General features: G+C 57.9%; 99 protein-coding genes, 2 tRNA genes and 3 pseudogenes (1 of these 104 running past the window's edge). 60 read left to right on the top strand and 44 right to left on the bottom strand.

Annotated elements, in window-relative coordinates; genetic code table 11:
• Positions 1–254 precede the first annotated feature (254 nt).
• The 4 genes from aldA to AC1RS8_RS24410 are packed head-to-tail and all read right to left on the bottom strand — an operon-like array spanning position 255 to position 5,020.
• A complete protein-coding gene (gene aldA, locus AC1RS8_RS24425; protein WP_489340142.1) occupies positions 255–1,688 on the bottom strand; it encodes an aldehyde dehydrogenase in 1,434 nt (477 codons plus the stop codon).
• A gap of 19 nt (positions 1,689–1,707) precedes the next feature.
• Complete coding sequence (locus tag AC1RS8_RS24420; RefSeq protein WP_429521211.1) at positions 1,708–2,508, bottom strand: aldolase/citrate lyase family protein; 801 nt, start codon at positions 2,506–2,508, stop codon at positions 1,708–1,710.
• Between the two features lie 14 nt (positions 2,509–2,522).
• The gene (gene rhmD / locus AC1RS8_RS24415; protein ID WP_340314161.1) at positions 2,523–3,707 is read right to left on the bottom strand and encodes an L-rhamnonate dehydratase; all 1,185 of its coding nucleotides are present in this window, start codon (positions 3,705–3,707) and stop codon (positions 2,523–2,525) included.
• Between the two features lie 17 nt (positions 3,708–3,724).
• The gene (locus AC1RS8_RS24410; RefSeq protein WP_493163843.1) at positions 3,725–5,020 is read right to left on the bottom strand and encodes an MFS transporter; all 1,296 of its coding nucleotides are present in this window, start codon (positions 5,018–5,020) and stop codon (positions 3,725–3,727) included.
• 125 nt (positions 5,021–5,145) lie between these two features.
• Here AC1RS8_RS24410 and AC1RS8_RS24405 point away from each other — a divergent pair, with 125 nt between their 5' ends.
• The 5 genes from AC1RS8_RS24405 (at position 5,146) to AC1RS8_RS24385 (ending at position 11,841) form a co-directional block, all read left to right on the top strand.
• Positions 5,146–6,087 carry a LysR family transcriptional regulator gene (locus AC1RS8_RS24405; protein ID WP_057715562.1) on the top strand — a complete coding sequence of 314 codons (942 nt, stop codon included), beginning with the start codon at positions 5,146–5,148 and terminating at the stop codon, positions 6,085–6,087.
• Between the two features lie 176 nt (positions 6,088–6,263).
• Positions 6,264–9,095: a xanthine dehydrogenase family protein molybdopterin-binding subunit gene (locus AC1RS8_RS24400; RefSeq protein WP_489340144.1), complete on the top strand. Its 2,832-nt coding sequence runs from the start codon at positions 6,264–6,266 to the stop codon at positions 9,093–9,095.
• Positions 9,088–9,627: a (2Fe-2S)-binding protein gene (locus AC1RS8_RS24395; protein ID WP_015095868.1), complete on the top strand. Its 540-nt coding sequence runs from the start codon at positions 9,088–9,090 to the stop codon at positions 9,625–9,627. The genes AC1RS8_RS24400 and AC1RS8_RS24395 overlap by 8 nt, the downstream gene beginning before the upstream one ends.
• A gap of 2 nt (positions 9,628–9,629) precedes the next feature.
• A complete protein-coding gene (locus AC1RS8_RS24390; protein WP_218496545.1) occupies positions 9,630–10,868 on the top strand; it encodes a cytochrome c in 1,239 nt (412 codons plus the stop codon).
• A 1-nt stretch (position 10,869) separates the two neighbouring features.
• Entirely contained in the window at positions 10,870–11,841 is a 972-nt protein-coding gene (locus AC1RS8_RS24385; RefSeq protein ID WP_489340145.1) for an XdhC family protein, read from the top strand.
• 117 nt (positions 11,842–11,958) lie between these two features.
• Here AC1RS8_RS24385 and AC1RS8_RS24380 read toward each other — a convergent pair whose 3' ends face one another.
• Positions 11,959–13,242 (bottom strand): NAD(P)/FAD-dependent oxidoreductase, encoded by a 1,284-nt coding sequence (locus AC1RS8_RS24380; RefSeq protein ID WP_489340146.1) that lies wholly within the window; start codon positions 13,240–13,242, stop codon positions 11,959–11,961.
• A gap of 183 nt (positions 13,243–13,425) precedes the next feature.
• Here AC1RS8_RS24380 and AC1RS8_RS24375 point away from each other — a divergent pair.
• A tRNA-Val gene (locus AC1RS8_RS24375) sits at positions 13,426–13,502 on the top strand.
• A gap of 785 nt (positions 13,503–14,287) precedes the next feature.
• On the opposite strand, the gene AC1RS8_RS24370 is transcribed toward AC1RS8_RS24375, so the two are convergent.
• Positions 14,288–14,470: a hypothetical protein gene (locus AC1RS8_RS24370; RefSeq protein WP_057715557.1), complete on the bottom strand. Its 183-nt coding sequence runs from the start codon at positions 14,468–14,470 to the stop codon at positions 14,288–14,290.
• Positions 14,471–15,422: 952 nt separating this feature from the next.
• Between AC1RS8_RS24370 and AC1RS8_RS24365 the strand changes: the two genes are divergently transcribed.
• Positions 15,423–16,079, top strand: a complete 657-nt coding sequence (locus AC1RS8_RS24365) for a trypsin-like peptidase domain-containing protein (protein WP_057715556.1) — start codon at positions 15,423–15,425, stop codon at positions 16,077–16,079.
• A gap of 249 nt (positions 16,080–16,328) precedes the next feature.
• Here the strand turns inward: AC1RS8_RS24365 and AC1RS8_RS24360 are convergent, their stop codons facing one another.
• Positions 16,329–16,535 carry a hypothetical protein gene (locus AC1RS8_RS24360; RefSeq protein ID WP_349736833.1) on the bottom strand — a complete coding sequence of 69 codons (207 nt, stop codon included), beginning with the start codon at positions 16,533–16,535 and terminating at the stop codon, positions 16,329–16,331.
• A 251-nt stretch (positions 16,536–16,786) separates the two neighbouring features.
• Between AC1RS8_RS24360 and AC1RS8_RS24355 the strand changes: the two genes are divergently transcribed.
• Positions 16,787–16,981 (top strand): hypothetical protein, encoded by a 195-nt coding sequence (locus tag AC1RS8_RS24355; RefSeq protein ID WP_057715554.1) that lies wholly within the window; start codon positions 16,787–16,789, stop codon positions 16,979–16,981.
• 75 nt (positions 16,982–17,056) lie between these two features.
• Here the strand turns inward: AC1RS8_RS24355 and AC1RS8_RS24350 are convergent, their stop codons facing one another.
• Positions 17,057–17,809, bottom strand: a complete 753-nt coding sequence (locus AC1RS8_RS24350) for a carbonic anhydrase (RefSeq protein ID WP_090454249.1) — start codon at positions 17,807–17,809, stop codon at positions 17,057–17,059.
• Between the two features lie 203 nt (positions 17,810–18,012).
• Here AC1RS8_RS24350 and AC1RS8_RS24345 point away from each other — a divergent pair, with 203 nt between their 5' ends.
• Entirely contained in the window at positions 18,013–18,468 is a 456-nt protein-coding gene (locus AC1RS8_RS24345; protein WP_057715552.1) for a DUF2214 family protein, read from the top strand.
• A 185-nt stretch (positions 18,469–18,653) separates the two neighbouring features.
• Here AC1RS8_RS24345 and csrA read toward each other — a convergent pair whose 3' ends face one another.
• The gene (gene csrA, locus AC1RS8_RS24340) at positions 18,654–18,845 is read right to left on the bottom strand and encodes a carbon storage regulator CsrA (RefSeq protein WP_007975691.1); all 192 of its coding nucleotides are present in this window, start codon (positions 18,843–18,845) and stop codon (positions 18,654–18,656) included.
• A gap of 250 nt (positions 18,846–19,095) precedes the next feature.
• Here csrA and AC1RS8_RS24335 point away from each other — a divergent pair, with 250 nt between their 5' ends.
• The gene (locus AC1RS8_RS24335) at positions 19,096–19,461 is read left to right on the top strand and encodes a hypothetical protein (protein ID WP_057715551.1); all 366 of its coding nucleotides are present in this window, start codon (positions 19,096–19,098) and stop codon (positions 19,459–19,461) included.
• Positions 19,462–19,544: 83 nt separating this feature from the next.
• On the opposite strand, the gene AC1RS8_RS24330 is transcribed toward AC1RS8_RS24335, so the two are convergent.
• From AC1RS8_RS24330 to AC1RS8_RS24320, 3 genes are all read right to left on the bottom strand, one after another.
• Complete coding sequence (locus tag AC1RS8_RS24330) at positions 19,545–20,234, bottom strand: endonuclease (RefSeq protein WP_057715550.1); 690 nt, start codon at positions 20,232–20,234, stop codon at positions 19,545–19,547.
• A 4-nt stretch (positions 20,235–20,238) separates the two neighbouring features.
• A complete protein-coding gene (locus tag AC1RS8_RS24325) occupies positions 20,239–20,508 on the bottom strand; it encodes a DUF1654 domain-containing protein (protein WP_046041595.1) in 270 nt (89 codons plus the stop codon).
• 182 nt (positions 20,509–20,690) lie between these two features.
• A complete protein-coding gene (locus AC1RS8_RS24320; RefSeq protein ID WP_057715549.1) occupies positions 20,691–21,779 on the bottom strand; it encodes an asparaginase in 1,089 nt (362 codons plus the stop codon).
• Positions 21,780–22,129: 350 nt separating this feature from the next.
• Here AC1RS8_RS24320 and AC1RS8_RS24315 point away from each other — a divergent pair, with 350 nt between their 5' ends.
• The 8 genes from AC1RS8_RS24315 to AC1RS8_RS24280 all read left to right on the top strand — a co-directional run bounded on the left by AC1RS8_RS24315 (position 22,130) and on the right by AC1RS8_RS24280 (position 29,811).
• On the top strand, positions 22,130–22,591 hold the full coding sequence (locus AC1RS8_RS24315) for a hypothetical protein (protein WP_489340149.1): 462 nt from the start codon (positions 22,130–22,132) through the stop codon (positions 22,589–22,591).
• A gap of 192 nt (positions 22,592–22,783) precedes the next feature.
• Entirely contained in the window at positions 22,784–23,740 is a 957-nt protein-coding gene (locus AC1RS8_RS24310) for a sugar ABC transporter substrate-binding protein (protein WP_057715547.1), read from the top strand.
• 55 nt (positions 23,741–23,795) lie between these two features.
• The gene (locus AC1RS8_RS24305; RefSeq protein ID WP_493163833.1) at positions 23,796–25,349 is read left to right on the top strand and encodes a sugar ABC transporter ATP-binding protein; all 1,554 of its coding nucleotides are present in this window, start codon (positions 23,796–23,798) and stop codon (positions 25,347–25,349) included.
• Positions 25,346–26,323, top strand: a complete 978-nt coding sequence (locus tag AC1RS8_RS24300) for an ABC transporter permease (protein WP_489340151.1) — start codon at positions 25,346–25,348, stop codon at positions 26,321–26,323. The genes AC1RS8_RS24305 and AC1RS8_RS24300 overlap by 4 nt, the downstream gene beginning before the upstream one ends.
• A 3-nt stretch (positions 26,324–26,326) precedes the next feature.
• A complete protein-coding gene (locus AC1RS8_RS24295; RefSeq protein ID WP_218496533.1) occupies positions 26,327–27,346 on the top strand; it encodes a LacI family DNA-binding transcriptional regulator in 1,020 nt (339 codons plus the stop codon).
• 74 nt (positions 27,347–27,420) lie between these two features.
• Positions 27,421–28,338, top strand: a complete 918-nt coding sequence (gene rbsK, locus AC1RS8_RS24290) for a ribokinase (protein ID WP_489340152.1) — start codon at positions 27,421–27,423, stop codon at positions 28,336–28,338.
• Positions 28,335–28,739 carry a D-ribose pyranase gene (rbsD, locus tag AC1RS8_RS24285; RefSeq protein WP_489340153.1) on the top strand — a complete coding sequence of 135 codons (405 nt, stop codon included), beginning with the start codon at positions 28,335–28,337 and terminating at the stop codon, positions 28,737–28,739. Before rbsK ends, rbsD begins: the two co-directional genes overlap by 4 nt.
• 64 nt (positions 28,740–28,803) lie before the next feature.
• Positions 28,804–29,811 (top strand): nucleoside hydrolase, encoded by a 1,008-nt coding sequence (locus AC1RS8_RS24280; protein ID WP_489340612.1) that lies wholly within the window; start codon positions 28,804–28,806, stop codon positions 29,809–29,811.
• A gap of 33 nt (positions 29,812–29,844) precedes the next feature.
• Here the strand turns inward: AC1RS8_RS24280 and AC1RS8_RS24275 are convergent, their stop codons facing one another.
• Positions 29,845–30,057 (bottom strand): hypothetical protein, encoded by a 213-nt coding sequence (locus AC1RS8_RS24275; RefSeq protein WP_489340154.1) that lies wholly within the window; start codon positions 30,055–30,057, stop codon positions 29,845–29,847.
• Positions 30,058–30,189: 132 nt separating this feature from the next.
• On the opposite strand from AC1RS8_RS24275, the gene AC1RS8_RS24270 reads away from it, so the two are divergent.
• Both AC1RS8_RS24270 and AC1RS8_RS24265 read left to right on the top strand, forming a co-directional pair.
• Positions 30,190–30,495 (top strand): hypothetical protein, encoded by a 306-nt coding sequence (locus AC1RS8_RS24270; protein WP_007975706.1) that lies wholly within the window; start codon positions 30,190–30,192, stop codon positions 30,493–30,495.
• Positions 30,496–30,660: 165 nt separating this feature from the next.
• The gene (locus AC1RS8_RS24265; RefSeq protein ID WP_008047240.1) at positions 30,661–30,981 is read left to right on the top strand and encodes an I78 family peptidase inhibitor; all 321 of its coding nucleotides are present in this window, start codon (positions 30,661–30,663) and stop codon (positions 30,979–30,981) included.
• A 70-nt stretch (positions 30,982–31,051) separates the two neighbouring features.
• On the opposite strand, the gene AC1RS8_RS24260 is transcribed toward AC1RS8_RS24265, so the two are convergent.
• Positions 31,052–31,264 carry a cold-shock protein gene (locus AC1RS8_RS24260; RefSeq protein WP_003179963.1) on the bottom strand — a complete coding sequence of 71 codons (213 nt, stop codon included), beginning with the start codon at positions 31,262–31,264 and terminating at the stop codon, positions 31,052–31,054.
• Positions 31,265–31,556: 292 nt separating this feature from the next.
• Positions 31,557–31,859: a hypothetical protein gene (locus AC1RS8_RS24255; RefSeq protein WP_090454261.1), complete on the bottom strand. Its 303-nt coding sequence runs from the start codon at positions 31,857–31,859 to the stop codon at positions 31,557–31,559.
• A 375-nt stretch (positions 31,860–32,234) separates the two neighbouring features.
• Between AC1RS8_RS24255 and thrS the strand changes: the two genes are divergently transcribed.
• The 13 genes and pseudogenes from thrS (at position 32,235) to AC1RS8_RS24190 (ending at position 43,352) form a co-directional block, all read left to right on the top strand.
• The gene (gene thrS, locus AC1RS8_RS24250; protein WP_090454263.1) at positions 32,235–34,157 is read left to right on the top strand and encodes a threonine--tRNA ligase; all 1,923 of its coding nucleotides are present in this window, start codon (positions 32,235–32,237) and stop codon (positions 34,155–34,157) included.
• Complete coding sequence (gene infC, locus AC1RS8_RS24245; protein ID WP_172435703.1) at positions 34,157–34,708, top strand: translation initiation factor IF-3; 552 nt, start codon at positions 34,157–34,159, stop codon at positions 34,706–34,708. Before thrS ends, infC begins: the two co-directional genes overlap by 1 nt.
• Before the next feature lie 60 nt (positions 34,709–34,768).
• Positions 34,769–34,963 carry a 50S ribosomal protein L35 gene (rpmI, locus tag AC1RS8_RS24240; protein WP_002553160.1) on the top strand — a complete coding sequence of 65 codons (195 nt, stop codon included), beginning with the start codon at positions 34,769–34,771 and terminating at the stop codon, positions 34,961–34,963.
• A 28-nt stretch (positions 34,964–34,991) separates the two neighbouring features.
• Positions 34,992–35,348: a 50S ribosomal protein L20 gene (rplT, locus tag AC1RS8_RS24235; protein ID WP_007905879.1), complete on the top strand. Its 357-nt coding sequence runs from the start codon at positions 34,992–34,994 to the stop codon at positions 35,346–35,348.
• A gap of 109 nt (positions 35,349–35,457) precedes the next feature.
• Positions 35,458–36,474, top strand: coding sequence for a phenylalanine--tRNA ligase subunit alpha (gene pheS, locus AC1RS8_RS24230; protein ID WP_007975711.1), 1,017 nt, complete (start codon positions 35,458–35,460; stop codon positions 36,472–36,474).
• A 26-nt stretch (positions 36,475–36,500) separates the two neighbouring features.
• Complete coding sequence (pheT, locus tag AC1RS8_RS24225; protein ID WP_489340155.1) at positions 36,501–38,879, top strand: phenylalanine--tRNA ligase subunit beta; 2,379 nt, start codon at positions 36,501–36,503, stop codon at positions 38,877–38,879.
• Between the two features lie 3 nt (positions 38,880–38,882).
• Positions 38,883–39,185 carry an integration host factor subunit alpha gene (gene ihfA, locus AC1RS8_RS24220; RefSeq protein WP_002553164.1) on the top strand — a complete coding sequence of 101 codons (303 nt, stop codon included), beginning with the start codon at positions 38,883–38,885 and terminating at the stop codon, positions 39,183–39,185.
• Positions 39,166–39,522 carry a MerR family transcriptional regulator gene (locus tag AC1RS8_RS24215; protein ID WP_003179985.1) on the top strand — a complete coding sequence of 119 codons (357 nt, stop codon included), beginning with the start codon at positions 39,166–39,168 and terminating at the stop codon, positions 39,520–39,522. The genes ihfA and AC1RS8_RS24215 overlap by 20 nt, the downstream gene beginning before the upstream one ends.
• An 89-nt stretch (positions 39,523–39,611) precedes the next feature.
• A tRNA-Pro gene (locus tag AC1RS8_RS24210) sits at positions 39,612–39,688 on the top strand.
• 134 nt (positions 39,689–39,822) lie between these two features.
• Positions 39,823–39,998 (top strand): annotated as a pseudogene (locus tag AC1RS8_RS24205) (AraC family transcriptional regulator); the annotation flags it as partial.
• A gap of 711 nt (positions 39,999–40,709) precedes the next feature.
• Positions 40,710–41,825: an alcohol dehydrogenase catalytic domain-containing protein gene (locus tag AC1RS8_RS24200; RefSeq protein WP_458372994.1), complete on the top strand. Its 1,116-nt coding sequence runs from the start codon at positions 40,710–40,712 to the stop codon at positions 41,823–41,825.
• Positions 41,826–41,872: 47 nt separating this feature from the next.
• The gene (locus AC1RS8_RS24195) at positions 41,873–42,412 is read left to right on the top strand and encodes a cupin domain-containing protein (protein WP_458372993.1); all 540 of its coding nucleotides are present in this window, start codon (positions 41,873–41,875) and stop codon (positions 42,410–42,412) included.
• A gap of 22 nt (positions 42,413–42,434) precedes the next feature.
• Positions 42,435–43,352 (top strand): SphA family protein, encoded by a 918-nt coding sequence (locus AC1RS8_RS24190; protein WP_458372992.1) that lies wholly within the window; start codon positions 42,435–42,437, stop codon positions 43,350–43,352.
• Here AC1RS8_RS24190 and AC1RS8_RS24185 read toward each other — a convergent pair.
• Positions 43,347–44,012 carry a GntR family transcriptional regulator gene (locus AC1RS8_RS24185; RefSeq protein ID WP_458372991.1) on the bottom strand — a complete coding sequence of 222 codons (666 nt, stop codon included), beginning with the start codon at positions 44,010–44,012 and terminating at the stop codon, positions 43,347–43,349. The two genes, AC1RS8_RS24190 and AC1RS8_RS24185, sit on opposite strands and share 6 nt — an antisense overlap.
• A 340-nt stretch (positions 44,013–44,352) precedes the next feature.
• On the opposite strand from AC1RS8_RS24185, the gene mhpB reads away from it, so the two are divergent.
• The 9 genes from mhpB (at position 44,353) to AC1RS8_RS24140 (ending at position 55,750) form a co-directional block, all read left to right on the top strand.
• Entirely contained in the window at positions 44,353–45,297 is a 945-nt protein-coding gene (mhpB, locus tag AC1RS8_RS24180; protein WP_458372990.1) for a 3-carboxyethylcatechol 2,3-dioxygenase, read from the top strand.
• Between the two features lie 22 nt (positions 45,298–45,319).
• Positions 45,320–46,177: an alpha/beta fold hydrolase gene (locus AC1RS8_RS24175; RefSeq protein WP_458372989.1), complete on the top strand. Its 858-nt coding sequence runs from the start codon at positions 45,320–45,322 to the stop codon at positions 46,175–46,177.
• A 12-nt stretch (positions 46,178–46,189) separates the two neighbouring features.
• Complete coding sequence (gene mhpD / locus AC1RS8_RS24170) at positions 46,190–46,984, top strand: 2-keto-4-pentenoate hydratase (RefSeq protein ID WP_458372988.1); 795 nt, start codon at positions 46,190–46,192, stop codon at positions 46,982–46,984.
• 13 nt (positions 46,985–46,997) lie between these two features.
• A complete protein-coding gene (locus AC1RS8_RS24165; protein ID WP_458372987.1) occupies positions 46,998–47,936 on the top strand; it encodes an acetaldehyde dehydrogenase (acetylating) in 939 nt (312 codons plus the stop codon).
• An 11-nt stretch (positions 47,937–47,947) separates the two neighbouring features.
• Complete coding sequence (mhpE, locus tag AC1RS8_RS24160; protein WP_458372986.1) at positions 47,948–48,958, top strand: 4-hydroxy-2-oxovalerate aldolase; 1,011 nt, start codon at positions 47,948–47,950, stop codon at positions 48,956–48,958.
• 265 nt (positions 48,959–49,223) lie between these two features.
• A complete protein-coding gene (gene mhpT, locus AC1RS8_RS24155; protein WP_458372985.1) occupies positions 49,224–50,441 on the top strand; it encodes a 3-(3-hydroxy-phenyl)propionate transporter MhpT in 1,218 nt (405 codons plus the stop codon).
• 41 nt (positions 50,442–50,482) lie between these two features.
• A complete protein-coding gene (locus tag AC1RS8_RS24150; RefSeq protein WP_458372984.1) occupies positions 50,483–51,751 on the top strand; it encodes an OprD family porin in 1,269 nt (422 codons plus the stop codon).
• A 409-nt stretch (positions 51,752–52,160) separates the two neighbouring features.
• Entirely contained in the window at positions 52,161–53,909 is a 1,749-nt protein-coding gene (locus AC1RS8_RS24145) for an FAD-dependent oxidoreductase (RefSeq protein WP_458372983.1), read from the top strand.
• 197 nt (positions 53,910–54,106) lie between these two features.
• Positions 54,107–55,750, top strand: coding sequence for an acetolactate synthase large subunit (locus tag AC1RS8_RS24140; protein WP_458372982.1), 1,644 nt, complete (start codon positions 54,107–54,109; stop codon positions 55,748–55,750).
• 54 nt (positions 55,751–55,804) lie between these two features.
• Here AC1RS8_RS24140 and AC1RS8_RS24135 read toward each other — a convergent pair whose 3' ends face one another.
• The 3 genes from AC1RS8_RS24135 to AC1RS8_RS24125 form a co-directional block, all read right to left on the bottom strand.
• A complete protein-coding gene (locus AC1RS8_RS24135; RefSeq protein WP_458372981.1) occupies positions 55,805–56,905 on the bottom strand; it encodes an AraC family transcriptional regulator in 1,101 nt (366 codons plus the stop codon).
• Positions 56,906–56,914: 9 nt separating this feature from the next.
• The gene (locus tag AC1RS8_RS24130) at positions 56,915–58,024 is read right to left on the bottom strand and encodes an alcohol dehydrogenase catalytic domain-containing protein (protein WP_458372980.1); all 1,110 of its coding nucleotides are present in this window, start codon (positions 58,022–58,024) and stop codon (positions 56,915–56,917) included.
• A gap of 438 nt (positions 58,025–58,462) precedes the next feature.
• Entirely contained in the window at positions 58,463–59,242 is a 780-nt protein-coding gene (locus AC1RS8_RS24125; protein ID WP_458372979.1) for an IclR family transcriptional regulator, read from the bottom strand.
• 287 nt (positions 59,243–59,529) lie between these two features.
• On the opposite strand from AC1RS8_RS24125, the gene srpA reads away from it, so the two are divergent.
• From srpA to AC1RS8_RS24095, 6 genes and pseudogenes are all read left to right on the top strand, one after another.
• The gene (gene srpA / locus AC1RS8_RS24120; RefSeq protein WP_458374828.1) at positions 59,530–60,624 is read left to right on the top strand and encodes a solvent efflux RND transporter periplasmic adaptor subunit SrpA; all 1,095 of its coding nucleotides are present in this window, start codon (positions 59,530–59,532) and stop codon (positions 60,622–60,624) included.
• A gap of 11 nt (positions 60,625–60,635) precedes the next feature.
• Positions 60,636–63,785: a solvent efflux RND transporter permease subunit SrpB gene (gene srpB / locus AC1RS8_RS24115; protein WP_458372978.1), complete on the top strand. Its 3,150-nt coding sequence runs from the start codon at positions 60,636–60,638 to the stop codon at positions 63,783–63,785.
• Positions 63,775–65,187 (top strand): solvent efflux RND transporter outer membrane subunit SrpC, encoded by a 1,413-nt coding sequence (gene srpC / locus AC1RS8_RS24110; protein ID WP_458372977.1) that lies wholly within the window; start codon positions 63,775–63,777, stop codon positions 65,185–65,187. The genes srpB and srpC overlap by 11 nt, the downstream gene beginning before the upstream one ends.
• Positions 65,188–65,361: 174 nt before the next feature.
• Entirely contained in the window at positions 65,362–65,679 is a 318-nt protein-coding gene (locus tag AC1RS8_RS24105) for an antibiotic biosynthesis monooxygenase (RefSeq protein ID WP_458372976.1), read from the top strand.
• Complete coding sequence (locus AC1RS8_RS24100) at positions 65,669–65,956, top strand: LysR family transcriptional regulator (protein ID WP_458372975.1); 288 nt, start codon at positions 65,669–65,671, stop codon at positions 65,954–65,956. The genes AC1RS8_RS24105 and AC1RS8_RS24100 overlap by 11 nt, the downstream gene beginning before the upstream one ends.
• A gap of 64 nt (positions 65,957–66,020) precedes the next feature.
• Positions 66,021–66,134: pseudogene (locus tag AC1RS8_RS24095) on the top strand (hypothetical protein); the annotation flags it as partial.
• A gap of 150 nt (positions 66,135–66,284) precedes the next feature.
• Here the strand turns inward: AC1RS8_RS24095 and AC1RS8_RS24090 are convergent.
• The 4 genes from AC1RS8_RS24090 to AC1RS8_RS24075 form a co-directional block, all read right to left on the bottom strand.
• A complete protein-coding gene (locus AC1RS8_RS24090; protein WP_458372974.1) occupies positions 66,285–66,857 on the bottom strand; it encodes an NADPH-dependent FMN reductase in 573 nt (190 codons plus the stop codon).
• A 38-nt stretch (positions 66,858–66,895) separates the two neighbouring features.
• Positions 66,896–67,447, bottom strand: coding sequence for a cupin domain-containing protein (locus AC1RS8_RS24085; RefSeq protein ID WP_458372973.1), 552 nt, complete (start codon positions 67,445–67,447; stop codon positions 66,896–66,898).
• 69 nt (positions 67,448–67,516) lie between these two features.
• Positions 67,517–68,632, bottom strand: a complete 1,116-nt coding sequence (locus AC1RS8_RS24080) for an alcohol dehydrogenase catalytic domain-containing protein (RefSeq protein ID WP_493163818.1) — start codon at positions 68,630–68,632, stop codon at positions 67,517–67,519.
• A gap of 59 nt (positions 68,633–68,691) precedes the next feature.
• A complete protein-coding gene (locus tag AC1RS8_RS24075) occupies positions 68,692–69,273 on the bottom strand; it encodes an amino acid synthesis family protein (RefSeq protein WP_458372971.1) in 582 nt (193 codons plus the stop codon).
• Between the two features lie 127 nt (positions 69,274–69,400).
• On the opposite strand from AC1RS8_RS24075, the gene AC1RS8_RS24070 reads away from it, so the two are divergent.
• The 3 genes from AC1RS8_RS24070 to AC1RS8_RS24060 all read left to right on the top strand — a co-directional run bounded on the left by AC1RS8_RS24070 (position 69,401) and on the right by AC1RS8_RS24060 (position 72,593).
• Complete coding sequence (locus AC1RS8_RS24070; RefSeq protein WP_458372970.1) at positions 69,401–70,252, top strand: fumarylacetoacetate hydrolase family protein; 852 nt, start codon at positions 69,401–69,403, stop codon at positions 70,250–70,252.
• A gap of 41 nt (positions 70,253–70,293) precedes the next feature.
• Positions 70,294–70,854: a VOC family protein gene (locus tag AC1RS8_RS24065; RefSeq protein ID WP_458372969.1), complete on the top strand. Its 561-nt coding sequence runs from the start codon at positions 70,294–70,296 to the stop codon at positions 70,852–70,854.
• A 92-nt stretch (positions 70,855–70,946) separates the two neighbouring features.
• On the top strand, positions 70,947–72,593 hold the full coding sequence (locus AC1RS8_RS24060) for a bifunctional 3-(3-hydroxy-phenyl)propionate/3-hydroxycinnamic acid hydroxylase (RefSeq protein WP_458372968.1): 1,647 nt from the start codon (positions 70,947–70,949) through the stop codon (positions 72,591–72,593).
• A gap of 71 nt (positions 72,594–72,664) precedes the next feature.
• Here the strand turns inward: AC1RS8_RS24060 and AC1RS8_RS24055 are convergent, their stop codons facing one another.
• Positions 72,665–73,351 carry a GntR family transcriptional regulator gene (locus tag AC1RS8_RS24055; RefSeq protein ID WP_458372967.1) on the bottom strand — a complete coding sequence of 229 codons (687 nt, stop codon included), beginning with the start codon at positions 73,349–73,351 and terminating at the stop codon, positions 72,665–72,667.
• Between the two features lie 454 nt (positions 73,352–73,805).
• Here AC1RS8_RS24055 and AC1RS8_RS24050 point away from each other — a divergent pair, with 454 nt between their 5' ends.
• Genes AC1RS8_RS24050 through AC1RS8_RS24035 form a run of 4 tightly spaced genes read left to right on the top strand, consistent with a single transcriptional unit; the run spans position 73,806 to position 80,462 of the window.
• A complete protein-coding gene (locus AC1RS8_RS24050) occupies positions 73,806–75,458 on the top strand; it encodes a DUF1302 domain-containing protein (RefSeq protein WP_458372966.1) in 1,653 nt (550 codons plus the stop codon).
• 24 nt (positions 75,459–75,482) lie between these two features.
• Positions 75,483–76,835 carry a DUF1329 domain-containing protein gene (locus AC1RS8_RS24045; protein WP_458372965.1) on the top strand — a complete coding sequence of 451 codons (1,353 nt, stop codon included), beginning with the start codon at positions 75,483–75,485 and terminating at the stop codon, positions 76,833–76,835.
• Positions 76,836–76,860: 25 nt separating this feature from the next.
• Positions 76,861–78,048, top strand: a complete 1,188-nt coding sequence (locus AC1RS8_RS24040; RefSeq protein ID WP_458372964.1) for a WD40/YVTN/BNR-like repeat-containing protein — start codon at positions 76,861–76,863, stop codon at positions 78,046–78,048.
• The gene (locus tag AC1RS8_RS24035) at positions 78,045–80,462 is read left to right on the top strand and encodes an efflux RND transporter permease subunit (protein WP_458372963.1); all 2,418 of its coding nucleotides are present in this window, start codon (positions 78,045–78,047) and stop codon (positions 80,460–80,462) included. Before AC1RS8_RS24040 ends, AC1RS8_RS24035 begins: the two co-directional genes overlap by 4 nt.
• Before the next feature lie 268 nt (positions 80,463–80,730).
• On the opposite strand, the gene AC1RS8_RS24030 is transcribed toward AC1RS8_RS24035, so the two are convergent.
• Complete coding sequence (locus tag AC1RS8_RS24030; RefSeq protein WP_033039294.1) at positions 80,731–80,961, bottom strand: hypothetical protein; 231 nt, start codon at positions 80,959–80,961, stop codon at positions 80,731–80,733.
• A gap of 175 nt (positions 80,962–81,136) precedes the next feature.
• Between AC1RS8_RS24030 and AC1RS8_RS24025 the strand changes: the two genes are divergently transcribed.
• Positions 81,137–82,798, top strand: a complete 1,662-nt coding sequence (locus tag AC1RS8_RS24025) for a SulP family inorganic anion transporter (RefSeq protein ID WP_458372962.1) — start codon at positions 81,137–81,139, stop codon at positions 82,796–82,798.
• 19 nt (positions 82,799–82,817) lie between these two features.
• Here the strand turns inward: AC1RS8_RS24025 and AC1RS8_RS24020 are convergent, their stop codons facing one another.
• On the bottom strand, positions 82,818–83,006 hold the full coding sequence (locus AC1RS8_RS24020) for a ribbon-helix-helix protein, CopG family (protein WP_458372961.1): 189 nt from the start codon (positions 83,004–83,006) through the stop codon (positions 82,818–82,820).
• A gap of 378 nt (positions 83,007–83,384) precedes the next feature.
• Here AC1RS8_RS24020 and AC1RS8_RS24015 point away from each other — a divergent pair.
• Positions 83,385–83,744: pseudogene (locus tag AC1RS8_RS24015) on the top strand (transposase); the annotation flags it as partial.
• Positions 83,745–83,784: 40 nt separating this feature from the next.
• On the opposite strand, the gene mobH reads toward AC1RS8_RS24015, so the two are convergent.
• Positions 83,785–85,503, bottom strand: coding sequence for a MobH family relaxase (gene mobH, locus AC1RS8_RS24010; protein ID WP_493163810.1), 1,719 nt, complete (start codon positions 85,501–85,503; stop codon positions 83,785–83,787).
• A 223-nt stretch (positions 85,504–85,726) separates the two neighbouring features.
• On the opposite strand from mobH, the gene AC1RS8_RS24005 reads away from it, so the two are divergent.
• Both AC1RS8_RS24005 and AC1RS8_RS24000 read left to right on the top strand, forming a co-directional pair.
• Entirely contained in the window at positions 85,727–85,921 is a 195-nt protein-coding gene (locus tag AC1RS8_RS24005; RefSeq protein ID WP_493163808.1) for a DUF7740 domain-containing protein, read from the top strand.
• Positions 85,922–86,100: 179 nt separating this feature from the next.
• Positions 86,101–86,406, top strand: coding sequence for a histone-like nucleoid-structuring protein, MvaT/MvaU family (locus AC1RS8_RS24000; RefSeq protein WP_493163847.1), 306 nt, complete (start codon positions 86,101–86,103; stop codon positions 86,404–86,406).
• Between the two features lie 86 nt (positions 86,407–86,492).
• Here AC1RS8_RS24000 and AC1RS8_RS23995 read toward each other — a convergent pair whose 3' ends face one another.
• Positions 86,493–87,431: an ArdC family protein gene (locus AC1RS8_RS23995; protein ID WP_493163806.1), complete on the bottom strand. Its 939-nt coding sequence runs from the start codon at positions 87,429–87,431 to the stop codon at positions 86,493–86,495.
• A 699-nt stretch (positions 87,432–88,130) separates the two neighbouring features.
• Entirely contained in the window at positions 88,131–88,496 is a 366-nt protein-coding gene (locus AC1RS8_RS23990) for a DUF3085 domain-containing protein (RefSeq protein ID WP_493163804.1), read from the bottom strand.
• A gap of 464 nt (positions 88,497–88,960) precedes the next feature.
• On the opposite strand from AC1RS8_RS23990, the gene AC1RS8_RS23985 reads away from it, so the two are divergent.
• Complete coding sequence (locus tag AC1RS8_RS23985) at positions 88,961–89,323, top strand: hypothetical protein (protein ID WP_458372959.1); 363 nt, start codon at positions 88,961–88,963, stop codon at positions 89,321–89,323.
• A 4-nt stretch (positions 89,324–89,327) separates the two neighbouring features.
• Here AC1RS8_RS23985 and AC1RS8_RS23980 read toward each other — a convergent pair whose 3' ends face one another.
• From AC1RS8_RS23980 to traD, 15 genes are all read right to left on the bottom strand, one after another.
• The gene (locus AC1RS8_RS23980; RefSeq protein WP_493163802.1) at positions 89,328–90,866 is read right to left on the bottom strand and encodes a conjugal transfer protein TraG N-terminal domain-containing protein; all 1,539 of its coding nucleotides are present in this window, start codon (positions 90,864–90,866) and stop codon (positions 89,328–89,330) included.
• Between the two features lie 9 nt (positions 90,867–90,875).
• Positions 90,876–91,181: a hypothetical protein gene (locus AC1RS8_RS23975; RefSeq protein WP_493163800.1), complete on the bottom strand. Its 306-nt coding sequence runs from the start codon at positions 91,179–91,181 to the stop codon at positions 90,876–90,878.
• Positions 91,178–92,533, bottom strand: a complete 1,356-nt coding sequence (locus AC1RS8_RS23970) for an integrating conjugative element protein (protein WP_493163798.1) — start codon at positions 92,531–92,533, stop codon at positions 91,178–91,180. Before AC1RS8_RS23970 ends, AC1RS8_RS23975 begins: the two co-directional genes overlap by 4 nt.
• Complete coding sequence (locus AC1RS8_RS23965) at positions 92,533–93,510, bottom strand: TIGR03756 family integrating conjugative element protein (protein WP_493163796.1); 978 nt, start codon at positions 93,508–93,510, stop codon at positions 92,533–92,535. Before AC1RS8_RS23965 ends, AC1RS8_RS23970 begins: the two co-directional genes overlap by 1 nt.
• Positions 93,511–93,735: 225 nt before the next feature.
• A complete protein-coding gene (locus tag AC1RS8_RS23960) occupies positions 93,736–96,477 on the bottom strand; it encodes a conjugative transfer ATPase (protein WP_493163794.1) in 2,742 nt (913 codons plus the stop codon).
• A complete protein-coding gene (locus tag AC1RS8_RS23955; RefSeq protein WP_103395148.1) occupies positions 96,477–96,896 on the bottom strand; it encodes a TIGR03751 family conjugal transfer lipoprotein in 420 nt (139 codons plus the stop codon). Before AC1RS8_RS23955 ends, AC1RS8_RS23960 begins: the two co-directional genes overlap by 1 nt.
• Positions 96,859–98,367 carry a TIGR03752 family integrating conjugative element protein gene (locus AC1RS8_RS23950; RefSeq protein WP_493163791.1) on the bottom strand — a complete coding sequence of 503 codons (1,509 nt, stop codon included), beginning with the start codon at positions 98,365–98,367 and terminating at the stop codon, positions 96,859–96,861. Before AC1RS8_RS23950 ends, AC1RS8_RS23955 begins: the two co-directional genes overlap by 38 nt.
• Entirely contained in the window at positions 98,357–99,163 is an 807-nt protein-coding gene (locus AC1RS8_RS23945) for a TIGR03749 family integrating conjugative element protein (protein WP_493163789.1), read from the bottom strand. The genes AC1RS8_RS23950 and AC1RS8_RS23945 overlap by 11 nt, the downstream gene beginning before the upstream one ends.
• Positions 99,160–99,801, bottom strand: a complete 642-nt coding sequence (locus tag AC1RS8_RS23940; RefSeq protein WP_493163788.1) for a PFL_4703 family integrating conjugative element protein — start codon at positions 99,799–99,801, stop codon at positions 99,160–99,162. The genes AC1RS8_RS23945 and AC1RS8_RS23940 overlap by 4 nt, the downstream gene beginning before the upstream one ends.
• Positions 99,798–100,199 carry a TIGR03750 family conjugal transfer protein gene (locus AC1RS8_RS23935; RefSeq protein WP_493163783.1) on the bottom strand — a complete coding sequence of 134 codons (402 nt, stop codon included), beginning with the start codon at positions 100,197–100,199 and terminating at the stop codon, positions 99,798–99,800. The genes AC1RS8_RS23940 and AC1RS8_RS23935 overlap by 4 nt, the downstream gene beginning before the upstream one ends.
• A gap of 7 nt (positions 100,200–100,206) precedes the next feature.
• Entirely contained in the window at positions 100,207–100,584 is a 378-nt protein-coding gene (locus tag AC1RS8_RS23930; protein WP_150752602.1) for a TIGR03745 family integrating conjugative element membrane protein, read from the bottom strand.
• Positions 100,585–100,600: 16 nt separating this feature from the next.
• Positions 100,601–100,840, bottom strand: a complete 240-nt coding sequence (locus AC1RS8_RS23925; protein ID WP_493163780.1) for a TIGR03758 family integrating conjugative element protein — start codon at positions 100,838–100,840, stop codon at positions 100,601–100,603.
• Entirely contained in the window at positions 100,827–101,162 is a 336-nt protein-coding gene (locus AC1RS8_RS23920) for an integrative conjugative element protein, RAQPRD family (RefSeq protein ID WP_493163778.1), read from the bottom strand. Before AC1RS8_RS23920 ends, AC1RS8_RS23925 begins: the two co-directional genes overlap by 14 nt.
• 254 nt (positions 101,163–101,416) lie before the next feature.
• Positions 101,417–102,145 carry a TIGR03747 family integrating conjugative element membrane protein gene (locus tag AC1RS8_RS23915; protein ID WP_493163776.1) on the bottom strand — a complete coding sequence of 243 codons (729 nt, stop codon included), beginning with the start codon at positions 102,143–102,145 and terminating at the stop codon, positions 101,417–101,419.
• Between the two features lie 35 nt (positions 102,146–102,180).
• On the bottom strand, positions 102,181–103,163 hold the 3' end of the coding sequence (traD, locus tag AC1RS8_RS23910; protein WP_493163774.1) for a type IV conjugative transfer system coupling protein TraD. Its footprint extends 1,144 nt past the window's final position; 983 of the gene's 2,127 nt are visible here — the last part of the coding sequence; its start codon lies beyond the right edge, outside the window — the gene reads right to left on this strand; it ends in the stop codon at positions 102,181–102,183.

Raw genomic sequence — 103,163 nt, 5'->3', positions numbered from 1 at the left:
GCGGTAGTTCAGTCGGTTAGAATACCGGCCTGTCACGCCGGGGGTCGCGGGTTCGAGTCCCGTCCGCTGCGCCATATCTGCCCCGAGGCCCACTGAACGCCTTGGAGCTACGAAGAAACCACTGGTTACTTCGAGTCGATAGCAAAGACCCTGGTCGAAAGACCGGGGTTTTTTGTTTCTGCGATTTAAGTTTTTGCGACCCATTCTGCAGGAGCGAGCAAGCACGCTCCTGCTCGGTTGTTGGTATTCGGCAATCAGCCTTGCAAATACACCGCATGAGTATGGGTGTACTCATACAACCCATGCTTGCCATCCGCGCCACCAATACCCGATTTACGCACGCCGGCGTGGAAGCCCTGCATCGCTTCGAAGTTCTCGCGATTGACGTAAGTTTCGCCAAAATCCAGTTCACGCATGGCCTGCATGGTTTTGCTCAGGTCGCGGGTGTAGATCGATGAAGTCAGGCCATAGTCGCAGTCATTGGCCAGGGCGATGGCTTCGTCCAGGTCGTCGATTATCTGGATCGGCAGCACCGGCCCGAAAATCTCTTCGCGCATGATCTCCATGTCCGCGCGGCAACCCGCCAGCACCGTTGGCTGGAAATGGAAGCCATTGGGCAGGTCGGCCATCTGCCCGCCGCTGATCAGGCTTGCGCCCTGGCTCAGCGCGGTGCGGACTTTGCGGTTGACGCTGTCCAGCCCCTGGCGGTTGATCAGCGGACCCATCTCCACGTCGGGCTGGGCAATCGGGTCGCCATAGCGGGTCGCGCTCATTGCTGCCGCGATGCGTTCGATAAATTGATCCGCCACCTTGCGTTCGACATACACCCGCTCGGCACAGTTGCACACCTGCCCGCTGTTGATAATGCGCGAATCGCGGATCGCCCTCACGGCCAGGTCGAGGTCTGCATCCGCCAACACAATAGCCGGAGCCTTGCCGCCCAGCTCCAGATTGAGCTTGGTGATGTTCGGCGCGGCGGCGGCCATTATCCGCGAGCCGGTGTCGACGCTGCCGGTGAAGCTGATCATGTCCACGCCCTTGTGCGAACTCAGGGCGGCGCCGACCTTCCCGTCGCCACAGACCACGTTGAACACACCGGGCGGCAGGTCGGTTTCGGCCACCAGTCGGGCGAATTCGAAGCAGTTGTTCGGGGTTTCTTCACTGGGCTTGATGACGATGGTGTTGCCGGTCAGCAGGGCCGGGGCCATCTTGCGGGCAATCAGGAAGAACGGGAAATTCCACGGCAGGATCCCGGCCACCACGCCCAGTGGTTTGCGGAACAGGAAGATGTTTTCGTTCTGGCGGTCGCTGGTGATGATTTCACCTTCGATGCGCCGGGCCCATTCGGCCATGTAGTCGAGGTAGTCGGCGGTGAAATTGACTTCGACTTCCGCCAGCCCGCTGATCTTGCCTTGTTCCAGAGTGATGGTGCGCGCCAGGTGCGCGACGTTTTCCCGCAGTTTGGCAGCGATCCGGCGCAAGTAACCGGCGCGATCATTGGCCGGTTTGCGCGCCCAGCCTTTCTGGGCGGCACGGGCGGCGGCGAGGGCGCGCTCGACGTCCTCGGCGGTCGAGGCCGGGACTTTCGACAGCACGGCGCCGGTGGCCGGGTTGATCACATCGAGGTGGGCAGCGCTGGCCACGAACTGGCCGTCGATGAAGTTTTCGTAAACAGGCACGGATGACATGGTGCGACTCCTTGGCAGATCAGTAAGTGCGTGACGGCGCTTGAGTGGCAGCGGGTTCGCGGTAGCGGGCGAGGGTGGCCATGGCGCCTTGGCGCAGCAGGCTGATGTCGATGGCCACTGCAATGAACTGGCAGCCCCAGCGCTGGTAGCGGCGGGCGTCTTCTTCGTTGGGGGCGAGGATGCCGCAGGCCTTGCCGGCTGCCAGTGTGGCGTTCACGGCGTATTGAATCCGCTCCTGGACTTCCGGATGGCCGGGGTTGCCGGCGTGGCCCAGGCCGATCGACAAATCCGCCGGGCCGATAAACACCGCATCCACACCCTCGACGGCGGCAATCGCTGCGACGTTTTCCACACCGGTGCGCGATTCCACCTGCACGATCAGGCACAGTTGTTCGTGGGCGGTATTCAGGTAGTCCGGCACGCCGTCCCAGCGGGTGGCGCGGGTCAGGCCGCCGCCGACACCGCGAATGCCGTGGGGCGGGTAGCGCATGGCGCGCACCAGTGCCTGTGCCTGCTCGGCGGTTTCGACCATCGGGATCATCAGCGTCTGTGCGCCGATGTCCAGCAGTTGCTTGATCAGGTTGGCATCGCCATTCACTGCGCGCACCACTGGCGCGGTCGAGTAAGGCGCCACGGCCTGCAATTGAGCGAGTACCCCGGGCACGGTGTTGGGCGCGTGCTCGCCATCGATCAGCATCCAGTCGTAACCGGTGGTGGCGACGATCTCGGCGGCGTAGCCGGTGGCGAACCCGGCCCAGATGCCATATTGGGTCGCTGTGCTGTTCAGCGCGGCCTTGAACGCGTTGTGCGGCATGTTCATGTCGAACTCCTTTCTCAGCGGTTATACGGCCGATGCAGTTGGCATTCGGGGTTGAGGGTCACGCCGAAACCTGGCTGGTCGAGCGCGGACAGGCGCATGCGGCCATTGACCGGCACCGGTTCGCCGAGCAATTGCGGGTGGAACATCGGCACCACTTCGTCGGCCTTCGGTGCCATCATCAGGAACTCGGCGAAGGGGCTGTTATGCCTGGTGGCGACAAAGTGGTAGCTGTACACCGAAGAGCCGTGAGGGATGACCAGCGCGTTGTGGGCATCGGCCAGGGCCGAGATCTTCACCAGTTCAGTGAGGCCGCCGCACCAGCCGACATCCGGCTGGATGATGTCGCAGCAGCCCATCTCCAACAGCATGCGGAAACCCCAGCGCGTGGCTTCGTGTTCGCCGGTGGTCACCAGCATGCCTTTGGGCACGTTGTTGCGCAGGGCCGCGTAGCCCCAGTAGTCGTCCGGCGGCAGGGCTTCTTCGATCCATTTCAAGCCGTATTCGTGGGCGCCAACCGCCAGTTTGGTGGCGTAGTTGAGGTCCAGGCTCATCCAGCAATCGAGCATCAGCCAGAAGTCCGGGCCGACACGCTCGCGCATGGTCGCCAGTTCTTCGAGGTTCTTGCGCAGGCCTTCCTCACCTTCGGCGGGGCCGTGGTGCAGCGGCATCTTGCCGCCGATGAAGCCCATTTTCTGCGCCAGGTCCGGACGGGCGCCGGTGGCGTAGAACTGCAACTCGTCGCGCACCGCACCGCCGAGCAACTGATGCACGGGCTCCTGGCGGATCTTGCCGAGCAAGTCCCACAGCGCCAGGTCGACGCCGGAGATAGTGTTGATGACGATGCCTTTACGCCCGTAATACAGGGTCGACTGGTACATCTGGTCCCAGATTTTTTCGATGTCGGTGACCCGGGCGCCTTCAAGGAAGCGTGCCAGGTGCTTTTCGACAATGTAGGCGGCAGGCTCGCCGCCAGTGGTCACGGCAAAACCGACGGTGCCGTCGCTGGCTTCGATTTCCACCACCAGGGTGCCGAGTACGTTGATGCCGAAGGTGCGGCGGCTCTGACGGTACTCGGGGTATTTGCTCATCGGCGTGGCAATGTGATCGTCGATCCAGTGGCCGTCGGCCTGGTCGTGATAATCCGCGCCGCCGCCTCGCAGAGTGAAAGCGCGGACGTGTTTGATGGTTGGAATGCCCATGGTGTGACTCCTCAGGTTTAAACGGTGGCCGGTTTGTTCGAGGCTTTATGGCCGGGCGCGCGTATGCCCAGCACCAGCAACGCGGCGATGACGGTGGTAGTGGCCAGCACGTACAAGCCTGCTGCCGGTGAGTGGAAGGCGCCTTCGGCCCAGTTCTTCAGCACCGGGGCGATGAAGCCACCGAGAGCGCCGAACGAGTTGATCAGGGCGATCCCGGCCGCGGCGGCGCTGCCGGCGAGGTAGCTGGAGGGGAAGGTCCAGAACACCGGTTGCACGGCGATGAAGCCGGAGGCGGCAAAGCACAGGGCGATGATCCCCAGCAGCGGGTTGCTGAAGGTCACCGAGCAGGTGATCCCGGCGGCGGCCATGAGCAAGGTCAGGCACGCGGTGCGGCGGCGTTCGCCGGTGCGGTCGCTGTAGCCGGGAATCAGGTAGGCGGCGATCAATGCGCAGATCCAGGGGATCGCTGTCACCAGGCCGACCATCAGCCCGACCTTGGTCCCCAGCAGCCCTCCGACCTGGCTCGGCAGATAAAACACCACGCCATAGACGCTGGCCTGGATCAGCAGGTAAATCAGGCACAGGTACAGCACCGAGGGTTGGCAGATCACGTTGAGCAGGCTGCGGCCGTGATTCTGTTTATGGCTGTCTTCCTGATCGAGCAGGCTTTGCACTTGCTGGCGTTCTTCGACAGTCAGCCACTTGGCATCGGCCGGGCGATTGTCCAGATACCAGTAGGCCCAGATGCCCACAGCCGTCGCCATCAGGCCTTCAACGGCAAACAGCCACTGCCAGCCATGGAAGCCGGCGAAGCCGTCCAGTTCCAGCAGCAGGCCGGACAGCGGGCTGCCAAAGATAAACGCCAGCGGTGCACCGAAATAGAAGAAACCCATGGCCTTGCCGCGCACGGCGCTGGGGAACCAGTAGGTGAGGTAGAGGATCACGCCGGGGAAGAAGCCGGCTTCGGCCACGCCCAGCAGAAAGCGCAGGATGTAGAAGCTGGTTTCTGTGTGGGCGAAGACCATGGCGGCGGAGACCAGCCCCCAGGTGACCATGATCCGGCACATCCACAGGCGGGCGCCGACGCGGTGCAGGATCAGGTTGCTCGGCACTTCAAGCAACGCGTAACCCACGAAAAACACCCCGGCGCCGAAGGCGAAGGCGGCATCGCTGATATTGGTGTCGGCTTGAAAGGCTTGTTTGGCGAACCCGACGTTGGCGCGGTCGAGGAAGGCCATGATGTACATCAGCAGGAGAAACGGGAGTAGCCGCCAGGAAATTTTGGCGAGCAGAGGCGCGGGTAGAGTCTTCATCGCAGTTTTCCTTTGGTAGGGCATTTGTTCTTATGGGGAAGACTGTACGGCCGCTGATCGATGCGTTACAAATCGAATCTAGCTCACAACTGATACCTTCAGGGTATTGATAAAAAAGGCCCGTCATGACCACGCCGATCATCTCCCGCAGCCTGCTCAATCGCCTGCGTTACAAGCATCTGCACATGTTGGTGACGCTCAGCAGCAGCCAGAACCTGCACCGCGCTTCGCAAAGCCTGAACATGTCGCAACCGGCGGCAACCCGCATGCTCCATGAGATTGAAGACATGTTCGGCTGCGATCTGTTCGAACGCCTGCCGCGGGGGATGCGCCCGACAGCGTTGGGCCAGGAGCTGATTCGCTTTGCCGAGTCGGCCCTCAGTGGCCTCGACCGTTGTGCCGAGGATCTGATGGCGCGGCAGCTGGGCGGCTACGGCTATCTGTCGATCGGTACCATCATGGGCGCGGCGCCGGGCCTGGTGATGGATTCGATTGCTGAAATCAAGTCGCTCAATCCGCAGCTGCGGATCCGCATCATGGGCGACACCAGCGACCAGGTGATCCAGTTGCTGGAGCAGGGGCGCATCGACCTGGCCATCGCCCGGCGCAATGCCGCCACCGACAGTGAGCATTACGTCTTCGAGCAACTGGGTAACGAACGCTTGCTGGTGGTGGTGCACGCCGGCCACCCGCTGGCGCGACGCAAAAAACTGGAGATGGCGGAGCTGGTCAGCGGTTGGCCGTGGATCCTGCAACCGGAAACCAGTCCGGCGCGCATCGGTCTGGATCAGGCGTTGCAGCGCCTGGCGTTGCCGTTGCCGGCAGACATCATCGAATGCAGTTCGGTGTACTCCATGCAGCAACTGATTCAGCTGACCGACGCGATCATGGTCCTGTCGGAAACCGCATTGCGCGACTATCTTAAAATGGGCCTGGTGGTGGCGCTGCCGGTGGAACTGGATGTGCAGATGGCGCCCTTCGGGTTGTTGTTGCGCAAGGGCGAGCACATCAGCCGGGAGTTGGGGTTGTTCATCGATCTGCTGCGTCGAAAAGCCGCGGTTTTTTGATTTCTTGGTCAGTTTTTAGTTTTCCGCGAAGGCATAAGCCTATAAACTTAACCTTTCGGTCAGCTTTGCACTGTCAACAACAGCCCTTTGCATCGTCGAAAAGGGCTTCTGCAAGACTCGAGATTTCCAGAACATAACCAGAAGGGCGGACCCCATAACCGCCCAGAGGATGATCCATGTCCAACCGTGATATATCCCGGCGCTCGTTCCTTCAGGGCGGGCTGGTAGCGGGTGTGAGCGTGACGCTCACGCCATTGAGCAGCCAGGCGCTGGCCGCCTTGATGGAAAACAGCGTGACCGTGCCGTCCGAGCAGTGGCTCGGCAACAATGGCAAGGCGCGCGCCCGTAACGATGCCTTGTCCAAGGTCTGCGGCAGCAAGGTCTTTGCCCGCGACATCCGCGCCAAGGACATGCCGGGCTGGCCGCAGCAGCAAGGCCACGCCATGCTGCTCAAAACCATCAAGGCCGACCACATCTTTGCAGGCATCGACCTGTCGTGGCTCGGTGCCGAGTTGCAACCGGACCGCATCGTCACCGCCGAAGACCTGGTCAAGGACGGTATCGTGTTCCCCGAGGAGCACGCCCCGGATCCGCTGTTGCCGGCCGGCAAGGTGCCGATGTTCATCGGCCACCCGGTGGCGATCCTGATCTGGAACGACTTCGAGCGCTTCCGTCAGGCCAAGAACCAACTCAAATTCAATGACAAGGCGATTCGTTACGGTGCCCAGGTGCCGTTCTACGAAGGCGATCCGTACGGCAGCTTCCGCTACGTGCGCGTCGGCGGCGCGACCTCGGCGGACGAAGACGAATTCGCCAGCCTCAAGGATTCGATTCTGTTCCCGATGCTGAAAAACCGTCGTCCGGTGTGGAACTCCCAGCCGAACCTGCACGGCAACTTGACCGAGCGCGGGTTGTTCTACGCCGAGCGCATGAAGCAGCAGATCGATGCGCCGCCGGACAACTGGCTGGTGTTCGACGAGCGCTACAAGACCCCGTCGATCGAACCGGCCGCCCTCGAGCCGGACAACGGCAACGGTTGGTACGACCCGGCCACCAAGACCCTGCATTTCGTCGTCGCCACCCAGTGTCCGCTGGAAGCCGCGACCGAAACCGCGAAGATGATCGCGCCGTCGCGTTTCGGCCTGGCCAACCTGAACATGCACCCGGGTTACACCGTCGGTTACGGCTCCAAGGACCACAACATTTTCGTCTACTACGCAGCCCTCGCGGCGTTGTACGGCGCGGGTGTACCGGTACGCCTGGCCAACGATCGCTATGAGCAGTTCCAGAGCGGCATCAAGCGTCACCCGTTCGACATTCGCTACCAATTGGCGGTGGACAAGAACGACCACAGCTTCAAGATTTTCCGCTCCGAGATGAGCGTCGACGGTGGCGGACGAATCAACTACAGCCCATCGGTGGCTGCGGTGGGCGCTACGGCGGCACAGTCGATCTACTACATGCCGCAGAACGATCTGCAGGTCACGGCTTATCACTCCCGCGCCGTTGAAGCCGGGTCGATGCGTGGCTACGGCACCCTGCAAAGCATGGCGGCGACCGAGATGATGGTCGATGAAATCGCCGGTCGCCTCGGTGTCGATGCGATTGAGCTGCGTCGCAAGAACGCACTGCGCTCGGGCATGAAAAACACCCAGGGCGCGATCCCGGCCGGTGCCTTGCGCCTGCACGAGATTCTCGACAAGGCCGCGGTTCACGAAGTCTGGAAAAACCGCGAGGCGATCAAGAAACAACGCGAAGCCGCCGATCCGGACAACTGGTACGGGGTGGGTTTCGCCATCTGCCAGAAAGACTTCGGTACCGGTTCCGAAGCGCCGATGGCCAGCATTGAATTCACCGCCGAAGGTCGCATCAGCCTGCGCCACATCGGTATCGAAATCGGCACTGGCATGTCCACCTCTCAGGCCATGGTCGTGGCCGATTTCCTCGGTGTTCCGGCGCACGAAGTGAAGACCGGCGAAACCGAATGGAAAGAGTTGCAGCTGGTCAGTGGCGGCAACCCGTACATCATGAGCCAGGCCGAGCAGGACAACTTCCTGCGCAATCCGCGCTGGGTCGGCAAGGTCGCTTCGGCTTCGTCGGCCACCAACTCGGCGTACTACTTCAGCCACGCGACCCGTGAAGCGGCGCGCGTGCTGTTCAACCACGGCCTGTGGCCGGCGGCGCTGGAAATCTGGCGACAAGGCCCTTACGGCGGTCAGGCCAACCCTTACGTGGTGCGTCGCGAAGACGCCCATTGGGTCGACGGCAAACTCACGGCGAACGGTATGGAGCCACTGCCATTCGCCATGCTGGCCAAGCGCGTTCACGAGCGTGGCCTGGTGAGTGGCGCCACCGTGCACGGTTTCAACCGCTGGAGCTGGGCCGAGGCCGAGTTCAGCATCGACGGCGTGCGTGAGCGCTTGCCGCTCGACGGTCTGGCCGTGAAGTACGGCGACGGTGCACCGAAGGCGAAGAAAGCGCAGATGAACAGCGCCGGTTTCCATCTGCTGGATCGGCAGGAAATCGCCTACCCGGCGACCCAGCTGAACAACGCGGCGGTGACTTACTACAGCCCGGTCGCGACGCTGGTGGAAGTGAAGGTCAACAAGGGTTCGAACGAAGTGTCGGTACTCAACCATCACTCGTGGGTCGAGTGCGGTCGGGTGCTGGTGGAAGAACTGGTCAGGGGTCAGCTCGAAGGCGGGATCGCCATGGGCATCGGCCATGCGCTGATGGAAGAGATGCCGTTGTACGAAGGCGGGCCGGGGGAGGGTGACTGGAACTTCAACCGTTACCGCTTGCCGATGGCGCGTCACGTCGCGGTGTGGAAACAGACTGCGGAAATCCTGCCGCCATTGTCGCCGAGCGACCCGTCCAAGGGCATCGCCGAGGTGGTGATGATCCCGGTGGTCGGTGCCATCGGTAACGCCGTGGCCCATGCCATCGGTAAACGTGTCCGCGACCTGCCTATCACTTCTGCACGCATCAAGGAGGCCCTCAATGGCTAACCGTCCGCTTCAACTGACCCTCAACGGTCAATCCGTCGGCCCGGTGGACATCCCTGATGACCTGCCGATGATCGACTACCTGCACGAATACAAGAACCTCACCGGTTCGCGCCTGGGCTGCGGCCAGGGCATCTGCCACGCCTGCGTGGTGATTGTCGACAACCCGGACGGCACCAGTGAAGAAGTGCGCACTTGCATCACCGGCGCGCACTATTTCGAAGGCAAGAAGGTTCGGACCATCGAAGGCCATGCGACCTGCGACGAGCAGGGCAAGGTCACCGAGCTGAACCCGATCCAGCAGCGCTTCGTCGACGAGTTCGCCTTCCAGTGCAGCTACTGCGCGCCGGGCTTCGTGAATGCCGCGACCGTGCTGGTGGAAAAGCTGCAGCGTCAGCCCATCGTCAAAAGCCAGCTGGAAAAAGTCATCGAGGACAGCCTCGGTCATCACATCTGCCGTTGCACCGGGTACGTGCGCTACTACAGCGCCACCCGCAACGTGCTGACCGATCTCGGCCTGGTCAAGGAGGGTTAAGCATGAAGCTTCTACTTAGCCGCCTGGCGTTGGCGGTTGGTCTGGCTGCGCCTGTGGTGGCAGCTCACGCCGATGATGCGCAGGTCAAGCAAGGCGAGTACCTCGCCCGCGCCGCCGACTGCATGGCGTGCCACACCGCACCGGGTGGCGCGCCGTACGCGGGCGGCCTGCCGATCGTGTCGCCGTTCGGCACGATCTACGGCACCAACATCACCCCGAGCAAAGAGCACGGTATCGGTCTGTACAACGATGACGAGTTCTTCGCCGCGCTGACCGAAGGCAAGCGCCGTGATGGCGCGAACCTGTATCCGGCGATGCCCTACACCTCGTATCACCTGATCCCGCGTGCAGATTCCGACGCGATTCATGCCTACCTGAAAACCGTCGAGCCGATCGAACGCGCGGCACCGGTCACCAGCCTGAGCTTCCCGTTCAACGTGCGCCTGGGCCTGATGGGCTGGAACATGATGTACGGCAAGGACGTGAAGCTGGAACCGGCTGAAGGCAAAAGCGAAGCCTGGAAGCGCGGTCAGTACATGGTCGACGTGCTGGGGCACTGTGGCGAGTGCCACACCCCGCGCGGCCTGCCCGGTGCTATGCAGATGGACAAACGCATGACCGGCGGCATTCTCAATGGTTATCTGGCACCGAGCCTGCTGGCCACTGACCTGGCGGCCCGTGGCTGGAATCATCAGGACCTGAGCTCGTTCCTCAAACACGGCATGAGCGCCCAGGGCACGATGTTCAACGAGATGTTCCCGGTGTTCCACAACAGCACCCAGGGCCTCAGCGATCCGGATCTGGCGGCGATGGCGACTTTCCTGCTCGGCGATCAGCCGCCTGCGGCGAAAGTGCTCGTCGAAGTGCCGTTGGACAAACTGAGCCCGAGTGCCCAGCGTGGCCGTCAGGAATATTTGAATGTCTGCGCCGGTTGCCATGCGCCGGGCGGTGAGGGCAAACCGCACATCGCCGTCGCCATGCGCGGCAACACCACGCTGCGCCTGGAAGATCCGCGCAACCTGGTGCGGGTGATCGACGACGGTATCGGTGAGCAGAAGTTCTCCGGATTCGAACACATGCAACCGATGCCAGGGTTTGTCGATAAGCTGAATGACGAACAACTCACGGACCTGCTGAACTACCTGCGTCAGGGCTGGGGTGGTCAGCCGAATGATCTGGCAGTGAACGACGTGCAGAAGTTGCGGGCCGATGCGCCGCCGCTCGAGCACAAGGCCCACTGATATGCAGCATCTGGATCTGCAAGTGGTGCGTCGGGCGCTGGAGTGGTCGGCGGCTGGTCAGCGCATCTGGCTGTGTACGGTGCTGGCCACTTACGGCTCGGCACCGCGCGCACCGGGTTCGCTGCTGGCGGTGAACACGCAGGGGCACTGGATTGGCTCGCTGTCCGGTGGCTGTGTCGAGGAAGACTTTCTCGAGCGGGTCGCCGAGGGCGCGTTTCTGGAGCCAGTTTGCGTTGTTCGTTACGGCGAAGGCGACGATCCACGCTCACGCGTCAGCCTGCCCTGTGGCGGGGTGCTGGATGTACTGGTCGAGAAGCTTGATGCCGATTGCGAGGTACAAGCGCATCTGCGGGAGCTGGAGTCGGCGCTGTTGGGCCGACGTCGGTTGATCCGCGAAGTGGATCTGCAAAGCGGTGCGCGCAGCCTGTTCGATGATCGTGAGCAGGGTGTGCGTATCGAGCGTGAAATCGATCGGGTGCGTGTACGTGTCGGCGCGGCTCAGCGCTTGCTGCTGGCGGGGTATTCCAGTGTCGCCCAGGCCTGTGCGGAGTTTGCCGTGGGGCTTGGGTTCGAGGTGATTCTGTGTGACCCGCGGGACGAAGTGCTTGAAGGCGTCGTGCTGGAAAACGTGGAGATTCGCCGTCAACTGCCGTCGGTGTTCATCGCTGACGGCGGTTGCCACAGCGACACGGCGGTGGTGGCGTTGACCCATGATCCACGTATCGATGACCTGGCAATGATGGAGGCTGTTCGCACCGAGGCGTTCTACATCGGTGTGATGGGCTCCATGCAGACCTCGCAAAAGCGCTTCGAGCGGTTGCGGCGTATTGGTGGCTTGGGCGATGCCGAACTGGCGCGGATTCATGCGCCGATCGGCTTGAACCTGGGCAGCAAGACGCCAGCCGAGATTGCCCTGGCGGTACTGGCGGACATCCTGCGGATTCGCAGCGGTATCCCACGAGATCGTCTCTAACCCCCAAAACCTGTGGGAGCGAGCTTGCTCGCGATGAGGTCGTAACATCCAACACATTCGTTGGTTGCCAGACCGATATCGCGAGCAGGCTCGCTCCCACAATGTATTGCGTGTCGCTTAGTACCCGAACTTGTCCCGCAATCCGTAATACCACGCACCCAATGCCGCAAACGGTGTGCGCAGCAACTGGCCGCCGGGGAACGGGTAGTGGGGCAGGTCGGCAAAGGCGTCAAAACGCTCGGCCTGGCCGCGCAGCGCTTCGGCCAGCACCTTGCCCGCCAGGTGCGTGTAGGTCACGCCATGGCCGCTGCAGCCCTGGGAATAGTAGATGTTGTCGCCCAGGCGTCCGACCTGGGGCAGGCGCGACAGGGTCAGCAGGAAGTTGCCCGTCCACGCGTAATCGATCTTCACGTCCTTGAGCTGCGGGAAGGCCTTGAGCATCTTCGGCCGGATGATCGCTTCGATGTTCGCCGGATCCCGTGCGCCGTACACCACGCCACCACCGAAAATCAGACGCTTGTCGCCGCTGAGGCGGTAGTAGTCGAGCAGGTAATTGCAGTCTTCGACGCAGTAATCCTGAGGCAGCAATGTCTTGGCCAGTTCTTCACTCAGTGGCTCGGTGGTAATCACCTGTGTGCCGCAAGGCATCGACTTGGCGGCCAGTTCCGGCACCAGATTGCCCAGATAAGCGTTGCCGGCGACGATGATGAATTTGGCTCGGACCTTACCCTGCGGCGTATGCACCATCGGGCTGGCGCCGCGCTCGATGCGTATGGCCGGCGACTGCTCATAGATCGTCCCGCCCAGGGACTCGACCGCCGCCGCTTCACCCAGCGCCAGGTTAAGCGGATGGATGTGGCCGCCACTCATGTCGAGCATCCCGCCGACGTATTGATCGCAGGCCACCACTTCGCGGATGCGGCGTTGATCCATCAACTCAAGCTGGGTGTGCCCGAAACGCTCCCACAGGCGCTTCTGGGATTCGAGATGACCCATCTGCTTGGCAGTCATCGCGGCGAACACGCCACCGTCCTTCAAGTCGCAATGAATGTTGTACCTGGCGACCCGCTCACGAATGATTCGCCCACCCTCGAACGCCATCTGCCCCAACAATTGAGCCTGCTTGGGACCGACCGTGCGCTCGATGACATCGATATCGCGGCTATAGCTGTTCACGATCTGGCCGCCATTACGCCCGGACGCCCCGAAACCCACCCTGGCCGCCTCGAGCACCGTGACCTTGAAGCCGTTCTCCAGCAGAAACAGGGCAGCGGACAGCCCCGTATAACCGGCGCCAATCACACAGACATCGGTCTCCACGTCATCCTGCAACGCCGGGCGCGGTGGAACCGCATTGGCCGATGCGGCGTAATAGGATTCTGGGTAGGGAGTGTTAGCCATCCGGCAGCCTCTGTTTAATATATTTTACGAGTGCGTTGATCCTACCCGAGTTGAAAATCGCCCGCCAGCACCCGGAAAATCTTCTTTGTACCGGCAAAATTAAATATTTTGCATATTCATAGGGTTAGCGCGAAAAAAGGTGTTGACACCCCTCCGGAATTCCGTAGAATGCCGCCTCACAGCAGGCACGTAGCTCAGTTGGTTAGAGCACCACCTTGACATGGTGGGGGTCGTTGGTTCGAGTCCAATCGCGCCTACCAAACAAAATCCGCTCTGCTGGGCGGTCTAGAAGGGCTCACCGAAAGGTGGGCCCTTTTTTGTTGTCTGCGATTTGCAAACTCCCCGCTCAAAACGCCAACTTGGCGCCCACCTCCATGTACTCGATTTACTTTTCGTCGTGCCCCTCCTGATAGTGCTTCGTCATCTTCTCGTCTGCATGCCCCATCAGCGCTTGGAAGGACTCCTGTGGGAATTTCTACCGCTCGTACAGCCATGTCCACAAGGCTCGGATCTCATGAAAAGTGGGGCGCTCGCCGGCCGGTACGTGGTCGTAGGTGTGCGCGGCGCCTGCAGACATTCACTGACAACCTCACGTAGCGCGGCCCGCATAGCGTTTCATCGCCCTCCGTTCACCGGCAGGTTCAATGTTATTTTTTTTCAGGGTTGTGTTCGGGACACTTGGCGTTGCGCTGGGTAAAGTCATTACCGCTTGCCCGGCCTGGTGTGTTTCAGATGGATTACTGAATGGCCAGCAACTGGTCAGGGTGGGCACCAATTCGAGACAAGGTGCAGGCGACAAAAACCAAGTAGTTCAGCGTGGCGGATCTGCCACTGCTTTCGCACCTTGCAGGTGTTCAGCGCACGCCCCTTGTCGGGGCCGCCTCTGCCGGAGAAGTCAAAGCCCTGGCAAGGCGATAAGAACGGCAAGGCCTCTTTACTTGGGCCAAAGCCTCAAGCAGATGATCCTTCGCCTCGTCGAAGGTGCATTCGCGCCTCCCCCCCCCAAAAAAAACAGAACATGACTTTGAGCTGCCGCTTGCTGAAGTCACGTAGCCACAATGGCCGCTTCCGGTTTAGCGATCCGCAGGTGCTCACGCCAGAGCCGTTCGAAGGGGATAATCATGCCCCGCGCGCACTGGGTAGTGCAGTAGCGCAGATCGGCCAGCACCCTGTCGACGCTGTTGTCCGGCATGCTCTTCATCACCTTGACGCATGTGTTAAACGCCATTCAAGTGATGATTGATGCACATGATCAAGCAGTCACCACGGCTTCTTACTGTACGGAGGAAGTTGTTGCCTTTAGTGGGCTTCTTGGATTTCACTTGCAGTCTACTGTGGCACATGGGCAATCCTTTGTAATTATAAGGGTCCTTATTTAACTTCATAAGGATTTCCTCGTTGCCAATAACACGCTCCTCACTGCTTGTTAGTAAGTCAAGCACTACACATTTCATGCGGGTTAATTTGATAATCGTCAGGTTGTTAGACGACAGGCGTTGGGGTTTGTTAAACACTCAAGTTTGTAACGTCGACCTATTGATGCGATCAGATACACACTTAGAGCCGCGCTGGTCGATCCAGGCAGCAACTTCATCGAGGGCAATAAAGTCTTCGTCGGAAGGATTGAGCGGGGCGGCGGTAAGACATTCTGATATCGCGCTTCCTCCATGCAAAAAAATCGTAGCCAAGAGGTGCGCACACTGTAGGTAGCAGGCGAAAAAAAACCGCATGGGCGGGCTTAACGGGTGAGAAAAAAAGGTGGGTGCTGATCCGTCAGCATATATTGAGTTTCGTTAGTGAGTTACGGCGCCGCTGTAGTGCGGGACAACTGGATTGCCTTCAGGCTTCTTGTTGCTTTTGTGGGTGAAGGGCGTGGCGAATGATTCAGGTAGGTGCTACTTCCCATGACCGTTGGCGTAATTAACGAGGGAGTCCATAGAAACTCTTGGTTTTTATTCTCGTCTTTAACGTTTTTCAGGCGCCAAATATTTGAACTTTTTAAGTTGATCGAAAAGCGATTGGTCTTAGCGCGATTTATTCATACGCCCCATTACAATCTCAGCCATAAGTAAGAAAGCGTCAAACTGGAACAAGCGGCGAGGAGTACTGCAACCCAATAAAAGACAAAATATTGACAACAAAAAACAGTCACATTCTCCCTATTAAGTCGGTGATATATCATGATCAAGATCATGGCCTGCTTTTTAATAGGAGCTGTAACTGCAGGATGCAACGGCATCGTAAAACCCGACTTTTCGGGATCTGCGAATGATTCATATTTTTTAGTCTACTCGGGCTTTCCCGCACCGTATCTATACATGGCCTCGGCCGTGCAATGGAACGAGGACTACGCCGTAACCACTCGCCACACTCCGTTCATCCCCAACGTGAAGTACAGCTGCAGCACAGGTTGTGATCTCGTCTTCATCCTGCACAAGGCCAACGGCCGCTACCCGTCATGGCGCGCACCGCGTGTGGGCGAGAGCATAACTGCCGTTGGGGCGAGTCCTTACTTCATGACCACTACCGGGAAGGGCAAGGTGTATGAAACGCCTTTCGTCAATGCCGCTGAACACAGCGGTGATCTCTATGCCATCCACGATGCCCCGCTGATCAAGGGCATGTCGGGCGGGCCGGTCCTTGCAAGTGACGGCCATATTGTCGGCATCAATATTGGTTTCTATTCAACCACCCTGAACGATGTGAGCAATCACTCCGGCGTAAAGGGGGCTGAGAGGCTCAGCATCTTTATTCCATACTCGATCATTCAGCGCGAGTGGGGGATATTGCAGGCAAAACTTGACGACCCGCACGGTGCGAAGTATGTCGCGAAATAACTTTTAGCTTTCAACCCATTGGCCATCGCGCGTACCCGGCAAAGTCCGCTCTGGCGGGCGGCCTGGAAGGGCTCACCGAAAGGTGGGCCCTTTTTGTTGTCCCGGATTTCTTCAGGTGTTCACAACGTATCGGGCTCGTTCACGCTGGGCAATGTGAACGTTGATGCGGGCGCGACGATTGCTGAGCGGATACCGGGCCACCAGTGATTGCCAGGTAATCGTTCAGATCGTCGCCAGCCTCAATAGGCGTCAGAGGGCAAAGGTCGCTGCAAGGCCGTGGTGGCCTTCCTGTGTTCCCGCGATCAGGTGCATTGGGATGTTCTGTTGTACTTCAATGGAAGGTACTTCGAAGCTCCCTACGATCTGGAGGTGGCGCTCGCTCAGTTCGGTCGACTTTCCTGCTTTTTCCTTGGCCATTCTCGCGTGGTTCATTGCGATTTCGTTGAGCGTTGACACGTTACATCTCCCGGTGACTGACCAAGCGTATCGCTGGCGTCCTTAAGCATTGATTGAATGGCTGCGGCGTCAGAATCCTGTCATTCCGGCGCTGCTACGGGCGATCTTAGCAAGCCTCAAGCCACGGATACGGGCGAATTCCTCGTTGTGTTCCGGCAGGCGACGAATGGCGGGTACCTGTGAATGATGGTCCGGATTTTTTGTTATTCAGGCGTAAACTAGCAAGGCGACCTTATCAAAAGGAGCCGCCTATGAACGCCGATCAAATGAGCAAACAGGCACCTGTGGACACGACTGTCTGGGATCGATATTTCTGCGCTGCATTGATTGCCGAAAGCAATCTGACTGCCCCGATTGTGGGCGAGGCTACTCACGAGGACAGGCAGAACCTGTTGATCGAGAGGGCCAGAGTCCTCGCGGATAAAATGATGCAAAACCGAAGATAACCAGAGCCCAGCCGTCGCGCTGGGCTCTTTGCATGCGGGGTCATGCACCGATGCTGGGGGCGTGCGCATTTCGGATCAGACGATCAACTCCACCTTGCCGCTCGCCAGGCGATAGATACCGCCCACGATCTTGAGCGCGCCTTTGCTCTGCGCATCAGTCAGCAATGGCGAGGCCTGTTTCAGGCTGTTGACCGAATTTTTGACGTTTTGCGCGGTGGCGTTTTCCATCAGGTTCCCCGGCTGCTTGAGTACTGCCTCGACTGCCGACTTGAGTGCGTCAGTCAGTTTCGGGATATGACCGGGGAAAATCGTCTGATCCTTGACCGCCTTGATACCGGCCTCGATGGCACCGCAACTCTCATGCCCGAGTACGAGAATCAGCGGGGCGCCCAGTACGGCAACCCCGTATTCAAGACTGGCCAAGCCTTCCGGCGTAACGAAGTTGCCCGCGACGCGGATGGAGAAAAGATCGCCGCGCGCGGTGTCGAACGCATATTCCGGGGCGATCCTCGAGTCAGAGCAACTCAGCACGGCCACGAACGGATTTTGGCCGGACACCAAGGCCTCTCGCTCTGCCTTGAAATCGTGCGTCGTGGAAGTGCCACCTACATATCGTGCATTGCCCTCCATCAGTCTTTTCAACGCCATGTCGGGACTGATTACGTTTTGAGGTTTGGGTGGGGCTGACGCTTTTTCAGCTGCCTGGATGATCTTACCGGGCAGTGTGCCGGTCAGCAGCAGGGCGCCTGCGCTCAATCCGGCAAATTGAAGAAAACGACGACGGCCTGTTGTGTTTGAAGCAGAGCTTGAATCACATGATTTACACATGATTTTGTTTACTCAGTTCAATGGGGTGAGAGTGAGTTGCTGTTGGGGCGGGTACTGCCACGGACGCTCAATACCGGCGCAGTGGAGTCTAGTAGGTCTGTCATATTGTGTTCCGGGCATTGTCTGCGGATGGCGTGCACGCAGCCATTTCATGGGCTACTACTGACAGGCTCATACAACTTCGACCTGGCAGGAGTTTCTCGATGCTGACTCAATGGTTTCTGGCGGCGGTTCATCTTCTGGCATTTGCCTTGGGATTCTGGGCGGTATTGGTTCGAGGCACGGCTTTTCGGCGTTTGGCCGATGGCGCCACAGAGGTGCGCAGTGTTTTGATGGCGGACAATATCTGGGGTATTTCAGCTGTCGTTTTATTGATCAGTGGCGGGATGCGAGCCTTTGGCGGGTACGAGAAGGGCGCGGACTATTACCTGCATCAGCCGCTGTTTCATCTGAAGATGACGCTGTTCGTCCTGATCTTGTTGCTGGAGATTGCGCCGATGGTGACGCTGATCAAATGGCGGATAGCGCTTGCCCGTAAAGTGGCGATCGATACCGGCCGTGCGAAGCTGTTTGCACGGATCAGTCATATCGAGGCGCTGCTGGTGTTGCTGATGGTGGTGGCAGCGACTGGCATGGCGCGAGGCGTGATGCTTGGTTGACTGCGCAGTGAACGCATCCTTCCCTGGGGTAAACCAGAAAAGTCTGACAGCAAAAGGATGGAGCTTGCCGCTAGTATCGGCCCCAGGGGTTTGGGTGGGGGTGAAAGCGCAGGGCGATGGGGTGCTGAATCTTTAGCCAGCCGTAATTCCGGACTGAACGGGCTGGCTACTGACTGCAACAGGATTCAGGATTGCGGCTTTTCCGGGGCGGTCAGGCCGGCCTGAATGCGCTGGTAAATTTCTTCACGATGCACTGCAACGTCCTTCGGAGCGTTGATGCCGATCCTGACTTGCTGGCCGCTTACGCCCAGGATGGTGATCGTAATGTCATCACCAATGTTTATGCTTTCACCGACTTTGCGGGTGAGTATCAGCATGGTCTTCTCCTTGATTGCTTTGTGGGGCACCTGATTCGGACAGTGCAGAGGTCGGTGGTATGTATAGATTAGTGCGAAGTCTCGTGGTTTGGGTGCCTCTTTCTGACGCGCAGATGTGGCATTAATTCCCAAGGCGTAACTATACAGAGGCCGCAATCATCAATCTCGTTGTTTTGAGCCCATTTTACGGCACTCGTGAAGTATTCATGGGTGTTAAAATCGCCGCTTTATGCATTTGGAGGGAAGCGTCGTGCGCAAAATGGTTTTGATCATCGCGATATTGGCACTGGCGGGATGTGGCGAGGGCAGCCGTGTGGATGCGCCGAAGCCCAAGCCGGCCATGGCTGCCGTACCCGCGCCAGTGTCCGGTCCGCAATGGGATCTTGAAGTGCGAGGTGAAACCCCTCAGGCGGTCAGTGATCTGAGTGGCTGGCTGATCGAGCACAGTTTCATGTCCAGTGTCGTCAAGGAGAATGGCAATACCCGAATCCTGGTGGGGCCATTCAATTCGAAAGCCGAAGCCGAAGCCAAACAGGATGAAGTTCGCGCGGCACTCACTCGCGCGAAGAAACAGAACATCGAATTGCTGGTGCTTGAGCGTCCAGCCGCTCAATAACGTAGCGCAGACGTTGAAGAAACAAAAAAGGCCTCGGGCGTTTAGCACCGGGGCCTTTTTTGTTTTAGTGTCCCGTCCTGGATTCAGCCGCAGGCCTTCATGTCTACCGGGCCGACGAACTCGTTGCCGCGCCCCATGACGCACCCCACGCTCTGATTGCGTTGGCGTTCCCAGGCCTGTACCGGATAGGTCTTGTCCCAGGCTTCGTACAGTTGTCGATCCTGTTTCGACAGGCGCAAGCCATACTGCTTGCTCATGTAGAAGTAGGTCCGGGCGATCATGCCGCGAATGGAAGGGCGGGGCATGACTTTCTTGGCCTTGAAGTCGACCTGGGTCAGGCAGGAACCATATTGCCCCGACTGCTCGGGCAGCCAGCCAAAGCTGAAGTTGCTGCGATCGCCATTGACCTCGCCAATGCTGGGCACCAGGTTGTGCAAATCAGCCTCGGCCTTCTGGTAAACCGGGTCGTAGCGGGTGCAGTTCTTGCGACCGCCCTCTTGCCAGCACTGGCGTTGATGGCCGATTTGCCAGGCCGGAACAATATGCTCCCACTCGATGCGGGATGCGCGCTTGGCATTTTTACGTGGCACATAACCGCAGGCTTCAAGGTTCACCCGGTTGCCGGTGTACTTGCAGCCACAGTAAAACTCGGTGGACTGGGGCGCGTAGAGCTTCCAGGCGACCTTTTTCGCTTCGGTAAAAGTGCGCGGCGCGTCGGCCTGCGCCCCCATGACAAAAAACAGAAACAGCAAAGCAAACCAGCGGACACTCATCGACTCAATCTTCCTTCGGCACAACCCAGAAAATCTGCACACCGCCATCGTCGCGATAGGCGAGGGTGACGTTGTCGTTTTCGTCTATTTCTTCCAGTAAGCGTTCCCATTCATCCACCGGCTCGTCGGGAAGGCGGAAGATCAACGCTGCCCTGGCTTTTTGTGCGGTAGGGGAGTTGATGATTTTCTGAACGCGCAGGCCCATGCGTACATAGGTGTCGGGAGAGGCTGAGGTGGTGTCCACGGAATTATCCTTATTAAGCTGTACGTGCATACAGTATTTAACTGTAGGCCATTTCGCAACTGCTTAAAAACCAAGAAAATCCTCTGACAGCGATTTGTTCCGTTTGGCGTAAGGCGAAGGGAGTTTTTTTGTAAGATCCGCGGCAGCCACTCGCCAAGGCTGGCGAATGGCGCACGGGGGTGCCCAACCGGACCCGGTCGGGCGAGGGCGAATCAGTATTCCCAGAACATCCGTTGCAGCTCTTTGCTGTCATTGGTTTTGGTCAACGCGACCATCGCCAGGACCCGGGCTTTTTGTGGATTCAGGTCGTTGGCCACGACCCAGTCGTATTTATCGTCAGGCTGTTCGGCGTTGCGCAGTACAAAACCGCCGGCGTTGACATGGGAGGAACGAATGATCTGCACGCCATCCTTGCGCAGGGCTTGCAGGGCGGGCACCACTCGCGACGATACCGAGCCATTGCCGGTGCCGGCGTGGATGATGGCTTTGGCGCCGGACTGAGCCAGGGCCTTGTAGGCGGTGTCGCTGACGTTGCCATAGGAATAGGCGATCTCGACGTCAGGCAGGCTCTTGATGGTCTTGATGTCGAATTCGGAATCCATGGTGTGACGCTTGGCCGGCAGGCGGTACCAGTAGGATTTGCCTTCTACCACCATGCCCAGCGGACCCCAGGCGCTTTTAAACGCTTCGGTCTTGATGTTGATCATTTTGCTGACATCGCGACCCGACTGGATTTCGTCATTCATGGTCACCAGTACACCTTTGCCTCGCGCGTCTTTGCTGCTGGCCACGGCCACCGCGTTGTACAGGTTCAGCATGCCATCGGCGGACATTGCGGTGCCTGGGCGCATGGAACCCACGACGATGATCGGCTTCTCGGTTTTTTCCACCAGGTTGAGGAAGTACGCCGTTTCTTCCAGGGTGTCGGTGCCGTGGGTGATCACGATGCCATCGACGTCTTTGCTATCGGCCAGCTCGGCTACGCGGCGACCCAGTTGCAGCAGGTTTTCGTTGGTGATGCTTTCGGAGGCGATTTGCATGACCTGTTCGCCGCGAACGTTAGCCAATTGGCTCAGTTCAGGAACGCCGGCGATCAACTGTTCAATGCCGACTTTCGCCGCTTGATAGGTTGCGCTATTGGCGGCGCTGGCCCCCGCGCCGGCAATGGTACCGCCGGTGGCGAGGATCACCACGTTGGCCAGTTTTTGTTGGGTTTCGGCTTCTTTGGCCTGAAGGGCAGTGGGTAGAAGCAACAGCAGGGCCAAGGCGCCCGGAACGAAGGTCTTGAGTGCAGATGTCATTATTTTTCTCTTCTAGTTGTGAGACGGTGCGGATGCAGGTTCATCTAGATACGCCCCGGGCGAATCTGAACGCCGGGGGTGTGAGGGGAAGAGCAGGATCTGTACCAGTAATACGCTGAATCGAAAAACACGCCTAAGTTAATGATTTGTAACGGTATTGCTGTTTGTGTCCAGAGCGGTTTCGAGGCTGGGCGTCCGGAATGCCGAACATGTTTAACTTTCGCGTTCGGCTCTCCGAAACGGATCGCGGTCTTGTTTAGGATTTAAACGGGTCAAATCATCCGTCATGACTAAAGAAACGCCCGAGCCGGTCGATGCTCCTTCAAGGGATTTTTTCTTCAGGAGTTCACATGTCGTTATCTGTTGGCATTCCCAATGCCGCCGGCATCACCATCGCTGGCAAATCGGCCACCACCCTTCGTGCCTTGAGCGACGCAGCCGCTGATTCGGCTGCTCGAGCGCCGGGTGCAAAGGAAAGCGATGGCAACCAGGTCAAGACGGGCCCGGTAGGTCTGGGGGAGGGTGCCGGCGTAAAGGCCGAATCGGAAGCCAGCGATAACACCAGCGTTGCGGTGAAGGTCTTGCTCAAGCGTCTGAAGGAATTGCAGCAGCAATTGCGCGAGCAACAGCAGCAACTGGCACAAGCCCAGGCAGCGTCCTATCCAACCCCGGAAGCCAAGACCACAGCAGTAGCAGCCATACAGGGGCAAGTTGCCGACACCAACGGCGCCATCTTGCAAGTGAGTGCGAGCCTGATCAAGGAAATGACCAAGGGTTCTGGCACGGGATCGGTGGTCAATACCACGGCATAGCTGAATGCCGTTTTTCGCCAAACATAGCTGAAAGCGCTTTTTCAGGTCGTTGACAAATACCGGCAGGGTTCGCATAGTTTGGTTCACGCAAACGTTTGCGCGGCTCCAATGATGGCTTTTCATCGCGGCGGGCCGTGAAGCTTACGCCAGCGCAAGCGTTGCTCACAATAATCATAAGATCGGAGTGAACCCATGAAGCTGCCATTCGCTGGACGTCTTCTCGCTGTCGCTATGTTGGCTGCTGCATCCGCTGCATTGCCTGTCTCTTCGGCTTTTGCTGAAACCACTGAAAAACCGAAAGTCGCTCTGGTCATGAAATCCCTGGCCAACGAGTTCTTCCTGACAATGGAGGACGGCGCCAAGGCCTACCAGAAAGATCACTCCGGCGAATTCGACCTCATCTCCAACGGCATCAAGGATGAAACCGACACCGCAGGCCAGACGCGTATCGTCGAGCAGATGATCCTGGCCAAGGTCAATGCACTGGTGATTGCGCCGGCAGACTCCAAGGCCATGGTCCCGGTGATCAAGAAAGCCATCGATGCCGGTATCACCGTGATCAACATCGACAACCAGCTGGACCCCGCCGTCGTCAAAAGCAAAAACATCAATGTTCCGTTCGTAGGCCCGGACAATCGCAAGGGCGCACGGCTGGTGGGGGACTACCTGGCCAAACAGCTGAAGGCCGGTGACGAAGTCGGCATCATCGAAGGTGTGTCCACCACCACCAATGCCCAGCAGCGGACTGCAGGTTTCAAGGATGCGATGGAGGCGGCGCAGATCAAGGTCGTGTCCCTGCAATCCGGAGACTGGGAGATCGACAAGGGCAACAAGGTAGCCGCGTCGATTCTCAGCGAATACCCGCAAACCAAGGCCCTGTTGGCCGGCAACGACAGCATGGCGGTCGGTGCGGTGTCTGCGGTGCGCGCCGCGGGCAAGGCCGGCAAGGTGCAGGTGGTCGGCTACGACAACATCAACGCCATCCAGCCTATGCTCAAGGATGGTCGCGTGCTGGCCACTGCGGACCAGTTCGCGGCTAAACAGGCGGTGTTCGGCATCGAGACTGCATTGAAGATTCTCAAGGGCGAGAAGGTCGACGGCGGCGCCAACGGCGTGATCGAAACGCCGGTAGAACTGGTCACCAAGTAGCCTTCTGGCGACGTAACGGCGCTCGTCCAGCCGGACGGGCGCATGGAGAGTTTTTATGTCAGTTTGCGCTCCGAACGCTGTCCTTTCGGTCAGTGGTATCGGCAAGACTTACGCCCAACCGGTCCTGGCCGGCATCGACCTGACGCTCATGCGCGGGGAGGTGCTGGCGCTGACCGGTGAGAACGGTGCGGGCAAAAGCACGCTTTCGAAGATTATTGGCGGGTTGGTCACGCCGACCACCGGCCAGATGCAGTATCAGGGGCAGGACTATCGTCCGGGTAGCCGGGCTCAGGCTGAAGCGCTGGGTATCCGCATGGTCATGCAGGAACTCAATCTGCTGCCGACCCTGTCGGTGGCGGAAAACCTGTTTCTCGACAACTTGCCCAGCAAGGGCGGCTGGATCAGTCGCAAGCAGTTGCGCAAGGCCGCCATCGAGGCCATGGCTCATGTCGGGCTAGACGCCATTGACCCGGACACCCTGGTCGGCGAGCTGGGCATCGGCCACCAGCAAATGGTGGAGATCGCCCGCAACCTGATTGGCGATTGTCATGTGCTGATTCTCGACGAGCCGACCGCGATGCTCACTGCCCGTGAAGTCGAAATGCTGTTCGAGCAGATCACCCGCCTGCAGGCTCGCGGCGTATCGATCATCTACATCTCCCATCGTCTCGAAGAGTTGGCGCGGGTCACGCAACGCATTGCCGTGCTGCGCGACGGCAACCTGGTCTGTGTCGAGCCGATGGCCAACTACAACAGCGAGCAATTGGTCACGCTGATGGTCGGCCGCGAGCTTGGCGAACATATCGATATGGGGGCGCGCAAGATCGGCGCTCCGGTGTTGACGGTCAAGGGCCTGAGCCGGTCCGACAAGGTTCGCGACGTGTCGTTCGAAGTCCGTGCCGGAGAGATTTTCGGGATTTCCGGTTTGATCGGCGCGGGGCGCACTGAATTGCTGCGTCTGATCTTCGGTGCGGATATCGCCGACAGCGGCACGATTGCCCTGGGGGCGCCGGCGCAGGTCATCAATGTGCGTTCGCCAGTGGATGCGGTCGGGCATGGCATCGCGTTGATCACTGAAGATCGCAAGGGCGAAGGCCTTTTGTTGACGCAGTCGATCGGCGCCAATATCGCCTTGGGCAACATGCCCTTCATCTCCAGCGCGGGCTTTGTCGACAACGATGGCGAAAGCGCCCTGGCCCAGCGTCAGATCGACGCCATGCGCATTCGCAGTTCCGGTCCGGCACAACTGGTGTCCGAGCTGTCCGGCGGCAATCAGCAGAAAGTCGTCATCGGCCGTTGGCTGGAGCGCGATTGCTCGGTGTTGCTGTTCGACGAGCCGACCCGCGGCATCGACGTCGGCGCCAAGTTCGATATCTACAACCTGCTCGGTGAGTTGACCCGCCAGGGCAAGGCTCTGGTGGTGGTCTCCAGCGACTTGCGCGAGCTGATGCTGATCTGCGACCGGATCGGCGTGCTGTCGGCAGGAAGCCTGATCGATACCTTCGATCGCGACAGCTGGACCCAGGATGAGTTGCTCGCCGCTGCTTTCGCCGGCTACCAAAAACGTGATGCGCAGCTCGTTGAAGCCGCGCCTAGGGATCTTCCATGAATACCGCTTCTTACGCCGGAAAACGCAGTGGCAACTTCTACGGCCTGGGCACCTATCTGGGGCTGGCGGGTGCCTTGTTGGCGATGATCGTTCTGTTCTCGGTGCTGAGCAGTCACTTCCTGTCGTACGATACTTTCAGCACCTTGGCCAACCAGATTCCGGACCTGATGGTGCTGGCGGTCGGCATGACCTTTGTTTTGATCATCGGTGGCATCGACCTGTCGGTAGGCTCGGTGCTGGCGCTGGCGGCCTCGACCGTGAGCGTGGCGATTCTTGGGTGGGGCTGGGGCGTGCTGCCGGCGGCCCTGCTGGGCATGGCCGTCGCGGCGCTCGCCGGTACCATCACCGGTTCGATCACTGTGGCGTGGCGGATACCATCATTCATCGTGTCCCTGGGCGTGCTGGAAATGGCTCGCGGTGTGGCGTACCAGATGACCGGTTCGCGTACGGCCTACATCGGCGATGCGTTCGCCTGGCTGTCCAATCCGATTGCCTTCGGCATTTCGCCGTCGTTCATCATTGCGTTGCTGATCATTTTCGTCGCCCAGGCCGTGTTGACCCGCACGGTCTTCGGTCGCTACCTGATCGGTATCGGCACCAACGAAGAGGCCGTGCGGCTGGCGGGGATCAATCCAAAGCCTTACAAAATCCTGGTCTTCAGCCTGATGGGGTTGCTGGCCGGCGTTGCCGCGTTGTTCCAGATTTCTCGCCTGGAAGCCGCCGACCCGAATGCTGGCTCCGGTCTTGAATTGCAGGTGATCGCGGCCGTTGTGATCGGCGGGACCAGCCTGATGGGCGGGCGCGGCTCGGTGATCAGCACGTTTTTTGGCGTCCTGATTATTTCCGTGCTGGCCGCGGGGCTGGCGCAGATCGGGGCAACCGAACCGACCAAGCGCATCATTACCGGTGCGGTGATCGTGGTGGCGGTGGTGCTGGATACTTATCGCAGTCAACGCGCAAGCCGGCGGACCTGAGTCATGGCGACTATCAAAGATGTGGCAGCCCTTGCCGGCATTTCCTACACCACGGTTTCCCATGTGGTGAACAAGACCCGCCCGGTCAGTGAAGAGGTGCGGATCAAGGTCGAGGCGGCGATCCAGACCCTCGACTACGTCCCCAGCGCCGTGGCCCGTTCGCTCAAGGCCAAGACCACGGCGACCATCGGCCTGTTGGTGCCCAACAGTCTCAACCCGTATTTCGCCGAACTGGCCCGGGGTATCGAGGATTACTGCGAGCGAAACGGCTACTGCGTCATCCTGTGCAACTCCGACGACAATCCGGACAAGCAGCGCAGCTACCTGCGTGTGCTGCTGGAAAAACGCATCGACGGCCTGATCGTCGCCTCGGCCGGCGGCGACAGTGGCCTGGCACAAGGCCTGAAAGGCGTCCGCACGCCCATGGTGATCGTCGACCGCGGACTGGACGGTGTCGATGCGGACCTGGTGCGCATCGACCATGAATACGGCGCGTATCTGGCGACCCGGCACCTGTTGGAGTTGGGGCACCGGGATATCGCCACGATCAGCGGGCCGCAAAGCACCAGTGTGGCGCAGATGCGTCTGGCGGGTTATCGCAGGGCCTTGAAGGAGGCGGGCGTCGAAGTCTCTCCCGGGCGCATGCTGGAAAGCGATTTCACCAGCACCGGCGGTTACAGCGCTGCCGCGATTCTGCTGGAAAGCAATCCGCCTACCGCCGTTTTTGCGGCCAACGACATGATCGGCATCGGTGTGCTGAGGGCCGCCGCCGAGCGCAATATTCGCGTACCGAGCGAGTTGTCGGTGATCGGCTTCGACGATATCCAGATGAGTCGGTATGTCTACCCGTCGCTCACCACGGTCGGGCAATCGATCCTGCAGCTCGGCGAAATGGCTGCCGAAGTGCTTTTACGCCGAATCGCCACGCCGGGTCTGGCGACCGATCAGCGGATCGTGACGCCGAGTATCGTCATGCGTGAATCGACGGCGCCGCTGGCCGGCGTGTTTGCCCAATTCCGTTGAAACAAAAGGCCGTTGAAAACAGAAAGCCGCTGAATCAAAAGCGCCGCCGAAACAGAATCGATGAGTAGCAATGTATGTCAGCAAAAGTAGTGGTAATTGGCAGTTTGAACATGGACCTGGTGACCCGGGCCCCGCGCTTGCCCAAGGGCGGTGAAACGCTGATTGGTCAATCGTTTACCACCGTCTCCGGTGGCAAGGGTGCCAATCAGGCCGTGGCTGCGGCGCGGCTGGGAGCCCAGGTGTCGATGATCGGCTGCGTGGGCAATGACGCTTATGGTGAGGCACTGCGCGGGGCGCTGTTGGCCGAGCAGATCGATTGCCGGGCGGTGAGCACCGTTGACGGTTCCAGCGGCGTGGCGTTGATTGTGGTCGACGACAGCAGTCAGAACTCCATCGTGATCGTCCCCGGTGCCAACGGTGCATTGACCGCAGAAACCATTGACCGTTTTGATTCGGTGATCCGTGCGGCGGACGTGCTCATCTGTCAGCTGGAAGTGCCCGATGCGTCTGTTGGCCATGCGCTCAAGCGCGGCCGCGAGCTGGGCAAGACAGTCATCCTCAACCCGGCTCCGGCCAGCCGTCCGCTGCCATCGGACTGGTACGCGTCCATCGATTACCTGATTCCCAACGAAAGCGAAGCGTCGGCCCTGAGCGGTCTGTCAGTGGACTCCCTGGACACCGCACAAGCCGCGGCAACCCACCTGATTGCCCTGGGCGCCGGCAAGGTGATCATCACTCTCGGTGCGCAAGGTTCGCTGTTTGCCGATGGCCAACGCTTCGAACATTTCCCCGCGCCCGTGGTAAAGGCTGTGGATACCACGGCGGCCGGCGATACGTTCGTCGGCGGTTTCGCTGCGGCACTGGCGGCGGGTAACGATGAGGCGCAGGCGATCCGCTTCGGACAGGTGGCCGCGGCGCTGTCGGTCACCCGTGCCGGCGCGCAGCCTTCAATTCCCGCCTTGAGCGATGTACAGGCGTTTAAAACCCCATGAAAAAGACACCCCTGCTCAACATTGCGCTGTCGCGACTGATCGCTTCATTGGGACATGGCGACAGGGTCGTCATCGGGGATGCGGGGCTGCCGGTTCCTCCGGGCGTTGAATTGATCGACCTGGCCCTGACCCATGGCATTCCGGACTTTGTCAGCACCTTGAAGGTCGTGCTCAGTGAAATGCAGGTCGAAAGCCATGTGCTGGCTCAGGAAGTCTTCGATAAAAAGCCGTCGGCCCTGGTCGCGCTGGAAGACCTGAACGGCGAAGGCGCCTTGGGTCGGCGTGAGTTGCTCACCCATGAACAATTCAAGGTCCTGAGCCGACAAGCCAGGGCGATTGTTCGTACAGGCGAATGCCAGCCGTACTGCAACATTGTGCTGGTCGCCGGGGTTACGTTTTGACTGGCTGGCCGCGTTTTGATGTCCCTGGCACAAGGCGTGCGCCCCGCATCGCTATGCTCAGTAACTGCACCCACTGCTCCGGAGCCTGCTGCTTTTGACCCTGACGACCGCAACCAACGCCCAGGCGGCACCAAAGATCGACCTGATCATCGACACCGATCCGGGGGCTGACGACGTCGTTGCCCTGTTGTTCGCCCTGGCGTCGCCGGACGAACTGAATGTCCGGGCATTGACCACCGTTGCCGGCAACGTTCGCCTGGACAAGACCTCACGCAATGCGCGGCTGGCCCGGGAGTGGGCGGGGCGCGAAGAGGTGCCGGTCTATGCGGGGGCGCCCAGACCCCTGATGCGCACACCCATCTACGCCGAGGACATTCATGGCAAGGAAGGGTTGTCGGGCATTGACGTGCATGAGCCCAGGAAGGGGCTGGCCAAGGGCAGCGCCATCACCTATCTGATCGATACCTTGAAATCTGCCGAGCCCCACAGCATTACCATCGCCATGCTTGGCCCGCAGACCAACCTGGCCCTGGCGTTGATCCTGGAGCCGGGTATCGTTCAGGGGATCAAGGAAGTGGTGGTCATGGGCGGTGCGCACTTCAACGGCGGCAACATCACGCCGGTGGCCGAGTTCAACCTGTTCGCTGATCCGCAAGCGGCCGAAGTGGTGCTCAACAGTGGCGTGAAGCTGACCTACCTGCCGCTGGATGTGACCCACAAGATCCTTACCAGCGAAGCGCGCCTGAACCAGATTGCCGCGCTGAACAACAACGCCAGTCGTCTGGTGGGCAGTATTCTCAATGAGTACATCAAGGGCGACATGGAACACTACGGCCTTCCGGGCGGCCCGGTGCATGACGCCACGGTTGTCGCTTATCTGCTCAAGCCGCAATTGTTCAGAGGTCGTTCGGTCAACGTGATGGTCGACAGCCGCGAAGGACCGACCTTTGGACAAACCATCGTCGACTGGTATGACGGCTTGAAAGCGCCAAAGAACGCCTTCTGGGTAGAAAGCGGCGACGCCCAGGGCTTCTTCGATCTGCTGACCGAGCGCCTGGCTCGCCTGAAGTAAGCATCATCTCCCGCAGGTGCTTGTCTGCGGGTTTTACTCCCTCGTACTAATCGCTTCGGTCTTTTGGTCCGATAGGTGTTTCTCGAAAATCTGTTCGATGAACGATTGGGCGGCTTCGGTTCCAAGGTCCCTGACCAGAAGGTCGATACCGATAATGGCGAGCTCTTCCGTGCTGCTTGGGCTGTAGGAGCTGTGGCCGTCTTGCCACTTGGCCTTGATGGCAGCGTCGATGCTTACGGTGGTCATGATGGCACTCGGGAGGTCGGGGAAGTCTGAGTACCGAGTTAACCATTTTGCGAGGCTTTTGACACGTCGACTTAGGCATGAAGGGAGGGCTGTGCGACACTTGGTCTCTGACGAATATTCAAGGAACGCGCTGTGCAGATCGATTTGAACTCCCCGGATGGCCTGACCCTCGAGGCGGTGCGTCAGTTGCTGGCTGGCGCCAGTGACGATGAGCACACCCAGTTGCGGGTCACCAAGGGGGGCATTGCCTACATCTCCTCGGGTGTCGTGGGCGGTACCGATATCGACGGGTTGTTGTTCCGGCTCGAAACCTGGGCCAAGGGCTCCGGTTATGTCGGGCGGGTCGCGGCCAGCGATGAAGTCTGGGTCATGCAAATCTTCAATGCCTTGAAAGAGAACTGGCCCAATCCTCCTTACGACTACATCGACGTCTATTGAGCGTCGTTCATATTCAGTCACGATTCAGTGATTAAGGGCAGGGCGACGCTCAGGCAGAATCGCGGCTCGTCCGGATCATGGGCAGGGTGCCAGTGCTCCCTGTGAAACCAAACGCCAGTCTGGTTGTCGCACGATCTCAGCTTAATCATTGAATAAGGAGGCTTCATGCCTTGGAAGCTCGCGTCATTGGGTACTTTGTTGGCCGTTGCCACGCTGGCCGGTTGCAGCACTCCCTCTACGGAGTCGGCAACAACGGATGTTGCGACGACTGACACGGGTCACAGTCGCTGTGAGGCAAAGGCTGCCGAGTTCACCATCGGCAAACAGGCATCGCCGCAGCTGCTCGAGCAGGCGCGTACCCGTGCCGGGGCGCAAAGTGCACGGTTCCTGCTGCCAACCGATATGGTGACGCTGGAGTACCGTTCCGATCGCCTGAACCTGAACACCGATGCCAGCCGGGTAGTGACCCGCGTCAACTGCGGCTGATCGTTCGACTTTTGTTTCACCCATAAAAAACCCCGTCACATGGACGGGGTTTTTTTAGTGCGCCTGGAAATTACTCTGGGCGAACTTGAGCAGCTTGCATACCCTTTTGGCCTTTCTCAGCCACGAAGGAAACAGTCTGGCCTTCTTTCAGGCTTTTGAAACCGTCGCTTTCGATAGCTTTGAAGTGTACGAACAGGTCGTCACCGCCACCTTGAGGAGTGATGAAGCCGAAGCCTTTTTCATCGTTGAACCATTTAACGGTGCCGGTTTGGCGATTAGACATGGTGTATCTCCAAGAAACATATATTTTCAGTAGTACTGTGCTGCTCAGGCCAACTGGGCACACCCGAGTATCATAGTCGAAATGTTCGGTTTGGGAGCCCCCCGGACGCACTGTTTGCCAATCAGACGTTTTTTCTTTGTGTCCTTTAGCGGCTGAAAGCCCCGTTCTATAAGGCTTTCGGCCGAAAGTTAAGGCAATAAAAAAAGCTGAAAAACCTGAATAAATTGTACGAAAGGTCCTGTTTCAGCGGCTTTTTAACAGTATTTCAGGGGCTGAAAGCGTGGGGGCGGGCTTATTTTTGCTCTGTTTTGGTGGCCTTACAGGCTGCAATTTTGCTCAGTGCCTGCTGCTTCAATGTGTCGCTGGCCGTGTTGTTCATCAGGGCCTGAATGTCGGCGGCAGGGTACGATTTGATGGCATCGGCACCGCAGGCGCAGTGGGATTTTGCTGCCGGCGTACCAATCTTCTCGGCAGCGGCAGGAACGCACTGATCCATGTATTTCTGTCGTTCGCCTTTTGGCCATTCTGCATGGGCGGCCAGTGGCAGGAGGAGAATGACGGGGGCGACTACGGCGAATAAACGATTCAGACGCATGCTGAGATACTCCTTGTGGGTCAGATATCTTGTTATCTGAGGGCGATAGTGCGCTTCAAGTTCAGCACTCTGGCATAAAAACAGCCAATTTACCCTGCTGCAAAACCTGCGCACCGTGGCAACCGTTCATCTGTGCTAGCATGCGTGGCTCGGGCGTTTGCAGGCTCCGACGGACCTTCAGTCCCGGTGGCGGCAGATGCACGATTAACCCTGATTTGAATCCCAGTCACTCTGGTTCGGTTTCCCGGTTGGCCGCAAGGCTCCTGCCGCTGTAAGGCAGGCGTTCGTCATTGAACGGCCTGGACCGGATCTTGTACTGGCTCATCCCAACCCACGTGACCTTTGGTAGGGGTCACCACTAGGAGAGGAGGCGCCATGCCAACTATTACTCTTCCCGACGGCAGTCAACGTTCATTCGATCACCCGGTTTCCGTAGCCGAGGTCGCCGCATCCATCGGTGCAGGCCTGGCCAAGGCCACCGTTGCCGGCAAGGTCGATGGCAAGCTGGTCGACGCCAGCGACATCATCGACAGCGACGCGTCGCTGCAAATCATCACGCCAAAGGATGAAGAGGGGCTGGAGATCATTCGCCACTCTTGCGCCCACCTGGTTGGCCACGCGGTCAAGCAGTTGTACCCGACCGCCAAAATGGTCATCGGTCCGGTCATCGATGAAGGTTTCTATTACGACATCGCCTTCGAACGTCCTTTCACCCCGGACGACCTGGCGGCCATCGAACAGCGCATGCAGCAGCTGATCGAGAAAGATTACGACGTGATCAAGAAAGTCACTCCGCGCGCCGAAGTGATCGAAGTGTTCAAGGCCCGTGGCGAAGACTACAAGTTGCGCCTGGTCGAAGACATGCCGAACGAGCAGGCCATGGGCCTGTACTATCACGAAGAATACGTCGACATGTGCCGCGGTCCGCACGTGCCGAACACCCGCTTCCTGAAATCCTTCAAGCTGACCAAGCTGTCCGGTGCCTACTGGCGCGGCGATGCCAAGAACGAGCAATTGCAGCGCGTCTACGGCACCGCATGGGCGGACAAGAAGCAGCTGGCGGCTTACATCCAGCGCATCGAAGAAGCCGAAAAGCGCGACCATCGCAAGATCGGCAAGCGCCTGGGCCTGTTCCACACCCAGGAAGAGTCGCCGGGCATGGTGTTCTGGCATCCGAACGGCTGGACTTTGTACCAGGTGCTCGAGCAGTACATGCGCAAGGTTCAGCGCGACAATGGCTACCTGGAAATCAAGACGCCGCAAGTCGTTGACCGCAGCCTGTGGGAGAAATCCGGGCACTGGGCCAACTACGCCGACAACATGTTCACCACCCAGTCGGAAAATCGCGACTACGCGATCAAGCCAATGAACTGCCCTTGCCACGTGCAAGTGTTCAACCAGGGCCTGAAAAGCTACCGCGAACTGCCAATGCGCCTGGCAGAGTTTGGTGCGTGCCACCGTAACGAGCCATCGGGTGCCTTACACGGCATCATGCGCGTGCGCGCATTCACTCAGGACGACGCCCACATCTTCTGCACCGAAGAGCAGATGCAGGCCGAGTCCGCCGCGTTTATCAAGCTGACCATGGATGTCTACGCCGATTTCGGCTTTAAAGATGTCGAGATGAAGCTGTCCACTCGTCCGGAAAAACGCGTCGGGTCCGACGAGCTTTGGGATCGCGCCGAAGCTGCGCTGGCCGCAGCCCTTGATAGCGCGGGCCTGCCGTACGATCTGCAGCCGGGCGAGGGTGCGTTCTACGGTCCGAAGATCGAATTCTCGTTGAAAGATTGTCTCGGTCGCGTCTGGCAGTGTGGTACCCTGCAGCTCGATTTTAACCTGCCGGTCCGTCTGGGAGCCGAATTCGTCTCCGAAGACAACAGTCGCAAGCACCCGGTGATGTTGCACCGGGCGATCCTGGGGTCCTTCGAGCGTTTCGTCGGAATCCTGATCGAGCACTACGAGGGTGCATTCCCGGCGTGGCTTGCTCCGACCCAGGCAGTGGTGATGAATATCACTGACAAACAGGCTGATTTCGCCGCCGAGGTTGAAAAAACCCTCAACGAAAGCGGATTTCGTGCCAAGTCTGACTTGAGAAATGAAAAAATCGGCTTTAAAATCCGCGAGCATACTTTGCTCAAGGTTCCTTATCTCTTGGTTATCGGAGATCGGGAAGTCGAGATGCAGACTGTCGCTGTGCGTACTCGTGAAGGTGCTGACCTGGGCTCGATGCCCGTCGCCCAGTTCGCTGAGTTCCTCGCGCAAGCGGTTTCCCGGCGTGGTCGCCAAGATTCGGAGTAATTATTATTAAGCGTGAAATGAGACAAGATAAACGAACTGCACCGAAAGCCCCGATCAACGAGAATATCTCGGCACGCGAGGTTCGGTTAATTGGGGCTGAAGGTGAACAGCTCGGGATTGTGTCAATTGAAGACGCGCTTCTTAAGGCTGAAGAGGCCAAGCTGGATCTGGTGGAGATTTCCGCCGATGCAGTACCACCTGTTTGCAAACTGATGGACTACGGCAAATCGATCTTCGAAAAGAAGAAGCAGATTGCTGCGGCCAAGAAAAACCAGAAGCAGATTCAGGTTAAAGAAATCAAGTTTCGTCCAGGGACGGAGGAAGGGGATTACCAGGTAAAACTGCGCAACCTGGTACGTTTCCTGAGTGACGGGGACAGGGCCAAGGTATCCTTGCGATTCCGCGGCCGTGAGATGGCCCACCAGGAGCTGGGGATGGAACTCCTCAAGCGAGTTGAAGGTGACTTGCTCGAGTACGGTTCGGTCGAACAGCATCCTAAGATGGAAGGACGCCAGCTGATCATGGTCATCGCCCCGAAAAAGAAGAAGTAATCAACAGGGCACGGCAGGCCTTCTGATTATGTTTATCAACTGAATGCGGAGTATCCGAACATGCCAAAAATGAAGACCAAAAGTGGTGCTGCTAAGCGGTTTCTGAAAACTGCTAACGGTATCAAGCACAAGCACGCTTTCAAGAGCCACATCCTGACCAAAATGTCGACCAAGCGTAAGCGTCAACTGCGCGGTAGCAGCTTGCTGCATCCGTCTGACGTGGCAAAAGTCGAGCGCATGCTGCGCCTTCGTTAATTTTAGTCAAGAATAGAGGAAGTAACTCATGGCTCGTGTAAAGCGTGGCGTCATTGCCCGTAAGCGTCACAAAAAAATTCTGAAACTTGCTAAAGGCTACTACGGCGCACGCTCCCGCGTATTCCGTGTTGCCAAGCAAGCGGTAATCAAGGCAGGCCAATACGCCTACCGTGACCGTCGTCAGAAAAAACGTCAGTTCCGCGCTCTGTGGATCGCTCGTATCAACGCTGGTGCTCGTATCAACGGTCTGTCCTACAGCCGTTTCATCGCCGGCCTGAAAAAAGCGTCCATCGAGATCGACCGTAAGGTTCTGGCTGATCTGGCAGTGAACGAAAAAGCGGCGTTTGCTGCGATTGTCGAGAAAGCTAAAGCCACCTTGGCTTAAGTACCCCCGACAGTCACCCGGCCTCGCATCTGTGGGGTCAGGTGTTAAACGTCATAAATAGGGGAAGAGCCTTCAAGCTCTTCCCCTATTTTGTATCTGGAGTCTGTACATGGAAAACCTGGATGCGCTCGTCTCTCAAGCTCTAGAGGCTGTGCAAAGCGCTGAAGATATCAATGCCCTGGAGCAAATCCGGGTTCACTACCTTGGCAAGAAGGGTGAATTGACTCAGGTGATGAAGACCCTGGGGAATTTGCCGGCAGAAGAGCGTCCGCAGGTCGGTGCGCTGATCAACGTTGCCAAGGAGCGTGTCACAGAGGTCCTTAATGCGCGCAAGGCATTGTTTGAAGAAGCCGATCTGGCTGCCAAACTCTCCGCCGAGTCCATTGACGTGACCCTGCCTGGCCGTGGTCAGACCTCCGGTGGTCTGCATCCGGTTACCCGTACTCTGGAACGCGTCGAACAGTTCTTCACCCGTATTGGCTACGGCATCGCCGAAGGCCCTGAGGTCGAAGACGACTATCACAACTTCGAAGCGCTCAACATCCCCGGCCACCACCCGGCCCGGTCGATGCATGACACCTTCTATTTCAATGCGAACATGTTGTTGCGCACCCATACCTCGCCGGTACAGGTCCGCACCATGGAGTCGAAACAGCCGCCGATCCGCATCGTCTGCCCAGGCCGTGTATACCGCAGCGACTCCGATATCACCCACTCGCCGATGTTCCACCAGGTCGAAGGCCTGCTGATCGATCGCGACATCAACTTCGCCGACCTCAAAGGCACCATCGAAGAGTTCCTGCGGGTGTTCTTCGAAAAGGAACTGGCGGTGCGTTTCCGTCCTTCGTACTTCCCGTTCACCGAGCCGTCCGCTGAAGTCGACATGGAATGCGTGATGTGCAGCGGTAAAGGCTGCCGCGTCTGCAAGCAGACCGGCTGGCTGGAAGTGATGGGTTGCGGCATGGTTCACCCGAACGTGCTGCGCATGTCCGGGATCGACCCGGAAGAGTTCTCGGGCTTTGCCTTCGGCATGGGCGTAGAGCGTCTGGCCATGCTGCGTTACGGCGTGAACGACTTGCGTCTGTTCTTCGACAACGACTTGCGGTTCCTCGCGCAATTTCGCTAGTCGTAACGAATTCTTAGGAGAGCAGGATGAAATTCAGTGAACAATGGCTGCGTGGCTGGGTTAGCCCGCAGGTAAGTCGCGACGAGCTGGTTGCTCGTCTGTCGATGGCCGGTCTTGAGGTCGATAGCGTTACGCCGGCCGCCGGTGTTTTCAGTGGCGTGGTCGTTGGCGAGGTGCTGAGCACCGAGCAGCACCCGGACGCCGACAAACTGCGCGTGTGCCAGGTCAGCAACGGTTCGGAAACCTTCCAGGTTGTTTGCGGTGCGCCAAACGTGCGCCCGGGCCTGAAGATTCCTTTCGCCATGATCGGCGCCGAGCTGCCAGGCGACTTCAAGATCAAGAAAGCCAAGCTGCGTGGCGTCGAGTCCAACGGCATGCTGTGCTCGCAAACCGAGCTGCAGGTTGGTGAAGGCAATGACGGCCTGATGGAGCTGCCGGCCGATGCGCCGGTGGGCGAGGATTTCCGCGTTTACCTGGACCTGGAAGACGCCAGCATCGAGGTCGATCTGACCCCGAACCGTGGTGACTGCCTGTCCCTGGCCGGTCTGGCCCGTGAAGTGGGTGCCCTGTACGCCGCTGCGGTGGTCCGTCCGGTGGTGGCTTCGGTTCCTGCCGCCCACGACGAAGTGCGCTCGGTAGAAGTGCTGGCGCCCGCCGCGTGCCCGCGTTACCTGGGGCGTGTGATCCGTAACGTCGACCTGTCCAAAGCAACGCCTCTGTGGATGGTCGAGCGTCTGCGTCGTGCCGACGTGCGCAGCATCGACGCTGCCGTCGACATCACCAACTATGTGATGCTGGAACTGGGTCAGCCGCTGCACGCCTTCGATCTCGCCGAAATCAACGGTGGCATCCGTGTGCGCATGGCTGAAGAGGGCGAGAAGCTGGTGCTGCTCGACGGCCAGGAAGTCAGCCTGCGTAGCGATACGCTGGTGATTGCCGACCACTCCCGCGCACTGGCAATTGCCGGCGTCATGGGTGGCGAGCACAGCGGTGTTTCCGCGACCACACGTGATGTGTTCCTGGAAAGCGCCTTCTTCGACCAGATCGCCGTTGCAGGCAAGGCCCGTTCCTATGGCCTGCACACCGATGCATCCCATCGCTATGAGCGTGGCGTAGACTGGCAGCTGGCCCGCGAAGCCATGGAGCGCGCGACTGGTTTGCTGCTGGAAATCACCGGTGGTGAAGCGGGTCCGATCATCGAGACCGTCAGCGAACAGCACCTGCCGAAAATTGCTCCGATCACCCTGCGTGCGCAGCGTATTACCCAGATGCTGGGTATGGAAATGGATTCGGCTGAGGTGGAGCGTCTGCTCAACGCCTTGGGCCTGACCATTACTGCCGATGGGGCAGGGCAGTGGCGTGTAGAAGTTCCAAGCCATCGCTTCGATATCAGCCTGGAAGTAGACCTGATCGAAGAACTGGCACGCCTGTATGGCTACAACCGTTTGCCGGTTCGTTATCCGCAAGCGCGTCTGGCGCCGCAAGCCAAGGCAGAAGCCCGTAGCGACCTGCCTGAACTGCGCCGCCTGCTGGTTGCCCGTGGATATCAGGAAGCAATTACCTATAGCTTCGTCGATCCGAAACAGTTCGAACTGTTTAATCCGGGTGTGGAGCCGTTGCTGCTGGCCAATCCGATCTCCAATGACATGGCTGCCATGCGTTCGTCGCTGTGGCCGGGTCTGGTCAAGGCGCTTCAGCACAACCTGAACCGTCAGCAGGATCGCGTGCGTCTGTTCGAAAGCGGCCTGCGTTTCGTTGGCCAGCTTGAAGGTCTGAAACAAGAGCCGATGTTGGCGGGTGTCGTTTGCGGTAGTCGCCTGCCGGAAGGCTGGGCGCAGGGTCGCGATACCGTCGACTTCTTCGACGTCAAGGCAGACGTGGAAGCGGTGCTGGGTTTTGCCGGTGCTCTGGATTCGTTCACTTTCGTGCCGGGCAAGCACCCAGCGCTGCACCCGGGTCAAACCGCGCGCATCGAACGTGACGGTCGTCTGGTCGGCTTCATTGGAGCTATCCACCCTGAATTGTCGAAAACCCTCGGTCTCGACCGTCCGGTCTTCGTCTTCGAGTTGGTTCTGGCGGAAGTGGCGTCGGGCAAAATGCCAAAATTCCACGAGTTATCGCGCTTTCCTGAAGTGCGTCGTGACCTTGCACTGATTGCGCACAAAGACGTTGCAGCCACGGCTGTACTGGACGTAATCCGTGAAAATGCAGGCGAATGGCTGACAGACCTCAGGCTATTTGACGTGTATCAGGGTAAAGGCATTGATCCTGATAGAAAAAGCCTCGCAGTCGGCTTGACCTGGCAGCATCCATCGCGCACTCTTAATGACGATGAGGTGAATACCGCAACGCAAAACATCCTCACCTCGCTCGAACAAAGGTTGAACGCCACGTTAAGGAAGTGACGTATGGGGGCTCTGACGAAAGCTGAGATGGCGGAACGTCTGTATGAAGAGCTGGGCCTGAACAAACGGGAGGCCAAGGAATTGGTCGAACTGTTTTTTGAAGAAATCAGGCACGCTCTCGAAGACAACGAACAAGTCAAATTGTCCGGTTTCGGCAATTTCGACCTTCGGGACAAACGCCAGCGGCCTGGCCGCAATCCGAAAACGGGGGAAGAAATCCCGATCACGGCTCGCCGTGTGGTCACCTTTCGTCCAGGGCAGAAGTTGAAGGCCCGAGTTGAGGCTTATGCTGGAACCAAGTCATAACGACGAGCTCCCCGTCATCCCGGGCAAACGCTACTTCACCATTGGTGAAGTCAGCGAGCTGTGTGCGGTAAAACCACACGTGCTGCGCTACTGGGAGCAGGAGTTTCCTCAACTCAACCCTGTCAAACGCCGCGGAAACCGCCGGTATTATCAGCGCCAGGACGTGCTGATGATCCGGCAGATCCGTGCGCTCCTTTACGATCAGGGGTTCACCATCGGCGGAGCGCGCCTGCGTTTGTCCGGTGATGAAGCCAAAGACGACACCACCCAATACAAGCAAATGATCCGCCAGATGATCGCCGAGCTCGAAGATGTTCTGGTGGTACTCAAGAAATAAATTCTCGCTTTTAAATACTTCCAGTTTTCAAAAGCTTGCGATATATTCTTGAGCGTTCCTCGAGATGAGGGATGGGTTTCACGCCTAGTCGGGGCGTAGCGCAGTCCGGTAGCGCACTAGCATGGGGTGCTAGGGGTCGAGTGTTCGAATCACTCCGTCCCGACCATTAATTTTTAAGAAATCCAGTCACTTAGCAGCGACTGGAATTTTTTATGGGTTATCGTTTTTGCGAGGTGCTGATTTTTGCCCCACTTTTTGCCCCACTGAGATTTTCGACTGTCCGCTGGTCGGATGGTAGGGAAGAGTGTCCGCCTGCTCCAGGCGATGGTGACTAATGCCAGGAGCGTCATGGCTGCAGCCAAGTCGGCTATGAAGGCGCAACGCAATTCAGTCGAAATTACGCACGGGTGCTTGGTCTTCTACCTACACAGGATGCCGCGAGGACCCTAGGGGAAACGAGAGGCGCCAACCGCTAGCCATCTAGATGATTGGTTATATCGGCCAGAAGATATTCCTGACGGGCAGCTATCGTTTTTTTTGCCCCTCGTGACAGACAGAAATCGGCCAATAGCGGACCTTTTTAAGGCGCATCTTGTATGCCACTCAAGCGAGACATCACAGCAATGCCGCGTGTGTTGGCGCTGACATGACTTTGACCCAGGCTGCTGATTTTGACTGACCCATATGGCGGTTCTGAAATCCCACGCATGACCATTGTCTGCTGAGTACTCGGTGGGTTAATGAGTTCCGGCTGCTGATTTTGACTGACCTAAATTCGGTCTCTGAGATCCCGCGCAAAGACATCGTTTACTAAGTATCGGTAGGGTCAATTATTTCCGGCCCCCTGGGTCAATATCGCATCAGCGCCAACAGCAGGTCCTGGACGATAGCCATGCACCGTATCCGTTTGTCTTGATTTTACTTGCATGCTAGCATTCTAGTAATGCATGATGAGCTCATAACAACAAACTAGCGGTGCCCACCATGGTCAGCATTGCGTGCAAAGATTCTTCTACTCCCCTGACACGTCGATACGTGACGCGTTTCTCCAGAGGCTGCCACCAGTGCAAGCCTTCTCCGACTCTCATTCTCTCAAGCAGATAGAACTCTTTCGCGTCCGCGAGTTGAGGCGTTTCCTCTGCTGTGTGCCCACGGCCAATGGCCCTATGAAAATAAGGAAAATAGAAATGAGCATGATGAAAGCTGCCCGTTTGCATAAAGTCGGCAGAACCTTCCAGCTCGACTCGATCGAGGTGCCGAAGCCACGTGCACACGACGTGGTTGTAGAGGTGAAGGCTTGTAATTTGGTACCTAACCTTCGCAATGTCATCGAGAGCTATTCCACTTGGTTCCCCTACCTTCCGCTTCCAAAACTGCCGGCCGTTTATGGTCTTGATGCCGCGGGTATAGTTAAGGAAGTAGGTGCCGGCGTACACGGCATTAAGGTCGGAGACCGTGTTTATGTAAACCCAGGCCGTAGCTGCGGGTCTTGCCATGCCTGTCTGCGTAGCCAGCACATCAACTGCACCGCGTTCACCTTCCAAGGCTATTTTGGTTTTGGTCCGGGCTCCCAGGAAATCTTTGAAGACTATCCGTACGGCGGATTGTGCCAATACATGACCGCGCCTGCGTCGGGCCTGGTGAAGCTTCCTGAAGCTATCTCCTTCGAGCAGGGGTGCCGGTTTGGGTATCTCGGCACAGCCTATTCGGCTCTGCGAAAAGCAGGCGTGTGCTCTGGCCAGTCTGTTTTGATCAGTGGAGCCACCGGCACACTGGGACTGGGGGCTGTCCTTCTTGCCCTGGCGATGGGCGCGACAAAAATCTTTGCAATGGCTCGCAACCGCCAACTGTTGGAGCGCGTTCGTGCTATTGCACCAGATCGCGTTTTCACGCTTTCCGTCGGTGATGAGCCGCTGGGTGACTGGGTCCGTAAGCACACCGATGAGCTCGGTGCTGACGTATTCATTGATGCGGTTGGTCCAGGCGCACCTCATGAACTATCCGTTGAAGCGATCGGTGCCCTACGTCGCGGTGGCCGCATGGTTGATATCGGTGGGATGTCTGAAGACCTGCCGGTGCCAATGTTCAAGCTTATGTGCTTTCAGATCAGCGTGATCGGTTCGCTTTGGTTCACTGTGGCAGAAGGTCAGGACATGGCCGAAATGGCCGCGGCCGGTACCCTTGATCTGTCGGTGTTTGATCAGGAGGTGTTCTCCATCGAACAGGTCAATGAGGCGATGGATGCTATGGAAGACCGCAAAGGCGGATTCACCAACGTTGTAATCGATCCCAGCCTTATCTGATCAGCAGTGCCGCTCCACAAGTGCGGCGCTCCATCCGGAGACCGAATATGAAAGTGAGACGAGTAGTAGCAGGTACGCATAAAGGGAAATCGGTATTTCTAGCCGATGGCTTGGCACCTCATATCTATGAGTACGAGCAGATTCCAGGATTCGCCACTTCTTTAATCTGGCAAACGGCGCCGTCTCCGAGTCTTCCTGAAACATTTGACGACCCAGTTCGGGCCACTTCTTCATTGCTGCCCCAGCCTGGAGAAACCAAATGTCTAGCGGTCAGCTTTCCGCCTGACTCGATCTTTCAATCCTCGGATTTCAATCCCGAGGAGGCTCATGTTGAGCAGCAACGCCGTCTGCTTGGGCTGTATGAATGCTTCGACCCTGAGCGACCAGGTATGCACGCCTCTCCGACAGTCGACTACGGCATTGTGGTCAAAGGTCCTCTCGTTCTCGAATTGGACGACGGCCAGACCAGGGAATTGGCGAGCGGAGACATCGTGGTGCAGCAAGGAAATATCCACGCTTGGCGAAACCCTGGGACCGAACCTGCGCTGGTTACATTTGTCCTGATTGGTGCCCACGTCCAGCTGTAAAAAATTACATAGGATAATAACAATGAAAAGTTATGTAACACGCGCTGGCGTTGCCAGCGCGTTTGGATGCTCTTTGCTCGCTTCTACGCTGTGTTACGCTACTGAAAATGGGGATACAGTTTGGCCACTAGGTGTACAGACTGTTCTTCCGGCGATCTTACCACCTCCAGGTGAAACAACTTTGTATAGTTATACCGCTTACTACAAGGCGGATAGCTTCAAAGACAACCGTGGTAACTCTTCTGTCCCCGGCTTCAGCTTGGAAAACTTTGTTCAAGCTATTCGAGTAGTGCACACATGGGACGTGAAATTCGATAGTGGCATCACCCTCAGTAGCGGAGTCATCGGCTCGGCAAACAAGATTAAGGTTGAGGCTTTCGGCAATAGCGATACAGACTCTGGCTTCAGGCAGTTGTACCTGACGCCCCTCTATGTCGGTTACTCACCTTCTGAAAACTTGCACCTGCTCACGGGGTTCAGTGCCTTTGTGCCATTGGGGAACTATGACGGCAATAAGCTGGCGAACAGCCCGACAGGTAACGCGAGCTACACACAGGAGTTCGACCTGACCTGGTTTCCCCACCCTAATTGGGAGGTATCGATTGCACCTACCTTCACTATCAACGCGAAGAACGACGACACTGACTATCGCTCGGGTAACGTCTTCAACGTCGACTATCTTCTTGGCTATAGGTTGCAGTCGAATCCTAAGATTCAGCTTGGCCTAGTGGGGTACTACACCAAGCAGGTCACTGATGATCGCTATGACCATGGTGATCTCGACGATGGGAACCGCCTGAGTAAAATTGCTGTCGGCCCTCAAATCTTCTACGCGTTTGATCAGAAGTCCGGGGTGGTGCTCAAGTGGATGCGTGAGACCTCTGTCAAGAACGGCCCGAAGGGCGATTCGGTATGGCTAGAGTTCTGCTTTCCACTATGAGGCTAGCTTTGCGTCCTCTGGCATCTTAGACACAACATCCCTCGCCACACTGTGAATATGGCTCGCAGCCGCATCGGCTGCGGCCTTTTTGTTTCTGGTCTTCAGCGCTGCAAGAATTTCATTGTGTTCATCAGTAGCGGCGCCCAGGTGAACTTGGAAGCCACAAGTCTGTACAATGAAGAAGTCGGACAGTTCAAAGTTTGCTATCTGGCGAGCCGAGAGGATTGGCGATCTCGCCATTGAATGCAGCAATCGGTGGAATTCGACGTTTAGAGTTCGATAACTGTCGGCGGCATCGCTATGAGCCGGATTGATGCTTCTAATTTTATCGTTGATCTCCGACATACGTAGCACCTCATCAGGAGAGCCACGTTCAGCAGCAAGCCCTGCAATAAGCGCCTCATTGTTCGCAAACATCTGATAGAAGTCATCTACTTCTAAACGTGAAGGGTGCACAACCTCACATCCAACTTGGGCAGTAATCACGACAAAGCCCCTTTCCTGCAGGCTGTTGAGTGCGGTCATGATCGGCTGACGACTAATACCAGTTTCTTCGCTAATTTCTTTTACCAGAATTTTTTCACCGAACGCATATCTGCAGTTGAGTAAGCGTTCCAAAATATGCTGATAAATAGCGGTCTTTTTATTTGCCACTTGCATCGGTGTGGTCTTCCTAGGGCTGTCTGCGCGGTTCAACATCAGGCTAATGGTCTTACATACTAGCATTTCGGCTAGTAAACCAGATTTTTGCGTAGATCGCCTCGTCATCTGTACAGGTCCGCTCTAACGCGGGGATCGCTCGTGGGGGAGCAGCCCTACGATGAACGGGAGTCGTCAAGCTTGCATGCTAGCATTCTAGCGTGCATGATGATTAGGCGGACAAAAACAAATCTACCTGCATGGCGTTGCCCCCCCTGCCGTTTGGCATTGCGGGAAGCGTTCATGCCGTCCCAGGGCGAGGCGGCCTGCACTGGGGCATTGACGTAAAGGTTTCGTATCGATGAACGCTTACCTGCATTGCCTATCGCACACCCCCCTCATTGGGCATTTCGATCCTCCCCAGAGCGTGCTTGATGAAGTAAATGACGTGATTCGAGCTGCCCGTACACGCATCGCCGCCTTTGATCCTGAACTTGTGGTGCTGTTCGCTCCCGACCATTACAACGGCTTTTTCTACGATGTGATGCCCCCTTTCTGCCTGGGCATGGCGGCTGAAGCCATTGGCGATTTCGGCTCGCTCGCCGGCCCGCTGTCTGTCCCCAAGATGATCGCTGAAGCTTGTGCTGAATCGCTCCTGAGTACTGGCATCGACATGCCAGTCTCATATCGCATGCAGGTCGACCACGGCTTCGCTCAACCGCTCGAATTCCTCCTTGGCGGCTTGGACAAGTATCCGGTCTTGCCGATTTTCGTGAATTGCGTGGCTCCTCCTCTGCCCACCTTCGAACGGGTCAGGTTGATGGGTGAAGCGGTCGGTCGATTCACCCGCAGCCAGAACAAACGAGTGCTGTTCCTGGGATCAGGTGGCCTTTCACACCAACCGCCAGTTCCAGAGCTTGCCAAAGTCGATGCCCGGATGGCTGATCGACTCATGGGCAGTGGCCGCAATCTGCCAGAAGACGAGCGCAGCGCCCGCACTCAACGAGTCGTTATCGCGGCTGAGCGTTTCGTCGAAGACCAGAACACCCTGCATCCGCTGAATCCTAAATGGGATCAGTACTTCCTCGACGTTGTTGAGCAAGACCTGCTGAGCGACCTGGATCACCTCTCCAACGCTCATCTTTCCGAGTTGGCCGGTAAATCCACGCATGAGGTCAAGGCTTGGGTCGCAGCGTTTTCAGCTCTCGCTGCTCACGGCGATTACACCGCGACCGACCGTTACTACCGACCGATCCCAGAGTGGATCGCAGGCTTCGGTTCTATCAGTGCGCACTCTCAGCGCTAACACACTTCACGGAGATTCAATCGTGACTGCAATTACTGAAAAAGACACCAGCAAATTCGTTCGCATCCAAGACGGCGAGCTGGATCTGAACATCCATTACAACGACTGCGGTGAAGGCAGAGAAACGGTTGTGATGCTGCATGGCTCTGGTCCTGGTGCCAGTGGCTGGGCCAACTTCAATCGCAACATCGAGCCTCTGGTAGAGGCTGGTTTCCGGGTCATCCTCATGGACTGCCCAGGCTGGAGCAAAAGTGATTCGATCGTCAGCACCGGCTCTCGATCCGATCTCAATGCCCGTGTACTGAAAGGGTTGGTAGACAAGCTGGACCTGGACAAGGTGCACCTGCTCGGCAACTCCATGGGCGGCCATACTGCCGTGGCCTTCAGCCTGACCTGGCCTGAGCGCGTAGGCAAGCTCGTGCTCATGGGGGGTGGCACCGGTGGCGTCAGCCCATTCGTGTCGATGCCAACCGAAGGCATCAAATTGCTCAATGGCCTGTACCGCGAGCCAACGATCGAAAACCTCAAGAAGATGATGAACATCTTCGTCTACGACACCAGCGACCTCACCGAGGAGCTATTCCAAGCTCGCCTGGACAACATGCTGGCTCGTAAAGACCATCTCGAAAACTTCACCGCGAGTCTCGCTGCGAACCTCAAGCAATTCCCTGACTTCGGCCACCGCCTCGGCGAGATTCAGGCGGAGACCCTCGTAGTTTGGGGTCGCAATGACCGCTTTGTCCCAATGGACACCGGTCTACGTCTGGTTGCCGGCATTCCCAACTCTCAACTGCATGTCTTCAACAAATGCGGCCACTGGGCCCAATGGGAACACGCGGACACGTTCAACCGCATGGTTCTCGACTTCCTCACCCACTGATCGAGGTCAAGCATGAACATCACACAAGAGACCCTAGAGCGCTTGGCGGCTGATCTGCGCAGAGCTGAAGGAAAGGGCGAGCCTGTTGGACCCCTGCGTGACGTCATTGGCGCCACAAACGTGGAAAGTGCCTATGCGATTCAGCGTTTGAACCAAGCCTACGCCATCGCCAGCGGACAACGCCTCGTTGGCCGCAAGATCGGTTTAACCAACCCCAAGGTCCAAGCCCAGCTGGGCGTCGACCAACCGGATTTCGGTTGCCTGTTTGCCGACATGGCATATGGCGACAACGAGGTGGTTCCGTTCCAGCGTGTTCTGCAACCTAAGATCGAGGCAGAAATCGCCTTGGTCCTGGAGCGCGACCTGCCAAGCGCATCCACAACCTTTGCAGATGTGATCGCCGCCACTGGTTGGGTTCTGCCAGCGCTTGAAATTGTCGGCAGCCGCATCGAGGGCTGGAACATCAAGTTTGCCGACACCGTGGCTGACAACGCATCCAGCGGGTGCTTTGTCCTCGGTGGTCCTGCACAGCCCATTGATGGGCTTGACCTGCGAGGCGCAACGATGCGGCTTTCCAAAAATGGTGAGGTCGTCAGCTCCGGAAGCGGAGCTGAGTGCTTGGGCAACCCGCTGAATGCAGCCGTTTGGCTCGCTCGCAAGATGGCTGAGTTTGGTGAGCCTCTCAAAGCAGGCGACATCATCCTCACGGGTGCCTTGGGTCCGATGGTTGGCGTAAGCCCAGGTGATCATTTTGAAGCCGAAATCGACGGCTTTGGCCGCGTCGGTGTGTCGTTCAGTATCGAGTGATGGAGATCTAGAAATGACTACAAAACGCAAAGTCGCCATCGTTGGCTCCGGAAACATCGGCACCGACTTGATGATCAAAATCCTGCGCAATGCCAAACACCTGGAAATGGCAGTGATGGTTGGTATCGATCCTGCCTCGGATGGCTTGGCCCGTGCTGGACGGATGGGCGTTGCTACGACCCACGAAGGTGTCGCTGGCCTGGTCAAAATGCCAGAGTTCGCTGACATCGATTTCGTCTTCGATGCAACCAGTGCCGGTGCTCACGTCAAAAACGACGCCATGCTGCGAGAGTGCAAGCCGGGCATCCGCGTGATCGATCTTACTCCGGCAGCTATCGGCCCCTACTGCGTGCCGGTTGTGAACCTCGAAGAGCACGTCAACGCGCAGAACCTGAATATGGTCACGTGCGGTGGGCAAGCAACCATTCCCATGGTCGCTGCAGTATCGCGTGTTGCCAAAGTGCATTACGCAGAGATCGTCGCTTCGATTGCCTCCAAATCGGCAGGACCTGGCACTCGGGCAAACATTGACGAATTCACCGAAACCACTTCGAAGGCCATCGAAGTGATCGGCGGCGCAGCCAAAGGTAAAGCCATCATCATCATGAACCCGGCTGAGCCTTCACTGATGATGCGCGACACCGTCTACGTGCTGTCTGAAGCAGCTGACCAGGACCACGTCGAGGCCTCCATTGAGGAAATGGTCGCTGCGGTGAATGCGTATGTTCCTGGCTACCGCCTCAAGCAGAAAGTGCAGTTTGAAGTAATCCCTGAATCTGCCCCGCTGAACATCCCCGGCCAGGGCAAATTCAGTGGCCTGAAGACCTCTGTTTTCCTTGAGGTCGAGGGTGCTGCCCATTACTTGCCGGCGTATGCAGGCAATCTCGACATCATGACTTCTGCTGCGCTGGCTACCGCCGAGCGCATGGCACAGTCGATGAGCCAGGCCTGAGGAGTGCAGATATGAACGGTAAAAAGCTCTACATCTCCGACGTGACCCTGCGTGATGGTATGCACGCTATTCGTCACCAGTACTCACTCGATCAGGTCCAGGCGATCGCTCGTGCACTGGATACCGCCAAGGTTGACTCGATCGAGGTGGCCCATGGGGACGGCCTCCAAGGGTCCAGCTTCAACTACGGCTTTGGTGCACACACCGATATCGAGTGGATCGAAGCTGCTGCCGACGTTGTGAAGCACGCCAAGATCGCAACGTTGCTGCTCCCGGGCATCGGCACTCTGCACGACCTTAAAGCTGCTTACACCGCGGGTGCTCGAGTCGTCCGGGTCGCAACCCATTGCACCGAGGCAGACGTCTCCAAGCAGCACATCGAATACGCCCGTGAACTTGGTATGGACACGGTTGGCTTTCTCATGATGAGCCATATGCAAACGCCAGAAGGGCTCGCCCAGCAGGCAAAACTGATGGAAAGCTACGGGGCCACCTGCATCTACGTCGTCGACTCCGGTGGCGCGATGAACATGGATGACATTCGTGCTCGCTTCCGTGCGGTGAAGGCCGTGCTCGATCCAATCACTCACACCGGTATCCATGCTCACCACAACCTGAGCCTCGGTGTGGCTAACTCGATCGTCGCCGTCGAGGAAGGCTGCGACCGCATCGATGCCAGCCTTTCCGGTATGGGGGCCGGTGCTGGTAACGCACCGTTAGAAGTGTTCATTGCAGCCGCAGACAAATTGGGCTGGAACCACGGTACCGATCTGTACGCCCTGATGGACGCAGCAGATGACCTGGTACGCCCACTTCAGGATCGCCCGGTACGTGTTGACCGAGAGACCCTCGCTCTTGGATATGCCGGCGTGTATTCGAGCTTCCTTCGCCATGCAGAAGTGGCTGCTGCTCGCTACGGCATCAAGGCCGCAGACATTCTCATCGAACTGGGCAAACGCCGCATGGTCGGTGGCCAGGAAGACATGATTGTGGACGTTGCACTGGATCTGCTGAAACGCTGAGGTTCGCAGACAGTTCCACGCAAGCTGTCTGCAGCAATCCCCCTCCTGAAAGGGAGGGGTCTATGACAAAACAATAAGAGAGATCACCTACATGAATGCCTCGCAGAATTCCTACTTGCAGCACCTCCGAACACCCAGTGATCAACTCATTTACTCGCCCATTTATGAGTAGCCATTGAGCTGATGTAGCACCACATCACTGGCGTTACTAAAACCACAATTACATGTTTCCGAAGATCTTTGTAGAGCTTCGGAGGGGGGCGCTATGACTGGCAAAACAGATAAGACCAAACTTTTCATCACCATCGCACTTTGCTTCCTCGTTGCACTGATGGAAGGCTTGGATCTCCAAGCTCCAGGGATTGCGGCTCACGGCATTTCTGCCGACTACAGCTTGGATAAGCTGGAAATGGGCTGGGTCTTTAGTGTCGGCGTGCTTGGCATGCTCCCAGGAGCTTTCGTAGGCGGTCGCCTTGCTGATCGCTATGGCCGTAAAAAAGTGCTTATCGTATCGGTTGCACTGTTCGGCATCTTCTCTCTTGTAACGACGGTTGCCTGGAGCTTTAGTGCATTGCTGTTCGCGCGGCTCCTGACGGGTGTGGGCTTAGGCGCATCGTTGCCCAACCTGATTGCTCTTGCCTCTGAAGCAGCGGGTGAGCGCATGCGAGGTACTGCAGTCAGCCTGATGTATTGCGGAGTACCCCTGGGAGCCGCGTTGGCGGCAGCCATTGGTCTGTTTGATTTCGGAGCCGGCTGGAAGCTCGTTTTCTACGTCGGTGGCGTTGTGCCTTTGATCATCGTGCCGTTGCTGCTTCTTTTCCTTCCGGACGTGTACAAGCAAGCGATTTCAGCTACATCAACGATCGAGGTTCCCTCCACCAAAGCCATTTTGGTTGAAGGCGGTGCACTGAAGAAAACTCTGCTGTTGTGGGTCAGCTTCTTCTTCACACTGATGGTCACCTACATCTTGATCAATTGGTTGCCAAGCATATTGATTGGCCAGGGTTTCAAGCCAAGTGAGGCAAGCGTCGTCGTATTGGCCATGCAGCTTGGCGCGGCTGTGGGCACACTGATGCTCGGCGTTGCTATGGACCGTCTGCCTATCTGGGTCATGTCAGCGCTGGTATATGGCGGCATTCTGATCTCCTTGGCGTGCCTCACTGTGGCGACCTCATTTCCCACCATGATCGGTGCGGGATTCTTGGCCGGCATCTTCACAACTGGCGGCCAGTGCGTGCTTTATGCGCTTGCTCCTCAGTTCTATCCCGCCAATGGCCGAGCTACCGGAACCGGAGCAGCCCTTGCAGTCGGTCGCATTGGAGCCATGACCGGCCCACTTGTCGTTGGAAAAATGATGGTACTGGGGGCCGGCGCAAGCGGTGTGATGTTGGCCTCGGCGCCTGGCATCGTTCTGGCGGCAATCTCGCTGCTTTATCTCTCGTCGCTGAAGAAACGCCCTGAGTTGAATACCTCGGTGGCTTGATCGGCATTGCGTCAACACAAAAACAAGAAAGAAGAAAGAACATGAGCAAATCAAAAAAGATTGCATTCGCAGGGCTGCTGGCTGCACATGCTGCTTCACTCCAGGCGGCCGGATTCGCGGAAGATTCGAACGCTAAGGTAACGCTGCGCAACTACTACTTCGATCGCAACTACATCAACCAGACACCGCAATCTGCAGCGCGAGAGTGGGCCCAAGGCTTCATCGTCAACTTCAATTCGGGATTCACCGAGGGGGTGGTCGGCTTTGGATTGGATGCTCAAGCCATGATGGGGTTGCGCCTGGATTCTTCACCTGACCGCGTTGGCACAGGCCTGTTGCCGTTCTCTGCCTCCACGAAGGAACCCGCCAAGGATTACTCCGAGCTAGGGCTAACAGCGAAGGTCAAGGTTTCCAAAACCGAGCTGCAGTACGGCACTGTGAGCACGTTCCTGCCGATCGCATTCGCAAGCCCAACACGGCTGCTACCCCAAACCTTCCGCGGCACTTACCTGCGCTCGCAAGAGATCACCGATCTGTCACTGCACGCGGGGTGGTTGGACCGAATCAACCTCCGGGATTCGACTGACTACCAAAAGATGCGAGTGTCCGCTCCGAACGGACGGTTCAACGGGGCAGCGGAGTCAGACGCGTTCTATTTCCTTGGCGGAGATTACACCTGGTCGAAGAGCCTCACCCTCAAGTACTACTACGCACAGCTCGAAGACATCTACGACAAGAACTACCTCGGCTTCGTGGACACTCGTGAACTGGGCCCGGGTCGGCTCACCTCCGATTTCCGCTTCTATGACTCCAAAGATAACGGATCCGCAAAGGCCGGGAAGGTAGACAACCGCAATACCGCCTTGATGCTTACCTACCAGCTCGGGGTTCATCGTCTTGGCGCTGGTTATATGCAGCTGACCGGCGATACCGCTATGCCCTATCTGTTTGGTACTGAGCCCCTGGTGATCACGGAAGGCACTCTGAGTTCGGAGTTCCTAAACCCTAAAGAGAGAAGCTGGCAGGTCAAATACGACTATGACTTTGTAGGACTCGGCGTCCCTGGCCTGAAGGGCATGTTGCGGTACGTAAGCGGGGACAACATTGACCTGCCGAAGCTTGGTGGCGACAAGCTCAAAGAGTCAGAAAAAGACATGGAGCTATCCTATGTAGTACAAAGTGGAACCTTCAAAGACGTTGCATTCAGAGTGAGGCACGCTTGGTACCGAAATGACTTTGGTCCGGGTGCTACGCAACGTGATGACAACGAGCTTCGTGTGAACATCGATTACACCTTGGCCCTTTGGTGAACCTAGCATAGCCCCACACTCTACGCGCTCCACTTTAGCCACGGACTCAACACGTGGCTTTTTTTGCCATGACGAAAGGCATTTCGGGACGATTGCGATAGTCGTTCTTGCATGCTAGCATGCAAGTATCAAGTAAGTGATCTCGCCCGCCAGCTAACCAGCTGTAATCAGACACTCTAATGGCCTGAAAAAAAATACAAGATCAGGAGGTACCATGATTCCCATACCCCTCATTCGTTCTGCTCGCCCGAGCCGCGGGTCCAAGTAATGCCCGCCATTCCCTAATTTTTCAATGTCTCGAACGCTATGCCGGCGCTGTTCGTGCTGGCTTATTTTGGGATCTGTCGGACGTGTTCGGGGCTTGCGTGCAAGTTCAGAGCATCAACATGTAATGCCTGGAGAATAAGAAATGACTACCTCCACTAGCTTCGACACCGATGTATTGGTGATCGGCACTGGCCCAGCCGGTGCAACTACTGCCTTGGCGCTGGCCACCTACGGTGTGCGAGTCAAAATGGTCACCATGTTTAACTGGCTGGCTAACTCGCCGCGAGCCCATATCACGAACCAACGCGCCATGGAGGTTGTACGTGATCTTGGGTTGGAAGAGGAGGTTGTGAGAGCGGCCACCCCTTGGGATCAGATGGGCGATACGCTATTCACCACTAGCCTGGCGGGTGAAGAAATCGCACGTATGCGTACCTGGGGTACCGGCGACAAACGCAAGGGCGATTACGTTCAAGGCAGTCCATGCACCATGCTTGATCTCATCCAACCAGAGATGGAATCGATCCTCCTTAAGCATGCAGCGGCCCGCGGCGCTCAAGTGAGCTTCAACACCGAATACTTGAGCCATAAGCAAGATGCTGAAGGCGTGACTGCTTGCATGAAAGACGTTCTGACTGGTATCGAATACGAACTTCGAGCGAAGTACCTGGTGGGAGCTGATGGAGCCAACTCCAAAGTTGCCAAAGAGATCGACCTGCCGATCGAAGGCGAGATGGCCAGGGCTGGAACCGCTTACGTCATCTTCAATGCAGACCTGAGCAAGTATGTTGAACACCGCCCTAGCATCCTGCAGTGGATCGCTACTCCAGAGGCTGGCTTCGGTGAGATCGGAATGGGCCTGCTGCGCGCTATCCGCCCGTGGGATCAGTGGATTGCGGGCTGGGGTTTCGACATAGCCAATGGCGCCCCAGACCTGTCGCCAGAAGTTGTATTGAACAAGATCCGCCTACTGGTGGGCGACCCCGATTTGGAAGTCCAGATTGAGCGCATGTCGACTTGGTATGTAAACCAGGCACATGCCACCGAATACTCCCGTGGTCGGGTGTTCTGCGCCGGCGACGCAGTCCACCGTCATCCACCATCCAGTGGCCTGGGCTCCAACACCTGCATGCAGGATGGATTCAACCTCGCTTGGAAGTTGGCTTACGTCGTCAAAGGCTTCGCAGACCCAAATCTGCTGGAAAGCTACACCGCCGAACGCGCTCCTGTAGGCAAGCAGATCGTGGCTCGTGCCAACCAGTCCCGTAAGGACTATGCACTACTGAAAGAGTGCTTCAACTTCGGCAACGGCGTGGACACGACTGCCAAGCTTCTTGATCGCATGCGCGACCCGAGTCCTGCTGGTGTAGAGGTTCGTATGAACCTGCAGAAGGCGCTGGAAATCAAGAGTCGCGAATTCAACGCTCAAGGTGTCGAGCTGAACCAGCGTTATGAGTCTTCCGCTATCAAAGCTGATCCAGGGGACGGGGTTGAGGTTTGGTCCCGAGACAAAGAGCTTTACCTGCAGGCTACAACTCGCCCTGGTGCCAAGCTTCCACACGCCTGGTTGGTTGACGAGACCGGTCACCGCATCTCTACGCTGGATGTAGTAGGTAAGGGGCAAATGACCCTTATCACGGGCCTTGCCGGACAGGCATGGGTGACTGCAGCTGAGCGCTTGAACCAGCCGTTCCTCAAAACAGTTGTCACAGGCGCAAAAGGTACCGCGGACCTTTACTGCGATTGGCAAGCAGTTCGAGAAATTCATGAAGCCGGCGCGGTTCTCGTTCGACCTGATGGCTATGTCGCCTGGCGGCAAAGCGATGCTGTTTGGGCTGCCGACGAAGCTGCCTCGCAGCTGCAGAAGGCGCTCCAAAGCGTCCTCGGTTAAGCGTTGCCTCAAAGGCCCGGCTCGATGCCGGGCCTTCTGTTTATTTGCTCCCGATAGCGATGGACGCCTCATGGCTCCATGCGCTTTGAACACTATTACCAGAAATCAACAATTGAGAGCCTGTGGGTAAAGTGGCGCACCCGCTGCTGAGCCTTATTCATGAGCTCCAAATGCCTTTAGTGTGATGAGGATGAACTATGGCTAAGGCCGCCGATGTTGTTGTCCAATGCCTGGAAAACGAAGGTGTCGAGTATGTGTTCGGCATTCCGGGAGAGGAAAATCTCGATCTGCTGGAATCCCTGCGTAAGTCGAAGATCAAGCTGGTACTGACCCGCCACGAGCAGTCCGCGGGCTTCATGGCCGCCACCTATGGCCGGCTAACCGGCAAGACCGGCGTCAGCCTGTCGACCTTGGGCCCCGGCGCGACCAATTTGGTGACCGCCAGTGCTTACGCCTACCTGGGTGGCATGCCGATGTTGATGATTACCGGCCAGAAGCCGATCAAGAAGTCCAAACAGGGCCGCTTCCAGATCATCGACGTGTGCGGCATGATGGCCCCCATCACCAAGTACACTCATCAGTTCGCCTCGGCCGACAACATCCCGGCCCGTATGCGCGAAGCCTTCCGTCTGGCTGAGGAAGAGAAGCCGGGCGCGGTGCACCTGGAGCTGCCGGAAGACATCGCCGCCGAGCAGACAGACTCGCTGCCGATTCCTCCAAGCCTGCATCGTCGCCCATTGGCCGAGCACAAAGCGATCGAAGCCGCCGTTGAGAAGCTACAGAACGCTCGCAACCCCATCCTGGTGATCGGCGCCGGCGCCAACCGCAAGATAACCGCCAAGGTCCTCAAGCAGCTGATCGACAAGACCGGAATACCGTTCATCACCACTCAGATGGGTAAAGGTGTGGTCGACGAACGCCACCCGCGCTTCCTGGGCAACGCTGCGCTCTCGTCCGGAGACTTCGTACATGGCGCTATCGAGGCTGCCGACCTTATCATCAATATCGGCCACGACGTGATCGAGAAACCGCCGTTCTTCATGGCCCGCGGTGGTACTGAAGTGATTCACGTCAGCTTCCGCTCGGCCGAAGTGGATGCTGTGTACTTCCCGCAGGTTGAAGTGATCGGCGACATTGCCAACGCCGTGTGGCAGATCAGCGAAGCGCTGAACGACACCAGCCACTGGGATTTCACCCGCCTGATGGCTATCCGCGAAGCCAATGAAGCACAGATCATCGAAGGCGCCGACGATAACCGCTTCCCGGTCTATCCGCAGCGCCTCGTTGCCGACATCCGTCGTGTACTTCCGTCCGAAGGCATCGTGGCGCTGGACAACGGAATCTACAAGATCTGGTTCGCCCGTAACTACAAAGCGCACAAGCCAAACACCGTGCTGCTGGACAACGCGTTGGCGACCATGGGCGCTGGCCTGCCATCGGCCATGGCGGCGCATCTGGTGTATCCGGATCGCCCCGTGATCTCGGTATGCGGCGACGGCGGCTTCATGATGAACAGCCAAGAACTGGAAACCGCGGTTCGTCTGAACATGCACATCACTGTGGTAATCCTGCGGGACGATGGTTACGGCATGATTCGCTGGAAGCAGGCCAACATGGGCTTCACCGATTTCGGCCTGGACTACGGAAACCCGGACTTCGTCAAATACGCCAGAGCTTATGGCGCCAATGGCTACCGTGTGGAGAGTGTTGATTCTTTGCTGCCACTGTTGGACCACTGCATCGCCAACCCCGGCGTGCATGTAATCGACTGCCCCGTTGACTACAGCGAAAACGACCGCATCCTCAACAATGAACTCCGGGAGCGCGCATTGGCTGTCTAATTAGCCAAGACGCCATAGCTGCACACCTAGGTATCGATTGGTGCCTAGGTGTTTTCAACCCCATCGCCGCTTGAGCGTCATTGACGGTGATTCTCCGAACCGTTGCTTGTAATCAGTGGAAAACCTACCAAGATGGGTAAACCCCCAGTTCAATGCCGTGGACGATACTTGGGTACCCGCAAGCTGCTTGGTTTCAAGCTCCACGCGAACGCGGCGCAGACGAATCTCCTTCAACAATTGCATGGGCGATAGTCCGCGAAATCGTTGGAAGCTCAGTTGGATCGACCGAGCACTCACGCCTGTGTGCGCTGCAATCTGCGCGATCGAGATTGGTTCATGGGCATGCTCTTCGAGATAATCTTCCACCACTCGAATAACCGCAGGTAGCACCTGCTTTTCAGCCGTCTCACGTAGCGCCTGGCTGTAGTTGCTTTCGTGAGATTCGAGCAGAGTGGAAGCCAGCATCTCGCCAATTTGGCTTGCTAAATGCGGTGAGATATCTGGTCTGTTCGAAAGCTGGGTGTAGGCCCAAGCCAACGTCTGAAGCCAGCTTTGGCCAGCTAATGTATCTGTGGATAGGTGCGGCTGAAAGTAAATGTCTTGCTTGGTGCTCCGACCCAGCTGGCTTTGAAGCGTGGTTTCCAGAAGCTCTCGGTCAACGCGGATGAGCAGCTTGTCAGTGCCAGTGAAATGATTGAAGAAGGAGTGCCGGTGATAATTGAAAACCGTGGCATGTCCTGGTGTGCAGTTGAGTTGCAGCTGATCACTCACCACGTGCTCATGCCCAGTGATGACAGACTGAACCAGTACGAAGTCATCCAGCTTTCCCGGATTAATCGTTACCTCACCACCAAAGGACATCCGGGCAACCCCAGCCTTGCCGGCCGAGCGATGAAAAAAAGTAGCCCTGAAGTCGGTACCTTTTTTCTTAAGTCGGTTTTTGCAGAACATCCGTTCTCCGCATAGCACTGCCTCCTGGAGGTCAGAGGATTCGCATACGCTAAAATTCGCTAGGGCCTGATCAGAAGGTATGAACGGGGCAACATTGAGCCAGGCCATGGGCGAGCCCTCGATAGCGGCAGAGATTTGTGCGAGCAACCTAGCAATAAAGAAAGACGTGAACAACGCCATGGCGACGATCTGTGTCGTCGCCATGTTTAAGCGTTAATCATGCACGATGTGATAGTTCAGAAAGCCGCTGGCATTGTCTTGAATGTCTTCAAGGGCTTGGTTGAGCTGATCCAACGCGTATGGTCGTGGTGCCCATTGGTTGATGTCTAGCAATCCCGCCCTGATTAAAGCCATGAGCTCCTGCGCTTCAGCGGTGGTGAACCAAAGGGAACCAATATACTGCAGCTGGGTACACATAAAGGGGTGAGGATCGATAGGAATAGGCCCGCTCACACCGCCGATCTGTACGATTTTTCCGCCCGACGTCGCGGCGTTCATGGCCGAAACAGAAAGCTCAGCTGGTGCCTTAGCGCCAAGCGTATCCACAATCGCATCCACACCGAGCGGTGCCAGTGCGCGGATGGCGGAGTTTAAATCATTGCTCGTGATCTCAAGAGGGCGGATGCGTTTGGGGTCTAGCTGGTAGAGCCGATCAAGTGCCGCACGATCGCGTGCTGCAACGATGATGTCCGTCACCCCCATCGCGAGTGCGGCAATGGTCGCACCAATGCCCAAAGTCCCCGAGGCACCCAGTACCAGCAAGCTCTTGCCTGGCGTTAGCTCCAATTTTTTCAGCGCGGAATAGGCAGTGCCGAGATATCCAAGGCGCGTGGCAGTCGCAAATGGCAGGTCCTCAGCCAAGATGACCAGGTTACGTGCAGGTGCTCGAAGGTATTGGGCATACCCTGCGTGACGGTACTCGCGAAATACTTCTATCGAGGATGGACTGAACCCAAAATAGCCCATGAATGTGTAGCTAGCGCACCGAGTCGGAACACCGGCTAGGCACTGCTTGCAGCCGCCACAGCTCAGTCCGGGATTCACGTAGACTCGGTCACCTTCCTTGAAATCCTTTACGGAACGACCAACCGACACAACGGTGCCGGCGGCGTCTAACCCGAACACAGCAGGCAGCTCTGGGAGGGGAAGAAACGGATACCACTCCGGAAAGCTCGAGACGACGTTGCGCAGATTGGGAATCACGCCACAGGCGGCAGTTCTGATTAAGACGTCATGTTCTCCAACTTCAGGAAGCGGAATTTCATCCACGGTAAATTTGCCACCAACTTCGTGGAGGCGAGCAGCCATCATCGTACCTAGCATGAAGCAAACCCTCTTTTTTTCGTTGTAAGGGCTGTGGGGCTTTTGAAAGCCATTGAGGTGTGACTAGCACATCGGTCACTGCCCCAATTATCCGCTCGGCTTCAAGCGTGGCTATCCAGTTGGTGTCGCCGCTATCCAAATAACGAAGTTATTTAACGTGGCTCGGTGAAGCATTAGGTGGTGCGGCTAGATCTTGGGTCAGCTGACGGCGCAGACGCCTAACGGGCGTCTGAAAATCTATGTCCTGAAAGCGGACGGGACTGGGTCGCTGCGACCGCGCTGGCCAGCTCCCAAAGCCGCCGAAATCTGCAACGTGCCGGGCTAACGAACCCCATGTCCAAGCTCTATACCGCCTAGCAGATAGCTGAGATAAACGACTGAGAATGCGCTGACGTGTCTTCGCGGTCTCTGCAGCGGTCTTCTAGCCATTTGTTTGCTTTAAGAAGCTTTCTTGGAAGCACGTCCGATGGCGCGCTCAATTTTTTGTTTGCTGTCCCGCAATGCGGACTGCAGAATCTTCGCTCTCGAGGTTGCCCGGGAGCTTGGCAGTACGATCGCAATGGAAAAATACCCAAGATAGGTATCGAGCGGTACGGCGAACGAGCAGACCCCCTCAATGTGTTCATCTCTATCCGTTGCCACTCCTCCTGCTTGTACCTGCGTCAACTGCTTGTCGAGTGCCTTTCGGTCCAATGTATTGGCGGTGAAAACTGGTAAGGGGTCGACCAGCAACGTATGCAATGCCTCTTCTGGAAGTGTTGCCAACAGCGCCTTACCGGCGGCGGTAGACGTCGCAGGAACGTTGATCCCGATGGGGAACACGACGCGCAACTCCCGTTCCGCCACGATCCGGTCCAGGACGTAAATTTTATCGCCCGCCAATGACGCTAGGCAGACCGACTCCTGCAGCTCTTCGGCCAAAGATTGCAGGTACGGCTTAACCAGCGAAATGATGTCCGTCTGCGCTTGGTTAATGAGTTGTCCAAGTGCAGGTCCTAGCTTGAATCCCCCGCTGGGGCCTAATGCTTCAACCAGAAACTCTTCTTCCAAAGCGTTAATGATGCGCTGCACGGTTGAGCGGGGCAGGCTAACTAACTGGGCGATCGCGGCCAAACTCAAACCCTGAGGATGGTTGCCAAGTGCCCGCATGATGGAGGCTGCCCGGGCAATAACCTGAATACCTCCAGATTTTCCACCACTCTCGTCTGTTTGATTCATATCTTTCCTCGCTACAGCAAAACTGCCACGTAATCATTGATCTGGCCGCCACTTTAGTGCCGCGCTCGCTATCACGCCAGTAACCTATCAGACCCGATCGCCGTAGAAAGCCTTTGGCCACCAATCATCGTGGCCCGCTTGCACGATGGGTATCGCCAGGTGGTACACTATCCCGCATCATGATTCAGTGATCAAACGCCTCGACCCTGAGGCAGCGAGATGGAGCCAAGCCGGTGAAACACCAAAGTCCTTTGCGTGCGATACACATTCTTCCCCTGACCGCCCTCATGCTGATTTCTGGCTGTGGGAAGAAGGAGGAAGGAGTAAGCACCGCCGTGCCTCCTGAAGTAGGGGTATACACAGTTCGTTCCCAAGCATTGACCCTGACAACTGATTTACCTGGACGTACTTCGGCCAACCGAGTGGCAGAGGTACGCCCGCAGGTTTCGGGGATTCTTCAGAAACGATTGTTCACGGAGGGAGCCGAGGTCAAACAAGGTCAGCAGCTGTACCAAATCGACCCTCGCACTTATGAAGCGCAACTGCAGCGCGCGGAGGCAAACCGCACTACAGCGGCAAATCTGGCTCGGCGTTACGAAACGCTGTTGAAGAGCAAAGCAGTCAGTCAGCAGCAGTACGACGATGCACTGGCTGCCTCCAAGCAGGCTGAAGCCGACTATCAAGTTGCTCGAATCAACGTCCAGTACACCAAAGTGTTGTCGCCTATTTCCGGTCGTATCGGTCGCTCCACCGTGACAGAAGGAGCACTGGCAACCAACGGCCAGGCCCAGTCATTGGCCACTGTTACTCAGCTTGATCCGATTTATGTGGATGTGAACCAGCCGATCACCAAGCTTCTGGGGCTACAAAAAGCGCTGGAGTCAGGACGCTTGCAGAGTTCCGGAGAGAACCAAGCACAGGTCAGCCTGACGCTTGATGACGGCAGCGCGTACCCGCTTTCAGGTGTGCTCAAGTTCTCCGAAGTCAGCGTTGATCCGACTACCGGATCCGTCACGTTGCGCGCTGAATTCCCGAATCCAGACCGCAAGCTTTTGCCCGGCATGTTTGTACATGCGCTGTTGAAAGAAGGTGTTCAAGAGGCTGCGATCTTGGTGCCGCAACAGGCAGTCAATCGAGATACCCGCGGAGTTGCGAGTGTGTGGGTTGTGAAGGCTGACAACAGTGTGGAACTTCGCGAAGTGGAAACCCTTCGTTCGGTAGGAAACGCCTGGTTAATTGGTAACGGTGTGGAAGATGGTGAAAAAGTCATAACCGAGGGTGTTCAGCGCGTGCGAAGTGGCACCACGGTCACCGCTGTGGAAGCCAACAACGTCAATCTGGCAGCTGAATTCGCCATTAAATCCAAAGCCTCGGCTAACTGAGGGGGCCGCTCATGTCTCGTTTTTTTATCGATAGGCCAATTTTTGCGTGGGTGCTCGCGATAGTTGCGATGCTTGCCGGGACGCTGTCTTTGGTGAAAATGCCGATCAGCCAGTACCCTAACATCGCTGCACCCGCGGTTTCTATTCAGGTCAGCTATCCTGGTGCTTCCGCTCAAACCGTGCAGGACACCGTCGTTCAGGTAATTGAGCAGCAGCTCAGTGGTATGGACGGGTTCCGCTACATGTCTGCTGAAAGTGGGTCCGATGGCAGCATGACCATCATCGTCACCTTCGAGCAGGGTACCAACCCAGACATCGCCCAAGTCCAAGTGCAGAACAAGCTGCAGCTGGCAACGCCACGACTTCCTGAAGAAGTGCAGCGCCAAGGACTGCGCGTGGTGAAATACCAAATGAACTTCTTCTTGGTTCTCAGCTTGGTAGATCGTACGGGCAAGCTGGATAACTTCGACTTGGGCAACCTGATTGCCTCGCAACTACAAGATCCAATATCCCGTATTCCAGGTGTTGGTGACTTCCAGCTATTTGGTTCCCCCTACGCGATGCGTATCTGGCTCGATCCTGGCAAGCTCAACAGTTACCAGCTGACCCCAAGTGACGTAGCTGCCGCCATCCGCGAGCAGAATGTTCAGGTCTCGTCTGGCCAATTGGGTGGGCTCCCGACACGCTCTGGAGTCCAGCTCAACGCCACTGTGCTCGGTAAAACGCGCATGACGACTCCTGCACAGTTCGAAGAAGTGCTGGTCAAGGTAAACCCAGACGGCTCTCAGGTGCGTGTGAAAGATGTCGGGCGGGCCGAATTGGGTGCTGACAGCTTCGCGATATCTGCCAAATACAAAGAGCTACCGACTGCGAGTTTGGCGTTACGTTTGTCCACCGGCGGCAACTTGCTTGAGACCGTGGATGCTGTCAAAGCATTGATGGAGAAGCAGAAGGCCTATATGCCCGATGGAGTTGAAGTCGTCTATCCGTACGATACGACACCTGTTGTAAACGCCTCGATTGACTCGGTAGTACACACCATCATCGAAGCTATCGTGCTTGTTTTCCTGGTGATGTACCTGTTTTTGCAAAGCTTCCGAGCTACGTTGATTCCAACCCTGGCTGTTCCCGTTGTGCTGTTGGCGACGTTCGCATTGCTGCCGTATTTTGGGATCAGCATCAACGTGTTGACAATGTACGCAATGGTCCTTGCGATCGGTCTGCTCGTCGACGATGCTATCGTCGTTGTAGAGAACGTCGAGCGTCTCATGGACGAGGAGGGGTTATCTCCGCTAGAGGCTACTCGTAAGTCCATGGATCAGATTTCCGGTGCTCTAGTCGGTATCGGCATGGTCCTGTCGGCGGTCTTCATTCCAATGGCGTTCTTCGGCGGCTCGGCGGGCATCATCTATAAGCAGTTTGCCGTCACCATCGTGGTGTGCATGGGCTTGTCGATTCTCGTTGCGATGATCTTCACACCAGCCTTGTGCGTCACCATTTTGAAAGCGCCTCACGGTGATGCCCATCATGAGAAAAAAGGATTCTTTGGTTGGTTCAACCGCACTTTTGATCGCGGCACACGGCGCTTTGAACGCGGCATTGGCGCGATGCTCAAGCACCGTGGTCGGTATCTGCTCGCTTTCGCATTGATCACTGCGGGTACGGGCTATTTGTTCACCCAGATCCCCAAGGCATTTCTGCCTAACGAGGACCAGGGGTTGATGATGGTCGAAGTGCGTATGCCGCCGAACTCCTCTGCTGAACGGACAGAGGCCGTGCTTGATGATGTGCGCAACTACCTGCTGAACGAGGAAGGCGAATCGGTCGAACACGTACTCACCGTAAATGGCTTCAACTTCGCCGGCCGTGGCCAGAACTCCGGTTTGGCTTTGATCACCTTGAAGGATTGGTCCGTCCGTCACGAGGTTGGCCATGATGTGTTCAGCATCGCTAAAAGGGCCAACCAGTATTTTGCCGGGATCAAGGATGCCAGTGTCATGTCGTTTGTTCCTCCAGCCATTCTGGAGATGGGCAACGCCATGGGTTTCAACCTCTACCTGCAAGACAACTTGGGACTCGGCCATGAGGCGTTGATGGCTGCGCGTGATCAGTTCCTGCAGTTGGCCAGCCAACATCCGAAGCTTCAGGCTGTCCGTCCCAATGGTAAGGATGATGAACCCCAGTTCCAGGTAAAGATTGATGACGAAAAAGCCCGTGCATTGCAGGTGAGCATCGCCGCCATTAACGAAACTATGTCCGCTGCGTGGGGGTCGATGTACGTCAACGACTTTATTGATCGTGGTCGTGTGAAACGCGTTTACATCCAAGGTGAGGACATCTCGCGGATTTCCCCTGAGGATTTTGAAAAGTGGTACGTGCGCAACAGCCTGAACCAGATGGTGCCGTTCTCGGCCTTCGCCAAGGGCGAGTGGGTTCATGGCTCACCGAAACTTGAGCGTTACGGTGGTATCTCCTCGGTGAACATTCTGGGTGAGCCTGCACCTGGTTACAGTACCGGTGATGCAATGATCGCGATCGCCGAGATCATGCAGCAACTGCCCAATGGTATTGGTGTGAACTACACCGGCCTGTCCTATGAGGAAATTCAAACTGGCGATCAGGCACCGATGCTTTATGCGCTCACGGTGATGATTGTGTTCCTCTGTTTGGCCGCTCTGTACGAGAGCTGGTCAGTGCCTGTGTCCGTCATGCTTGTCGTTCCGCTGGGCATCTTGGGCGCAGTGGTGGCAACGCTGTGGCGAGACCTTACCGCGGATGTATATTTCCAGATCGGCCTGATGACTACTGTGGGCTTGTCTGCCAAGAACGCGATTTTGATCGTCGAGTTTGCGAAAGAGCTCTATGAGAAGCAGGGCTATCCCCTCGTCAAAGCAGCAATTGAAGCGTCGAAGCTGCGACTGCGACCGATTCTGATGACCTCCCTGGCATTTACCTTTGGTGTATTGCCAATGGCGATCTCTTCGGGTGCAGGTTCGGGTAGTCAGCATTCCATCGCTACCGGTGTCGTCGGCGGCATGATTACCGCCACGGTCCTCGCTGTGTTCTTCGTGCCACTGTTCTTCGTTGTGGTTATCAAGTTGTTCGAGGGTTTCATGAAACCCAATCCGAAAGCTGTCGAAGGAGAAAAGCATGAAGCTTAAGTCTCTGCCGATAGCCGCCTTTTTAATGCTTAGTGGGTGCAGTTTGATACCTGATTATCATCGTCCTGCACCACCAGTCGAAGCGAGTTGGCCACAAGGACGGGCTTACGATGCAAACCAGAACCTCCAAGGCCAAGTGGCCACCCTTCCGGTGGTGGCGCAATTCTTTAAAGATCCCGCGCTGGTGCGTCTTCTGAACACTGCGTTGGAGAACAACCGAGATCTTCGGATCGCGGCGAAGAATGTTGAAGCCTATCGGGCGCTGTATCGCATCCGGCGAGCAGAACAGTTTCCCACACTCGACGCGTCTGCATCGGGGGATCGTCGAAGGTTACCAGACGATCTTTCGTCCACCGGTGAGTCTGGCATCGAGAGCCAGTATCAGGTCGGATTCGTCACCGCATACGAGCTCGATCTATTCGGCCGCATTCGAAGCCTGTCAACTCAAGCGCTTGAGCAGTACCTCGCAACTGAGGAAGCCCAACGCAGCGTTCACATCACCTTGATAGGCGATGTTGCTACCACCTATTTTCTCTGGCGCACCGATCAGGCCCTGCTGGAGTTAACTGAGGCCACCCTGGTAAGTTATGTCGAAAGTTTGGACATGATTGAAGCAACTGCCGGTGCGGGAACGGGCTCCGAATTGGATGTTCGACAGGCGCGGACACTGGTCAATCAGGCCGCGGCCCAAAAGGCGCTATACACCAGGCGCATTGCAGAAGACGCCAACGCCCTACAGCTGCTCTTGGGAAGTCCAGTGCCGACGGATCGATCCAAGAGTGCGCCCTTGACCATCAGTACGATCGCTGAGGTTCCGGCAGGGCTTCCGGCGGATCTTCTGCTCAATCGACCTGATATCCGAGCGGCGGAACATCAACTGTTAGCGGCAAACGCCAACATCGGCGCCGCGCGCGCAGCTTTTTTTCCGCGCATCAGCCTGACAGCATCGGCCGGCACCTCCAGCAGTGACTTGGATGGTCTGTTCAACAGTGGTTCCGAGAGCTGGAGCTTCGTACCCCAGATCAGCGTGCCGATCTTCAACGCTGGCCGCTTGCGGGCGAACCTTGACTACGCCGAGATTCAAAAGGAGGTCAGCGTCGCAAGCTACGAGAAAAGCATTCAAACCGCATTCCGTGAAGTCGCCGATGGCCTTGCTGCACGAGGCACCTATGGTGAACAGCTCTCCGCTCAGGCACTGCTGGTGGACAACTACAAGGCCTATTTTCAACTGGCACAGCAACGTTACGATCAAGGGATAGATAGCTACTTGACCGTACTCGATGCGCAAAGGGAGCTGTTCGCTTCCCAGCAGCAACTACTCAATGATCAATTAGGGCAGATTAATAGCGAAGTGCAGCTCTATAAAGCTCTCGGAGGAGGGTGGGAAGCCCATCGTCTTTAAAGGTGCGGCGGGCGACGATTTATGCATCTCAATCAGTGATTAAGAGTGAAGTTGATGTTCGCGCTGTATTAGCTGAGCTAAGTCCTCGCTTGTCCGTCTGTGAGTAAGGTTTCCCTCCGTCGGTTTCGCACTGATTAAAGAGGAACCATTCCCTTAGGTGTCGGAGTAATAGTCATGACGCTTGGAAATATAAGTACGTTGGAAGTCTGTTTTGCTGCGCCCGTAGAGATTGCGTTGATCGATAATGTGGAGATGATTCTCGATGTCTTAAAGACGCACGATGGGTGTCTGGGGTACACAATGTCCTCGCTGCAGCACGTATCGAACTCTATTCTCATTACTGGATATTGGCGTGACGAAGAAAGTATGCTCCGTCATTTTGCAAGCGTAAGCTTTTCCGAGCTTTTTGAAAGTCTCATTCCGCGCAGCTTTAGCCTGCGGTTCAAAACATTTTTCACGCGTTATGAATCTGAGGGTTGTCATGTATTTTGATGAAAAGACGCTGCTAGATGCCGATATCCACAGTTTGATTACTTTTTTGGTGGTGCATAGGGAAGGGGGAGTGAGCCGGGCTGCAGCTTGCTTAGGCGTTAAGCAGCCTGCAGTAAGCAACACTCTCGCCAGGCTTCGGGAAAGATTCAACGATGAACTGTTTTACCGCAGAGGAATCTGGTGCGCGACCGAAAAGGCCGATCAACTTGTGGAGGTTTTGGTTCCAGGCTTCAGACGTTTACAGGACGTATTGAAAGAAATGGAGAAGTCACTCTAGATTACGCAAGTTAGAAATGTTAGGGATACGCGCTGAAAGGTAGTGCCCGCCGAGGACGGAATGACGAATACGACGTTGGGAGCATGAAGCCGTATGGAGGAAATGCAGATTCGGTTGGGCACCGGAAATGATGCGCGTCCGAAAACGGACTGTTGAGCATCCCTTCGGGACGCTCAAACCGGGTAGTCAATCACAGAGCACAGAGGGTAGCGGTGAGGAAAGCCAATCGACTCGCCGAAAATGTCTTTGAATTGATTCATGCTCATGGATTGGCTCATGGCAATGTCACCTCATCGATAGTTTGTAGAGGAAAGCCTGTCGGGCACTTTTATGAGACTGGACCGCTCGCCAACATCCTGATTTCGGTTACCAGATGATCGACAGCTGTCAGCATGAACTCGATCGTTGTTTCATCGACGAAGCGGCCGTCATGAATCTTCTGATTGACTCCCGCAATGACAATCTGCGGGCTACAAACGACCCTGGACAAGGTGGCCGACAGGGTCTCTCGAAGCTGTGCTTGTGCGCGTACGCCGCCGAGTACGCCAGGCGAGGACGTCATGATCAGCACCGGTTTGTTTTTCAGTGGTGAATGGAAGCCTGGGCGCGAGGCCCAATCCAGCGCGTTTTTCAGCACGCCAGAGGTGCCGTAGTTGTATTCAGGTGAGCAGATGATCAAGCCATCAGCCTTTGATATCTGCTCTTTCAGCATGACCACCGAGGCTGGCAACGACTCTTCTTCCAGATCACTGTTGTACAGGGGGATTTCGTTCAGGGGGAAAAGGCTCATGCTTGCCCGATCATCCAATCGAGTGGAGAGCGTCTTGAGCACCGCTGTATTGGTGGACTGTGAACGCAGGCTGCCTGAAATACCGAGTAGTCGATAAGCGACGGTGGTCATAAAAATCCTCGAACCAGAGCGATGAATAATCAGCAAAGCTACCCGGTTTGTTTCCCTGAGAGCGGTGCACCGATCATTACAAACAGTGCGCGGGCAATCCGCTTGCTTTTGTTGCGCCACGCGTGCCGTGTGCCGTTTTGAATGACGATGTCGCCTGCTTTGACGAGCCGGCTCTGACCGTTATCCAGCTCCAGCCACATCTCACCTTCCAGAATGATTCCGTAGTCGATCGTGGCGGTGGTGTGCATGCCGAGGTTGTCCGGTTCGAACGTTTCGATCAGGCCGGGCAGTGCGGCACCCAACTCGTCAAAAGCTTGGGCGCCGTCGACGGGATTGTGCATGACGGTGTCGGGTGGGAAATCGAACATGGCGATGCTGGTGCCTCCCTGAGGGGGAATCAGTGACGCATGATCAAGCGTCGGGTCGCGTTCGTTTTCAAGCAGTGTCGGCTGGGCGGGAGTCGTCCACAGCTGCGCCATTGCGTGTCCCGGTATCGAGGCAAAGGATTGTGCCCTTGGGGCAAAGTCATCTGAAACGAACACCGAGTTGCCCCGTTCGTCGTGGCCGGTCACGATTCTTCTTATCTTCATGTGGAGTACTCAACGAGCAGTCAGGGCGCCGGCGAGGGGAGGGCGAACCGCTTCCCTCGCCGGAGTTGATCAAGGGCAGATGACGTAGTTGCTGAAGCCGCCATGACGGTTTTCGATACCCGTTATGGCGCTGTTGACGTCCTCCAGGCGGAAAGCCGTGTTTTCGAAGAACGAGAGATCGAGCACTCCGGATTCAACCATGTCCGCCATAGCCTGGCCTTGGCCGGTGGTGAACCAGGCCGATCCGCTGATCTGGATGTCGTTGTCCATGATCCAGTGCAGATCGATGGGGACTTCGCCGGCGATGGCGCCGACGTTCACCAGGTGCCCGCCGCGATGAAGGGATTTCAGCGCCTGGGTCAGGCTCTCATGGGGGGCGCCAGGGCCCAGGGCATCAATGACCACATCGACACCCTCGCCATGGGTGACTTCATAGGCCCATTCATTGGTGGGAATCGTACCCAAGGTATGGATTTCAATCCGGCCTGGGGCGGCCAGGTCTTTCACCTTCTGGAACAGGTCCTGGTTTCTGGCGGTGCCGAGAATCTTTCGAACGCCCATGGCCAGCGCGAGCGCGACGGCGCCCAGGCCGAGTGTGCCGCTGATCCCGTTGATCAGCACCGTGCTGCCCGGGCCGACGTTGGCCTTGAGCAAGGCCTTGTAGGCGGTGCCCATGTAACCCAGGCGTGCGGCGGTTTCAAAACTGATGTTGTCCGGCAGTTTGACCAGGCTGTATTGCGGTGCGGGGATGTACTCGCAAAGGCCACCATAGGGGTAGTCTTCGAACATGCGCGGGCTTTTGGGGGTGAAGCCGAAATAGCCATTGAACGTATAGGCGGTACAGGCAATGGTGTTGCCTGCGCGGCAGGCCCGGCATGAACCACAGTGTCGGCCAGGGTTGACGTAAACCCGGTCACCGACCTTGAAGTCGTAGACCTGGGCGCCGACGGCTTCGACGACACCTGCGGGGTCCAGCCCGAAAATCGCCGGGAGCTTCGGCAGCGGGTTCTGCGGGAACCATTTGACCCAGTTGGTGAGGATGTTGTGCAGGTTCGGCACGATCCCGCAGGCCTTGACGTTAACCAATACTTCGGCCGGACGAATTGCGGGTACGGCCACTTGCTCGATGACCATGGGTTTACCGCCTTCATACAGACGTGCGGCGCGCATAGTTTTTGCTGTCATGATGTTCTCCAACACACATATTGTTTTTGTAGTGGTGCAAAGCTTCAAATCTTCGGCATTCAACGCAACCCGTCTTCGCCCTTCACGTCGGCGGCGGCCAGGCCACCGAGTCGTGCATGAATCCTCCCGCCGGTGGCCATGGCCAAACCAAAAGCGATCTCGCTACGACGAGGGCCATCCCATACGGTCATTTCCGCCACGCCGAAATGGCTACGAACATAGGCGGCCTGGACGTGTCCGAGCGGGATCATCACCCGGCAACCGGGGCCGCCGATGGTCTTTGCCGCCGGCACGATCGCCTTCGGATTGCCGAGCGCTTCGCGCATGGCCCAGCCCCCGGCTTCATGCCAGACCGCCCCATGTTCCAACTCGCCGTCTTCGCCGACGATGGCGCCCTTGCCATAAGCCTGTACATGTCCGGCGCCGCCCAGCGCGTGGATCAGTTGCTCGGACAGTTGCGCGCCCAGCCCCCTTAATTCCTGCATGAACGGCAGCAGATCCTCGACAAACCGACCTGCATAAGGGTTGGCGACCACGGCGGTGGCGACCGCTATCCTGAGGGGGACCGACGAGCGCGGCCCGCCTTCGTGGAATACCTCTTCGACGTCCAGCTTGATCTTGCGAACCATCACCAGCGACATACCGTTATCTCCAGAACCGAGAGCTTCATACAGCTCGTTATTTTTTTGTACCGGTCTTCCGCATTATGCATTTAATGATGTATGGTGCAAGGAATTAGTTTTTGTGCATAAAAAACAGGAGAACAAGATGAAGCTTATTTCGTACCGCAAAGAGGGAAAGGCGCATTACGGCGCCGTGTCCGGGGATGGGGTGGTCGAGCTGACCGGTCGATTTGCGCAAGCTGCGGATCTCGCTTCCTTCCTGGCCGAACCTGCCCTGTTGCAGGAGGCGCGCAAGATAGTAGAAGCCGCTCAACCCGATTACCCCTTTTCAAGCGTCCAGCTGGAAGCGGTCATACCCAATCCCGGCAAAGTGATTTGCGTGGGCATCAACTACGTAGCCCACGCAGAGGAGGCCGGCAGAAAGGTCGGGGAGTTCCCGGTGATTTTCCAGCGCTTCGCCGAAACGTTGCTGCCCCATGGCGAACCATTGGTACGGCCGCAGGTGTCAGAGCAGTTCGATTTCGAAGCCGAACTGGCGGTGGTGATCGGCAAGGGGGGCGCACATATCGATCCGGCCGACGCGATGAACCATGTCGCCGGGTACACCTGCTTCAACGACGCCAGCGTTCGCGACTGGCAATTCCATACGCACCAATACGGCATGGGCAAGACGTTCAGGAAAACCGGGGCGTTGGGCCCATGGCTCATTCCGGCCTCGGAAATTTCCGATTACCGTAAGCTGGTAGTCAGGGGAGTACTCAATGGCGAGCAGTTACAGGAGGGCAGTCTTTCAGAGTTGGCCTTCGACATTCCGCATCTGATTTCCTATGTGTCGAAAGCACTGTCATGGAACCCGGGCGACATCCTGGCAACCGGTACGCCGAGCGGGATCGGCTTCAAGCGCAATCCGCCGATCTTTCTCAAACCCGGTGACGTTTTCGAAGTGGTTATTACCGAGATCGGCACGCTATCGAACGGCGTTATCGACGAAGCCTAAGCGTCGTCCTCTGCACAATCATAAGAATCTGGAGGTTCCAAATGCCCGCTTTACCGACCATCAATTTCACCCATTCCGGCGTGTTTTGCGCAGACCTCGATCGTATGGTCGATTTCTACTGCCGCACCTTGGGTTTCATCGTCAGTGACAAAGGTGTCGCCTCAACGGGCCATCGGCTGTTTTTCATGACGCAGAATCCCGAGTTGCATCACCAGGTCGTGCTCTTCGATGGTAAACCCATCGACCTGCCCTTCAACCCGATCAATCAGTTGTCGTTTCTGCTCAATTCGCTGGATGACCTGAAAACCTATTACCAGTTCGCCAAAAAAAGCGGCATTGAAGGGATCGCACAAGTGGACCACGGCAATGCCTGGTCGATGTACTTCAAAGACCCTGAAGGCAACCCCATCGAAATGTATGTCGATGCACCGTTCTACACCGCACAACCCTGCAAGGAACCCCTTGATCTCGAACTGCCGAGCGAGGTCATCCTGGCCCAGACCGAAGCCATGTGTAAGCGCCGCCCGGGCTTTCAGACTCGGGAGCAATGGATGAATTCCATTCGGGCGAAGATCGAAGAGCAGCGGGTTCGAATCGGTTGACAATGTGCTGATCTGTGAAGGGTTGATGGGCGCGCGCAGGCCTGTTCATCAACCCTGCGCCGCACTGGATAAAACAAAAAGCGGAGTAGACGATGGACTACGATGTCATCATTGTTGGAATGGGTCCGGTGGGTGCCCTGTGCGCAAACCTGGCTGGCATGTGGGGCCTCAAGGCCCATGTCGTGGACAAGTCCGAAACGGTGTACACCAACCCCAGGGCCATGGGTTTTGATCATGAAGTGATGCGTGTCTTTGGCAACATTGGCCTGGCCGATAAGATTGCCGAACACGTCATGCCTTATCGTCCCTCGGAGTACCACACCACGGGTTCTCGGCTGATCAAGCGCATTGATGCCGCCAAGCCTCCTTTTGCGCTGGGCTGGGCACCCAATTATGTGTTCTCGCAACCCCCCGTCGAGCGTGCACTGCGCGGCAGGATTGCCGATTTGAAGTCCGTCACTGTGGAGCTCGGTTCAGAAGTTCTGTCGGTCGATTCCAAGAGCTCGCAAGCTGAGGTACGCATTCTGGCCAAGGACGGGACCGAGCGTACGGTCACGGCAGACTATGTGCTGGCCTGTGATGGCGGCACCAGCCCGATCCGCACCCGGCTAGGGTTAAAGATGGAGGATCTGGCTTTCGATGAGCCGTGGCTTGTGGTCGATGTGATCCTCAACGAAGGGGCGGGCGAGCATCTACCGAAGACTAACGTGCAGTTTTGTGAACTGGCCCGGCCTTGTACCTTTGTCGTCGGGCCAGGGCAGCATCGGCGCTGGGAATTCATGATCAATCCCGACGAACAGCCGACGGAAATTTCCCAGCCCGAAGCGATCAGGAAGCTCATCTCCCGCTGGTTGCCTGAAGGCGATTATCAGTTATGGCGAGCATCCGCTTATCGATTCCACGCCCTGATCCTGGAGCAGTGGCAGTGCGAACGGGTGTTCTTCCTTGGGGACGCGGCGCACATGACGCCACCGTTTCTCGCGCAGGGCATGTGCCAGGGGATTCGCGATGCACTGAACCTGGTCTGGAAACTCGCGCTGGTGAAAGGAGGGCTGGCAGCGCCGGCATTCCTGCACACCTACCAGGCCGAACGGGTTCCTCATGTCCGCCAAACTACTTTGGCGGCCAAAGAGTTCGGTGTGGTGATCTGCGAACGCGATAGCGAAAAAGCTGCGATCCGCGACACGCGGATGATCCAGCAAATGACCGAGAACCCCGCAGGTACGATCAGGCAATCGTTGATTCCAGGATTGACCCAGGGGTTTGTCTCCCAGGTCGCGCCTGCCGGTGAGTTGTTCCCGCAACCGATGGTCATGAACCATGCCGGCAAGAAGGCGCTACTGGATGAGTTCACCGGCCAGTCCTTCCGGGTGGTCATTGCTCCAGGGTTTGATGCCAGCGCGTTACTGAGGTGCCTGCACAGCAGTCAATCGCTTAAAGGCCTGCCCATCCATGTCGTGCGATTGGTCGGTCCTGAACAGTCAGGTCCACGCACCGCCGATGATTACCAGGAGGTCGACGGATTGCTGGCGCAATGGCTTGAGCGTCGAGGCTGTAATGTCGTCATCGTGCGGCCGGATCACTATGTGTATGGCGGGGCGGTCACCGTTGCCTGGGCGATGGAGCTGCTGGAAGCAATGGAGCTGGCGCTGTGGTGCAAGACGCCCGAACAGGCTGCCCGAAGCGAGGGTGGCACCAGCGACCCGATGATCAGGTTTGCGCAGGTACAGAGCCAGTAACAGACAAAAGTCCTTCGCCTTGCACTGTCCACGAAAGCAGTTGCAGGGTGAAGGACTTTTTTGCAATCGCGTTATTGAAGCGTGGCTTGTTGGCGCTCTATCGCTTCGATGGTTCGCTCCAGGGTGTCCTGGATGTGGTTGCGCAGCAGCGTCACCGCCTTGTCTGCATCGCGTGCAAGCGCCGCATCCATCAGGTCCTGATGCTCATTGCCCTTATGCCGTTGGCGGATTCGCTGTTTGGCAGAGAAGCGTCTGTAGCGCTCGGCCCGGTCGAAGAGCGAGTCAATCATCTTCAGCATCAATTGTGATGGGCAGGCCGCAAACAACGCGAAGTGGAAAGCCTTGTGCCGATTAGACCACTCATCGTCGAGTACGAGCACGCCAGTTCCCAGCTTTTTCTCAATCAGATTCAAGCGGTGAAACGCGCCGAGCACATCGGCCTCCCACGCGTCATCGCCGTATTCGATGGCATCGCCCAACGCCTCGCATTCCAGTAGACAGCGCATACGTGTGATGTCGCGAAAGTCCGTGGTGGAAATCGGAGCAACCCTGAACCCCTTGTTGTCGCTGGCTTCGACGACGCCGTCCTGCGTCAGTCGATTTAGCGCCTCACGGATAGGGGAACTGCTGAGCCCGTAGGTTTTGGATAGTTCGGCGACTTTGAGTTTTTCGCCGGGGGCCAGCTCGCAACAAACAATCGCCTTTTTCATCTTCGTCAATGCGACTTCGATCAGCGGACTGTTGGGGGAGGGGATCATGGTCGGTCATCCTGGAATTTGCACTAAACGGATTTTATGCGCAAAAAGTTGTTTGGTGCAAAGGATGAATGTCGCCTTGCGCACAAATTTTCTTGCGCCGCAAGGGAAAAGTTGAAGGGCAGACTTTTCCGGCGCTCTAGACCGGGCCTTTGCCTCCTAACGCCTTCTCTCCATCGATTTCAATGCTCGCGCCTTTGCGGCCTCCATGGACCGCCCGCCTGCCGCAATCATCCGAAATAGGTTCCCGAATCTGCTTGACATTGAATTTGTGCAGGATTACGTTTTGTGCACAAAGTCATTTTAAATGCAATAAAGCATATTTACGCATAAATGGTTTGGCTCTTGAAGCTGACCGGAACGCATAGGGAAGAAACCTCGCAACTCCCGTGGTATTCGCAGCCAAACGCTGCGAGTGGATGACCTTTTACAAAAACAAAAAAACAGGAACATCTTCATGAAAACAGCCAACCAGTGGCTCTGCCCATTGCCGGTTTCGAGCCTCGCCTGTGCAGTCGGCGCCACGGTACTACTGAGCCTTTCAACGCCATCGCAGGCCTTTCAGATCGACACGGGGAACCCCGATCTTTCGGCGACTTGGGACAACACCATCAAGTACAGCAACGCGTGGCGCGTGAACAAACTCGATCACAAAGTCGCGGTCGGCCCAGGAACAAACAACAGCAATCCCAACCTGGACGACGGTGATCGAAATTTTGACCGCGGGCTGATCTCCAATCGGCTGGATGTCTTGTCCGAATTCGACATCAAGTACAAGGACGTTGGTGCCCGTCTCAGCGCGGCCTCCTGGTACGACGATGTCTACAGCCACGATAACGACAACGACTCGCCCGGCACCGCCAACTCGTTGAGTGTCGAGTACGACGAGTTCACCAGCGACACCCGGCGCATCCACGAACAGCACACTGAAGTCCTCGATGCCTTTGTCTATGGCTCCCGGGAAATCGGCAGCACTTCGTTGTCTGGGCGGTTGGGGCAGTTCACCCAGATCTATGGTGAAAGCCTGTTCTACGGAGCCAATGGTATTGCCAATGCGCAGTCCACTGTCGACCTGGTGAAGCTTCAATCCGTACCCAGCTCGCAGTTCAAGGAAATCCTGATGCCCACCCAGCAGGTCTCCGGCAACTGGCAGCTCAACGATACGGTCAGCATCGGCGCCTACTACCAGTTCAAGTGGAACAAGACGCGACTTCCTGCGGCTGGCAGCTATTTCAGCGGTGCGGATTTTGTCGGCGAAGGCGGGGAGCGGGTGTTCTTCCCTACCGGCGAGCTGCGCCACGGCAAAGACATCGATGCCAAGGATTCAGGGCAGTTTGGTGCACAGCTGAAATTCGCTGTCGAGGACTGGGAGTTCGGCCTGTACGCCGCCAAGTATCACGAAAAGACCCCGGTGTTCTACTTCCGGCCCGCCGCGCTGGTCCCCGGTGCCGATGACACCTTCGTCAACGTGTATCCCGAGGACGTCAAGGTCTTCGGCGCGAGTTTCAGCACCCTGGTCGGCGAAGCCAACATTGCCGGTGAAACCTCGATTCGGGTTGATACGCCGTTGGCCGGCGTCGGCGGCACGATCATTACGGGCTTGGGTTCCGACAACGATTCAAACCCGGCCTATCCCATTGGCCGGTCGTGGCATGCCCAGGTGTCGATGGTCAATGTCTACGGCGGCTCGGCGCTGTGGGATGGTGCATCGTTGATCGGTGAGCTGGCGTTCAACCGGCGACTGAGCGTGACCAAAAATGCCGATCAGCTGGAGCCCAACAGCACGCGCGATGCCTTTGCCCTGCGCTTCACTTTCGAACCGCAATACTTCCAGGTCTTTCCTGGCATCGACATCCAGGCCCCGATCACCGTCGGCTACAACCCCTCCGGGCGCTCTTCGGTCACGCCCCAGGCGTTCGGCCCTGAACACGGTGGGGACCTGACCCTGGGCCTCAAGGCAGATTACAAGAAACAGTGGTACGCCTCGCTGACCTACACCAACTTTTTCGGTGAGACCGGACCGATCATCGACGCCTCCAATTCGTACACCTACCAGCAAAACATGAAGGACCGGGACTTCGTGGCGTTCTCGATCCAGCGAACTTTTTAAGCAAAGAACAGGCGGGCTCTGATAATGACAAAAATTAAACTGCTGTTGCTTTCCACCCTGTCGATCTCCCTGTGCGCCAACAGCGCATTTGCGGCGGTGAGTCCTGACGAGGCGGCGAAGCTCAAGACCAGCTTGACCCCCCTTGGGGCAGAAAAAGCCGGCAATGCCGATGGCTCGATTCCGGCCTGGACAGGCGGGCTGACCAAGGACGTGGCCGGGGCCAAATTCGGCGATGTGCCGGTCGATCCGTTCCCAGGTGAAAAAACGCTGTTGCAGATCACTGCGAAGAACGCGGCGCAGTACGCGGACAAGTTGAGTGAAGGGACCAAGGCCTTGCTGGCCAAATATCCCGAGACCTTCCACCTTGATGTGTACCCGACCCATCGAACCGCCGCGGCCCCCGACAGCGTTTATCAGAATACCTTCGCTAACGCGACTCGGTGCAAGACCACCAGTAACGGACTGTCGGTGGAGGGCTGTTATGGCGGCATTCCGTTCCCGATTCCGAAAACCGGGAATGAGGTCATCTGGAATTTCCTGCTGCGTGTCGAGGCCGAATCCATCCAGATGGGCTACACCAACATCATTGGCAATGCCGACGGCACTCGCACCTTGGCCAGCCGTGGCGTCGAGAACTGGCAATACCCGTACTACTTCAAAGACGGCGCAGTGGACAAATGGAACGGGCAGTATGCGCTGCTGCGTTTCCTGACCAACGAACCCCCGTTCAAGGCCGGCGAATCCCTGGTGACACACGACAGTATCAACGCCCAGGAACCTCGGGAAGCCTGGCAGTATCTGGTCGGCCAGCGTCGAGTGCGCCGCGCCCCGACCGTGGGTTATGACACCCCGGACTTCGTCGCGTCCGGTGCCAACTACTTCGATGAGGTGCATGGCTTCATCGGTCATCCGGATCGTTATGACTGGAAGCTGGTCGGCAAGAAAGAGATGTACATCCCGTACAACGACAACAAATTCAACGCCGAAAAACGCGAAGATGCCTTTGTCGCCAACCACATCAATCCGGACAAGGTGCGCTGGGAGTTGCATCGCGTCTGGGAGCTGGAGGCTACGGTCGCCCCGGGCAAACGCCATGCCGTGCCCAAGCGCAAATTCTTCATCGATGAAGACAGCTGGACGGTGTCGCTGGTCGACGGCTATGACGCCGAAGGCAAGCTGTGGCGCGTGTCCCAGGTGCTGCCATTCGTAGTGCCTTCCATTCCGGCGGTGGTGGTCAAGCCCGTGGTGATCTACAACCTGCAAGCCAAGACCTACAGCGTCGTTCAGGGTCTCAACGGCGAAACCTACAGCGTCATACCGCGCAAGCCCGAGAACTTCTTCACCGGTAACTCGGTAGCATCCGGATCGGTGCGCTGAGCCTCGCAACTACTTGTTCAACTTTGTGTTCAATGGACGCCGTGGCACTGACGCGGCGTTCATTGAACCGCATCATCGAGGCTCGAAAATGCGTATTCATACTCCCGGGTTTTTTCACCGGCATCTGTTCAAGGCGTTGACGCTGAGCGTGTCGATCGTGACGACGCTGGCTGGTCCGGCAATGGCGGCACCCAGCGACGGCTTGCCGCTGCAACCCTCGATCACCAGCGCCATGGCGGTGCAGTCCGTGATGCTGAGCGTTGCGCGGGCAGGGCAACGACTTGTCGCCGTGGGCGAAAGAGGCTTCATCATCGTCTCGGATGACAATGGCAGCACCTGGAGGCAAGTCAGTTCTCCGGTCAGCATGACCCTGGTCAAAGTACGTTTCATCGATGATCGCCAAGGCTGGGCGGTCGGCCATGCCGGTGTGATCCTGCACAGCCAGGATGGCGGGCTGAGCTGGAGCAAACAGCTGGATGGCGTGCAGGCGGCCGAGATCGAACTGCAGGAGGCCAGGCAGGCCCTGGAGAACCCTGGCGATGCGGAAAAAGCCCGCGAACGGCTTTCGCAAGCACAACAACTGGTGGACGATGGCCCCGACAAACCGTTGCTTGACCTGCTGTTTCTCGACGCCAGAAACGGGCTGGTGACAGGCGCTTACGGCCTGGCGTTTGCCACCCACGATGGCGGACTCAGCTGGCAATCGATCCGTTCCCGAATCGATAACCCCAACGGCTTGCACCTCTACAGCATCGAGCGGGCAGGACCGGACCTGTTCATCGCCGGCGAACAGGGCACGCTGCTGCGCTCCAGTGACGAGGGCCAGTCCTTCGAGTCGCTGGCGTCCCCTTATGAGGGCACGACCTTTGGACTGCAGGCGACCGGCAGCGGCTCGATAGTGGCGTTCGGTCTGCGCGGCAAGGCTTTCGAATCCAGGGATCGCGGCCAGACCTGGCAGCGCCTGGACACCTTGCAACCTATCACCCTGACCAGCGGCCTGCGGCTTGACGATGGCTCGGTACTGCTCACCGACGAATCAGGCCGAGTGCTGCGGTTCACCGACGGCGCCAGTACAGCGTCAGTGCTTCCTGTGCCGCAGCCCGGTTACTTCACCGGCATGGCGCAAGCCGCCAATGGCGACCTGATCATCAGCAGTGCACGGGGCATGTTGTCGTCCGCAGTTGCAGTGCAATCGTCGGAGCACGATCAATGAACAGTTTTACCCATACTGCCGAGCCTCACACCGTCCCTGATACCAGCACCTTCGACCCTGCTTCCGGCACGCTGGTTGAACGGCTGTTGTTCAATCACCGGCGCATCATTCTGGGCATTTGTGTCTTGCTCAGTTTGTTGCTCGGCTACCAGGCACTGGGTCTCAAGCTCAACGCCGCCTTCGAAAAGATGATCCCGACCGATCACCCGTATGTGCAGAACTACCTGCAGAATCGCGGCCAGCTGGGGGAGGGTGGCAATACCTTGCGGATTGCGATCGAGGTCAGACAGGGCAGCATCTTTGATGCTGCGTACCTGGAGACGGTCAAGAAAATCAACGACGAGGTTTTTTTGCTCCCCGGCGTCGACCGCTCATACATGAAGTCCCTGTGGACGCCGGCGACCCGCTGGATTGGCGTGACGGAAGAGGGCTTCGATGGCGGCCCGGTCGTCCCTGACAACTACGATGGCTCTGCCGGCAGCCTGGAACAGGTGCGACAGAACGTCGAACGCTCGGGCGAAATCGGCCGTCTGGTCGCCGCCAACTTCAAGTCCAGCATTGTCCTGTTGCCGCTTCAGGAAACGGCGTCCGATGAGGGGCAGCCGCTCGACTACAACGCACTTTCCAGCCAGCTCGAACAGATTCGAGCCAAGTACGAAACCGACAACATCAAGATCCACATCACCGGTTTCGCCAAGGTGGTGGGCGATCTGATCGATGGCATGCGGCAGATGCAGCTGTTCTTCGCCGCAACGCTGGTGATCTGCGGCATCGTGTTGTTCTGGTACACCCGCTGCATTCGCAGCACGCTGTTGGTGTTGCTGTGCTCGATCATCGCTGTAGTCTGGTTGTTGGGATTGCTGCCGACCCTGGGCTTTGATCTGGACCCGTACTCGATCCTGGTGCCGTTCCTGGTGTTTGCCATCGGCCTGAGCCATGGCGCGCAAAAAATGAACGGCATCATGCAGGACATCGGACGCGGTGCCGACAAGTTGGTGGCGGCGCGCTTCACCTTTCGCCGGCTGTTCCTGACCGGGTTGATGGCGCTGGTGGCCGACGCCGTAGGTTTCGCGGTGCTGATGATCATCAGGATTCCGGTGATCCAGGACCTGGCCGTCGCCGCGACACTGGGCGTGTTGACCCTGATTTTCACTAACCTGATTCTGTTGCCCATCCTGTTGTCGTATACCGGCGTCAGCAAAGCGGCGGCGTTGCGTGAAGCGGCCAACGACAAGTTCTCGCAGCTGGACGCGCAACATGCCCGACACCCGTTCTGGGCGTTTCTAGATCGATTCACCGAACGCAAATGGGCCAGCGGTGCAATCATCATCGCAGTGATTCTGGGGGTAGCCGGTTTCGCCGTCAGCCTGCACGTGAAGATCGGTGACCTGAATCCCGGGGCACCGGAGCTGCGAGCGGAGTCGCGCTACAACAGCGACAACCGCTTCATGGTCAGCAACTTTTCCGCCAGTAGCGACAAGTACGTGGTGATGGTGAAAACCCCGCAGTACTTCTGTGCCAATTACCAGACCCTGGTGGCGGTCGATGCGCTGGAGGCTCAGCTTCAACAACTGCCCGGGGTGGTGTCCACAACCTCATTGGCGGCACTGAGCAAGCAGGCTGCCGCGGGCATGAATGAAGGCAGCATGACGTGGTACGAGATACCCAGGAACCAAGGGTTGTTGAATGCGATCATCACCCGCGCCCCGCGCGAGCTGTTCAACCAGAACTGCGATTTGCTGACAGTGTATGTCTACCTCAAGGACCATAAGGCGGACACCCTCACCAGCGTGGTGCAGACTGTCGAGCGATTCGCGGCGACCCACAATACCGATCAAATCCAGTTCCTAAACGCGGCAGGCAATGCCGGGATCGAGGCGGCCACCAACATCGTCGTGAAACGGTCGAACGTGCAGATGCTGTTCATGGTGTACGCCGCCGTTATCGCCCTGTGTTTCATTACCTTCAGGTCCTGGCGCGCAGTGGTGTGTACAGTGCTGCCGCTGATGCTGACCTCGATTTTGTGCGAGGCCTTGATGGTGGGGCTGAACATCGGGGTCAAGGTGGCGACACTGCCGGTGATCGCGTTGGGGGTGGGCATCGGTGTGGATTACGCGCTGTACATTCTCAGCGTCACGCTCGCCAACCTGCGCAATGGCTCAAGTCTGTCCGATGCTTACTACCTGTCCCTGCTTTCCACGGGGAAGGTGGTGGTGATGACGGGGATCACGCTGGGGATTGCGGTTCTGACCTGGGTGCTGTCTCCGATCAAGTTTCAGGCAGACATGGGTATCCTGCTTGGGTTCATGTTCATCTGGAACATGGCAGGTGCCTTGATATTGGTTCCAGCGCTCGGACACTTCCTGCTCAAGCCGCAGTTGCAGCGTGCTCTCAGCAAGGGGGGCGAAGCCTGAATCGCCGCCTGTTTGCATGTACGTTGAAGCATTCATGAACGGCCAATTGCGATTGTTCTCGACAGGCAGCAATTGGCCCAGAGTGTGTAAAAATGTTGGCGCCGATGCCGAATTGCCCCAAGTGGCGACGCAAGAATGACCCATTTTCACATCCGCACAAATCCAGCACAGGTATTGGTTCGCGAGGAATCAGACTGGGTCAGTGACATCTCGGTAACTGGGTCAATCTTCACTGACATGATCATGTCTCCAAGGCGTGATCCAAGGGCTAAAAGTGGATTTCAGCGGTCTTGAGGCCCAGGTCTCGAAGCTCGGCGATCAAGTCATCCAGATGCCCAAAAGACTCGACCTCCTCGTTGTCATCAACCAAGAAATAACTCCTGCCAGCGTCCTTCTTGAAGAACACTATCCACTCCTTGGGGTTGGTCGGGTTTGCGATCACATGGGTGTCGAAGGTCACGCCTTCGGCATGTTTGGTTTGCACAGTTTTACGATTCATGTCTGTCACCACGCTACGCGCGCTCTCAAAATTCTCTATTTGCAGTGTATGCCCGCCCAGCTCCATCTGAGCTCTCACTATAAACATCTCCAGCCGCTCGAGGCAGTGGATCTAGGGCATTTCAATTATCACTGTATGTTAATATTATGCACATGCATCCACTGAGGGGCTAGCCATGATTGCGATAGGTGAGGCATGGAAGGCAGGGTTGTTGGGGCGAGGACACTGGCTTCGCAATATGGTGTCTGGCGTGATCGTCGGGGTCGTGGCGCTCCCTCTGGCAATGGCGTTTGCCATTGCATCTGGCGTCAAACCTGAGCAAGGCATTTACACCGCAATCATCGGTGGTTTGCTGGTTTCACTCTTTGGGGGAAGCCGCTTGCAGATTGCCGGGCCGACAGGTGCGTTCATCGTGATTCTGGCGGGGGTCACGGCCAAGCATGGCGTTGACGGTCTGCAAATCGCCACGATGATGGCGGGGGCCATCTTGTTATTGCTGGGGATGGCACGGCTCGGTGCGATCATCAAGTTTATCCCCGACCCGGTGATTGTCGGATTCACCGCGGGCATCGGTGTGATCATCTGGGTCGGGCAGTGGAAAGACTTTTTCGGTTTGCCGACGATCAGTGGAGAGCATTTCCATGAAAAGCTCTGGCATCTGCTACAGGCCCTGCCGGATCTTCACATGGCCACCACCCTGCTAGCGGTACTTAGCCTTTTCCTGGTCATCACCGCGTCCAGAGTTCCCGGTCTCAAACGGGTGCCTGGCCCGCTAGTCGCAATGGCGGTCGCTACAGCAATACAGTCAACCTTTCATTTCGAGGGGGTAGCCACGATTGGCAGTGCATTCGGTGGTATACCTCAAGGCTTGCCAGCGTTGAGCCTGCCTGAAATTACGCCGTCCCGCATTATCGATTTGATTGGTCCGGCGTTCACTATCGCCATGCTTGGAGCAATCGAATCGCTGCTGTCGGCGATGGTGGCCGATGGCATGGCGGGCACCAAGCACGATTCCAATCAGGAGCTGATCGGTCAGGGGGTCGCCAACCTGGTCACACCATTGTTTGGCGGCTTTGCAGCTACCGGGGCCATTGCCCGTACTGCAACCAATATCCGTAACGGCGGTACGAGCCCGCTGGCTGGCATTACGCATGCGGTCACCTTGGTGCTTATTGTTCTGTTCCTGGCACCTCTAGCCTCAAACATCCCACTTTGCGCCCTGGCTGCCATTCTTTTCGTGGTCGCATACAACATGAGCGAGTTGAAGCACTTCAAACGCATGGTCCAACGAGCCCCACGCGCAGACGTATCCATCCTGCTCATCACTTTCAGCCTCACTGTGTTCAGTGACTTGGTGATCGCCGTGAATATCGGCGTCATTCTTGCGATGCTGCACTTCTTGCGTCGCATGGCCTCATCGGTGGAAGTGCAACAGGTCGTGGAGCACGAGCTTGAAGAAGAGCTGATGACCAATGGCCATACTCGCCTACCGCCAGGGCTTTTGATTTATACGATTGAAGGGCCATTGTTTTTTGCTGCGGCCGAGACCTTCGAGCGTGTGATAGCACAGACCCACACTGACCCAAACCTGCTGATTATCCGTCTGAAGCGCGTACCGTTTATGGATATCACGGGCTTGCAAGTGTTGGAGGAGGTTATTCAGCAGCTGCACAAGCGGCATATCGTGGTGAAGCTCTGCGAAGCGAACACGAAAGTGCTCAACAAGCTCGATAGGGTGGGTATCCTGCAAGAAATTGGTCCGGAGCATTACCACGCCGACTTCAACACTGCGTTGGCTAAAGCTGTCAGTCACGTAGAGGGTACGTCGACCCTCTAGAGACTACTGCCCCTCTTAGTTATGACTTGGTGCTGGTGGCATGCTTGCTGTTGGTCGAATAGCTGGCGCCGTGAGTGTCCAGGTAGTCACGAATCAGTTGGCGGACCACCTGCGAAGGCGTCAGGTCTTGTGCTGCACAGAGTTCCTCGAAAGCTTTTTTCTTGACGGGATCAATGAGCACAGTGAGGCGCGCAGTCTTGCTTTCCATGGGGTATTCAATCGCTCAAGTCGCTGGATGTTAATCAAATTGTAATTGCCTTGTCCGGTGCTGTCACTGTTGCGGCGGTGGGTTGTTCGGTACCTCGACTTAACACACTAGAAAGCAATTGGCGCCTACAGTGGATGAGGAAGCGGATCTGCGTTGACTCAAGATGGATAACTCCCGTCCGCGAGCAAGAGAGCGGATTTATTCCAAAGCTGGCCGGCTGCCTGCTACGGGTTGACTGTGATCAGTTACGAGCGACCGGATATGGCCGTTTTTTGCCTGTCGCGAAGGACTGCAATCGACCGATTCTGTTGAAAAAGTAGCTCCCCTGTCTGGCCAGCGGCAAAATCCGCGCATCGGACAGCAGGGAAGCCCAGCCTGATGGGACAGTTATCGAGTGGGCAGGAACGGCTGTTTTACTCGTTCAACCTTGAAGACCACATCCCCGCAACTCACCTTCTGCGTAGCATTGAACGGTGTCTCGATCTGAGCGACTTGCGCCATTACCTCGCCGATTTTTACAGCCCGATTGGGCGTCCGTCGATCGATCCCGAACTGATGATCCGCATGCTGATCGTGGGTTATTGCTACGGTATTCGCTCAGAGCGGCGGCTGTGCGAAGAAGCCCATTTGAAACTGGCGTATCGCTGGTTCTGCCGGTTGAGCCTTGAAGATGAAGTCCCCAATCACTCGACCTTTTCCAAAAATCGACACGGCCGTTTTCGGGACAGCGATCTGTTTTGCTGGCACTCCACGCGCGCATTGGGCTGCCCTTGCGATGCTAATAAGTAAGATTGAGGAAAGGATTGTCAGTAGGGACAGGGCTCAGAAGAGTTTCAGCATTTTGCAACATGTAGCCATTGAGGGAAGCCCTCCGGCGGGGACCCTGCACTGTGCAAGTCCATATGTTCTGCCCGTTTGGTCGTTTGTGATGTACGCCTAAGTGCTCAAAGTGACGTTGGGTGCGCCGCCAAGCATCGGTCTTGTCGTCCCCTGCAGATAGCTCAGGGTGCTCCGAAACGTAGAGCTGGAAGATGCCGGGTGTGACCAGGTAGAACGTGCCGTCGACTGTGTGAATCTTTGCCTTACAGTCGTTGACGAGCAGGCGATGGCTTTGGATCCCCTCGCTTAGCCAGTCGACAAAGGCCAGCCCTGGTGCCTCGCGGGGTGAAGCAGTTGAGGATTTCAGTCCTTGAGCGCTCGATTCATCCTCGTGCTCAACCGTCTCTTGCAACATATCCATCAAGTCATCGAGATAGTCGAAGTCATGGTTCGGAGGTAAGGGCTCTGGCGTTTCCTTGGCCGAAGTTGCTTGTGGCCGATCCAAGGCCGACTCGATAGCTTCACCGCTCGGCACGGTATTGTCAGCAACGAGCTCAACTGTCCCTTCAAAGCATCGGGGCCGGCTTTCATCGGCCCAGATCAGGCTCGGTTGGAGACGCAACAATGTGAAGCGATGCTGCCATCCTTGATCTGACACGGTGGCGCTCCATACCGCTTTGCCTTCTGGCGTGGTGTCTACCAACCCGTGCGATTGCAGTTCATCGAACATGGCAATATTGGAGGAGGGGATGCCATTTACTGCCTGGGCCAGGAGGTACGCGCGAAGTTTGTCGGTTGCGGTCTTGCTGACTAGCCACAGATGATTTTCGGTGAGCCAGCCAGCAGCCCCGGGCTGGTTGAGTTTGAACCCGTTCTTCACAAGATGGCGTAAGCCGGTCAGCAGGTGATACTGGAGCGAACGAGTGGGCGCCTGTAGTGCCTTGGTGGGATTGGCTCCGATGTTCTGCGCGGTAGATACCCGGTCAGCTTGCAGCACCAGCTCCCCCAGCGTCGCGGCGTATTCATAGTGGTTGGCCAGCAACGACAGCAGGTTGCCCCATAGAGTTGGGTAACCGCTGAGCCAGTCGAGCAGGCGCGGCGTCAGTATTTGGGTGTAGAGCAGCCCAGCAGCCGCAGCATGTAGCTGGTAGTCGCGCCCTGTCACGTAGCGGAAGCGGTAGGGCTTGTTCAGGGGGCCGTGCCACGGATGCCAGAGGTCACCATCTTGGTACTCCACCTGCAGGTCGACGGCAATCTTGCCGATGTCATGGAGCAGGGCGCCATAGGCGATGGCGGCGCTCCAGGCGTCGGTCTGCGCGGCCTGGTCTTCGGGCGCGGCGCCGCTGGGTAGCAGGTACGACTGGCGCAGTTTCAGGCTGCAGGCCATCAGCTCCAAACCGTGGTCCAGCATGCCTCCCGGATAGGCATGATGATGGCTTTCGCTGGCAGGTAGTTGCTGTACATACTTGGCGTAGCGGTGGATTGGATCGAGATAGAGCTGATCGAACTGAGGTTGGGAAAGGGCGGTGTATTGCCAGATGCGCTCGAGCAGCCGCTTCCGGTGATCGGCGGCAAGGAGCGATTCTGATGACTCAGGCAAGAAGTAACCTTCGGCGACAAGTGCTGGCGCGGGGCTGGCGGCGTTGCCTTTTTTATGTTTGAGCCACCAGCGCATCATCGCAATACCTGCTTTGTATCTGGGAGGTCCTTTTGCCTTTTCGGATAAGCCTCTTACCCTTGCAATCCCTTCCATTGGCGCCGTTATCCTTTACTGCCTTTGTCCTTTTCGCGAACGCGAAAATCCGAAGGCGGGAGCGTCGAGTTAGTCGGTCGATCGGGATAGCCGGTCCCTTTTACAGGGGTTAGACTGGCCGGCATCATTTTTCGGAGCAGGGGCGCTGATGACGCTTACCGATGCAGTGTTGATCGTGCTGCTGGTCGACCGGATTCATGGAACTGAAGTTGCCATTCGCTCAGCCGCGAAGCGCTGCGCGAAAAAGCTGCCACGTGGTCAGCGCGATATCTTGTTCAAAATTGGGAATAGCCCTGCACCTCGGCAACTTGTAGGCCACCTGTGCCAATACTTGGCAGAGTGAAAAGTCAGGCAGATCTGTTAAAGCTGGACACCAGACGAGCCGCAGTGAGGATCAAAACCTCGGCTAAACTGCGGGTCTCAGATACTATTCCCACACTTGTCTCATACTAGGAAGAGCCCATGTCTAAGCTTGCCGAATTCAAAGCGCTGGAAGCGCAGCTGGCCGCGCAACTTCAATAGCTGGATGCGATGAAAAACGATTCCGGGCTGAAGCAGGAAATCGAGTTTGAACAAAAGCTCAAGGCCTTGCTGGAAGAGTACGGCATGAACCTGCGGCAGGTGATCACCATTCTTGATCCGTCCAAAGGGGTGAGCGTAAGTACCGCCGGCGCCTCCACCAGCGTCCAGCGCAAGCCTCGTGAGATCAAGCGCTACAAAAACCCGCACAGCGGTGAGGTCGTGGAAACCAAGGGCGGCAACCACAAAGTCCTCAAGCAGTGGAAGCAGGAGCACGGCTCCGACACCGTCGAGAGCTGGTTGCAGTAATCAGTCGTCCAGTTGTAGCGGCGGATGACCGGCGTTGCAGGCAAAACAAAGGCCCCAGATGGGGCCTTTTTGATGCTTGAGTGAAGTCACGCCGTTAACCGTTCAGTCGTTTCAGTGGCCTGATCGGACTGCAGCGCCAGTAGGTACTCGGAGGCTTCACGTGCCTGGCCGCTGGCGCGGAAGATCGCACGCTTATCCTCCTTGAGTATCTTCAGCCAGGACGCCAGGTATTCCTCGTGACGTAATTCACCCTGGGTACCGGTCAGCGCACAGAGAAACGCTGCGCCCATTTCCGCTACCAGTTCCTCGAAGGCGTACGCCGCGGAACCAAACGCGTGCCCGCCAGTGATCCCGTCGCGGTTGAGGCGCGAGTGGTGACCCGACCAGTGCGTCAGCTCATGAAGGGCCGTTGCGTAGTAGCTGCCGACGTCCTCGAACTGTGCCTTGGTAGGCAGTTGGATGAGATCCTGCACCGGCTGATAGAACGCGCGATCGCCGTAGCGATGCTCAATCCGCGCCCCACTGGCGACCAGTAGTTGCTCGGCAGGGGCATGATCGACGAAGGCGGACGGGGTGTCATGCTCATCGGGTTTGTGCTCTTCATCAGGCAAGCCTTCAGTCTGCTCGATGTTGAACAGGCAATGCGTCCTCAACAGCGCGAACTGCATCATCTTGATGTTGCCCTGTTCATCACGAACGACCTGACCGTCCTCGTCGTGCGCCTCCTTGCTCATTGGTTTGTACAGCACCGCGAGGGTTGATTGCTCACCCTTGCGAATATGGCCACCGGCTTTGCGCGCCTGGTTGAACGTGAGCCAGCGATCCTCGCGGAAACCACGCAGGCGCGCCTCGGCCCACAGCAGCGGAATGTTGATGCCGGCGTAGGGCCGCCGGGTGATGGCGTTGATCGGGAAAGGGCCGTTAGCACTCGAGCCTGTGGTTGTCCAGGGTTTGATCCAGGGGATAACCCCTTGACTCAGGGCGCTGACGATCTTGTTGGTGACGTCCAGGTAGATATCGGACATGGCGTTCTCCGGTTGTGAAGGGGGAACGCTGCCCGGCCGGGAAGGGTTCCCGGTGGGGTAGAGGAGGCAGGGGATGTGCTGACGATGTCAGATGGCCGCGATGTCTACAGCGATCTCACTTGGCAGCCGGATGAGCAGAAAAGCTGGTCCACTGCGCGGTGTGATGTGATCCAGCTGTAACAGCGTTGAGTGTTCGACTGCTGATGAGTCGTCGCGTTGTGGGGGATCGAACTGCAGCTCGATTGGACACTGCAAGGTGCGAGGCGCTGAAGTCAGGGCGCTGTTCAGTAGGGCTGCCAAACGCTGGGCTGACTGTCCAACGGGGTCGTTGCCTGTGGCAGGGTTAATGACATGTCGCCATACGCCTGGGCTCAGCACCACGGCGGGAGAGAAGAGCTTCTTCCTGGACATTAAAACCTCCGGGTAGCTGATCCCGCGATACCTCAGTTGAGGATCTTCCGCGGGCTTGTCACTCAGTGAGACATGGAGTGTCTGTGTATTAAAACCCGCTCGGACGTGGGGTCAATCTCCAGTCCAGACACCAGGAAAGCGCGGCATTCCAGGGCGTTCCAAGGAAGACTATTTGGCTCAAGTTCCAGATCAACGGCGCACTCCAACCGGGTATGAATTGATACGAGAGGCGCTCCAAAGAGGCCCGGCTACGGAGCCACTCTGGAAACGCTGAACTCGCATTTGCGTTCAAGATTTTCCCGTCGGGTCAACCTCGGCGGCTAGGTACAGGTGCGTGGAGGTTGCCTCCACCACCAGCGACCCAGCTGTCCCGCGAAGACTTGCCAGGACCGGATCGTCGATGTCGAAGTACTCGGCAAAATCATCGCCACCCAATTCATCTCGTGCGCGATTCCACCAGGAATCGAAATCGTCGACGTCAGGGTTGCAGCCGGTGGCGTAGGACACGTTTTTACGGCCACCTCCATCCGGTTTGTTCTCGCCGAACTCGGACATGAGGTAGACACCGTGGTCCTTGACCAAGAGCACACGGCAACCTTTGATACCGGCCTCGACCAACACGGCGTGGAGTTCAGAACCTGTGAAGCGCAGCATGATGAGATCCTCCAGATAGTGCGGAGGAATGCCACCCGTGCGGGGGAATTTCCCAGCACTGGAATGGATTGAGAAGGGTTGTATCGAAGACGCAGGCTTTGGGAGTCTGAGGGATTAGAAAGCGTTCATCACCGTGGGAACGGTGACCATGCGAGCTGCCGAACGCGAATCGCATTTGGGGATAACCATCACGAGCGTGACGTAGCCTCGAAGGTTATGGCTACCTGGGGTGCTGGAAAACCAGCGATTGCCCAGTTGGTGTATCAAGCGGATCGGCATAACGTCAACGACGTTTTTCGTTTGAATGGGCAGCTCAGATCCATACAGCTCCACTCGCCATTATCAGCGCAGCCCAGGTGATCAACGGTCATGGAAATCAACGGGACAGGAGTAAGCTAAGGCTTGGATCCAAACTCTCGGTGGATCCTTGGCCGCGAGTGCAGAGAAGAAAAGGGAGGCATTAAATGACTGTTCCAGCGTCTTCTACTCCGAGCCGTACCCCTGTCGGCAAGTATTTAGTCCGTGCCGCTGTGCGTTTGGGTCGGTTGGTCCGCTCACTCGAAACGACAGTTTTGCAGTCCAGCATGTTGGCTTCCGTGCCGCTCAAGTTTCGCCACATCGGCGTGCATATTTTTAAGTTGATATTCGTTTTTGCGGTTGCATCAGTCGCGCTTACCTTGGCGATCGGGATGGTTGCTCTGTGGACCATTGCGGCAATGTCCATAACTGCATCTGAAGATGAGGAGCCTGGTGTGCATGAGGTGAGCCACCCTCAACATCAACACAAATATCCAGAGCTGTATGACGAACACGGGTCGCTCAGATAACGTCCTATTTTAGTTTCTGGACACCAGCCATGAGCTGTGAAGAACCCCTTCCTGCTTGTGTCTGAGCAGCCTCTGTTCCTCTAGTAAGAAGCGTTTGGATACCGCTCCCCACGTTATATCCCGCCCAACTCATCGCGCCGATAAAAATCATTGGTAGCACTACAAACATTGCACCCATCACGTACTCGATGACCTGCGAGGTTACCGTCCCGTCCATGAACCCTGCCGTCGGCAACGACAAGAGCGTCTGGTCCGTGGCAGACACCTGGTTGTACAGCGTCTCCAGCATGCTTGAGTCGATCCAGCGTGCGAGCTCCCACCAGAACGTAAGCATGTGCAGGGTGAACAGCGCGAACGTCACCGTCATCAGCGCCTTGAGCTGATAGGTGCTGATTAGCAGCACCAGTGGCAGGCTGATGATCGTGCCCATGATCAGAAAGGCCTGGATCATCGGTAGTGCGGCGCGCAACGCATTCATCGCCGGGAAATTGCTGAACGAGCCCAGGGCCAGCCCGGTGTTCGTGGCCAGGTTGTTGAGTCCTTGCGTCAATGAGCCGCCACGGGCGCTGCTGCCGTAATCCTGGAACACCTGTCCCGGCGCCATGTTCAACGATTGCTGCCGCGGGCTCACCAATTCGCGAAGGGTGGCGTCTTCGATCTCGGTGCTCGTACGTCCCGTCAGCCAGCCTCGCAGACTCGACATCAGCGATGGATCGACCTCGGCCACCAAGCGATCACGCAACCCGATCGTGCCATCGCTCCACCACTGCTTGCAGGTGGGGTAACCGCCGCCGTTGTCGAGTTGGGGCAGGGAGGTATCCCGGGTATCGTCGTACGGCCAATCGACCCTGGGCGTTCGCGAGCGATCGGTATCGTAGTAGCCCGGTGTATCGAGCAGGTAGGTCGAGCCAATCCAGGACGCATCGTAGCTCTGCGACTCGTCCAGTTCAGGGCGATTGCTGAACAACCGCGAGCGTGAGTAGCCGTAACATTCCCGGGTGAAGTCGGCGACCTCCTGCAGCAGCACCTGGTCGTTGATACGCGAGCTGTCGATCTCCATGCGCATCGCACGGATGTCGGGCGCACACGGAATCGATGCGGTGGCGGCGGCGGTGATGCCCTTGCTCATGGCATGCACGAGGAACCACCACACCGGCACGTTCGCTGATTTCTCGCCAATGGTGTTGAAGGTCGTGCCCCAGGCCGTGTCAGCGGGCCCGGCCATGGAAACCCCGCAGCGTCGGCTCGACGTATCGTCGAAGGTCACGGAGGAAAGGTTCAGCGGAAAGAACGGCATGCAGCCGAACAGGATGACCACGTAACTCATCCATAGCCGATTCTCGACGCGAGGGATCGACAGTAGACCTTTGTTGCCCTCGTCAGCTCCCTGTTGGCGAGCGGACAGCCATTCCTGCAGGATGATCGCACCAAAGGGCGCGGCGAACAGCCCGGTGTCCGCCAGTGTATTCCAGATGCCGTTGTTGATGATCCATGCCAGCAGCGACAGATAGTACTCGAGGTAGCTGTTAGTGCTCATGCTCATGATTGCACCTCACACACGAGACAGTTCGACCAGAATGATCGAGCCGAGGCCGATCAATCCCAGGCGTTTGAGTCGTTGCTGGTCAACAGGTGCCGGTCGCAAGCGCAACGTCGCAGTCCAGACTGCAAGGATCAGGGCATACAGCAGGGCGCGCCAGCAAGCGAGGTAGGGCGTAGTGGGGCGCGCCTGCCCGAACCCATCAATCTGGGCACCTGTCAGCTGCAGCGCCATCCAGGCAAAGAGGAGCATCAAGGTCGTTACACTGATGATTAGCAGCACATGGGTGAGCGTCGACTTCAACGAAAACAGGGTCATGGTGTGCTCCTCCCCTGGTCGGCGCGGTGCAGTCGGTCCGGCTCCGGATCACGCTGATCGATGCTGCGGGAGGCGTCGGCGCCGCCAGCATGGCGATCGAGGATCAGGCTGGCCGTGTTGGTGGCCAGCGACTGACGCACCTGCAGCTCTGTTTGCAGCAGGCGTATCTCGCGCTCCAGTGTTTCGACGTTGCCGTTGAGGGCATGGGTAGCGGGCTGCGCAGACGCGACATTAGGTTCATGACTGCCGGCCAGGAGTGTGCGCTGGAGCAGCATCGCTTTGTAGATCACGCTCGACAGGGCGGTCTCGCTGGCCAGGCGCCGCGCCAGCAGGTTCTGGTCGGGATCGTCGCGCAGGCCTTCGATGACTCCGCGGGAGACCTGCAGCAAGGGACTGGAGACTTTGTCGAGATTCTCCGGCGTCGGTTGCTCGGCGCCCAACAACATTTGTTGCAGGCCCTCCAGATGTTCTGTGTAGGTTTCCTGGATCAGCGGCGATAGGCCTGTCCCGGCGGTAACGCGTAGCGTCTCGCAGTCGTCGCAGGTCGCCACCTCGGTTTCACCAAGCACTCGGGTGCCCCATTCGGAGGCCTCCTCGGGGCTCGCCCAGGCCTGGCAAATGGCACCTTTCTGGCAACCGGTGCCGATGGCCGACGTGTCCTCGACGGTTCGGTTGTGCAGCAGGTTGTAACCTGCCTTGACGACGTCCGAGGTCACCCGGATGGGTTGCTGACCGTTACCACCGGCTTTCTGCCCACCGACCCAGCTGACGCCGTTGTTGCCGTTGTTCGATTCGGTGTCCTTCACCGCCATCACAGCATCACCGTCGGACTGCTCGAGGTTTTTCTGCATTTCCTGGTTCTGCGCCAGTGCGCCCCAACCGGCCTGGTCCACCTTGTCGGCCATTTTGGCCGCCATCGCCTGGCAGGTGAGCTTTGAGCGGTCAAAGTCGATGCGCCCCTGCAGTACGCCGTTGCTCAGCAGCTCATACAGACCGGGATTGGCGCGCTGAATGATCATCGCCGGCAGAGACATCACGGCCTGTGTGGCATTCTCGATCACATTGCCCATGATCTGCTGGAAGCCTTGGGTGGCGCCATTGAGCTGATTCTGCAGGGTGTTGGAGAGGTTCATGTTTCCGCACATCATGTTCGCGCGCCAGGACATGCCCACGCCAAAGCCATTGGGGCGGTAGAGCGAGGAGGGGGACCCCGTCGCCGATCCGCCGCCAATGGTGTACATCACGCGGTCATCCAGGACCTGGGCCTGGTCACCAAGGTGGTAGCCGTTTTCTGCGGCATGGCCGACGGCACTTACGAGGGCGCACAGCAACCCGAGCGAGAGGGTATTCATCATTGGCCTCCATCAAAGTCGATGCTGAACAGGAAGGTCTGACCCTTCCGCTGGCAGCAGCGGTAAGGGCGCCAAAGCGACCAGGCATAGGCGCCGTCGGCGCTCTGGATCGTCGGGCTGGGGAAGATGGCGCAGGTGGTCTGGATCACTGGGGCGAGCAATTGCCAGCGGTGGTTGTTGGTGTTGTTCTCCATCACCGGCTGCGGCGGCCAATAGCCGGGAGATGGCATCGGCTGCAGCGGCAGGTAGACATGCGGCTGGCCGACGCGGGTGATGAAGTCGCTGGCACGCTGGGCCATGACGGCGGATGCTTTAAAGTCGTCAGGCTGCACCAGAAATCCGTGCCGCGGATAGACACTGCCCCACATGTTCCCAAGTGCCTGGCTGCCAATCTCGCGCATGCCCGGAATGAGCGCTTGTGGGTAGATGGATTCGGGAACGGCCTGACGCCAGGCCAGCGGGTCAAGCGTGCTGAGGTAGTATGGCGCAAGGGGCGTCGCCCCACTGGGGCACGCATAGCCGAAGCCATGCGCAAGGGCTGTCAACGCCGAACCGCCGGGATGCCCGATGCCGTCGACATTCTTGAACCGGGGCAGATTATCGCGCTGCTTCGAAGGCGTGATCAGGTTGCCTCCCCCTTGTGACGCCGGTGTGGGCATCGACAGTGCGGACACCTCGCCCCAGGGATTGCCGCCGGTGTCGGAATAGCTCGATACCACCAACTCGGGAATAAAGTGGCGGACCTTGGGCGAGGTCTTCACCGTGCAACCAAACGGTGTACAGAGCAGCCAGAAGCAGATTCCGACGATCCGGTACTCCAGGCACTGCAGCGAAGTGACGGAGGCGGTGATCGCGGGGGTAGTCAGTGCCACGCACTGCTCGGCCGCGACGAGCAGTACAGCCGCGGTGAAGGCTCGGCCACGGCCAATCTTCCTGGACTTTGGCGATCTGCATCGGGTGGTGGCGGTCACGATCATGGGCAGCGCTCGACATGTGGCAGCGGTGTGCATCCGTGCGCCAAGCTTCAGCATCCGGGATCCGACCGAATAGGACGGCGGACAAACCGAGGCCGGAGTGATCGGTTTCTTCAGTCGCCGGGTCGGGGGCCGCGAATTGTGCAAAATCACCGAAGGAGTGCAACTGTACTCATGCCGACTTTTTGTTGATTGAAAGGCGTTTGAAAGTCGCCGGCGCTCGGCTGTTCACGACATGCCGCGCAACCGATCGATCTCCGCCGCGACCTGGAGGGCAGCGTCCAGCTCGGACTGTTGGTGCTGTTCCATCAGTCGCCAGCGCTGGGCCTTTTCCTCCGGCTCGGTCATGGCCAGGGCGAGGTACAGGCTCGGCGGCACCGCGCGAAACAACGTCTCCAGGTTCTTCGACAGGACCACGCCCTCGGTGTATTTGCCCGAGGCCTTGCTTGCGGAAAGCAGCAGGGCCTTCTGAGCGGGTGTGAGCTTTTTGAAGCGGGCGATCTCTTCGATTTCTGCCGGCGGCATGTTCAGGCAGATCCACCACTCGATCATGTTGAGCATGGTTCGCGCTGCATCGGGGAAGTCGGCCAGGTTCTGCGTCGCCATCCAGAACCACGCGCCGAGCTTGCGCCACATCTTGGTGCCCTTGACCACAAAGGGTGCCAGTAGCGGGTTCTTGGTGATGATGTGGCCTTCGTCGGTGACCATGATGATCGGACGACCCAGGTACTGGTCGCGTTCGGCGAGGTTGTTCACCGTGTTCATCAGGCTGATGTAGCTGATCGACATCTGCGCCTCGTAGCTCTCACGGGCATAGGTGGCGAGGTCGACGATCGTCACATCGCTTTCTGGCCAGGGCGTGCCTGGCCGGTCGAAGAGAGCGCCCTCGAAACCCTGACAGAACAGGTCGATGGACTCGGCCATTTCCTGCGCCCGCTCGCGGCGCTTGTCGGGCAGATGGGTATCGCTGGCGACCTGGCGTAGCGCGTCGCGAACGTGGCGTGTCATGACCTGCTGTTCGGTGGCCGCGCAGTGTCTGGCGGCATCCAAGATGCACTCGCGAATCAGGCTGCGGTCTGCCCGAGTCAACCGCGCTTCTTCCTTGGCTTCGCCGCCGGTGATCATCAGGCGGGCAGTGATTTCCAGCTCGCCCAGCACGTCGCGTTGCTCATCACTGTCCGTCACGGTTTCATCCAGGTCCTCGGTCGACAGGCTGGCCACCTGATCTGGCTGTTCGATCAGACGGCGAGCATCGGCGAAAGGCGCCAAACTCAAGCCACTGCCGGGTTTGAGCTGAACCTTGTTGACGGACAGCCCAAGGGTGGCGAAGTAGTCGCCCTGCAAACCGAAGGAATTACCCGCTTCGACAATGAACAGCCGCGGTCGATACACGGCCATGACCTGCATCAATATCGAAACCAAGGTGGCCGACTTGCCGGCGCCGGTCGGTCCGAATAACAGCAGGTGGCCATTCATGGAACGGTCGAAACGCGACAGCGGGTCGAACGACAGCGGCGCACCACCACGGTTGAAAAAAGTGAGGCCCGGATTGCCGGTGCCGATGCTGCGTCCCCACAGGGGCAGCAAGTTGGCGACATGCTGAGCAAACAGTAGTCGGGTGTACCAGTTGCGCGTGTCTCGAGCCGGGTTGTAGGCCATGGGCAACCAGCGCAGGTAGCTGTTGCACGCCGCGACTTCGTCGCCCTCGCGCACCGGCTGCAGGCCGGCGCCGAGCAGCACGTTGGCGGCCTGGGTCGAGCACTGGCGCAGTTGCTGTTCATCGGCACCGCGCAGGTACAGCGCCAAGGTGCCGCGGTACAGCTTGTGCTGTCGGCCGATCAGTGCGCGGGCCTCTTCCACGTCCTGGCGGGTTTGGGTCGAGGCGAGGTTCTCGCCGATGGCTTTGCGCGCCAATCGGTTGAGCTGCTCCTCGAGCACATCCTGAGGCGTGATGACCAAGGTCAAACACATGACGGCCTGCTCGGGTAACTGATCGAACAAGGCGTTCAATGCCTCGCCCTTACGCGTTTCGCCGGTCAGCTGACCGATATGGGGCGGTCTGCGCAGCTTGTCGACCACCATCACGGCATGCGGTTGCTGATCGAAGTACCACAGGCCCTGGTCGCTATCCGAGCGTGGCTCCTGAAAGAACAGTCGCTCGGCAAAATTGTGGTCGAACGGCAGCGGCAGTCCATCGCCGTCATCCTCCTCGGGGTAGGGCACTTGACGATAAAACGCTGCGGGTGATTCGCCGGTGAGGGCAGGGGCCGGGTTGAACCAGGGCAACAACCAGGTGTAGAAGTCGAGCCCGGTCAGACGCCGCGGGCTGACCCCGCAGGCCTGCAACGAGGCCACCAGACGGTCACACGTCCGGCTCAACAGTTGAGCCGGGCTCTGCGTATCGTCGTCACCTTGATCCCCCAGCCAGCGATAGACCACTAGCCGAATCCGCCGATTGCTGCCGCGCCAGGGCAGGTGAGAGACGATATGGTCGTCGAACAGTCCGCCCGGTTTGGCGATGGCGTCGAGGTGACGTTGCATCGACGCGAGAAAGGCCTCGGTGAACGGCGTGCCTCGTGCCCGCGGCGCGATGTAGTGCTCCAGGCGTTCGAGGTACGGGGAAAAGTCACTGTCGTCCTGGCAGAAGAACTGCACCACCCAGGGCGCCTGGTCGAGCTCGTCGAAGCTGTCCTGCAGTGCGTCTTCCAGGGCGTCGCGCGCCGCCATCAGCCACTCGGGCTCACGGCCCTCAGTGCCGATCGGCTGCAGCTCAAACACGGCGCCCACCGAGCGATTGTCATCGAGGAGAAAACACTGCTCGTCCTCGAGGTATTCGACCCAGGGCAAGTGGTCGGTGAAACTGGGATTGTTAGCGTACTGGGCAGCCTCATCGGCAAGGGTGGCGCGCCGATGTTGCGCTGCGCGCCAGGGCTTCCAACGCGAGGGCTCGCGACTCGTGTCATCGACCATCACAGGTCTTCCAGGCGCTCGCCGGGCAGCGCGTACTGGACCTTCTCGTACAGCGGGAACACGGTCGAGTAGCCAGGCACCGGCGTCTGCTGGGTGCCGGTCAGGTGCGGGTAGACGTACATCACCAGGTCGGGGTTGGGCAGGCGCGGGAACTGGTTGCGGATCTCGTTGGCGGCCGTGCGCGTGTAAGCACTCTGATCGCTGATCAGCCGCTCCGGATCGAGCACCGGCCTGCGCAGTTCGCCGCGGGCTTCCTGCAGCTGTTGCTGAGTGCCGACCGAGCCACTGCCGTTCCAGATGTCCAGCATGGTTTGATCGCCATGAGGCAGCATTTCATCTTTGCTGGTGGAGCAACCGGCCAGGTGCAGGCTGAGCAGCAGGCTAATCCAGATCCAGTACCGAAATGGATGGGTTTTCATGATTCACTCTCCGGCCTTTGGGTTCGTAGTCGATGCTGATTTCATGGTCCAGGTGCAAGGCCACCTTGGCCCCGGGTGGGACGTAAATGGCCGCAAAGGCTTCACCGTAGAGCTTGTTGATCCAGTCACGGATGTCGCCAATGCCACCGCTGATGACCGAGTTCAACGCGCTGTTGCCGCTGTTCTGGGTCAGGCCCAGGTTGCCGCTGGCCGAGTTGATGAATGAGGTATTGGTCTGCTCACTGCCCAGGGCCGCGGCGAAGCCGGCACCGGCCGCAGTGATCAGGCTCTGGCTCCCCAGGTACTGCTGGGCGTTGGAGCGGCGTTCGCCGGAGATGCACGGGATGCCGTAGGGGTCGGAGATGTAGCCCAAGCCACCGTGGATCTTCTCGGTGTCCGATGTCTGGGCGCTACTGCGATTACGGCTGACGACTTTTTGCGGCTGCGGCACCGTGCGGACGGTGCCGTCACTGAAGACAAACGTGATCGACTCGACCTGGCCGCGCACACAAGACAACGTCCAGTCGCCCGCGGCGGTGCCGCTCATGACCGCACCGACCACTTCGGGCAGGTCGATGCCGTTGGCGGTGAGGTTGTCTGGTCCCACCAGCACCTTGAACGGATAGGGGTCGTTCACCGTGCCATCCACCGGCACCCGGCCAATCAGGGCGGTCATGGCGATGGAACCCATTAAGGTCGAGTTTTCGGGGACGGTGTAGACGGACCTGGTCTCTTCGGTGCGGTCGTGGTCGCTTTTCAAGTCGCGCTCGCCCTTGGCAACGGCACGCAAGTGATCCTGGCTACGGTCGATCGCGTTGTTGTCCAGACCGTGCAGGTCCTTGAATTTCGAGGTGAGTGTCGTCAGCGGACCACCGGCTTTCGTGGTGTCTTCTTGGCTGGCGCGCGCGTTCGACGATTCAATCCACTGCACCGCGTCAGCCGGTGGCTGAGCGCCTGAAAATTGCTGCTCGTCACCCGGCTCAAGGCCAAAGCCCACCGGCACATCCGACTTCGCTGCCGGCTTGCCGGTGAGCTGGTCCTTGAGCCTGGACAACAGTCCCTGGGTCTCGCGGTGCTGCTGCTCGGCCTTCTGCCGGGCATCGTTAGACTGCTGCCGTTGTTCGGAGGCCTGCTGGGTAACACTGCTCAACGTGCTCTGGATGCGGCTGTCGATATTGCCTTCGCGTGTGCGTAGCCGGGTGTTTTCGGTCTGCAGCGCATCGTTGCCTTTCTTCAGAGTCTGCATCTCGCTGCGCATGGCCTTGACCTGTCCGATCAGTGTGGCCACGGTGTCGCGCGGGGTGTCGCCAGCGATGCCCAGGGCTTTTGCCTGTTCCGGGCTGAGCGCCGCCTTTTCTGGGGCATTGGTAGACTGGCCGTCCGGCGCAGCTATCCAGGATCTGAGAATGATCAGCGCGATGCCCAACAGGACGCCGGGTACCAGCCACTTCAGCAGGCTGTTAGCTTTCATGATTGGCAGCCTCCGGCGTTGGCGGGGGCAGCAGCAACGCGTGCTTCAGGTCGCCACCGCGGGTGACGAGGTAGGCCACGGTGGTGTCTTCGGGTGTGCCGGCGTGACCGAGATGCGCGTGCTGGAACGTCGCCGCGTACAGCGTGGCCTGCAGATGTCGCGGGTCCAGCGAGACCTTGCCGGGTCCGCGATTCACGATCTTCACTGCAGTCACCCAGTAGTCACCCAGTCGCCAAGCCGCGAGCCCCTTGATCGAAACCCGTTCGGTAGGCAGCAATGTGCTGAAGGCGGTGGAGTCGCTCATTGGTAGCCGACGCACACCCGGCAGTGGCGCCACCGTACGCAGAGGCGCATACAGGTTCTGCGCCGCATAGCGGGTGAGCACCACTGGTACCGGGGTCGCTGCAGGTGCTGAACCCTGCGCGGTTTCCACATCCGGCGTCTGGGCCTGGGCGACGATCTTGACTGGCTCCAGCGACTCACTGCCATCGAGTGCTTCTATGTCGATCAGGATGATGTCCCCAGACTTCACCGACTGCAGTTGCAGTCGGGTAGGGGGAAGGGCTTCCGCGGCGCGCAGGTAGACCGTCCCACCACTGGACTGTACGCGCAACTTGCTGGCGATCGCACTTGGCAGCCCGACCCGGACATCCTCATCCAGCATCAGGATGCGCTCCTGACCCACCGTAAGCGGGACGGCCAACGGCAGGCGGTCCCAGTACTTGACCTCGACGGCGCCCGCGGCTGCGCACCAGCCGGCGGCGGTCACCAGTATCAGGATCAAGACACGCATCATGATGCACCTCCAGGCAGCGTCAGCTTCTGCGGTGTGCCTTCGTAGCAGTCCAGAGCCAGGCCCCACTTGTTGTGTTCGGGGTCGACGTCGAAGCGCACCACCCGCAGCGGATAGCGCACCACCACACGTTTCACCGGCTCGGCGGCGTAGTATTCGTCGGCATTGAGGTCGAGCTTGACCAGCCAGCTGTGCTTATCCAGCTGCTTCACTCGCAGGTTCGGATCGTCGCTGTAGCCACGGCCCAGCACCTCGTACACACCGCGCACTCGGCCGCGCAGTTCGCCTGCTGCCTTGCGGTACTCGAAGTCGCCGTCGAAGAAGGATTTGCACGCCGGGGTGAGGTAGGGCTGCAGGGCGAAAATCGCGCGGTGATAGTCGATCTCGCCGTCGGTGGGCCAGCGGTTGAGCTGGCCGAAGATGTACAGGGCGAAGGCATAAATGTTTTCGGGCGGTACGTCCCACCACTTTCGTGTACTGCCGGAGCGCAGGTCGGGCGGCACGTGTATGGTCAGCTCAGAGGGTGCAGTCTGCCAGCCGTACCAGAACCCCGTGCACAATAACGCCAGGATCGCCACGACCAGACGCAGGCTGAGGATATGCGCCAGCTGCGCGTCCACCTTATTGCGGAAGCGGCTCATGTGGCGGCCCTCACATGCCGGCGCGTACGCCGGACGGTCCAGGGGCCGGAATGCAGGATCAGTTGGCTGGTACCGATGCCCCAGTTCACCGCCAGTTGCCACTGCAAGCGCCGGTACAGCCAGGTTTCGGGGCGGGCACGCTTGGCCCGGCGCAGCAGTTTGCCGCCGCCGAGCAATACCAACGTCATGCACAGGAACATGCAGGTGGGGAGGGTGGCGATGGAGGCGGTGGCTACCGCCAGCGGCGCACCGAGGATCACGCCCAGCGTGGCGCCGATGATCAGCGCGACCCACATCTCGTCGTTGGTGAGGCCACGGAGGACGGCCGGGTCACGGTTGAGGCGCTCCGGCAGGAAGGTCAACGTGCCGTCAGGCAGGGTGGTAGGGGGGGCGGACATGGTGACCTCACAGAATCGTGGCGGCTTTGGTCAGAAACCACAGGATCACGACCACCAGCAGTGCGCCGACACCGACCACTGCACCGAGGTCTTTCCAGGTTTTGCGCTGGTTCTGCACGTCGGCGTAGACGGTAAGCGAATGCCAGGCCACGCCCAGGAACGCAAGAGTGGCGATCAGCAGCCCAAGCAGAATGCCGCCGTCGTAGGCGTAGTTCTTGATGGTATCGATCAGCCCCGAACCTTCGCCGCGGGAGGGTGCTTCCATGGTCGGCAAGTCAGCCCAGGCGAGCGTCGAACTCAGCAGAACCAGGCCGCCGAGCAGGGCTTTCGAACAGCAATCCCGCAGCAGGGCGAGCGGGCGGTGGCAACTACGGGAGAAGTTCATGGCAAGGTCTCCTGATTTACGACAGCATGAAAAACATCAGCACGATCAAGACGAGGGCGAGGCGCAAAGTGCTGCCGCCAAGCGCGCCGAAATTAGTGTTGCCGGCCGCCCAGCCGCGGTAGCCGGTCCACAGCGCCCAGGTGCACCAGAGCAACGCCAGCACCAGAACCGAGGAGCGCCACAGCACCGAACTGAGTTGGGGGGTAAACCCAGCCACTGCGGAGTACGCGGTAAGTTGCGCGTCAGTCATGCTCATCGGGAGAACTCGGGTGAGGCGCGTCAGCGCGATAGTCACTGGTCAGCTCGACTAGATCGGTCGGCTGCGCTCGGGAGGGCAACAGGTACTTGCTGATGCCACGGCGCATATGCTCGAGGTCTGCTACGAACCTCGGGTAGTCGAAGTGATACCGAGACGTTTCGACATCGACCTGGCTAATGCGCGCGCGGTCGGCTAACTGCTCGATGACAGTGATTTGCCGCTGCATAAGGCCTAGGTCCGAACGCTCGCGAGCATCCTGTGCAGCGGCAGATAGCGTCACAAAGCAAGCAAGCAGCAGCGAATAGCGTGAAGAGATCATGGCGAAATCCAGCCGAGAATCTGGCATTCACCTTGATGTATTAGGCAGGTGTTGACATGACCTTAATGGATTGTTGGGCTATCGATTTACAGGGGGCTTGATAGATAGGTTTCGAGGAAAACCAGTCCGCAGGAGATAATAAACAGGCCAGCTAATTGACCGGAATGCGAATTTTTCTGTGCGTAACTGTGCGCTGGACACTGCAAACCTCAAATGCACTATTTCGCCAGCTTTTAGAGGTAAAAGGTGAGTGATCAGAGATATTTTTTGAAAGTCGCAGCTGTAATGGCGACCATGCAGCCGAGTAGCGTAGCGCATGGGAGCAGCACCCAGTTCGGATTGAGCGACCATGGCAGCGAAAGATAGATAACCCAGGGGCTGACCATCAGTGGCAGCAATGTCCGCTTCGCTCGGTGGTAGACAAAGCTGCTTTCCCGGTCCGCCCCGAACTTGCGAAGGTCGCGGCGCATCAAGCCATCGACAGCACCGGTGATCACGGCAAGCAGGAACAGGGGCGTGGCCAAGGTGAGGACGGCTAGGCGAACCACGAAAGTGAAGACCGTGAACAAGGCTGCCAGCAAGTAGTCCTGGAGCACAACGTAGGCTTGGGCAAACTGCCCCTGCAGTGTCGCCTCTCGACTGAGTAGCTTCAGTTGGGCGTCGGATTGTACCCATCCGGAGCGGACCACGACCCATTCGTTGAGGTGCTGAAGAACCTTAGCAGTCGCTTGCGCCGGTTCTTGCACGAGCAGGGAATTCTTGAAGTGGCCGCTCAACCAGCCCAGCTCACTCAGCCACATGGCATGGCTGTGATGCCAGCCCTGTTCCGGCCAGAACCACAACAGACCCACGAACTCCAGCACGACGGAGAACAGCAGCGAAGTGAACAGCAGTCCGAGTAGCCGTAGGCACAGCTCGACCGTGCCGAATATGAGTCCCGGACGTGGTGGTGCAGGCGGTGGGCTGGTCTGAGGAGTAGGCATATGGGCTCCGCAGTGTTCGGTTGCTGCCGAGGCGCTTACGATGCATGTCTACGCCCAGGCGGTGGCATCTCGGGATCGAAGTCGACTGTCGGCGCACCTCCTGCGCTGGTCCACCAATTACCCGCGTTGGCGTTGTACGAGTCGCGCATGCACGCGGCCAGGGTCTGTAGATCCGCCGGCATCGCATCGTCGCTGGCCGGTGTGGGCAGCGGCATGCGCACCTTCCACAGTTGGCCGCCTTCCTGGAATGAAAACATCTGTCCCTTGGGTAGGGCGATGATGTGTGCGGGTTCGATCAGCGGCACCGCGGCGGTGGTGACACGGTCCTGAGAGGAGGACGTGAAGTCCGTACGGGCCTCGGGATCCGCAGTGTCCGTCGCGCCAGAGACCAAAGTCCGTGTCTGCACGTTGACCTTCGGCAGTTGATTGGTCAGCAGTTCCGCGGTCGCGGTTTCCCGTACACGGAGCATTTGCAGAGTGTTGAAGTTGCCGATGACCTGGCCGGCTTTGGCCCGGCTGCCGATGCGCGCCTCAATGTCACTCAAGGTCTGGGTGTAGGCAGTAACCTGTATACCGGCACCACCGCCCTTATTGATCAACGGGATAAATTCATCGCCCATCAGCTCGTTAAACTCGTCGGCGTGCAGGTTTATCGGCACCTTGTTCGCCGCGCTGGAGGAGTCCGGCAGGCCGTGGTCGATACCGTGCTTGTAGATATGGCCCGCGACGGAGACCAGGTCGGCGAACATTGAATTACCGACGGCTGCGGCGACTTCGGCGTCAGACAGAGCATCCAGGCCGACATAGACGATGCCGCGTTTGCGGATGATCTGCAGCCAATCGAAGATCGGCCGCGGATCGTCCAGGTCGGCGTAGTTGGGGGCCAGCAGTTGTGCCGTCTTGCCACTGGTGAGCTTTTCCAACAGGGGCAGCAGGGAGGCGACGATCTTGTCGAAGTAGGTGCGGTCATAACGCACGGCCGAGCGCAGACCATCCATCACCGGGTCAAAGATGCGCT

It is taken from the genome of Pseudomonas sp. GW821-FHT12A04 (genome assembly GCF_058807755.1).
Note: the sequence above shows the minus strand (reverse complement) of the source record. Positions and strands in the feature narration are given on the sequence as shown.

Bases quoted from the DNA above. Each gene is read 5' to 3' on its own strand.
- aldA (WP_489340142.1), bottom strand. From the start codon at position 1,688: ATGTCATCCGTGCCTGTTTACGAAAACTTCATCGACGGCCAGTTCGTG.
- AC1RS8_RS24420 (WP_429521211.1), bottom strand. From the start codon at position 2,508: ATGAACATGCCGCACAACGCGTTCAAGGCCGCGCTGAACAGCACAGCG.
- rhmD (WP_340314161.1), bottom strand. From the start codon at position 3,707: ATGGGCATTCCAACCATCAAACACGTCCGCGCTTTCACTCTGCGAGGC.
- AC1RS8_RS24410 (WP_493163843.1), bottom strand. From the start codon at position 5,020: ATGAAGACTCTACCCGCGCCTCTGCTCGCCAAAATTTCCTGGCGGCTA.
- AC1RS8_RS24405 (WP_057715562.1), top strand. From the start codon at position 5,146: ATGACCACGCCGATCATCTCCCGCAGCCTGCTCAATCGCCTGCGTTAC.
- AC1RS8_RS24400 (WP_489340144.1), top strand. From the start codon at position 6,264: ATGTCCAACCGTGATATATCCCGGCGCTCGTTCCTTCAGGGCGGGCTG.
- AC1RS8_RS24395 (WP_015095868.1), top strand. From the start codon at position 9,088: ATGGCTAACCGTCCGCTTCAACTGACCCTCAACGGTCAATCCGTCGGC.
- AC1RS8_RS24390 (WP_218496545.1), top strand. From the start codon at position 9,630: ATGAAGCTTCTACTTAGCCGCCTGGCGTTGGCGGTTGGTCTGGCTGCG.
- AC1RS8_RS24385 (WP_489340145.1), top strand. From the start codon at position 10,870: ATGCAGCATCTGGATCTGCAAGTGGTGCGTCGGGCGCTGGAGTGGTCG.
- AC1RS8_RS24380 (WP_489340146.1), bottom strand. From the start codon at position 13,242: ATGGCTAACACTCCCTACCCAGAATCCTATTACGCCGCATCGGCCAAT.
- AC1RS8_RS24370 (WP_057715557.1), bottom strand. From the start codon at position 14,470: ATGGCGTTTAACACATGCGTCAAGGTGATGAAGAGCATGCCGGACAAC.
- AC1RS8_RS24365 (WP_057715556.1), top strand. From the start codon at position 15,423: ATGATCAAGATCATGGCCTGCTTTTTAATAGGAGCTGTAACTGCAGGA.
- AC1RS8_RS24355 (WP_057715554.1), top strand. From the start codon at position 16,787: ATGAACGCCGATCAAATGAGCAAACAGGCACCTGTGGACACGACTGTC.
- AC1RS8_RS24350 (WP_090454249.1), bottom strand. From the start codon at position 17,809: ATGTGTAAATCATGTGATTCAAGCTCTGCTTCAAACACAACAGGCCGT.
- AC1RS8_RS24345 (WP_057715552.1), top strand. From the start codon at position 18,013: ATGCTGACTCAATGGTTTCTGGCGGCGGTTCATCTTCTGGCATTTGCC.
- csrA (WP_007975691.1), bottom strand. From the start codon at position 18,845: ATGCTGATACTCACCCGCAAAGTCGGTGAAAGCATAAACATTGGTGAT.
- AC1RS8_RS24330 (WP_057715550.1), bottom strand. From the start codon at position 20,234: ATGAGTGTCCGCTGGTTTGCTTTGCTGTTTCTGTTTTTTGTCATGGGG.
- AC1RS8_RS24325 (WP_046041595.1), bottom strand. From the start codon at position 20,508: ATGCACGTACAGCTTAATAAGGATAATTCCGTGGACACCACCTCAGCC.
- AC1RS8_RS24320 (WP_057715549.1), bottom strand. From the start codon at position 21,779: ATGACATCTGCACTCAAGACCTTCGTTCCGGGCGCCTTGGCCCTGCTG.
- AC1RS8_RS24315 (WP_489340149.1), top strand. From the start codon at position 22,130: ATGTCGTTATCTGTTGGCATTCCCAATGCCGCCGGCATCACCATCGCT.
- AC1RS8_RS24310 (WP_057715547.1), top strand. From the start codon at position 22,784: ATGAAGCTGCCATTCGCTGGACGTCTTCTCGCTGTCGCTATGTTGGCT.
- AC1RS8_RS24305 (WP_493163833.1), top strand. From the start codon at position 23,796: ATGTCAGTTTGCGCTCCGAACGCTGTCCTTTCGGTCAGTGGTATCGGC.
- AC1RS8_RS24300 (WP_489340151.1), top strand. From the start codon at position 25,346: ATGAATACCGCTTCTTACGCCGGAAAACGCAGTGGCAACTTCTACGGC.
- AC1RS8_RS24295 (WP_218496533.1), top strand. From the start codon at position 26,327: ATGGCGACTATCAAAGATGTGGCAGCCCTTGCCGGCATTTCCTACACC.
- rbsK (WP_489340152.1), top strand. From the start codon at position 27,421: ATGTCAGCAAAAGTAGTGGTAATTGGCAGTTTGAACATGGACCTGGTG.
- rbsD (WP_489340153.1), top strand. From the start codon at position 28,335: ATGAAAAAGACACCCCTGCTCAACATTGCGCTGTCGCGACTGATCGCT.
- AC1RS8_RS24275 (WP_489340154.1), bottom strand. From the start codon at position 30,057: ATGACCACCGTAAGCATCGACGCTGCCATCAAGGCCAAGTGGCAAGAC.
- AC1RS8_RS24265 (WP_008047240.1), top strand. From the start codon at position 30,661: ATGCCTTGGAAGCTCGCGTCATTGGGTACTTTGTTGGCCGTTGCCACG.
- AC1RS8_RS24260 (WP_003179963.1), bottom strand. From the start codon at position 31,264: ATGTCTAATCGCCAAACCGGCACCGTTAAATGGTTCAACGATGAAAAA.
- AC1RS8_RS24255 (WP_090454261.1), bottom strand. From the start codon at position 31,859: ATGCGTCTGAATCGTTTATTCGCCGTAGTCGCCCCCGTCATTCTCCTC.
- thrS (WP_090454263.1), top strand. From the start codon at position 32,235: ATGCCAACTATTACTCTTCCCGACGGCAGTCAACGTTCATTCGATCAC.
- rpmI (WP_002553160.1), top strand. From the start codon at position 34,769: ATGCCAAAAATGAAGACCAAAAGTGGTGCTGCTAAGCGGTTTCTGAAA.
- rplT (WP_007905879.1), top strand. From the start codon at position 34,992: ATGGCTCGTGTAAAGCGTGGCGTCATTGCCCGTAAGCGTCACAAAAAA.
- pheS (WP_007975711.1), top strand. From the start codon at position 35,458: ATGGAAAACCTGGATGCGCTCGTCTCTCAAGCTCTAGAGGCTGTGCAA.
- pheT (WP_489340155.1), top strand. From the start codon at position 36,501: ATGAAATTCAGTGAACAATGGCTGCGTGGCTGGGTTAGCCCGCAGGTA.
- ihfA (WP_002553164.1), top strand. From the start codon at position 38,883: ATGGGGGCTCTGACGAAAGCTGAGATGGCGGAACGTCTGTATGAAGAG.
- AC1RS8_RS24215 (WP_003179985.1), top strand. From the start codon at position 39,166: ATGCTGGAACCAAGTCATAACGACGAGCTCCCCGTCATCCCGGGCAAA.
- AC1RS8_RS24200 (WP_458372994.1), top strand. From the start codon at position 40,710: ATGAGCATGATGAAAGCTGCCCGTTTGCATAAAGTCGGCAGAACCTTC.
- AC1RS8_RS24195 (WP_458372993.1), top strand. From the start codon at position 41,873: ATGAAAGTGAGACGAGTAGTAGCAGGTACGCATAAAGGGAAATCGGTA.
- AC1RS8_RS24190 (WP_458372992.1), top strand. From the start codon at position 42,435: ATGAAAAGTTATGTAACACGCGCTGGCGTTGCCAGCGCGTTTGGATGC.
- AC1RS8_RS24185 (WP_458372991.1), bottom strand. From the start codon at position 44,012: ATGCAAGTGGCAAATAAAAAGACCGCTATTTATCAGCATATTTTGGAA.
- mhpB (WP_458372990.1), top strand. From the start codon at position 44,353: ATGAACGCTTACCTGCATTGCCTATCGCACACCCCCCTCATTGGGCAT.
- mhpD (WP_458372988.1), top strand. From the start codon at position 46,190: ATGAACATCACACAAGAGACCCTAGAGCGCTTGGCGGCTGATCTGCGC.
- AC1RS8_RS24165 (WP_458372987.1), top strand. From the start codon at position 46,998: ATGACTACAAAACGCAAAGTCGCCATCGTTGGCTCCGGAAACATCGGC.
- mhpE (WP_458372986.1), top strand. From the start codon at position 47,948: ATGAACGGTAAAAAGCTCTACATCTCCGACGTGACCCTGCGTGATGGT.
- mhpT (WP_458372985.1), top strand. From the start codon at position 49,224: ATGACTGGCAAAACAGATAAGACCAAACTTTTCATCACCATCGCACTT.
- AC1RS8_RS24150 (WP_458372984.1), top strand. From the start codon at position 50,483: ATGAGCAAATCAAAAAAGATTGCATTCGCAGGGCTGCTGGCTGCACAT.
- AC1RS8_RS24145 (WP_458372983.1), top strand. From the start codon at position 52,161: ATGACTACCTCCACTAGCTTCGACACCGATGTATTGGTGATCGGCACT.
- AC1RS8_RS24140 (WP_458372982.1), top strand. From the start codon at position 54,107: ATGGCTAAGGCCGCCGATGTTGTTGTCCAATGCCTGGAAAACGAAGGT.
- AC1RS8_RS24135 (WP_458372981.1), bottom strand. From the start codon at position 56,905: ATGGCGACGACACAGATCGTCGCCATGGCGTTGTTCACGTCTTTCTTT.
- AC1RS8_RS24130 (WP_458372980.1), bottom strand. From the start codon at position 58,024: ATGCTAGGTACGATGATGGCTGCTCGCCTCCACGAAGTTGGTGGCAAA.
- AC1RS8_RS24125 (WP_458372979.1), bottom strand. From the start codon at position 59,242: ATGAATCAAACAGACGAGAGTGGTGGAAAATCTGGAGGTATTCAGGTT.
- srpA (WP_458374828.1), top strand. From the start codon at position 59,530: ATGCTGATTTCTGGCTGTGGGAAGAAGGAGGAAGGAGTAAGCACCGCC.
- srpB (WP_458372978.1), top strand. From the start codon at position 60,636: ATGTCTCGTTTTTTTATCGATAGGCCAATTTTTGCGTGGGTGCTCGCG.
- srpC (WP_458372977.1), top strand. From the start codon at position 63,775: ATGAAGCTTAAGTCTCTGCCGATAGCCGCCTTTTTAATGCTTAGTGGG.
- AC1RS8_RS24105 (WP_458372976.1), top strand. From the start codon at position 65,362: ATGACGCTTGGAAATATAAGTACGTTGGAAGTCTGTTTTGCTGCGCCC.
- AC1RS8_RS24100 (WP_458372975.1), top strand. From the start codon at position 65,669: ATGTATTTTGATGAAAAGACGCTGCTAGATGCCGATATCCACAGTTTG.
- AC1RS8_RS24090 (WP_458372974.1), bottom strand. From the start codon at position 66,857: ATGACCACCGTCGCTTATCGACTACTCGGTATTTCAGGCAGCCTGCGT.
- AC1RS8_RS24085 (WP_458372973.1), bottom strand. From the start codon at position 67,447: ATGAAGATAAGAAGAATCGTGACCGGCCACGACGAACGGGGCAACTCG.
- AC1RS8_RS24080 (WP_493163818.1), bottom strand. From the start codon at position 68,632: ATGACAGCAAAAACTATGCGCGCCGCACGTCTGTATGAAGGCGGTAAA.
- AC1RS8_RS24075 (WP_458372971.1), bottom strand. From the start codon at position 69,273: ATGTCGCTGGTGATGGTTCGCAAGATCAAGCTGGACGTCGAAGAGGTA.
- AC1RS8_RS24070 (WP_458372970.1), top strand. From the start codon at position 69,401: ATGAAGCTTATTTCGTACCGCAAAGAGGGAAAGGCGCATTACGGCGCC.
- AC1RS8_RS24065 (WP_458372969.1), top strand. From the start codon at position 70,294: ATGCCCGCTTTACCGACCATCAATTTCACCCATTCCGGCGTGTTTTGC.
- AC1RS8_RS24060 (WP_458372968.1), top strand. From the start codon at position 70,947: ATGGACTACGATGTCATCATTGTTGGAATGGGTCCGGTGGGTGCCCTG.
- AC1RS8_RS24055 (WP_458372967.1), bottom strand. From the start codon at position 73,351: ATGATCCCCTCCCCCAACAGTCCGCTGATCGAAGTCGCATTGACGAAG.
- AC1RS8_RS24050 (WP_458372966.1), top strand. From the start codon at position 73,806: ATGAAAACAGCCAACCAGTGGCTCTGCCCATTGCCGGTTTCGAGCCTC.
- AC1RS8_RS24045 (WP_458372965.1), top strand. From the start codon at position 75,483: ATGACAAAAATTAAACTGCTGTTGCTTTCCACCCTGTCGATCTCCCTG.
- AC1RS8_RS24035 (WP_458372963.1), top strand. From the start codon at position 78,045: ATGAACAGTTTTACCCATACTGCCGAGCCTCACACCGTCCCTGATACC.
- AC1RS8_RS24030 (WP_033039294.1), bottom strand. From the start codon at position 80,961: ATGAATCGTAAAACTGTGCAAACCAAACATGCCGAAGGCGTGACCTTC.
- AC1RS8_RS24025 (WP_458372962.1), top strand. From the start codon at position 81,137: ATGATTGCGATAGGTGAGGCATGGAAGGCAGGGTTGTTGGGGCGAGGA.
- AC1RS8_RS24020 (WP_458372961.1), bottom strand. From the start codon at position 83,006: ATGGAAAGCAAGACTGCGCGCCTCACTGTGCTCATTGATCCCGTCAAG.
- mobH (WP_493163810.1), bottom strand. From the start codon at position 85,503: ATGATGCGCTGGTGGCTCAAACATAAAAAAGGCAACGCCGCCAGCCCC.
- AC1RS8_RS24005 (WP_493163808.1), top strand. From the start codon at position 85,727: ATGACGCTTACCGATGCAGTGTTGATCGTGCTGCTGGTCGACCGGATT.
- AC1RS8_RS23995 (WP_493163806.1), bottom strand. From the start codon at position 87,431: ATGTCCGATATCTACCTGGACGTCACCAACAAGATCGTCAGCGCCCTG.
- AC1RS8_RS23990 (WP_493163804.1), bottom strand. From the start codon at position 88,496: ATGCTGCGCTTCACAGGTTCTGAACTCCACGCCGTGTTGGTCGAGGCC.
- AC1RS8_RS23985 (WP_458372959.1), top strand. From the start codon at position 88,961: ATGACTGTTCCAGCGTCTTCTACTCCGAGCCGTACCCCTGTCGGCAAG.
- AC1RS8_RS23980 (WP_493163802.1), bottom strand. From the start codon at position 90,866: ATGAGCATGAGCACTAACAGCTACCTCGAGTACTATCTGTCGCTGCTG.
- AC1RS8_RS23975 (WP_493163800.1), bottom strand. From the start codon at position 91,181: ATGACCCTGTTTTCGTTGAAGTCGACGCTCACCCATGTGCTGCTAATC.
- AC1RS8_RS23970 (WP_493163798.1), bottom strand. From the start codon at position 92,533: ATGAATACCCTCTCGCTCGGGTTGCTGTGCGCCCTCGTAAGTGCCGTC.
- AC1RS8_RS23965 (WP_493163796.1), bottom strand. From the start codon at position 93,510: ATGATCGTGACCGCCACCACCCGATGCAGATCGCCAAAGTCCAGGAAG.
- AC1RS8_RS23960 (WP_493163794.1), bottom strand. From the start codon at position 96,477: ATGGTCGATGACACGAGTCGCGAGCCCTCGCGTTGGAAGCCCTGGCGC.
- AC1RS8_RS23955 (WP_103395148.1), bottom strand. From the start codon at position 96,896: ATGAAAACCCATCCATTTCGGTACTGGATCTGGATTAGCCTGCTGCTC.
- AC1RS8_RS23950 (WP_493163791.1), bottom strand. From the start codon at position 98,367: ATGAAAGCTAACAGCCTGCTGAAGTGGCTGGTACCCGGCGTCCTGTTG.
- AC1RS8_RS23945 (WP_493163789.1), bottom strand. From the start codon at position 99,163: ATGATGCGTGTCTTGATCCTGATACTGGTGACCGCCGCCGGCTGGTGC.
- AC1RS8_RS23940 (WP_493163788.1), bottom strand. From the start codon at position 99,801: ATGAGCCGCTTCCGCAATAAGGTGGACGCGCAGCTGGCGCATATCCTC.
- AC1RS8_RS23935 (WP_493163783.1), bottom strand. From the start codon at position 100,199: ATGTCCGCCCCCCCTACCACCCTGCCTGACGGCACGTTGACCTTCCTG.
- AC1RS8_RS23930 (WP_150752602.1), bottom strand. From the start codon at position 100,584: ATGAACTTCTCCCGTAGTTGCCACCGCCCGCTCGCCCTGCTGCGGGAT.
- AC1RS8_RS23925 (WP_493163780.1), bottom strand. From the start codon at position 100,840: ATGAGCATGACTGACGCGCAACTTACCGCGTACTCCGCAGTGGCTGGG.
- AC1RS8_RS23920 (WP_493163778.1), bottom strand. From the start codon at position 101,162: ATGATCTCTTCACGCTATTCGCTGCTGCTTGCTTGCTTTGTGACGCTA.
- AC1RS8_RS23915 (WP_493163776.1), bottom strand. From the start codon at position 102,145: ATGCCTACTCCTCAGACCAGCCCACCGCCTGCACCACCACGTCCGGGA.